Raw genomic sequence first — 112088 nt, forward strand, 5'->3', positions numbered from 1 at the left:
AGGCCAAGCGCTTCAACGGCTATCGCGCCGTAGCCTAGATCACGCGGCCGCCAGCGTGCGCTCAGAGCGACACCACTAGCGGCTTTCCGCGCTTGCCGCGAAGCATTCGACCGTCGCGCTTCCTGCCCTGCCATTGACGCAGCGCTCTGCAATCCCCTTCGAAAGAGCATTGCAAAGCCTCCGCCACGGCCCTAAATAGGTATTTAAAATGCATATTTAGGGAAAGTCATGACCGGAGCAGAGCGACGCGAACAGATCACGGCCGAGATTGCCGCGCGGACGGGCATCACCGAAGCGATGATCGAACGCTTGGTTCGCAGCTTCTATGCGAAGGTGCGGGACGATGAGATGCTGGGTCCGATATTCGACGCGCGCATCTCGGATTGGGAACCGCATCTGGCGCAAATGTGCGCGTTCTGGTCGTCGGTGGCGCTGATGTCAGGCCGCTATCACGGCGCCCCCATGCCCAAACACCTGCCCCTGCCGGTCGACGCCGAGCATTTCGACCGTTGGCTCGCGCTGTTCGAGGCCACGACCGAGGAGGTCTGTCCGCCCGAGGCGCAGGCGCATTTCATGGAGCGCGCGAGGCGGATCGCCGCAAGCCTCGAGCTCGGCGTCGCCGGTGCAAATGGCGTCCTGCTTGGCGTCGGCGAAAGGTTCCGACGCAAACAGCCGAACAGCGCCGCCAGCTAACGCCGCTGACCGCTGCGCGACGACCCGCGTGTGCTTCGGCGCAAGGCCCCGGGCGGCATCAGAGGGCCCTGCGCGATTAGCGCAAGCAGCCGCCGGAACAGGCGGATCGGACACAACGATCTGGCAAAGCGGTCCTCCACCGCCTGCGCTTGCGCGACCACATACCGCCCGGTGGACTGCACGAGCGGTTCGGGCATCTGCAGCGCGCGGGCGAGCAGCCGCATTGCCAGATTCAGCAGCCACTGCATGATGTCGGCGATCAGGGGCGAATTTCCGGAAAACGAGGTCATGGTCATCTCCTGTCGTGCCGGAAGATGAGATCGCCCGCTGCGCGATTCGATTACCTGCGAAGTAATGGAAGGCGCGAATCCCGCGTGGTAGGTTTTCCGCCATGATGAACGTCCACACCTCCACCGCACGCGATGAACGCAGCCGCCCCGTTCATGTCGGGGAACACTTGCGCGAATGGCGGCAGCGGCGCCATCTCAGCCAGCTCGATCTTGCCGGCGAGGCCGACATTTCGGCGCGGCATTTGAGCTTTGTCGAAACCGGCCGCGCCATGCCCTCGCGCGAGATGGTGTTGAAACTTGCGGAACGGTTGGACGTGCCGCTGCGGGAACGCAACGTGCTCCTGGTCGCCGCCGGTTATGCGCCGGCCTTTCCGCAACGCTCGCTGGATGATCCCATGCTGAAATCCGCGCGTCAGGCGATCGACCTTGTGCTGAAGGCTCACGAACCAAATCCGGCGCTGGCCTATGACCGGCACTGGAATCTGGTCACCGCCAATCGAATGGTGGCGCCGCTCCTGGATGGCATTCCGCAGCGTCTGCTTGGCCAGCCCTTCAATGTGCTGCGGCTCGCCTTCCATCCGGAAGCGCTGGCCCCGCGCACGGTCAACCTCGCCGAATGGTGCGGCCATCTCTTGGAACGGCTGCACCGGCAATGCGAAGCGACGGCCGATCCAGAATTGATCAAGCTCTACAACGACCTCAGGAGCTATCCCATTCCGGCGCGTTCCGGCCCGTTGCCGCCGGACAACAACGTCGCGATCCCGCTCAAACTGCGGCTCAATGGCGAGATCCTGAGCTTCATCTCGACCACTATGGTGTTTGGTACGCCGGTTGACGTCACGCTGTCGGAACTGGCGCTGGAGACGTTCTTTCCGGCGGACGAGCTGACCGCCATGCGCCTGCGGCAGATGGCGGCCGAGCTGAAATAGCGCGCTTGTTTGTCGGCCTAATCGGCCTATCTTGGACGGACATCTCCTTTGCGAGGACCCGCGCCCATGAGCACGCTCAAGCCGTTGACCATCGACATCGTTTCCGACGTGGTGTGCCCCTGGTGCTATATCGGCAAACGCCGCATTGAGAACGCGTTGCAGCTCGTGCCGGATGTGCCGGTCGATGTGCACTGGCGGCCGTTTTTCCTCAATCCCTGGGTGCCGCGCGACGGCATGAGCCGCGAAGAATATCTCACCACCAAATTCGGCTCCGTCGACGCCTATAAGGACATCGCGCAGCGCGTGGTCGCGGCCGCCAGCGAAGAAGGCCTGTCGTATCGGCCGGATATGGTCAAGCGCCAGCCCAACACGATCGATTGCCATCGCCTGATCCATTGGGCGGATGCAAAGGGCAAGGCGGCCGAGATGAAGCAGCGTCTGATGGAGCTCTATTTCCGCGACGGCGGCGATCTCACCGACACCGAGGTGCTGGTGCAGGCCGCCGCCGATGTCGGCCTCGATGCCAATGACGTGCGCAGCCGGTTCGCAACCGATGAAGATGTCGCGCTGATCTCGGCCTTGGCGCAGGATGCATCGAACAAGGGCATCCAGGGCGTGCCGACCTATGTGTTCGCGCAGAAATACGCCGTCTCCGGCGCGCAGGCGCCTGAGCTGCTGGCGCGCGCTATCCGGCAGGTGTCGGCGGAGGTGAATGCGCAAGCGGCGGAGTAGGCGGCTGCACGGTCTTGTAGGGTGGGCAAAGGCGCGTCAGCGCCGTGCCCCACCAAATTTCATCGCGACTGATCCGGTGGGCACGCTCCGCTTTGCCCACCCTACAAACTGTCATGACAGCGGGGCAGGCCTACATCACCGCGCACGCAACAAACGCACCCCGCGCCGTGCCACCCCGAGCATCGTCTGCCGCAACATCAGTGCCGCATGGATCGTCGCGACCAGCGGATCCTTCCGCCGCAGCGGAATCAATACATCGCCAATGGCAAACCGGCCGCGCCAGATCGGGTTGATCATGGGATGATCGGGGCTCGCGGTGGAATCCGCGCTCGCGATATCCGGATCCTCGCAGAGATGGCGCGTCAGCTCGAGCGTGAGCTGCACGCCCGGGGAAAATTTCGCGAAGCGCTCGTCGACACCAATCTTGAAGAAGAAGGCGCGGCCTTGATGCCGCAGCACGATGCCGGCGGCCACCGGCGTCTCGCCCGAACGAAGAGTGACAATCTCGCATTGGCCCTTATCCGCAAGCGCCAGCGTGGCGCGGCGGATGAAGGCGGCGTCGCCCGGAAGCTGAATCAGTGCGGTCCCGCGCTGGCCCTTCCAGCCGCTCGCTTCCAGTCTCAGGAAAACCTCGATCGTCGCAGCGATGTTTTCGCGGGAGCGGGCGACTTCGAAACGCAGGGGGCCGTGCTCCTCCAGCCGATGCCGCTGCCGTCGCAACTCCTTGAGCTTCTTGCTGCCGAGTGCCTCGCGCAGCAGGGCATCCGCATCGCGCGTCGCGTCGAGGCAGGCACGGCGATGCGATTGCAGCACGTGCGGACGCAGGCCGTCGCGCAGGCAGATTTCGGTGAGCACATGCATCGCGGCGCCCTCGAGCGAGACTTCGCGCAGGATCAGCGCGCGGGCGCCGGCCTGCCGCGCGGCCTGCAGCAGCGCCGCCGCCGCCTGTGCGGCGGCATCGCGATCGATCAAGGGCGTGCATAGCGTTCCGTAGGGATGCGCGCTGACGAGGGCAGGCAGTGGGATCTTGAAAGCGCGCCATAGCGAAATCACCGGCATCAGACCGATCAACCGCATCGGTGGGCCATTTCCCCAAGCGGCGAGTGCCGAGGCGCCGGTCCGGCTGGGCGCAGAGGCGTTCACCGCAAGCCCCCAGTCCGGCAGGTAGTAGCCGTTCGGCTCGATCGCCTGGTGGCTCAACTCGCTCCAACGCTCTGCGTCGATCGCGGTGAGGGAGGTAAGGGCGCTAGCGACAGTGGGGGCGGCTTCGGCGAGCGCGCGCGATATCGCGGCATCCTTCGTCGATGCGCGGCGGACCATCGCTGTATCGGTCATCTCGGCCACGTCCCGTTTCCGCTTTGCAGGGAGTCTAGCGGTGCCGTTCCCCAAACGGCAGCCGCGCCAAGAATTAGCGGAAAGGTTGGAAAATAGGGTTGGTGTGCGCGCGCAATTTGAACGGTAATGTTAACGGGCTGTCTACGCTGCAGCCGGCCGCCAAGGACCTTGAGAGAAACAACACCGCACGCGACCGAGGTGTCCGGACTATCCGGGTTCGCAATACAATCGGTAAAGCGTTGGCAGGAGCTCGCGGAGTTCAGGGCTTGCGAACTACATGCGCCGCGGCCCGTCATCGATGGATGCCGCGAACGCGATCGCGGCCTTTGAAGAATTCGAGGAGAAGGCGCTCGTTGGCGCCTGAAACGCATCGCGCCTGTACGACGAAAAGAACCCGCTGACCACGGTCAGCGGGTTCTCTCGCCTGCGGCCGAACTTGCGACTAAAGCGCGATGGGATTAGGTCGAATCGCCATCGCGCTTTATTTTTGTTTGAGCATGATCTTTTCGGAAAACCGCTTCACACTTTTCCGGATCATGCTCCTAATAGGGACCGACGCCTACGCCGACGCCCACTCCGCCGGGTCCATAGATGCCGATGCCGGCGCGCGGTTCTTCGCGGTAGTAACGGCGCTCATAGCGGTAGCGCGGCCCATAGTCATAGGAATAGGCGTGGCCGCGGGTGTGATAGCAGCGTCCCATGTCGTCACAGACCAGGCGAACCTGCTGCACGGGATCGGGATTGCTGTAGCCGCTGCTTCCAAGCAGGTCGGTCGCCTTCGCGCTGCCGGCGGACAGAGCACCGATGCCCGCCAGCAATGCAATTGCAAATGCCTTCATAGCTGTCTCCTCCTTGACGCTGCCCTCGCGTGACAAAAACGCGGCTCGCATTTCGTTCCGGAAACGTGCAGTTCCCGCGTGCTTTTCGTGCACCGGTTCCGCGCGGCGAGGGAGCTAGATCGGCTGGTAGTTCTCGGTGACGCAATTGTCGTTGTCATCGACGCGACGCCGGTCGACGATCTCGCCATCCTTGATGGTGATGCGGTAGGTCTCGGTGCCGATCGGCTTGCCGGTCGCCGAATTGACGTCGGCTCTGACGCAGGCGGTCCAGCCGGGGCCGCGCGGATCATGCACCGGCTGCGAAACCTCCACGTTCTGCGGATAGGACGTGCTGACGAACACCGAGTCCAGTTTGTCGTGGACGAGCTGTTTGACGTTCGGCGGCGGTTCGGGCGGCGGCGGGTCCGCCTCCTTCGCACGCATGAATGCCGGCACCGGCGAGCGGCTGTCGGCAATGCCGCAGCCTGCGAGCCCAAGCACCGCGCTGCCGATCATCCCGAGTTGAATGAATTTGTAACACCCCATCGGGTGGAGTTATGCCGAGAAAACGTGGCATTGGAACTCCACTGGTCTCGTCGTCCCCGATCAACAATTGCTGATCACGGTGCGACTAGAATGCCTCGAATGAACATCTTGCGGCACTTTGTCGCCGCCATTCCACGCTGTAGCTTGCCTGCGGGCGACGACAGGACAGGGGTGAACATGTGATGAGAAGCATGATGGCGGTGGCCGCAATCCTGGCGGTGCTCGCGCTGCCGGCCCAGGCGCAGATGGGCGGAGGCGGCGGCAGGCGGCATCAAGGCAATGACAGCCGGTCCGAACCGAAGAAACCCCAAGTCGATGAGAAAGCCTACAAGGCAGCGCTTGATCGAATTCCCGAGCCCACGGGGAAATACGATCCATGGGGCATGACGCGTCCTGCGAGCCCCGACAAGAAATAGCGGGTCGGGTTTGGGGCGGCGAAGGCGGGTTTAGTCGAACGCGACGCCGATCTGCCTGTCGTGACTCCAGACCGAGTGGCAACGGCGCTTGAACTGGTCGGCCTCGATCAGAAGCGTGAACTGCTCCGGCAGGCCCATCGGTCTTGCGACATCCAGGCGTGCCCCGGTCGGTGAGATGTTGCGCACCATGCAGTCGATGCCGCCGCCGCCATCAAACGCAAGCCGTCCGCCCTTGAGCACGCGGTGTCTCGCATGGGTGCGTTTCTCGATAAAGCTCTCGCTCATGGCTTTGCTCATGGCTCGTCAATTCTGAAGTGCGGGACTCTAGTTTGAACAAATTGTGCATTTCGCGATAGCGTATCGATTCAGGATCGATTAACCACGACGGCGCGGCTTTTGCTTCACAGCATCGCAAAAGCGCTCGAGACCATCGCTACCTGCTTGTTGTCGGTGGCGCCGAGAAGCGTCACGCGGCCGAAGCTCATGGTGCGGCCGAGCCGCACGACACGTGCGTCCGCGAGGACGTCCGAGGAGGCGACCGCGCGCATGAAATGCGTAGTCTGATCGACGGTGGTCATCGGCCGATAGCCGCGATTGGCCGCAAGGATTGCAATCACCATTGCAGTGTCGGCAAGCGCCATCAGCGCCTGGCCGCAGACCACGCCGCCATGCCGGCACAGCCGCTCGGAAAAAGCCATGCGCTGGATCGCGCCGGGCTGCCAGTCGCTCGCTGTGTCCTTCGGCGGCTCATGATCGATCGCTTCGACCGACAGGCCGAGGTCCTGCACCCAGGGCGCAAATACGTCGGTGAGAACGCGCCTTGCTTCGTCGATGCCGAAGCTGGCGCTCGTCTGTTGTTGCTGCATGAACGAAAAATCCTCCCCGATGAGCCGCCTTTTTCATTACACGACTTTAAGGTTGGCCGTGCGGAAGGGAACCCCGGGCGGCTTGAAAATGCCCGACTTGGAACCCTATGATGGTATCAATGGGGAGTGGTCTTCGATGCTGCGGCGGTGGATCCTGGTTCTTGGCGTGATCACGGTCGGCCTGATGCTGAGCGGTTGCACCAAATGCGGTCCGATCTGGGACGATTGGATTCAGGGGCCGAAATCCTGCAGATCAGACCACCTTTGACGCGCTTGGCTGCGTCGCGCCCGCAATGATATAGGGCAGCAAAAACAGGGGAGCCTTCGATGAAACTTGCTCGTGTCGCCGCGGCGCTCGCTCTGCTCGGAGCGCCGGTGACCGCGTTCCTCGCGCGGCCGGTCCATGCGCAGATGCCGAATATCAACTTGATTCCGGAGACCCAAAGCAAGACGCCGGAGGAGAGGGAAGCCGAACAGGAGCGTGACAAGGCCTATAAGGAATCGCTGAAGAAGATTCCCGACGCCAAGACGTCGAGCGATCCCTGGGGCACCGTGCGCAACGACACGCCCAAGAGCACGGCGGCCGCGCCGTCCACCAAGACGACGGCGAAGAAGGCCAGGACCGGCAGCAGCGCCAACTGACGGCGTGCGGCCAACCGCGCGTTTTCCAACCTTCCTCGGACTCCACCTGGGGCGGACCAGGACCTATATTAATCCGGTCGTATCTGTACCGGAGTTGCGGCATGGCCACTTTGCCGCGCGATCTCGCCACTCGGATGGCCGGCCGGCGGAAGCCGGATGACGGCTATGTACGCGAAACCTTCACGTTGCCGCGCGAGAAGGCGAGGGTGAAGGCGCGCGACTTTCTCACCCGGTACCCCAAGGCGGGCTATATGAGCGCGGTGGAAAGCTGGCGTGAGCTGCCGGGCGGCGATATCGAATTCACCATGCGGCGGCTGCGCAGCGCGGACTAGCCTTATCGCGTCACTACCGGCTTTAACCCTCATGCTGAGGAGCTTGCGCGAGCCAAGCGCCTAAGGATGTCGCCCGGGTTCTTCCGGCGAAGGAGCGAGAGCCTAGCTAGGCTGCCCCGTCTTCGCCCAGCAGCTTACCGGTCTTGCGATTGACGAAGTGAAGCCGGGTGCAGCCCTTGCAGACGACCGCCTCATACGTGCATTGCGGATCGTGCGGGTCGATCTCCTCGCTGCACGATCAGTCCGGTCTGCGGACACCTGAAAAGAATATGACCCATACTGGACGACTATTTGCCAACATGGCATCCCGCCATTTTGATCTGCATCAACACCGGCCAACTATCGCGGAGATTTCAACCGCCGACGCGCTTGGAGCTGACGGGCCGTGGAAATGATCGTCGCATCAACGTTTGACTTAAGGAAAGGCCGTATCAGTTCGGCAGCGCGGCACTTCGTTGCTTGGGTTACGCCCCGTCGAGCGTCTCGGCCACGATGCGAATGCGGAAGATCGGCTGTTTCTGCTCGTCCAGCATCTCCATCTGCCACTCCGAGTTTTCCTGGAGCTTGCGGGAGAGACCACTGGCGATGTCGGCGCAGACATTCGTCAGCTCTTTCCAGGCCGCGTCGCGATCGGCGCATTCGCTGCCGATTTCCGAGGCGCCCGAATAGCGACCGTTACGGATGCGAAAAAAATAGAGCGGCATGGTAGAACCAATGAACGAAAATACCGCTCCGCCCTTCAAAAGGGTGAGCGCAGACGCATGCCGCTAATGGAGGCGCAAAAGGCGGGAGGTTCAATTCCGGAAGACTACGGCTCGCGGTAATTCGATCCCGCTTCAGGTGCGCGGTTGTACCGCTACTCGCTTTCGGTGATGCGAATCAGTCCGTCGCCGGTGACGAGGGGACCTTTGGCGGTCAGCGCGACATAGCCGAGCGCGACGAGCTTGCTCAGATGCGCCGCTGGAACGTAGACGTCGGGCGCGCTTACCGCGACTTCGAGGAGCGAGGCAAATTCTTCCGGCGTCAGAAGCTTGGGCGTGTGCACGGTCATTGCTTGACTTGGGGATGATGGAAGTTTGCGCCGGATCTTAAGCGGACGGTGCGGTCGCGTAAATGAGCCTCGGAGCATGATCGATTGGGCGCAACGAGATCATGATCTCATCTCGCTCTTTGAGCATGATTTCGGCGCAAATGCTTCGTGCTTGTCGCGAGCGAAGGCGGCTTCCACTTTGCGCTTCGCGGGCGCTTTCGGATGGGCGTGATGTGTTGCGAGCGGACGACGGGTCACGTCTCGCCAGAAAGATCTGACATCCGCTATTCAAAAAGCTTTTCCGGCGCGACCGTCAGGCGATAGGCGATTTCCGTAGAGCCGTCGGAAATTTCCAGCAAGCAATTGCACAGCGGACAGCGGAATTCGCCCGCGTGTCCCTTACGCGAATTGAGTTCAATCCGGCGGATGCCGGCCTTGCACTCCGGGCAGACGATGTCGCCTTTTTTCATGCGGTCGATTATGCCCGGGCCGTATCACCGTTCCAAGACAGTGACGCCTTCTTCCAATGAAGTTGAAAGCGCCATCGGTAGTGGCCGCGATTCGTTCGTGATGAGGAACTTTGTTCTTCCGCGGAGAACTACGGACGAAATGCGCGAAAAACGTGTTGAAAACACAGCACTTCGCGCAACCCGTGCGGAAGTCGCGCGTTGGTCCGGCCGCGAGCGAAGAATTCACATGCGTAATCGTCGGAACTGACGTCAGCCATCAAACTTGGCTTGCGAGTGTCGGTGATTCGCTCTCCGTTGGCCCACACGGCAAAAGCAAAACATGAAGCTCATCGACCTGTTTTCGCGCCCCAGGAAGCGGGCGCGCCATCCTGACGAGATCGCGCCGCATGTTGCGGATCACCGCACCGACCGATCGAGCATGGCCGAACTGGTTCGGCTGCTGCGGGAGCATGACGACGCACGAGATCTCAGTGGCGCGAGTGAACGCTCAGATCGCCCCGGAAGCCCGACCCAAAGATTACGGTCGTACGATCAGGACCGCCATCACGGTGAAGGGGAGAGAGGCGCGGGAACGATTGCCGGTCGGCGCCGTTAGCTTGCCGTATCGTCCCTTAGATACACCCCCGCAAGAGCGGCCCCGGCTTCTCCCCTGAGCTGGGGCCGTCGCATTGAGGGTTTTCTCATCTTCGCGGCATCATAGGTTAGAGACGGAACCGGCGAGGCGTCGCACCATATCGGCGTTGCTATTGTGCGGTTTGCCCCCGCTTTGGCAACGACCCCTCACGGCCCCGGCTGCAAACACTGGGGCCGTTTTTTTGGGCGCCGCTCCGCTGTTGGAGACATCAAGCTGCAGTCGGACCTGTCCCTACATTGAGGAGCTGGGACACCGCCGTGACGAGTTGCGCGGGAGCGAACGGTTTGCTGAGCATGATGCTGTTGGGAACGCCCTTCGAGGTCCAGCCCTCGGCATCCTTGCCGCTCATATAGACGACGGGAAAATCCGCGCGGAGCTCCCGCGCGTGGCGCGCGATCTCCCAGCCATCCATCGGCCCCGATAAATTGATGTCGGTCACCAGCGCCCGGTACTTGTGTTCATCGCCCGCAATCAGCTTCACCGCCTCTTCGCCGGAGGCGGCGATGGCGACCTCATAGCCCCCTTCGGCCAGCGTCTCCTCGATCATCCCTTGGATCACCTGCTCGTCTTCGACGACCAGGATGACGGGCATCTCGTTCGCTTCCAATGGCCGCTCCCCCGTCCAGGTTTGGTGCGTCAAGTGGCAATCGAGAAATTGGTTCCCGTGTTACGAATTGAACTCTTCCAAAAGCGATGAGCGGCCGCGCATCATAGGCTGGCGACGGAACCGCAGCAGCCGGGCGCAGACTGCCGGGGTTACCGGTGCGAGGCGCCCTGCGTCCACGCTTCGAACGGATTCTCCCGTGCTTCACCGGGAAGCCGCAGCGGACATCAAAGTTGAGCTTACGAACGAAGCAGGATGGCTATTCCGTTGCCTCGACGTCCGGTGGGTGAGGGCTGGGGTCGGGAGCCTCCGAGGCTCTCTCGTCGACCTGCGACTTGTAGGCGGCAGCCCTCGCCACCAGAGCTGCGGCCAGCTCCGGGTTTGACGTGGATTTGGCAAACCTTAGCAGCGCCGCGGCCTGACGCGCGAAGTAGAGTCTTCCAGGCACGGTCCATTGATCCCCGACAAGAACCCCCGTCGGGAGACATCACGCGCGAACCGCGATTCCGTTCCGCAGCGAATGTTCACAATTGGTCGTAGGGCGCTTGGTTCCCCGAGGAACCCTTCGACCCAGCCGGCTCCATCCGCCTAGCGCGCGGAGAGGGCTGCGATGGCGAGGAGCACCATCCATCCGACAATGACCAGGGAGACAATGGCGCCGGCGGTTATCCTGGCCTTTTCCCTGGCGGTATAGCGCCTGTCCATGTCCGCACTCTAGGAGGACCGAGGCGCAACTGCTCATCAAATCGGGGAGACCAAGGCCCAGCGAAGCGGAAGGGCCTTAGGGAAAACCGGATCTGCTGTGAAGGCCGCCCGGCGCACCCTTTGCCGGGTAACAGGGTGCACCGGGCCGGCCTTGCTGCACCAGTGCTTCCGTGGTGCTGGCCGTCTTTGCCAAGCAAGAGCCGTGCCGGTTTGGCTAGCCCTCACCCGCGTTGGGGTTTCGGCATCGGCCCTTGTTCCTCCCTGGGGAAAGGCTCCTGGGTTTTTCGGCCGAGAAACGTATCCGGCACGGGCTGCCGAAGAAGCTCGACCGCCTGTTTCGTGATTTCGCGCGTCCGCTCGGTCTGCCGGGCAAGCTCCTCGGTCGTGCCGAACAGACGCTGGCCGCCGTGGCGATCCTGCATAGCGCGCACCCTTTCTTGCAGGCGGGAGCGCGACCGGTCTCTCAGCCACCAGCGCCCACAGGCTCGTGCCGTTTGCCAGTGATATTGCGCAACGAATGGGCAGGTGTTTGGTTCAAACTGACGGAGCCGAGTCTCGGCAGGCCAACACGCTGCTGGCTACCGCGCTCATGAACATCAGGCGTAGGCGCGAAAATCCGGTGGCCTGGAGATCCACCGGACGATTCGCCAATACAATTTGGTGAAATGAAACGGGGACAGCTAAGCGGACAATTCGCGGCTGGTCTGTCCAAAAGTTCACAATCGGCCAGGAAAGTTGGCGCTCGCGTCGGTCCTAGCCGCCGCGGCGGGGACGGCAGAGGGGCTCCGCTGCATCTTGCAAAAAAAGAACATATTGCGAACATGGAACAAATGGTGTACGTTGTTTTTTAACCGTCGGCCGCCTCTTTCAACCGTTTGTCCCACTCGCGAATCCCCGCCATAAGGAGTTAACAGATGACCGTCCCGGCCCTGCGTATCGTCGAAGGTTCTTCCATGGATAAGTCCAAAGCGCTATCCGCCGCGCTGTCCCAGATCGAGCGGCAATTCGGCAAGGGCTCGGTGATGAAGCTCGGCAAGAACGACCGCTCGATGGATGTCGAGACGGTGTCTTCCGGCTCGCTCGGGCTCGACATTGCGCTCGGCGTCGGCGGCCTGCCGAAGGGGCGGATCGTGGAGATCTACGGGCCGGAGTCTTCGGGCAAGACGACACTCGCGTTGCATACGGTGGCCGAAGCGCAGAAGAAGGGCGGCATTTGCGCCTTCATCGATGCCGAGCATGCGCTCGATCCGGTCTATGCGCGCAAGCTGGGCGTCAATATCGACGAACTCCTGATCTCGCAGCCCGACACCGGCGAGCAGGCACTGGAAATCTGCGACACCCTGGTGCGCTCCGGCGCGGTCGACGTGCTGGTGGTCGATTCGGTGGCCGCGCTGGTGCCGCGGGCCGAGCTCGAAGGCGAGATGGGTGAGGCGCTGCCGGGCCTGCAGGCGCGCCTGATGAGCCAGGCGCTGCGCAAGCTCACCGCCTCGATCAACAAGTCCAACACCATGGTGATCTTCATCAACCAGATCCGCATGAAGATCGGCGTGATGTACGGCTCGCCCGAGACCACCACCGGCGGCAACGCGCTGAAATTCTATGCTTCCGTCCGCCTCGACATCCGCCGCATCGGCTCGATCAAGGAGCGCGATGAGGTGGTCGGCAACACGACGCGCGTGAAAGTGGTGAAGAACAAGCTGGCGCCGCCGTTCAAGCAGGTCGAATTCGACATCATGTATGGCGAGGGTGTCTCCAAGATGGGCGAGATTCTCGACCTCGGCGTCAAGGCCGGCATTGTCGAAAAATCCGGCGCCTGGTTCTCCTATGATAGTCAGCGGCTCGGCCAAGGACGGGAGAATGCCAAATCGTTCTTGAAATCCAATCCCGACATCACCGCCAAGATCGAAACCGCCATCCGGCAAAACTCCGGCCTGATCGCCGAGCAGATCCTCGCCGGCACGCCCGAGCGCGATGCCGACGGCGAAGAGCCGGCGGAGGAGTAAGGCCTTAGACCTTCGTGAGCCGCATTAGCGAAGGTTAGCGTCATGCCCGGCCGTCCCCCGTGCCGGGCATGTACGTTTTGAGGCGGCCGCCGGCAGGATTGACCGAAACGCCCTCGCGCGAACTCCGCGCTGAAGCTCGAGTCGGATGCTGCCGATTAAGAAAGGGCGGAGGCGAAGATCATGCGACGAGCAGTGGCTAGCAAGGCCAAGGCGTCCCGGCTAATCCTGACCAGCTCTTCCGGCCTAAGTCTTATCCGCGCCGAGCGCGCTGACCTCGTCGTCCCGTTCTGCTTTCGCTTCGTTTGGGGCCGTTGCCATCCGAAGGCGAACTTCGCAAGCTATCTCGCCGCCCGGCCGAGGCCGTCCTTGCAGGAGGTGAGGATTTCAGCCGGCATAACCGGATCCACCGCTGGTGGGACAGTACGGAGCTCACCAACGATCGCCTGTGGCGCTGGGATCCGGTCAAGGGGGGCCCTGATCGCGCCTTGAGGCTCGGTCATTCCGGGCCTGTCTGAAGGACCAGACCCGGAATCTCGAGATTCCGGGTTCGCCTCTTTCGAGGCGCCCCGGAGTGACGGATTTGTCGGTTACTCCGCCACTTGCGCGTAATTGCTCGCCGGCGGGCACGAGCACACCAGGTTGCGATCACCATAGACGTTGTCGACCCGGCCGACCGGCGACCAATATTTGTCCATGCGCGACACCCCATCCGGGAAACAGCCCTCAGTGCGGCTGTAGGCGCGCTTCCACTCGTCATCGGCGATGTCGTGCACCGTGTGCGGCGCGTACCGCAGGGGCGAGGCCTCGATCTTGAAGCGGCCGCTCTCGACCTCGGCGATCTCCCGCCTGATCGCGATCATCGCATCGCAAAAACGATCCAGCTCCGCTTTCGATTCCGACTCCGTCGGTTCGATCATCAGCGTGCCCGGCACTGGGAAGCTCATGGTCGGGGCGTGGAAACCGTAATCGATCAGGCGCTTTGCGATGTCATCGACGGTGACGCCGCAAGCGGTCTTCAGCGGCCTCGGATCGATGATGCATTCGTGCGCGACGCGGCCTTTCGCATTTCGATAGAGCACCGGGAAATGCGCGTTCAGCCGCGCTGCCACGTAATTGGCATTGAGGATCGCGACCTCCGTGGCACGGGTCAGCCCTTCGCCGCCCATCAGCAAAATGTAGATGTAGGAGATGGTCAGGATCGACGCCGAGCCGAAGGGCGCGGCCGAGACCGGCCCGACTGCGTGAGGCTGCTCGCCATCGCGTTCCGAATGAAGGAGGGCCGGATGACCCGGCAGGAACGGCGCCAGATGCGCCTTCACGCCGATCGGGCCCATGCCCGGACCGCCGCCGCCATGGGGAATGCAAAAGGTCTTGTGCAAGTTGAGATGGCTGACATCGGCGCCATAGTCGCCGGGCCGCGACAGTCCGACCTGCGCATTCATGTTGGCGCCGTCGAGATAGACCTGGCCGCCATGGGCATGCACGATCTCGCAGATTTCGCGAATGTGCTCCTCGAACACGCCGTGCGTCGAGGGATAGGTGATCATGACAGCCGCAAGATTCTTGCCGCGCGCCTCCGCCTTGGCACGCAGATCGTCGACATCGACATCGCCGCGCGCGTCGCAGGCAACCACCACCACCTCCATGCCGGCCATCGCGGCTGACGCCGGATTGGTGCCGTGGGCGGAGGAGGGGATCAGGCAAACCTTGCGATGCCCTTCGCCGCGAGCGGCGTGATAGCCGCGGATCGCGAGCAGGCCTGCATACTCGCCCTGTGCGCCGGAGTTCGGCTGCAGCGAAATCGCGTCATAGCCAGTGATGTCGCAGAGCCATTTTTCCAGCCGCGCAAACAGCGCGTGATAGCCTCCCGCCTGCTCGCGCGGCGCGAAGGGGTGCAGCGCCGCGAACTCCGGCCAGGTCAGCGGCACCATCTCGGTGGTGGCGTTCAGCTTCATGGTGCAAGAGCCGAGCGGGATCATGGCACGGTCGAGCGCGAGGTCGCGGTCGGCGAGCTTGCGCATGTAGCGCAGCATCTCGGTCTCCGAGCGATGCGCATGGAACACGGGATGGGTGAGGAAATGCGTCGTGCGCTTCAGCTCCAGCGGCAGCGCGTCGCGCGCGCCGGCCTCGACCTCCGCATAGGACAGGCTGCCGCCGAACGCGCGCCACACCGCCTCGACGATGTCGGGCGTCGTGGTCTCGTCCAGCGCGACGCGCAAGCCGGCTCCGCCGATCCCGAGATTGATCTTCTCAGTCAGCGCCCGCGCCACGATCTGGTCCCGCCGCGCCCCGACCTCGACGGTCAGGGTGTCGAAGAACGCCTCGCTTCTCGGTGCGAACCCGAGCTTGCGCAGGCCGGCCGCCAGCACCGAAGCGCGGCGATGCACGTTGCGTGCAATCGCGGTGAGCCCTTCCGGGCCGTGATAGACCGCATACATCGAGGCGATCACTGCGAGCAGCACCTGCGCGGTGCAGATGTTGGAGGTCGCCTTCTCGCGGCGAATATGCTGCTCGCGGGTCTGCAGCGCCAGCCGATAGGCAGGCGCCCCGCGCGAATCCACGCTCAAGCCGACGATGCGGCCGGGCAGCGAGCGCTTGAGCGCATCGCGCACCGCCATATAGGCCGCGTGCGGCCCGCCATACCCCATCGGCACGCCGAAGCGCTGCGCCGAGCCGACCCCGATGTCGGCGCCGAGCTCGCCGGGCGAGGCGAGCAGGGTCAGCGCGAGCAGGTCGGCCGAAACGATCGCCAGCGCGCCCTTGCCGCGCAGCGCCGCGATCGCCGGGCGCAGGTCGCGCACCGCGCCGGATGTACCCGGATATTGCAGGACGCCGCCGAACACATCGGCACTTGCGAGATCGGTCGCGGGATCGCCGACGATCAGATTCCACCCCAACGGTTCGGTGCGGGTCCGGAGCACCGCAAGCGTCTGCGGATGCACTTCATGGTCGACGAAGAATGCCTTGGTCTTCGCCTGCGAGGCCCGCTCGGCGAGCGCCATCGCCTCGGCGACGGCGGTCGCCTCATCCAGCAGCGAGGCATTGGCGACATCGAGCCCGGTGAGGTCAGAGATCATGGTCTGGAAATTGAACAGCGCCTCCAGCCGACCCTGGCTGATCTCGGGCTGATAGGGCGTGTAGGCCGTGTACCAGGCCGGGTTCTCCAGGATGTTGCGCTGGATCACCGTGGGCAGAATGGTGCCGGAATATCCCTGGCCGATCAGTGAGGTGAACACCTGGTTTTGCGTGGCGAGCTCGCGCATATGCGAAAGCGCCTCGGTTTCGCTCAAGGCGCGACCGAGATCGAGCGGCGCCTTCTGCCGGATCGAGCCAGGCAGCGTCTCCAGCATCAGCGCGGACAGGCTGCTTGCGCCGACGGTCTGAAGCATCGCTTCGATATCGCGCGGCGACGGTCCGATGTGCCGGCGCACGAAAGTGGCTGCGGCGTCGCTGGTCGGTTTAAAGGGCGCGTTCATGCGTTGATCCTCTCTGCGAGCCGTTGAAATGCTCCGTCATGGCCGGGCTTGTCCCGGCCATTCACCATGTGCCAAGCGAAAGGACGTGGATGCCCGGCACAAGGCGGGGCATAACGAGATGAGAATGCCGGCCGATTGGTGAGCCAATATTGCCGCATGGTCTCTGCTCTCACGCCGTGTGCGCCTTGTAGGCGGCCTCATCCATCAGGCCGCCGAGCTCGTTTCTGTCGGCAATCTTGATCTTGAAGAACCAGGCCTTTCCTTGCGCATCGGAATTGACCAGCGCAGGTTCGGAACTGAGCTCCTCGTTCACTTCAAGCACCTCACCTGAGATCGGCGCGTAGACATCGGAGGCGGCCTTCACGGACTCCACCACCGCAGCGGCCTCCGCCTTCTTCAGCGCGCGGCCGACCTTGGGCAGGTCGACGAAGACGACATCGCCGAGCTGCTGTTGCGCGTAGTCGGTAATCCCCACCGTTGCGACATCGCCCTCGATACGGAGCCATTCGTGGTCGGAGGTGAACAGCGTGGTCATGTGATGTCCTTCAGCGCTTGTAGGTGTTGGGAACGAAGGGTGTGGCGGCGACGCGCACGGGCAGGCGCTGCCCACGCACTTCCGCGAAAAGCTGGGTCCCGTTGGCCGAAAGCTGCGTGGGCACATAGCCCATCGCGACCGGGGCATTGAGGGAGGGGCCAAAGCCGCCCGAAGTGACCGTGCCGATCGGCTCGGATGCGGCTCGATCGGCAAACAGCAGCGCACCCTCGCGCACCGGCGCGCGGCCCTCCGGCTTCAAGCCGACACGGCGGCGCGGGGCACCAATGGCAAATTGGCTGAGAATCTTTTCCGCGCCGAAAAAGCCGCCGGCGCGGGCGCCGCCTTGGCGGCGGCTCTTTTGGATCGACCATTCCAGCGCCGCCTCGATCGGGGTGGTCGTGCTGTCGATGTCATGACCGTAGAGGCAAAGCCCGGCCTCGAGGCGCAAGCTGTCGCGCGCCCCTAACCCGATTGGCAGGACGTCAGGATCTTGCAGCAGCGCCTTTGCAAGCTGTTCCGCCTGTTCCGCCGGGACCGAAATCTCAAAACCGTCCTCGCCGGTATAGCCCGAACGGGACACGAAGCAGTCAAGGCCCGCAACTTTGCGCGGCCCGGCGTCCATGAACCGCAGGCTCGGTGCCTCCGCACAGAATTTCGCCAATACGGATTCGGCCCTCGGTCCTTGCAGGGCCAGCAGTGCGCGGTCGGCGAGCGGCTCGATCAGGCACGAATCGGACACATGCGCGCGCAGATGCGCTTCATCGGCGTCCTTGCAGGCGGCGTTCACCACCACGAAGAGGTGGTCGCCGAAATTGGCAACCATGAGATCATCGAGAATGCCGCCTTGCTCGTGGGTGAACTGCGCATAGCGCTGGCGGCGCGGAGCAAGGCTCAAAACGTCCTGCGGCACCAGGCGCTCGAGCGCCAGCGCCGCATCTTCAACCCGGCCCGATTTCGCGCGCAGCGCGACCTGGCCCATATGGGACACGTCGAACAGCCCGGCTTTTTGCCTCGTATGGAGGTGTTCCTTCAAAACCCCGGCTGCATATTGCACGGGCATCTCGTAGCCCGCGAACGGCACCATCTTGGCGCCGAGCGACACATGAAGGGCATGGAGGGGAGTGCGTTTTAGGGGGATGTCATCACGCGCAAGCATCAGGAGGCCCTCCGTGGTTCCCGGGGACCATCCCCGACAACCCTTTGAGCCCCATCTGTCGCTTTGCCTGAGAGTATTATCCCGTCGGCGGACGCGTCAGGCCAAGAACCCTCGGCGTCTCTTTCCAGATGTTATCAAAGCCACACGGTCCTTTTGCCTGAGAGTTTCCGGGGCGGTTGCTCCTTCGGCGCCGGCATCAAAGCCGGTCTCTCCCGACGTGGCTGTCTTGAACAGATCGAAGGGAAACACGACCTGTACCAGGCTGTCAACGCGGCGCAGCATCTATCAACGAACTTTACGCTTTCGCGGCAAGTCCATGATCCGCCTGCACAGTTTCTGGACAGCGCGGCTGCCCTTGTCTAAAAGCGTTGCGCCGGAAAACCATTAATTTTGCGGGCACGGCCAGCTTTCCGATTGGATGAATATGACAGGCGTCAACGACATCAGGTCGACTTTTCTGAACTTCTTTGCCCAAAACGGCCATGAGATCGTGCCGTCGTCGCCGCTCGTGCCGCGCAACGACCCGACCCTGATGTTCACGAACGCCGGCATGGTGCAGTTCAAGAACGTCTTCACCGGCGTCGAGAAGCGGCCCTATTCGCGCGCCACCACCTCGCAGAAATGCGTGCGCGCCGGCGGCAAGCACAACGACCTCGACAATGTCGGCTATACCGCGCGGCATCACACCTTTTTCGAGATGCTCGGCAATTTCTCGTTCGGCGATTACTTCAAGGATCGCGCGATCGAGCTTGCCTGGAAGCTGGTGACGACGGAGTTCGGCCTGCCGAAGGACAAGCTGTGGGCGACCGTCTATATCGACGACGATGAGGCGTTCGGCCTCTGGAAGAAGATCTCGGGCCTGCCGGAGTCGCGCATCATCCGCATCGCGGGCTCCGACAATTTCTGGCAGATGGGCGACACCGGCCCGTGCGGGCCCTGCTCGGAAATCTTCTATGACCACGGCGACAAGGTCTGGGGCGGCCCGCCCGGCTCGGCGGAGGCCGATGGCGACCGCTACATCGAGATCTGGAATCTCGTGTTCATGCAGTTCGAGCAGTTCGAGGACGGCAAGCGCGTGGCGCTGCCCAAGCCCTCGATCGATACCGGAGCGGGGCTCGAGCGCGTCGCAGCGGTGCTCCAGGGCAAGCACGACAATTACGACATCGATCTCTTCGTCTCGCTGATCCGCGCCATCTCCGATCTCACCGGCGCCAATCCGAACGGCCAGCACAAGGCCTCGCTGCGCGTGATCGCCGATCACCTGCGCGCGTCCTCCTTCCTGATCGCCGACGGCGTGCTGCCGTCCAACGAAGGCCGCGGCTATGTGCTGCGTCGGATCATGCGCCGCGCCATGCGCCACGCGCAGCTCCTGGGCGTGCGGGAGCCCTTGATGCATCGCCTGGTGTGGGCGCTGGTGCGCGAGATGGGCCAGGCCTATCCCGAACTGGTGCGCGCGGAGAATTTGATCGAGGAGACGCTGCGGCTGGAAGAGACCCGCTTCCGCAAAACCTTGGAGCGCGGCCTTGCCATCCTGGATGAGAAGAGCGCGGCCCTGAAGAAGGGCGACATGTTCGACGGCGACACCGCCTTCACGCTGTACGACACCTACGGCTTTCCGCTCGATCTGACCCAGGACGCGCTGAAGTCGCGCGGCATCGGCGTCGACGTGGCGGCCTTCACCGACGCCATGGACCGCCAGCGCGAGAAGGCGCGTGCGGCCTGGGCTGGCTCGGGCGAGGCCGCGACCGAGAGCGTGTGGTTTCCGCTGCGTGAGAAGCTGGGCGCGACCGAGTTCTTGGGCTATGAGACCGAGACTGCGGAAGGCGTGGTCGCGGCGCTGGTCAAGGACGGCCAGGAGGTCGAAAGCCTGCAGGCCGGCGAGAGCGGTGCGATCGTTTTGAACCAGACCCCGTTTTATGCGGAGTCCGGCGGTCAGGTTGGCGATACCGGCGTGATGCTCGGTGAAGGCGCCAAATTCCGCGTCACCGACACGCAAAAGAAGGCCGGCGACCTCTTCGTGCATTTGGGCACGGTGGAGCACGGCACGCTGAAGGTCGGCACCGCGCTGCAGCTCGATGTGGACCATGCGCGCCGTAGCTCGATCCGGCGCAATCACTCGGCAACGCATCTGTTGCACGAAGCACTGCGGCAGGTGCTCGGCGATCACATCGCCCAGCGTGGCTCGCTGGTCGCCCCCGACCGCCTGCGCTTCGATTTCGCGCATCCCAAGCCGATCACGCCGGAAGAGCTGGCGCGTGTCGAAGACATCGCCAACGAGGTGGTGCTGGAGAACGAGGAGGTGACCACGCGCCTGATGGCGCTGGACGAGGCTCGTGAGGCCGGCGCCCGCGCGCTGTTCGGCGAGAAGTATGGTGATGAGGTGCGTGTGGTGTCGATGGGCAAGGGATCGCGCGAGCACGGCGAGAACGCGCTTGGGTGGTCGGTCGAGCTCTGCGGCGGCACCCATGTCCGCCGCACCGGCGACATCGGCCTGATCTCAGTGACCAGCGAAAGCGCGGTGTCCTCCGGCGTCCGCCGCATCGAGGCGCTGACCGGGCGCGGCGCGCGCAAGCACGCCAACGACGTGATGGGGCTCGCCAAGACCGCGGCCGCCGAATTGCGCACGACGGTCGAGGACGTGCCGGCGCGCATCACCGCGCTGCTCGATGAGCGCAAGAAGCTCGAGCGCGACTTGTCGGATGCGCGCAAAAAGCTCGCCATGGGCGGCGGCGTTTCGGGGAAAGGCGCGGATGGCGTGCGCGAGGTCGGCAAGGTCAAGCTGATGGCGCGCGCGGTCGAGGGGATCGAGATGAAGGATCTCAAGAGCCTCGCCGACGACGGCAAGAAGCAGCTCGGCTCCGGTGTGGTCGCTATCGTCGGCGTCACCGGCGACGGCAAGGCCGGTGTCGTGGTCGGCGTCACGCCCGATCTCACCGCGCGCTACAACGCGGTCGACCTGGTGCGCATCGCTTCCGAGGCGCTCGGCGGCAAGGGCGGCGGCGGCCGCCCCGACATGGCGCAGGCCGGCGGCCCGGATGGGGCGAAGGCGAGCGCGGCGCTTGAGGCGATCGAGAGGGCAATGGCGGGGGCGTGAGGCTGCGAGCCACGAACTCCTTCCTTCTTCCTCGTGGGAAAAGGTGTCGCGGACGAAGTCCGCGACGGATGAGGGGTCTCTCTCCAATAGGTACAAAGGGAGAGATGTTCGATCGCGGAGGCAAACCGCTCACCCTGGCGCGCCTGTGTCCACCAGGCTGCCCTCTCCCATAAGGGGCGAGGGCACAACGATCAGCAGCGCTGTATTCCTGCCCTAATCCTTCACCACCCGCACCGCGCCGCGCGCGGCGCTGGTCGCGAGCGCGGCATACGCCTTGAGCGCGGTCGACACCTTGCGCTTGCGCTTCGCAGGCTTCCAGGCCTTGTCGCCCTTGGCCAGCATCGCCTCGCGGCGCCGTTTCAGTTCCGCCTCGTCCACCGCAAGATGGATCGAGCGCGCGGGGATGTCGATCTCGATCCGGTCGCCCTCCTGCACCAGGCCGATGAGGCCGCCTTCGGCGGCTTCCGGCGAAACGTGGCCGATCGACAAGCCCGATGTGCCGCCCGAGAAGCGGCCATCGGTGATCAGGGCGCAGGCTTTGCCGAGCCCCTTCGATTTCAGGTAGCTGGTGGGATAGAGCATTTCCTGCATGCCGGGACCGCCGCGCGGTCCCTCATAGGTGATCACCACGACATCGCCGGCCCTGATCCTGTTGGTCAGGATCGCCTCGACCGCGGCATCCTGGCTTTCCAGCACGCGGGCGGGTCCTGAGAATTTCAGGATGCTGGCATCGACGCCGGCGGTCTTCACGATGCAGCCGTCGAGCGCCAAGTTGCCGTACAACACCGCAAGGCCGCCATCGCGGGAATAGGCGTGCTCGATGTCGCGGATGCAGCCCGTGCTGCGATCGAGGTCGAGCTCCTCGAACCTGCGGTCCTGGCTGAAGGCCGTTTGCGTCGGCACGCCGCCAGGTGCTGCCTTGTAGAAGTTGCGCACGCTATCGCTCTTGGTGCGACGGATGTCCCAGCGCTCCAGCGCGGACGCAAGCGTCGCTGAGTGAACGCTTGGCAGGTCGGACTGAATGAGGCCGGCGCGGTCGAGCTCGCCCAGGATCGCCATCACGCCGCCGGCGCGGTGCACGTCTTCCAGGTGCACGTCTGCCACCGACGGGGCGACCTTGCAGAGCACCGGCACTTTGCGCGAGAGACGGTCGATGTCCTTCATGGTGAAGGGCACCTCGCCCTCATGAGCTGCGGCCAAAAGATGCAGCACGGTGTTGGTCGAGCCACCCATGGCGATGTCGAGGCTCATGGCGTTCTCGAAGGCCCTGGCGTTCGCGATGCTGCGCGGCAGGACGCTTTCGTCGTCCTGCTCGTAATAGCGCCGCGCGAGGTCGACGATGAGATGACCGGCCTCGATGAACAGGCTCTTGCGGTCGGCATGGGTTGCCAGCACCGAGCCGTTGCCCGGCAGCGACAGGCCCAGCGCCTCGGTGAGGCAGTTCATCGAATTGGCGGTGAACATGCCCGAGCAGGAGCCGCAGGTCGGGCATGCCGAGCGCTCCATCACCTCGACCTCACTGTCGCTGACATGCTCGTCGGCGGCCGCCACCATCGCATCGATCAGGTCGACCGATTTGATCTTGCCCTTGAGGTTGACCTTGCCCGACTCCATCGGTCCGCCGGAGACGAACACGGTGGGGATGTTGAGGCGGAGCGCCGCCATCAGCATGCCGGGCGTGATCTTGTCGCAATTGGAGATGCAGACCAGCGCGTCCGCGCAATGCGCATTGACCATGTATTCGACGCTGTCGGCGATCAGCTCGCGCGAGGGCAGGCTGTAGAGCATGCCGTCATGGCCCATGGCGATGCCGTCATCGACTGCGATGGTGTTGAACTCTTTCGCGACGCCGCCGGCCTTCTCGATCTCGCGCGCCACGAGCTGGCCGAGGTCCTTCAGATGGACATGCCCGGGTACGAATTGGGTGAAGGAGTTGGCGACCGCGATGATCGGCTTGCCGAAATCCTCGTTCGTCATCCCGGTGGCGCGCCACAGGCCGCGAGCCCCGGCCATGTTGCGGCCATGTGTGGTGGTCCGGGATCGATAGGTCGGCATGGCGTTTCTCCGATAGTGTTGACCGGGCGGTCTGGAGACCGGCGGCAATCGAACAGTCAAGCGAGCCTTTACAAGGAAGCCGCCGGGGACGCGACCGGCAATTTCGCGGTCCGGCGATGCCATGCTTGGCGGTTCATCGGCCGGGTCCGGAGGCGGTGCGCAACGGCTGCAGCGTCCCCCTGAGGGGTCATCAAGGCTCGACGGCGTATTAGAACATCCGCTCGGGCGGCGGCAAGGGCGGCGGGCTGGATGGCGTCAGGTGAGGCACCAGCGGCTCGCGAGGTCCAGGGGCGCGGCTCGGCCTGCGCGGTCACGGTGATGTCAGGTGACAACCCAAGAGGTCACAATTTTGTGCCTACTTGCCGAGCGTGCCGGCATCTAACATATCGCAAAAGCTGCAACATGCTCGCTGCACAGCTCCGCACCGAAAAACCTCCGCTGCGAGTGGCCGCCGTCCGAAAGCCATGTCTTCCCTCTCCAAAATTTCTTCCCTCTCCAAAATTCCGCACGCCCTGCTGCTCTCGGTGCTGCTGCTCGCTGCCCCGACCGGGGCAGGGGCGCATGCCATCATCGTTTCGTCCTCGCCGGCGGCGGGGGCAACAGTTGCGAAAGATGCCGTCTCGATCCGTCTGCGTTTCAACAGCCGGATCGACCATTCGCGCTCCCGAATAAGGCTGTTGGCGCCTGACGGAGCAGAGCAGGCGGTGACGCCGACGCCGGACTCGCCGGCCGACGAACTCGATGCCGAGGCGCAGGTCCTGGCGCCCGGTGCGTGGCGCTTGCGCTGGCAGGTGCTGAGCGTTGATGGGCACATCACGCGCGGCGAGATTCCCTTCACCGTGCGCTAGACCGACGACCTTGTTCCTTTTCCTCGACATTTTCGGTTATTTGTCGGTCGTTCTTCGCGGGCTGACCCTGCTGGCGCAGTCCTTCACCTTTGGCGGAATCGCATTCCAGGTGCTGTTGTGGCGTCCGTTGCAGGCGAAGCTGTCGGCGGACAGCGTTTCGGTCGACGGCAGGTGTCAAAGGCTTCTGCGGGCCAGTGCGCTCGCCTGGTTCGCCCTGACCATCGCCTCGCTCGTCGTCAACGCCGCGGCGCTGACGGGGACGCTTGAGGTGTCGTGGCGCGAAGCGGCGAGCGCGGATTTCGCCAGATTCGAGCTTGCGGTTGCAGCGTGCGCGCTCGGCATCGCGCTGTTGGCGAAAGACCGTTTCGCGAAAAGCCCGTGGTCGGGTCGGCGCGCCGCGGCTCTGGTCGGCCTCGCCCTGCTGGGGCTGGCCATGCAGCTCAACCTGACGCATGCGGCAAGCCGCGTCGGTGTACGCTGGCCGCTGCTGCTGTCCGACGCCCTCCACATGCTGGGCGCGGGTGTCTGGATTGGCGGGCTGCCTTGTTTCCTGTTGGCGTTGAACGGCTGCCGCTCGCCGAGCGACTGGCGTCTGATCGGTCGGCGTTATTCCTTGATGTCGATGGCCTCGGTCGCCGCCATCGTTGTCGGCGGCACCATCATGGCGGTGGTTTATCTCGGCTCGTTCGAGGCCATTTACAGCACCGCGTACGGCGTGATGATCTCGGCGAAGATCGCGCTGCTGCTGATGCTGCTGGCGCTCGGCGGCGGCAATTATCTCGCGGTCGAACGGCTGCGGCGTGATCCGACCGCGCCGATCTTGCGGTTGAGGCGCTTCGTCGAGGTGGAGATCGGAATCGGCCTCACGGTCCTGATGACCGCCGGCTCCCTGACCTCGCTGCCGCCCGGTGTCGATCTCAGCCAGGACCGTTTGACCTGGCAGGAGATCGTCGAACGCATCTCGCCGCAATGGCCACGCTTGAGCAGCCCTGCTCACGACAAGCTCACCATCTCCTTGTTGGAGGCGAAGATCGCCGCCGCGCAGGCGCAGCGTGCGAGTGCGCCGCCAGCCTATGTTCCCGGCGAAGGCGTCATTCTGCCGCGCAACGCGGCGGACATTGCCTGGTCGGAATACAACCACCATTGGGCGGGCATCTTCGTGGTGCTGATCGGCCTGCTCGCCATGATCGAGCATTTCCAGTGGGGACGCTCGGCGAGGCACTGGCCGCTCGTCTTTCTGGGCATGGCGGCATTCCTGTTCTTTCGCGCCGACGAGATGGCCTGGCCGCTGGGGCCGATCGGGTTTTTCGCCTCGTTGCGCGATCCGGAGGTCGCGCAGCACCGCATGTTCGTGCTTCTGATCATCCTGTTCGGGCTGTTCGAATGGCGTGTGCGCTTGCGCGGGCAGGAGGCGGGCCGGGCGGCGCTGGTCTTTCCCTTAACCGTCGCGCTCGGCGGCGCATTGCTGCTCACGCACTCCCACGCCATAGCCAACGTCAAGGATCAGCTTCTCATCGAGATGAGCCATACGCCGCTCGCGCTTTGCGGGATCGCGGGTGGCTGGGCACGCTGGTTGGAATTACGCCTGGGCGGCCGCACTGGCCGGATCGCGTCATGGGTTTGGCCGGTCAGCTTCGTTCTGGTTGGGCTGATCCTGCTGGACTATCGCGAGGCGTGAGGGCGCAATCCGGGGGACAGTCTTGATCCGGTGGAGCGTAGCGCTCAAGCTTTGCGCAGGAAGATGTAATCGGCGGTGTAGGGCATGGCGCGGGTCGCGGTCGGCTGGTCGCATGGACCCGCCATCGCGCCGCCGACCGTGTTGATCCGCTGCACGGTATCGACGCCGGCGAGCAGGCCGTCGCCGCGGTGGGAGATCACTTCGAGCTTCAGCCAGGCAACGTCGCTCGCGGTCTTGCCGGGCATGCTGGCTTGCACCTTGCCGACCACGGCACTGCCGTCGTTGAGCTGCCATGTCGGGCCGGCGAAGTGACGGCCGGCGACCTTGCCGTCCGCGATCAACGTCGCGGCCGGCTCGCGGAGCGTCCAGACCAGCTTGCCGTCGTTGCCCGCCCTGCATTCATAGATCTGCTGGCCGTCCGCGTGCACGGTGAGCACTGCTGTTTCGCCGGGCGCGGCAAGGGCATCGGGGAGTGAAGCTTCGGCGGCGAGTGCGCCGACAGACAGGAGCGACAACAACAGGGCAGGGACGACTTTTTCGAGCTGCCGCATGGTCGTGCCCCCGGTTAGTCTTCGTCATTCCGGGCGGTGCGAAAGCACCGAACCCGGAATCTCGAGATTCCGGGTTCGCGTCTTCGACGCGCCCCGGAATGACAATGTGTGTGGCTTCGTTCGCTAAGACGTCAAACGAACCCGGCGCCTTACGCTGCCGCCATCGCCTTTTCGAGATTGGCCGCAACCTTGTCCAAGAAGCCGGTCGTCGACAGCCAGCGCTGGTCGGCGCCGACCAGGAGCGCGAGGTCCTTGGTCATGTAGCCATCCTCGACGGTCTGCACGCAGACCTTCTCCAGCGTGTCGGCAAATTTCGCCAGCTCCGCATTGTTGTCGAGCTTGGCGCGATGTCCAAGGCCGCGCGTCCAGGCAAAGATGGAGGCGATGGAATTGGTCGAGGTCTCCTTGCCCTTCTGGTGCTCGCGATAGTGGCGCGTCACGGTGCCATGGGCGGCTTCAGCCTCCATGGTCTTGCCATCAGGCGTCATCAGCACCGAGGTCATCAGGCCGAGCGAGCCATAGCCCTGCGCCACCGTGTCCGACTGCACGTCGCCATCATAGTTCTTGCAGGCCCAGACATAGCCGCCCGACCACTTCAGCGCCGCCGCCACCATGTCGTCGATCAGGCGATGCTCGTAGGTGATCTTCTTGGCCTCGAATTGCGCCTTGAACTCCTTGTCGAAGATCTCCTGGAAGATATCCTTGAAGCGGCCGTCATAGACCTTGAGGATGGTGTTCTTGGTCGAGAGATAGACCGAGTAGTTGCGCGCGAGCCCCATGTTGAACGAGGCGCGGGCGAAATCGGCGATGGAATCGTCGAGATTGTACATTTCCATCGCGATACCCGCGCCCGGCGCCTTGAACACCTCGCGCTCGATCACCGTGCCGTCCTCGCCGACGAATTTCAGCGACAGCGTGCCCTTGCCGGGGAACCTGATGTCAGTGGCGCGGTACTGGTCGCCGTAAGCGTGGCGGCCGATGATGATGGGCTTAGTCCAGCCCGGCACCAGCCGCGGCACGTTCTTGCAGATGATCGGCTCGCGGAACACGACGCCGCCCAGGATGTTGCGGATGGTGCCGTTCGGCGACTTCCACATCTCCTTGAGGTTGAACTCCTTCACCCGGGCCTCGTCGGGCGTGATCGTGGCGCACTTCACGCCGACGCCGACCTTCTTGATGGCGTTGGCGGCATCGATGGTGACCTGATCGTTGGTTTTGTCGCGATACTCGATCCCGAGATCGAAATACATCAGGTTGAGGTCAAGGAAGGGGTGGATCAGCTTGTCCTTGATGTACTTCCAGATGATCCGGGTCATCTCGTCGCCATCGAGTTCGACGACGGGGTTGGTCACCTTGATTTTTGCCATAAGCTTAAGGCCTTTCGGGAACAGCGTTTTGAAGGCGGGTTAATTGTCCGCGCGCGTCATAGCACTGCCAAACGGCGCACGGAAGGTGAGGGGTTATGCAGTTTCCGCGCATCTTTTGGCCGATCGAAGCCCATTCCGCGCCGCTGCCGGCGGCAGACCGCCAAGGGGGCTTGACGGGAGCTCCGTCTCCGATCCAAAAGCCGAATCTAACCTCATTATTTTGCTTGAGAAATCGCGCCGGACAGCCAACGGGAATGGCTCGGGCGCTTTGAATCAGCTTCATCAAAGCCCGATTCAATGTCTTGAGATTTGATCGGAAAGTTAAAGCGTGACCGGTTCGGGCACCGACAAGACCAAGACCGGCTATGAGCTCGCCGGTCCCGTGATCATCCTGGTCGAGCCGCAGCTCGGCGAGAATATCGGCATGGCTGCGCGCGCCATGGGCAATTTCGCGCTGTCGCGGCTGCGCCTGGTCAATCCGCGCGACGGCTGGCCGAATGTCAGCGCCCAGCGCGCGGCGGCCGGCGCCGACCATATTCTCGATCGCGTCGAGCTGTTCGATTCCGTCACTGACGCCGTGGCCGATCTCGATCTGTTGTTTGCCACCACCGCCCGCGCCCACGATCAGGCCAAGCCGGTGCTGGGCCCGGAGGCCGCGGCGCGGGAGATCGTGAGCCGTGTCGGCTCCGGAGGGAAGGCCGGCATCCTGTTCGGGCGCGAGCGCTGGGGGCTGACGAATGAGGAGGTGGCGCGCGCCAACCGCATCATCACCTTTCCCGTCAATCCCGGCTTTGCCTCGCTGAACCTCGCCCAGGCCGTGCTCTTGATGGGCTATGAATGGTTCAAGCTGTCGACGGGAGGTCAGCTTCCGTTCGACAAGCCGGAGCGCTCGCCGCCGGCCTCGCAGCACCAGATCGACGCGTTCTTTGAAAACCTGGTGCGGGAGCTCGACAAGGTCGAGTTCCTGCGGCCCGCCGAAAAGCGCGAGACCATGCTGGTGAACCTGCGCAACATCTTCACCCGCATGGAGCCGTCCAAGCAGGACATGCACACGCTGCACGGCGTGGTGATGGCGATCGCGGAAGGACGCAAGGGCCCGGCCAAGGGGGGCGTGCTCGACAGCGAACAGGCGACCCGGCTGCGTGCGCTGCTCGCCGAACACGGGCGCGGCGTGCCGCCGCATGAAAGCGGCACGGTGCGCGGCCTGGCACGGCTGCTCCGGCGCAACCCGACCGATGCCGAGCGCATCCTCTGGCAGGCCTTGACCCGCGACCGCCGTTTTGCCGGCCAGTTCAAGCGCCAGACACCGATCGGGCGGCATATTCCCGATTTCGTCTCCTTCGTGCGCCGGATCGCGATCGAGCTGGTTAACGAGAGCGAAAGCGAGACCATTGTGCATGACCGGCAGGTGCGGCGCGCCTGGCTCGAGCAGCGCGGCTACCGCGTGATCGAGATGAAGGCGGCCGACGTGGAGCGCGAACTGGAAAAAGAGCTCGCGCGGCTGCAGGACATCATTTCAGGTCCAGAATAGCGTGGTGTCGGTCACCGCCCGGCCCAGTGCACGAACCGGTTCTCGATCAGCAAAAACAACAAATTCAGTGAATAGCCGAGCGCGCCGGCGGCGAAGATCGCGGCGTACATGCCGGGCATATCGAATAGCTGTTGCGCCTCGAACACGCGCTGCCCGAGCCCGTCGGTCGAGCCGATGAACATCTCGGCCACAACGATGATCACCAGCGCCAGCGATACCCCGTTGCGCAGCCCCACAAATGTCTGCGGCAACGATTCGAACAGCATTACGTCGAACAGCACCCGCGTGGGCGAGGCTCCCATCACTTTGGCCGCCAGCAGGCGTGTCTTGCGGGCATTCATTACGCCATAGGCGACGTTGAAAAGGATCACCAGCGCCGCGCCGAAAGCGGCGACCGAAATCTTGGTGCGATCGCCGACGCCGAACAGCACCAGGAACAGCGGAAACATCGCGGAGGCCGGCGTGGAGCGGAAGAAATCGATCAGGAATTCCACCGAACGATAGACCCTCTCGGAAGCGCCAAGCAGGATGCCGAGCGGGATCGCGATCCCTGCGGCAATCGCCGTGGAGGCGATGGTGCGCACCACGGTCTTGAGAAAATCGGCGCCGAGCTTTCCGGCCATCATGCCTTCCCACAATGTGCGGAACGTCGCATATGGCGAGGGCAGCAGCACCGGATCGACCAGCTTCAGCGCACTCGCCAACTCCCATACGGTGAGCAGGATGGCGACGCCGATCAGCGGCAGCCATGCTTTGGCCTTCATCCGCGCTGCACCTCCCGCTGAAACAGCCTGAGGCAGTGCGCCTTGGTCGCAACGAAGTCGGGCTCCGACATCGCCTTGTCGGAGCGGGGCCGCGGAGCTGCGTAAGGCACGAACTCGACCACGCGCGCTGGGCGGCGCGAGAGCAGCAGCACGTAATCGGAGAGATAGACGGCTTCTTCAAGGTCGTGCGACACCAGCACCGTGGTGGTCGCGGTCTCCATGAACACGCGCTGGAGCTGGTCGCGCATGAACAGTGTCATCTCGTAGTCCAGCGCGGAGAACGGTTCGTCGAGGAAGAGAATTTCCGGTTCGACGATCAGCGCGCGCATGATGGACACGAGCTGTTGCTGGCCGCCGGAGAGCTGGTAGGGGTAGAGCGCAAGATCGACCTTGACGCCGAGATGGGCGACGAGGCGCTCGACGCGGGCATTGCGCTCGCGCCTCGCCAGTCCCATCAGCTTCAGGGGATAGGCGATGTTGTCGAACGCGCGCAGCCAGGGGAACAGCGCCTCACGATAATTCTGGAACACATAGCCGAACTTCACCTGCTTCAGGGGCCGGCCATCGAATAGTACTTCGCCGGCGTCCATCGGCACCAGCCCGGCGATCATATTGATCAGCGTGCTCTTGCCCAGCCGTTCGGGCCGAATACCGAGATCAGCTTGCCGCGCGGGATATCGAAATCGAAGCGATCGTAAATTGCGGCGTTTTCATAGTGCTTGGTCAATCCGCGGATCGTGACGTGTGGGGCGGCGCGGCCAGAGCGATCGAACACCGCGGCAGGCCGCGTCGCGATGGTCGGGCGAGGGTTATTCACGTTCAAAACTTCTGCAGGAAATTCGTGGCGTCGACTTTTTCGGGCACGACGCCGATCGAGGTGCCGAAATCCGCGAGCGCCTGCAGATCGGCGAGCTGCTCCTTGCTCATGTCGCTCGCCATCACATAACCGAGCATCGGCACGCTATCGACGATATTGTCCGGCGTGAACGTATTCTTGGCGAGATGTTTTCGCGCCTCATCCGGATTGGCGTTGATGAAGAAGATGGCCTTGGCCCAGGCCGCGGCAAAGCGCTTTGCCACGTCCGGGCGCTTCTCGATGAAGTCGCCGGTCATGGCGCAGCCGGCCGCATAGGCGGTGGCCTGTTCGTTGCCTAAAATGTATTTCGAGATCACGCCGGCCTCGAGCGTGCGCGCCACGCCCGCTTTCACCATCATCGAGGCGTTGGGCTCGAGCGTATAGCCGCCGTCGAAGGCGCCTGAGATCATCGCGTTGACGTGCTGACCGATGTCGAGCTGATCGATGGTGTAGTCGCCCTCCTTCAAGCCGTTCCTGGCCAGGATCGCTTTCGCGGTGTTGAGATTGGCGGGGCCCGGCGCGGACATCAATTTAGCGCCTTTGAGCTCGGCGATAGAATGCGCGGGAGAGCCGGTGCGCACCACGAACTGTTCCATCTTCCAGACCTTGGTCTGGCCGTTGAGCGCGATGTATTTTGCCACGCCCGGCTTCTTGATGTCGGCGTTCAGCCCCTCGAGCGTGACCAGTACGGCCGAGACCTCGATCTGATTGGTCATCATGGCTGCGACATTGGGTGGACCGCCCATCAGCTTGATCATCTCCGGCTCGATGTTCTCTTCCTTGAAGAAGCCGCGCTCTAGCGCAACGAAGTAGGGCAGGGATGATGAAACAGGGAACACGCCGACAGTCACTTTGTCGGCCGCCTGCGACGGACCGGGCTGGGCGGCAAAAACCGCAAGCAGCACAAGCGTTAGCGCGGCTCTGATCACAATTCTCATGCGCAAATCCCAGAAGCGAGAGTTCTCGAAGGAAGAGCAAGAAATGTGCCGTCCCGGCCAAAACCGAGCTGCGATGCGCAACACGGTCGCTGGCAGGGGCCGAGGCCTGGTTATATCGGTGGGTTCAAGCGGGATTAATCTCGCGGCGCGAGGGTTCTACTCCTCGCGCGAACCATAAGCTTCAAACATGAGCTTCAAAGAGGAAGCAGATGCGTGGTTACAGTCTGCCGTCACTTGCCTTTGCGTCCTCGCTCATCGCGGCACCTGCCTGTGCGCAGGCCCCGCTGACCGAAAAGAACGTCTCGATGGGATTGTCGCTTGCGATCATTCAAGGCGCGCTCGATCAATGCACCAAGGACGGCTACAAGGTCTCCGTCGTCATTGTCGATAAGAGCGGCAACGTCGCGGCTTCCGTCCGCGGCGACGGCACCCCGCCGCACACGCTCGAATTTGCGCGCCTGAAGGCCTACACGGCACGCACGCGCAATCAGACCTCGCTCGCCACCATGAAGCAGATGGACGACCCGGCCTTTGCGTTTCTGCGCCAGATTCCGAATGTCGTTGGTGTTGGGGGCGGCGTCCCGATCCGCGCGGGCAATGAAGTGATCGGCGGTGTCGGCGTTTCCGGCGCGCCTGGCGGCGAGAAGGACGAGGTCTGCGCCAACGCGGGGCTCGCGAAGGTTGCGGATGCGCTGAAGTAGGGGCGCGCGCCAACACTACCTCTGTCGTCCCCCGCGAAGGCCGGGCTCATAGCGTTTGGGCGATCGGGTCGACGATCTTCGCTACAACAGTGGCCTGTGGTTATGGGTCCCGGCTTCCGCCGGGACGACGGGCTTACACCGCTAGTAACTGCGCCGGCGCGGCGGCGCGCTTCTGCTTCTTCTTCGCCGGCTCGAACAGCGAGCAGGCGGCAAGGCCCGCGGTGTCGGCCACATCGGGATTGCGCGACACCATCGCGGCGACGATCGCGCCGTCGATCAAAAGCGCGAGCTGATGCGCCAGAACGTCCGGCTCGACCGCGCCCATCTCGCGCGCGAGCTTTTCGATGTGAGCGAGCACGACCCTCTTGTGCCGCATCGCAATCGCGCGAAACTGTTTCTGGTCCTTGTCATGCTCGCCGACGGCATTGATGAAGGGGCAGCCGTAGAAGCGCTCCTCGCCAAACCAGCTCTTCAGGGCAGGAAAGATCCGCGTCAGCTTCGTCTGCGCGTCGCCGCCCTCCGCTTCAATGGCGGCAATGAACCATTCGCGCCATTGCTTGCCTTCGTTCTCCAGCACCGCATGCACGAGATTGGTCTTCGAGCCGAACAGTTTGTAGAGCGTGGTCTTCGCCGTGCCGGCCTGCTCTATGATTGCATCGATGCCGGTGGCGTTTATGCCGTTCTTGCAGAACAGATGCGTTGCCGCGCTGAGCAGCCGTCCGCGCGCCGATTCCTCGTCGATCGCAGCCGCGCCGGCGGCGGCTTTCTTCCTTGCAAGTGGTTTGCCCGCTTTGGCCATGGGCCTCACTTAATCGAACCGCGGCACAATCATCAAGCCGCATCTTGCCTGCGTCCAAAGTAATCGCGCTGCGGCAGCATCTGCATCAGCTTTGGGCACGCAGCGACTGAGCAATCTCTTCGGTGCAACCGCTAACCATCGACAACGCTTCGGCTTTTGTTTTGGCCGGCGTCTGGCACGCTTCGTGCAGGAAACAGACCGTTCGGTATCCTACAGGGAGAAACCTGATGACCGCGGTCGTCCAGAAAACTGCACTCACCGGCTGCCTTGCGCCGATCGACAAACAAGGGCTCGAGCAGCTCATCGCGAGCGGCAAGGCCAACCCCAAGGTCATCAAGACCTTGAAATGCAAGACGGTCGCCGAAGGCAAGTTTCGCCACGCCAACTATATCCGCAACCTGGCGCCCTACATCGTCGACGAGCCGGCGGGACTTCTGGGCGACGACACCGCGCCCAATCCTTCCGAAGCTTCGCTGGCCGCGCTCGGCTCCTGCCTTGCCGTCGGGCTGCATGCCAATGCGGTGCACCGCGGCTGGACCGTCAACAAGCTGGAGCTCGAACTCGAGGGCGATCTCAACATCACTGCGGTGTGGGGCACCGGCGACGTCAGCGAGAAGCCGGTCGGCTTCACGGATGTCCGCGTCAAGGTCGACATGGAGTGCGAGGGCGTCCCGCAGGCCGAGATCGCCGCCCTGGTCGAGCACGTGAAGAAATGGTCGCCGGTCGCCAACACCTTCATGCGGCCGGTCAATCTGGACGTCGGCATTTGACGGCGTGCAATTGAAATTAGCGGAGGGTCCCATGAGTTCAACGGCCGCATCAGTTCTCGCTCCCGTCCAGGATGATGGGACCTCCGCGACATCGGTGACCAGCGAGGTCGCCGCGATCGCGCGCAAGGTGCTGGCGCCGCTGGCCGGCGCGATCGACGACGGCTCCATCTATCCGAAGGAGTTGCTCCGGCGTTTCGGCACCGCTGGCGCCTGGAGCAGCCACCTTCCAAAGAATGGCGCCGCCGATCTGCGCTGTGCCATTCAGTCGATGGCGGCGATCGGCGAGGTCTGCGGCGCGACCGCCTTCATGGCCTGGTGCCAGAACACGCTGGTCTGGTACGCCGCCAACTCCGAAAATCCCAAGCTGCTCGCGAAATTGGCCGGTGATTTTGCCAGCGGCAAGCTGCTTGGCGGCACCGGCCTGTCCAATCCGATGAAGAGTTTCTTCGGCATCGAGAAGCTCAAGCTCAGGGGCTACAAGGTCGAGGGCGGCTATGTGGTGCGCGGCGCTCTGCCCTGGGTCTCCAATCTCGGCCCCGGCCACTTCTTCGGCACCATCTTCGAGCGCGAGGATCAACCCGGCGAGATCGTCATGTGTCTTGCCGATTGCTCCAATCCCGCCATCGCGCTGCAGCCGTGCAAGCCGTTCCTCGCCATGGACGGCACCGGAACTTACGGCGTGCAATTCCGCGATGCGTTCGTGCCTGACGAGCTGATCCTGGCCGATCCGGCGGGCCCGTTCGTGAAGAAGATCCGCGCCGGATTCATTCTGCTTCAAGCCGGCATGGCGCTCGGTCTGATCAAGGATTGCATCAACATCATGAACGAGGTGGAGCCGCCGCTCGGGCACATCAACCGCTATTTGCCGCAGCAGCCGGCGCAGTTCAGCGAGCTGTGCTCCGAGCTCGAAGGCGAGACCATGGCGCTGGCGCGCGAGCCTTTCAATCCGGATGAGACCTATTGGCGCAAAGTCGTCGCGCTGCGCCTGCGCGCGGGTGATGCTTCGGTCGCGGCCGCGCATGCGGCGATGCTCCATTGCGGCGCGCGGGGCTACCTGAAGAGCCACCGCGCCCAGCGTCGCCTGCGCGAGGCCTATTTCGTCGCGATCGTGACGCCCGCCACCAAGCAGCTTCGCAAGATGCTCGCCGAGGCCTGAGCTTCACGAGCGACTTCGTTTCGATCCCCACCTGCCAACCACAACTAGGAGAGGCCTGCCATGTCGGATGTACTGATTTCTGCCAGCGAACTCGCCGATCTCTTGAAGACGGAGCCGTGTGTGCTCATCGACACCCGCAATCCCGACGCCTATGGCGCGGGCCATCTCCCCGATGCCGTCAATGTGCACGACATCTTCACCTATCTTGCGACCTCGACGCCGGAAGGCATTGCCGAACTGAAGTCAAAATTCGCCGAGGCCTTCGGCGCGGCCGGGCTGTCGGGCAGCGAAACCGCCGTCGTCTATGAGCAGTCGATGAACTCCGGATTCGGCCAGTCCTGCCGCGGCTATTATCTCCTCACCATGATGGGCTATCCCAAGGTGAAGGTGCTGCACGGCGGCTACGACGCCTGGGGCGCGGCCGGCCTGCCCACCACGACGGACGTGCCGTCGCCGGTGAAGGCTTCGTTCTCGATTGTGCCGGAAGCCGGCGAGATCCTGATCGATGCCAAGACCATGCTGGCGGCGGTCGGCAATCCCGGCATCGCCATTCTCGATGTCCGCGATGTCGACGAGTGGATCGGCGAAAGCTCGTCTCCGTATGGCAAGGATTTCTGCCCGCGCAAGGGGCGCATCCCCGGCGCGGTATGGCTGGAATGGTATCGCATGATGAAGCCGACGGCGGAGGGGCCGCGCTTCAAGTCGAAGGACGAGATCCTTGCCGAATGCGCGACCGTCGGCATCGGCCAGGGCACGCCGGTCTATCTCTACTGCTTCAAGGGCGCGCGCGCCTCCAACACCTTCCTGGCGCTGAAGAACGCCGGCGTGAAGGACGTGCGGATGTATTTCGGCTCCTGGAACGAATGGTCGCGCGATCCCTCGCTGCCGATCGAAGAAGGCCTGCCAACTGCGACATCTGTGACCAGTCAGGCGGCATAGAATCTGCATGGCTTTTTCCGTCCGGCCGCGCGGATGTCGGCCGGACGGGGAAAGAAGGGGCCAAGTCGGGACCATGGCGATTTTTGATGATCCTTTTGATGCGGAGCGCGACTTGCCGGGTTGCGTGTGCGGGCAGCATCGGTCTGCGAGCGAACATGAGCAGGCAAGGCTGGCGCTGCGCTGCGAACCGGCCGATAGCGACGAAAAGCGCTATGAACGCGTTGTTGCCTCCGCCGTCATGCGCGCGGTGTTTCCACACGATGCGACGCGCCGGGCCTTCTTGAAATCGGTCGGTGCGTCGACAGCGCTCGCCGCGCTCTCGCAATTTTTCCCGCTGAAGACAGCGAGCGAAGCGTTCGCCGATACTGGAACGCCGGAGAAGAAGGATCTCAAGGTCGGATTTATTCCGATCACCTGCGCAACGCCGATCATCATGGCCGCACCGCTCGGCTTCTATGCCAAGCACGGGCTCAATGTCGAGGTCGTCAAGACCGCCGGCTGGGCCGTGATCCGCGACAAGACGATCAACAAGGAGTACGACGCCTCGCATATGCTGGCGCCGATGCCGATCGCGATGACGCTCGGGCTCGGCGCGCAGCCGATCCCGTTCGCCGTGCCCGCGATCGAAAACATCAACGGGCAGGGGATCACGCTCGCGCTCAAGCACAAGGACAAGCGCGATCCGAAAGAATGGAAGGGCATGAAATTCGCCATTCCGTTCGACTACTCCATGCACAATTACCTGCTGCGCTATTATCTCGCCGAGCACGGGCTCGATCCGGACACCGATGTGCAATTGCGCGCGGTGCCGCCGCCGGAAATGGTCGCCAATTTGCGCGCCGATAACATCGACGGTTTCCTGGCGCCCGACAATGTCTGCCAGCGCGCGATCTATGACGGCGTCGGCTTCCTGCACATTCTGTCCAAGGAAATCTGGGACGGCCATCCCTGCTGCAGTTTTTCGGCGAGCCGCGAGTTCATCGCAGGCGCGCCGAACAGTTTTGCCGCGCTGACGCGTGCGATCGTGGATGCCACGGCATTTGCGTCGAAAGCGGAGAACCGCAAGCAGATCGCGGAGGCGATCGCGCCCGCCAATTACATCAACGCGCCGGTCACGGTGCTGGAGCAGGTGTTGACCGGCACCTATGCCGACGGCCTGGGCGGCATCAAGATCGATCCCAAGCGCGTCGATTTCGATCCGTTCCCCTGGCAATCCTTTGCGGTCTGGATGCTCACGCAGATGAAGCGCTGGGGCCAGATCAAGGGCGATGTCGACTATAAGGCGGTAGCCGAGCAGGTGTATCTTGCGACCGACACGAACAAGCTGATGGCCGAGATGGGCCTGACCCCGCCAGCGAGCGCCTACAAATCGTTCTCGGTGATGGGCAAGACTTTTGATCCTGACAAGCCGGACGATTATCTCGCAAGCTTCAAGATCAGGAAGGCGTCGTGAGGGACCATGCCAGCGCTCTGTCTTTACCTCGCCCCGCTCGCGGGGACAGGCCGGATCGCAGGCATTGGCCTGCGATCCGGGTGAGGGGGACCAACCGCGAGCTCGGTGCGCGGAAAGCGCCCCTCATCCCGACCTTCTCCCTGCGCGCGGGGAGAAGGAGATGATCACGTCATTGCGTTTTCGCGCGGCGATCGTGTCGGTGCTGCTGTTCGTCGTTTTCATCGGCGTTTGGCACCTCGCCACGCGCAGCTCGGCATCGGTCGCGACCATGACTCCCGAATACGCCAGGCTGATGGGAGCACAAGCGACCCAGGGCAAATCGGCGATGCCAGGCCCGCTCGATGTCGGCGCGAAGCTCTGGGAGCATTTGCGGCGGCCGTTCTATGACAATGGGCCGAACGACAAGGGTCTCGGCATCCGGCTCGGCTATTCCATCGCGCGCGTCGGCTTAGGTTATCTGCTCGCCGTGATCATTGCCATTCCGCTCGGCTTCCTGATCGGCATGTCACCCCTAGTCAGCCGCGCGCTCGATCCGTTCATCCAGATCCTGAAGCCGATCTCGCCGCTCGCCTGGATGCCGCTCGCGCTCTACACTATCAAGGATTCCGGTCTGTCGGCGATCTTCGTGATCTTCATCTGTTCGGTGTGGCCGATGCTGATCAATACCGCCTTCGGCGTTGCGAGCGTCCGCAAGGAATGGATCAACGTGGCGCGCACGCTGGAGGTCGGGACCATCAGGCGTGCCTTCACTGTGATCCTCCCGGCCGCAGCGCCCACGATCCTGACCGGCATGCGCATCTCCATCGGCATCGCCTGGCTCGTGATCGTCGCGGCCGAAATGCTCGTCGGCGGCACCGGCATCGGCTATTTCGTCTGGAACGAGTGGAACAATCTCTCCATCGCCAATGTCATCATTGCGATCTTCCTGATCGGGCTGGTGGGCATGTTGCTGGACCAAATCCTCGCGCGCTTCACGCGGCTCGTCACGTTTCCGGAGTGAGGCGCAACCGGCATGACCGACAAATTCATCTCCGTGGAAGGCATCGCCAAGCGCTACGCCGGCGCGGGCAGGACGACCGCAGTGTTCGAAAACTTGTGGCTGTCGATGGCGCGCGGCGAGTTCGCCTGCGTGATCGGCCATTCCGGATGCGGCAAGACCACCGTGCTCAACATTCTTGCAGGTCTCGATGCGCCCAGCGAGGGCGCGGTGATCGTGGATGGCCAGGCAATCGCGGGCACGAGTCTCGACCGCGCGGTGATCTTCCAGAGCCATGCGCTGCTGCCCTGGCGCACGGTGCTCGGCAACGTCGCTTATGCCGTGAGCTCGAAATGGCGCACTTGGGATCGCGCCAGGGTGAAGGCCCATGCGCAAACCTTCATCAACCTGGTCGGACTGAGCGGTGCCGAGCACAAGCATCCCTCGGAATTGTCTGGCGGCATGAAGCAGCGCGTCGGCATCGCGCGCGCGTTGTCGATCACGCCCAAGATCATGCTGATGGACGAGCCGTTCTCGGCGCTTGATGCGCTGACCCGTGGCACGCTGCAGGACGAGGTGCGGCGCATTTGCCTGGAAACCGGCCAGACCGTGTTCATGATCACCCATGACGTGGATGAAGCAATCTATCTTGCCGACCGGATTTTCCTGATGACCAACGGTCCCGGCGCGGTGCTGGCGGAGATCGTGGAAAATCCGCTGCCGAAGCTGCGTGCGCGCAACGACCTGCATCGGCATCCGCTCTATTACGCGCTGCGCAACCACATCATCGATTTCCTGGTCAGCCGCAGCAAGAGCTTCGCGTCTCAAATGCCGGATCACGATCCGCGCAACGTGCCGACGGTGCGGATCGGTAAACCGGAATTGCTGATCGCGTCGCGAGGCGAGGAGCCACCGCAGGCGGCGTGGCCGGGCTTGTCCCGGCCATCCACGTCTGCCTAACGCGATGAAAGAACGTGAATGCCCGGGACAAGCCCGGGCATGACGAAGCCAGAGGGAGACAGTCAAAATGAAACGATCCGACCTCACTGAAAAGCTGCTGGACATCAAGCGCGAGAAGGGCTGGAGCTGGAAATATATCTGCGAGAAGATCGGCGGCTATTCCGAAGTGCTGATCGTCGGCGCAATCCTTGGCCAGATGAAACTGACGAAGCCGCAGGCCGCCAATGCTGGCGAATTGTTCGGGCTTTCCAAATCCGAAACCGCGATGCTGAACGAGACGCCGATGCGCGGCGAGGGCATTCCCATGCCGCCGACCGATCCCTTGATCTATCGCTTCTACGAACTCGTCATGGTTAACGGCCCCGCCTGGAAAGCGCTGATCGAGGAGGAGTTCGGCGACGGCATCATGTCGGCCATCGATTTCGACATGGTGATGGAGCGCCTGCCCAATCCGAAGGGCGACCGCGTCAAGATCACGATGTCGGGCAAATTCCTGCCGTACAAATATTACGGCGCCAGCGGGAATGTGCCGGAATACGGATTCAAGGAGGGGTGAGGCTAAGGTCGTTCGCCTACGACGTCATTTGCGGGATGCGCCGAAGGCGCAGACCCGGAATCTCGAGATTCCGGGTTCGCGCTTGCGCACGCCGCGGAATGACGGTGCGCTAGCCGCGCCGGAGCCGCGGCGTGCCTCAAACCCCCGCCTTCACCTGCGAGATCGCGAGCGGCATCAGTTCGTTCATCTTGGTGCGAATGTCCGGCTCCGCGACCGTAATGCCCTTGGCGCTGAGATCGCCGATCACCTTGCGTACGACGTCGGCATCCCCGGCCTCTTCGAATTCGGCGGCCACGACCTCTCGCGCATAAGCCTCGGCCTCGCTGCCGGTTTTTCCGAGCTTTTCGGCCACCCACAGGCCCAGCAGCCGGTTGCGCCGCGCCTCCGCCTTGAACTTCAATTCCTCGTCGTGGACGAACTGCTTTTCGAAGGCGTCTTCGCGCTTGTCGAACGTGGTCATGAAAAGGGGTTCCCGGCTTTTGCGAATCGGCGATGCGCGGCCCTCGTTGCGAGGGGACCGTTGCAGAACTAGATATCTACAATGTCGAACCGAAACAACGGCCAGAAGGCCGCAGGGGAAGGGGGTAAAAGCGAAGCTCTCGGGCCGGATCGATTGTGCTTGATGGGCCAATCGGATAGGTTGCCAAAAGGCTCGGTTCTTGTTCTGTTTCCTAGGGTTCCAGGCCACCACGGCAGCTCCGTCGTGGGTTGTAATCCCAGTCACCCGGAGCACACCAATTTCATGGATTTCAACAACACACGGTACATCCCAATGAGCCGTCGACGTCGCATTTACGAAGGCAAGGCCAAGGTCCTCTATGAGGGGCCTGAGCCGGGAACCCTGATCCAGCACTTCAAGGACGATGCGACCGCGTTCAATGCCAAGAAGCATCAGGTGATCGAGGGCAAGGGCGTCCTCAATAACCGGATCTCGGAGTACCTGTTTCAGCACCTCAACGACATTGGGGTACCGACCCACTTCATCCGCCGCCTCAATATGCGCGAGCAGTTGATTCGCGAGGTCGAGATCGTGCCGCTGGAAGTGGTGGTACGGAATGTCGCGGCCGGCTCGCTGTCGCAGCGGCTCGGCATCGAGGAGGGCACGCAGCTCCCGCGCTCGATCATCGAGTTCTACTACAAGAACGACCAGCTCAACGACCCCATGGTGTCCGAGGAGCACATTACCGCCTTCGGTTGGGCAACGCCGCAGGAGATCGACGACATCATGGCGCTCGCCATCCGCGTCAACGATTTCCTGACCGGCCTCTTCCTTGGCATCGGCATTCGCCTGGTCGATTTCAAGATGGAATGCGGCCGTCTGTTCGAGAACGAGATGATGCGGATCATCGTTGCGGACGAGATTTCGCCCGATTCGTGCCGGCTGTGGGACATCAAGTCGAACGAGAAGCTCGACAAGGACCGCTTCCGCCGGGACCTCGGCGGCCTCCTGGAGGCCTATACCGAGGTGGCCAAACGGCTCGGTATTCTCATGGAGAACGAGCGGCCCGCAGGTTCAGGACCGGTGCTGGTGAAGAGCTGAGGGGTTTAGGGACGTGAAAGCGCGTGTCACCGTCACGTTGAAATCGGGCATTCTCGATCCGCAAGGCAAGGCCATCGAAGGCGCGCTGAAATCGCTCGGCGTCGATGGCGTCGCAAGCGTGCGCCAGGGCAAGGTGTTCGACATCGAGCTCGCGGGTGCCGATCGCGCCAAGGCGGAGGCGGCGCTCAAGGAAGCCGCCGACAAGTTGCTCGCCAATACCGTCATCGAGAATTATGCGATAGAGATGAAGGGCTAGGGGTAGGCAAGATGGCCGACGTCACTGCGGAGCTGATGTTTGAGGTGTTGAAGGCGCTCCAAGCGCGGCTTGCTCAGGTCGACGGCAAAATCGACGAACTGAAGCAGGAAATGCAGGCATCGCGAACATCCCAAAACGGCATCCGCCAGGAAATCACAAGCGTTTTTCAGGAGATTTCGGGCATCCATGCTACTCTGGTTCGGCATGAAGGGCGCCTCGATCGCATAGAGAAGCGCCTCGAACTGAATGAGGCGCCTACTCTATGAAATCCGCCATCCTCGTCTTTCCTGGCATCAATCGCGAGCGCGACATGGCGCGGGCGTTAAAGCTCATCTCGGGTCATGAGCCCGCGATGGTCTGGCACGCGGACACATCGTTGCCGGCCGGCACCGATCTTGTGGTCGTGCCCGGCGGCTTCTCCTATGGCGACTATTTGCGTTGTGGCGCGATCGCGGCGCGTGCGCCGATCATGAACGCGGTGCGCAATTTTGCCGCAAAGGGCGGGCTGGTGCTCGGCGTCTGCAACGGCTTCCAGATTCTCTGCGAAGCGGGGCTGCTGCCGGGCGTGCTGATGCGCAATGCGGGCCTCAAATTCGTTTGCCGCGATGTGCATCTGCGCGTCGAGCGCTCCGATACGCCTTTCACGCGCGGCTACAATGCAGGCCAGGTGATCCGCGTGCCCGTGGCCCATGGCGAGGGCAATTACGAGGCGGACGAGGAGACGCTCAAGCGTCTCGAAGGCGAGGGGCGCGTACTCTACCGCTACTGTTCGCCGGAGGGCGTGGTGGACGACTTCGGCAACATCAATGGTGCCGCCCATTCGATTGCCGGGATCGTCAACGAAACCGGCAATGTGCTCGGCATGATGCCGCATCCGGAAAATCACGTCGAACCCATCATGGGGTGCACCGACGGCCGCGGCCTGTTCGCGGGGCTCGTGGCGCATCTGGACCGGGCGGCCTGAGCGCTCTCGGGCAAGGGCAATTCGGCCCGAACGCCGGCGACGCGCTCGCGCGTTTATTGGCCTTATGACGCAACGCCGCGCCGGCTTCCACGTTATTGCGCTGAACACGAGGGCGGGGGAACGCAAGGAGTTCCTCCATGACGACGAATTGGCTTGCAACAACCGCGATCGTACTTTCAATCGGCGCCGCCACTGGCCTCGCCTTTGCCCAAAGCCAGCCGGACTTCCCGCAAAAGCGCGAGCAAGGCGCGCAAGGGCAGCACCCCTCTGTGTCGCCCAGGGAGAGCGGTCGTTCCGCTGCGGGTGAAGAGCGGCAACCGGGCCGTCAGCAGGCGCAGGAGCGCCAGCAGTCCCGCGAAACCGGGCAGACCGTGGGACAAGGCAGAGAACCGCCGGTTCGCAATGAGCGAGCAGGACAGACCCCGGCGCAGCAAGGCCAGGATCAGCGCAGGGGCCGCGAGGCCCAGCAGACAGCGGAGCCCACGCGCCAGCAGGGGCGCGAGGAACGCGCGAGGCAGGGCAATCGCGCCGCCGAAACGGCAGCGCCCGCCCGAGGCGAACAAGGTCAGCGCGAGCAGCAAACCGGACGCAATCAACGACAACCGGCAGGCGCCAACCAGCAGAGCCAGAACCAGGAGCGGCGAGCCCGTGGCGCCGAGCGCGCAGCCGAGAAGCAGCAGCCCGCGCGCGAGCGCAACGAGCAGGCAGCGCAGCCCGCTCGGCCCGGAACACCGACCGCGCAACAGGGAACGCCGCCCGCGGCTCAGACCACTGGTGAGGCCCGACAGCGCGAGACGACCGGGCAGGCGCAGAACCAGACCACGGAACGCGCCGGCACGGCGCCTACACGTGGCACTGAGCAGCAGCGCACGCAAATCGTCGATAGGCTGCGCAGCGATCGGGAGATCGAACGAGCCCGGTCGGATGTCAACATCCGCGTGAATGTCGGCGAGCGGCTGCCGGAGCGGGTGCAGCCCCGGCCGCTGCCGCCCGACATCGTGAACATCGCGCCCCAATATCGCGGCTACGACTACACCGTGGTTCAGGACGAAGTCGCGATCATCGATCCGCGCAGTCGTGAGATTGTGGATGTCATTCCAGAGCGTGGCTTCACCGCCGAGAACGGCTCGCGGTACGAAGGTACGCGCGTCGTTCTCTCCTCCGAGCAGCGTCAAATATTGAAGCGCACGGCGCTCAGCTCGATGACCGTGGGCTCGACCGCATCGACGAATGCATCGAACACCGCCTGCCTGACACTGCAGCCGGTGCCCGACGAGCTCGTGCGCAGCAACCCCGAACTTGCCGCCTACCGCTATGTCGCGATCGGCGACCAGGTGGTGCTGGTCGACCCGCGCGAGCGGAAAATCGTGCAAGTGATCGACTGACGCCTGCCGCAGCGCCTTCCGATGGCGTGATTGCCACCGGGGCCTGACGTGCCCCGGTGGCCTGAAATTTGCTCCCCATTTGGCGAACGCGATCGCCGGATGGGAGAGACCATGCATATTCGCAAAGCCTGCTGCTTAGCCGCGCTCGCCACCGCCGTATTGGGCTGCCGGTCCGCAAGCGCCGAGACCACGTTGCGCATTGCCATGACCGCGGCCGATATCCCAACCGCAACGGGTTTGCCCAACAACGGTTTCGAGGGCATGCGCTTTCTGGGCTACCCGATCTTTGAAGGCTTGGTGCTCTGGGATCTGACGCGCACGGACCGCCTGGCGAGCTTGCGTCCGGGGCTCGCGGAGAAGTGGGAGCAGGATCCCGAGGACACCAAGACCTGGATCTTCCATTTGCGCCGTGGCGTCAAATTTCACGACGGGACCGATTTCAACGCCGATGCGGTGATCTGGAATCTCGACCGCTATTTCAATTCGAACAGCCGGCAATATGAGCCGCCGAGTTCGGCGATGTCGAAGGCGCGCGTGCCGGTCATGGGCAGCTACAGGAAGCTCGACGATTTTACCGTTGCGATCAGCACCACGCGGCCGGCGTCGTATTTTCCCTACATGCTGGTCTATCTGCTGTTCACCTCACCCGCCTCGTTCGAAAGGGCGGACCACGATTGGGCGAAGGTCGCGACCCTGCCGGCGGCAGGCACGGGGCCGTTCCGCATCACGCGCGTCGTGCCGCGGCAGGAGGCGGATCTCGCGCGCTGGGACCAGTATTGGGACAAGAGCAAGTTGGCGAAGGTCGACAACATCGCGCTGCTGCCGATCCCCGAGGCGAACTCGCGTCTGGCGGCGCTGCGCTCAGGCCAGGTCGACTGGATCGAGGTGCCGCCACCGGACGCGATCGATTCCTTGAAATCGGCGGGCTATGTCATCACCACGGGATCCTATCCGCATGTCTGGCCGTGGTTCTACAACATCGGCGCCACCGACAGCCCATTCAAGGACGTCCGCGTGCGCCAGGCCTTGAACTATTGCATCGATCGCGACGGGCTGGTCGCCCTGCTCAACGGCACCGCCGAGCCTTCCGTCGGCTGGCTCAAGCCGAGCGACCCCGATTTCGGCAACCCCGACAATCGCTACAAATTCGATCCTGCCAGGGGCAAGGCGCTGCTGGCGCAAGCGGGTTACACAGCCGCCAAGCCGCTGTCGTTCAAGGTGATGATCTCGAATTCCGGATCGGGGCAGATGCTGCCATTGCCGATGAACGAATACCTGCAGCAGAACTTGAAAGAGGCCTGTGGCGTCAATGTCGATTTCAACGTCGTCGAATGGCAGGTGCTGCTGACGGCGGCGCGCGCGACGCCCGACAGCCCGAGCCTGCTGGGTTCGATGGCGCTCAACATCTCCTCGCCGTCTTCCGATCCCGGCATCATGGCGCGTTATTTCTCGTCGGCCAATTTCTCGCCGAACGGTTTCAATTTCGAGCAATGGAGGGACGACACGTTCGATCAGGCGCTGAAGACGATCGAGCGCGAGACCGATCCGAAAGTCATCTCGGATGCCTACCGCATCGCGCATGAGCGCCTCGTCGACAATCCGCCATGGCTCTACATCGTCCACGACCTCAATCCGCGCGCGATGAGCCCGAAGGTCAAGGGATTCGTGTCGCCGCAGTCATGGTTCGTCGACCTGACCCTGGTCAGGATGCAATAACGGCGCGAGCCGGGACATGCGACGATCGTCTCGCGCTTATGCTCTCGGCTTCACCCGTTTGATGGTGCCGGAAAAGGTGAACAACAGCCGTTCGGCGGATTTGAGCTCGCCGCGAATGAAGATCAGCGAGCCGCCGGCGCGGCTGACCTTGCCGAAGCATTCGATCAGTTCGCCCTCGCGCGCGGCATCGAGAAACTCGCAGGAGAACGACACGGTGACGCCTGTGCCCTGCAGCACCGGGCTTGCGATCGCAAACAGGCAATAGTCCGCAAAGGACATGAAACAGCCGCCATGGACGTTGCCGGCGCCGTTGAGGTGCTTCTTCTCCACCCGGAACGCACAGCGGACGCGCCCGTCCGCCTCCGTACGGTGCCAGAACGGCCCGGCGTGGGTCTCGTAATTGTCGCGGGTCCAGCGGCGCCAGCCGGCAAACTCGCCCTCGGTCGCAAGCTGCAGATCGGAGCGCTCAAATTGGGCGGAATGGGTGATGTCGTCCAAGGAAACGGGCCTTCAAAAGCGGGGTTCGGGTCCTTAAATCCGATCCCAAAGCAATGCGCAAACCCTTCAGCGCCCAAAACTCTGGACAGCGGGAAAATGCGCCCTAAAAGGCCTTTTCCGGGCACGCCGATCTTTCTAAGAACGCTGCCGGAGCCTGGAATTTTGAGCCGCTCCGGTTTTGGGCTCATCCTGACCTGATCTCCTTCAAAAAGCGGAGGAGCCGATATCATCGCTCCCGCGGGACCCTGACGACATGCGAAGCAATGAACCGCAGATTACCCCCGAACTGGTGGCCGCCCACGGGCTCAAGCCGGACGAGTATGAGCGCATCCTGAAACTGATCGGGCGGGTGCCGACCTTCACCGAACTCGGGATCTTCTCGGCGATGTGGAACGAGCACTGCTCGTACAAGTCCTCGCGCATTCATCTGAGGGGTCTGCCGACCAAGGCGCCCTGGGTGATCCAGGGGCCGGGCGAGAATGCCGGGGTGATCGACATCGGCGATGGTCAGGCGGTGGTGTTCAAGATGGAGAGCCACAACCACCCGAGCTATATCGAGCCCTATCAGGGCGCGACCACCGGCGTGGGCGGCATCTTGCGCGACGTCTTCACCATGGGCGCGCGGCCCATCGCCTGCCTGAACGCGCTGAGTTTCGGCGCGCCGGAGCACCCGAAGACGCGCCATCTGGTCTCCGGCGTGGTTGCCGGTGTCGGCGGCTACGGCAATTCCTTTGGCGTGCCGACCGTGGGCGGGCAGGTGCGCTTCCATACCCGCTATGACGGCAACATCCTGGTCAACGCCATGGCCGTGGGCTTGGCCGATGCCGACAAGATCTTTTATGCGGCTGCTTCCGGCGTGAACATGCCGATCGTCTATCTCGGCTCCAAGACCGGGCGCGACGGTATTCACGGGGCCTCGATGGCGTCGGCCGAGTTCGACGACGACTCCGCGGAAAAGCGCCCGACCGTGCAGGTCGGCGATCCCTTCGCCGAAAAGCTGCTTTTGGAAGCGTGCCTGGAGATCATGGCCAAGGACTGCGTGATCGCGATCCAGGACATGGGCGCGGCCGGGCTGACCTGCTCGGCGGTCGAAATGGGTGCCAAGGGCGATCTCGGCGTCGATCTCGATCTCGATGTCGTGCCGACGCGCGAAACCGGCATGAGCGCCTATGAGATGATGCTCTCGGAAAGCCAGGAGCGCATGCTCATGGTGCTGAAGCCGGAGAAGGAGAAAGAGGCCGAGGCCATCTTTAAGAAATGGGGTCTGGATTTCGCCGTGGTCGGCTACACCACGCCGAGCAAGCGTTTTCGCGTCAAGCATGGCGGCGCCATCATGGCCGACCTGCCGATCAAGGAATTGGGCGACGAGGCGCCGGTCTATGACCGCCCGCATGTCGCCTCGGCGGCGTTGCCGGTGATCGCCGCGCGCGACGTTGCGGCGCCGATGAGCCTTGCAGCCGCGCTGCGGAAGCTGATCGGAACGCCCGAGCTGTGCTCCAAGCGCTGGGTCTGGGAGCAATATGACCACGTCATTCTCGGCAACACCGTGCAGCGCCCCGGCGGAGATGCTGCGGTGGTGCGCGTGCAGGACGGGCCGAAGGGTCTTGCGCTCACCATCGACGTCACGCCGCGCTACTGCGAGGCGGATCCGCATCAAGGCGGCAAGCAGGCTGTGGCCGAAGCCTGGCGCAACATCACCGCCGTCGGCGGGCGGCCGCTTGCGATCACCGACAATCTCAATTTCGGCAATCCGGAGCGCCCCGAGATCATGGGCCAGTTCGTCGGCTGCCTGAAGGGCATTTCCGAAGCCTGCCGCGCGCTGGATTTCCCTGTCGTCTCGGGCAATGTGTCGCTCTACAACGAGACCAACGGCCGCGCCATTCTGCCGACGCCCTCGATCGGCGGCGTCGGGGTGCTCGACGATTTTACCAAATCCGCAACGCTTGCCTTCAAGGCCGAGGGCGAGGCGATCCTGCTGATCGGCGACACCCAGGGCTGGCTCGGGCAATCGGTCTATTTGCGCGACATCTGCGGCCGTGAAGAGGGGGCGCCACCGCCGGTCGATCTGGCGGCCGAGAAGCGCAATGGCGATGTCGTGCGCGGCATGATCCATGCCGGCACGGCGACGGCTGTGCACGACGTCTCCGATGGTGGTCTGTTGATTGCGCTCGCGGAAATGGCAATGGCCGGCGGCATTGGCGCCCGCTTGCTGGCTTCCCCGAGCGCCATCGTTCCGCATGCCTATTGGTTCGGCGAAGACCAGGCGCGGTATATCGTCACCGTGCCGGAGACAGAGGCGGGATTGGTGCTGGCGAAAATGCGCGGCGCCGGCGTGCCTTGCGGCCGCATTGGTAGCACGGGCGGTGACGCGATCGCGATCGCAGGGGAAGAGCCGGTTTCGGTCGCGTCACTCAAGGCGGCATTCGAAGCCTGGTTTCCGGCCTATATGAGCGGCACAGGCAAGCCCTGAAATTGGGCTGAACGCGTCACGACAGATCGGCAACCGCGACAAGCATCGTGAGGCTGAGGGCGGTGGCGATCAAAATGGCGGCTAATCCCATTGCTGTGTCCTTCTCGAGTACGGGTCCTTGGCACACACCTCCCTGCATGCGCGAATGCAGGTTTGATGCCAGGTGAGAAGGTCACCGCTACAGCACGTGGTTGGCGCCGGGGATTTGCCGCAAGCCGGCGCTTGCGGCCCAGCTCAAGAGGACCGTGAGCACAAACACAGCAAGCGCTTTTGCGATGGCCGGAATATCGAAGTCAAACAGCCAATATTGCAGCCAAAGCGCGATCGGATAGTGCACCAGGAACATGCCGTATGCATCCGGCTGCATCGGATCGAGGATACTAAAGCCCGATCGTTTGTATTTGAGAAAGTAGCCCAGAATCACGAACATGATGGCGACGCTGAAGGCGGCGAAGAAGAAGCCGTAGGTCGCTTCGTACCAATCGGGAAGCCGTTCCGGATTGTCCAATATTCCGCGTTTGATGTAGATGAGCCCCCACATCAGGCTATAGGGAATGATCGTAGCGATCATCCAGCGCGGGCAGTTCTTGGCGAGCTTGCCCTCAGCACTCAGCAGCCCGCGATCGAGGTTCGCAAGCCCAATGCCTGCGCCGAAGAAGAAGTACGACGCATAGAGCAGGACGCGGCCGTGCTGGACTGAGAACGGCCCGAACTCGAACCAGCTCCCCGGTCCCCAGTAAACGCGCCCGGGAATATAGAGAATGGCGGTGACGCCAAACATCACCGCGAAGAATTCGGCAGGATGCTCGGCGGCGCGCAGCGACAGGCGGTTGATCGGGTCGAGCAGCGTGGGTGAGAGCCGATGGAGCACGCTTGCGACGACATCGAACGACAGCAGAACCCAGAGAAACCAGACCGGTCCGCTCGGCCATGGTCCGACGATGATGGTTCGCCGCCAGAATTCTGTAAAACTCAGCTCCGGCGATTGCCGCAGCGAGATCGCGTAATAGGCGATCGGGATGATCGTGAACGCGCAGATCACGAACGGCAGGCCAAGCCGGGTCAGGCGATCGCTCAAATAGTTCAGCGCCCCTTTGCGGGCGAGGCCCGGCCACACAAACAGCCCCGACAGGAAGAAGAACATCGCCATGAAGAAACTGTCGGTGGCGAGAACGATCATGTCGAAGCCGATCCACGACTTGGGATCGGTGTGGCCGAAATAGGTATAGGGAATCACGGAGTGGTGGAGCAGCACCACGAGCGTGAGGAAGGTGCGAGCACGATCAAGCGCGGCGTTGCGCGCTTTTGTCCGTGGCACCGCCTGAACGTCTGCGGGGGCCGTCGAATGGGTAATCGAGGTCACAATACGCCCCGGGGCATTGGCCTGTTCTGCGATGTTGCCGCTGGGAACCCGATTCAGCAAGCGCCAATTGCCGGGAGGCGTCGGCGTGAATCTCACGTTGCCGTCAACGGCTGGCGCAAAGAGCAGGCCGGTTGCAGGAACCTTCGTATATCGGCGGAAGTTAGCTCATCTAGGTTACGAACGCTGCGACGTGCGCTGGAGGACGAGCCGTGACACTGCTGAGATGGGCGCTGCTGTTCTTCTTGATTTCCATTGTGGCTGGCCTTCTCGGCTTCACCGGTATATCGGCCGCTTCCGCTGATGTCGCGCGCATTCTATTCTACATCTTTGTCGTGATCTTCCTGGTGTTGTTGATATTGGGGCTCACGATATTCAGGGCATAGGAATTCCGGACATTTGTATCGTCCCGTCATCCCCGCGCGGTGCGAAGCGTCGAAGTCGGAATCTCGCGGCCCCAGCCCTGACGCGTCGGCCGGAACGACTGAGGTCAACTGGCCACTTCCTCGATCTTCACCTTGTCCGGATAGAAGGCAAGATGTCCGGAAATTTCGGCCATCGCCGGGAAGGGCGTCTCATACGTCCAGATCGAATTCTCCAGCACATTGCCGTCGGCAACGATGCTGAAATAGCTCGCGTCGCCCTTGTAGGGGCAATGCGTCACCCGGTCGGTGCGTTTGAGCAGATCCATCCGGGCATCCTCGCGCGGCACATATTGCACAGCGGGATATTTCGCCTCTTTCAGCGTCAGCGCGTGGGTGGTCTCGGCGATCACGGTGTTGCCGACTGACACACGGACCCGCTTGGGGTTCGGCGTGATGGTGATGGGATGGTCGGGACCGGGGAGTTTCATGGTTTTCAAGCCTTTCTGGTCGGCCCTCTTCTGCTTAGCCTGTTGCGACGGCAAGACGCGGCTTCTTGCGGCTTTGTAATGGTTGGACGCACAAATATAGTGCCACACTACGTGACCTTGAAGGGCGTTCACGCTAAATTGGGCTGGCTGGAGTAGCGACGCCCGGCCCGATTCGAACGCCGGAAAAAGAAAGCGCCGCGAAACGAAAAGGAGCCAGACTGGGATGCCGATGGACGCCCGCGATATCGAATCGATGATCAAGGCAGCGATCCCCGATGCCGATGTGACGATCCGCGATCTTGCCGGTGATGGTGACCACTACGCCGCGACCGTGATCTCCGAATCCTTCCGCGGCAAGTCGCGCGTCCAGCAGCATCAGATCGTGTATCAATCGCTGCGCGGCCAAATGGGGAGCATGCTGCACGCGCTGGCCCTGCAGACCGGGGTGCCGGAAGGCTAGAGCCGCGGTCTCTTGACCGGCAGGGGAGTGCCATGGCCAGCGAGAAATCCCGCGGCACGATGTTCCGCGCGCTGGTGCCGAACCAGCACAGCCGCGTCACTTACGCCGAGCTTCTGTTCGACCTGGTCTTCGTCTTTGCCGTCACGCAGGTCTCGCATTATCTCCTTGCCCGCTTCACCCTGCTCGGAGCGGTCCAGACCACGCTGCTCTTTCTCGCGGTCTGGTGGGTCTGGGTCTACACCGCCTGGGTTACGAACTGGCTCAATCCGGAGCTGACGCCGGTTCGCATTCTGCTGTTTCTCCTGATGCTCGGCGGACTTGTCCTGTCGACCTCGATTCCGCACGCGTTTGAGACGCGCGGCCTGTGGTTTGCAGTCGCGTATGCGGCGATGCAGGTCGGCCGCGCCGTTTTTTTTGTGGCCGTCGCCTCGCCCTCGAACGTGGGTGTGCACCGGAACGGAATCCGCATTTTGAGCTGGCTCAGCGCTGCCGGCGTCTTCTGGATAATTGGCGGGCTGGCCGATGGCGAGCAGCGCCTTGCGCTGTGGATGCTGGCGCTCGCGATCGAGTACGTCTCACCGGTCGTCCGGTTCTGGATCCCGATCTATGGCGCATCTTCCATTCAAGACTGGTATGTCGAAGGCGGCCACATGGCCGAGCGCTGCGCCGGCTTCATCATCATCGCGCTCGGCGAATCCGTCGTCGTGACCGGCGCGACCTTTGCCGAACTGAACTGGACGACGACCACTGTCCTCGCGTTTGTCTCGGCCTTTGCCAGCAGCATCGTGATGTGGTGGATCTATTTCCACAAGGGCGCCGAGGCCGGCTCCGAACTGATCTCGAAATCCAGCGATCCCGGACGGCTGGCGCGCTCAGCCTACACCTATCTGCACATGCCGATTGTCGCCGGTATCATCCTGTCCGCGGTCGCCGACGATCTCGTATTGGCGCATCCGGACGGCACATCCGACCTGAAGACGGCGATTTGCGCGATCGGCGGCCCCTTGCTGTTTCTTCTGGGCACCATTCTATTCAAGCACAATATCCGAGGCTGGCTGCAGCTCTCGCACATCGTCGGCATTCTCGCGCTCGCCGTGTTGTTCTTTCTTGCGCGCGAGCTGTCCCCGCTGATGCTGTCAGCGGTCACCACGGCCATCCTAGTCGCGGTTGCCGTTTGGGAGTCGCTCTCACTGCGGTCGGGATCGAAAACTCAGCCTTCGGCCAGTAGCGCGTGAACCGAGAACATCTTGGCCTCGTCCGTCCAGGAGTGGCAGACCTGCCAGCCGGAACCCCGCGCCAGCGCCGCAAAGCGCTCGATGCTGTATTTGTAGCTGTTCTCGGTGTGAATGCTTTCGCCCGGACGGAATGAGAAGCTGGTGCCGAGAAAACGCACGATTTGCGCCTTCTTGGCGATCAAATGCATCTCGATGCGATGTTGCTCGCGGTTATAGATCGCGCGGTGGGTAAAGGCCGACAGATCGAAATTGCCACCGAGTTCGCGGTTGATCCGCACCAGCACATTGAGATTGAAGCGCGCTGTGACGCCGGCTGCATCGTTATAGGCGTTACAGAGCACGCGCTCGTCCTTCTCGAGGTCGACGCCGATGACCATCCGCGCCCCGCTGCCTAAAATCTGCGCCGCGCTGCGCAGGAACCGGCAGGCTTCGTGCGGCTCGAAGTTGCCGATGGTTGAGCCGGGGAAAAAGCCGACCTTCGGCATGGCGGCGATCGCCTCCGGCAATTTGAAGGTTCCGGTAAAGTCCGCCGCGACCGGATAGACCGCGAGCGATGGAAAGTCCTTGCGCAAACCGGCGGCCTGAGCGTTGAGAAATTCGCCGGAAATGTCGACGGGCACATAGGCGCTCACCGCGCAGCTCTGCAGCAGGCGACGTACCTTTGTGGTTGAGCCGGCGCCGAATTCGACCAAGGCCGCGCCTTCGGGCACGAAGGCGGCGATGTCGCTCGCGCGATCCCTCAAGATCGATAGCTCGGTTCGGGTTGGATAATATTCCGGCAGGCGCGTGATCGCCTCGAACAGCTCCGAGCCGGTCGCGTCGTAGAAATATTTCGGCGAGAGATGTTTGCGCTGCTGCGACAGACCCTCGATGGCACCGCGCGCAAATGCGCAGGTCTGTTCATCGGGAAGATGCGCGTCGGCCAAAGCGGCGGCATGCACATTCATGATACTCTCCAGAACGCGCTATCCCGCGCGGTTGATCTCGTTTCAGGGCAACGCCTTTAGACGGCGTAGTCGGCAAGGCGCAGTCCGGAAAATTGCCAGCGGTGGTGCGGATAGAAGAAGTTGCGGTAGGTGGTACGACTGTGACGCGCCGGGGTTGCAAGCGAAGAGCCGCGCAGCACGAGCTGATTGACCATGAACTTGCCGTTGTACTCCCCGAGCGCACCTTCAGCCGCGCGATAGCCCGGATAGGGCGAATAGGCGCTGCGCGTCCATTGCCAGACGATCCCAAAGGCGTCGTTGAGCTGGCCCGCACGTGCGGCGACCTCCCATTCCATTTCGGTTGGCAGGTGCCTTCCGCTCCAGCGCGCAAATGCATCGGCCTCGTAATAGCTGACGTGGCAGACCGGCGCGGCTGGATCGACCGGCTTCAGGCCTGCGAGCGTCATGACATGCCATTGCCCGTCGATTTCGCGCCAATAGAGCGGCGCCTGCCACGCTTCGTTGCTGGCCGCCGCAAACCCGTCCATCAACCACAGCGTCGCGTCGGAATAGCCGCCGTCCTGCATGAAGGCGAGCCATTCGGCATTGGTGATGAGATTGCGGGCCAGTTTGACCGGCCCGACGAGGGCGCGGTGGGCTGGTTTCTCGTTGTCGAAATGGAAGCTGTCGTCGCTGTGTCCGATCGTGTAGATTCCCTCATTGAGCGTGACCCAGTCCTCGCTATTCGGCGCCGAGGCGGGAAACTGCCAGTGCGGCTCATAGGCGGGCAGGATCGGGTTCTGTGCGAAGGCGTGCAGGATGTCGGTCAGCATCAATTCCTGATGCTGCTGTTCGTGGTTGAGGCCGACCTCCACCAGCGGCGCGACGCGGTTGAGCACCTCCTCGCTTGCCGATTGGAAGAATTCCGCCACGGCCGCGTCGACGTAGCGCCGATAGGCGGTGATTTCGTCCGCGCAGGGGCGGGTCAGGTCACCGCGACGATGCCGTGCATGCCGGGGACCAGCGCTGACATAATAGGAATTGAACAAGAAGGCGTAGTCAGGGTGGAAAGGGCGGTAGCCCGGACAGTGCTCACTCAGAAGAAATTGCTCGAAGAACCAGGTCGTATGGGCGCGGTGCCATTTTGCGGGGCTCGCGTCCGGCATTGACTGGATGAGCTGGTCCTCCGCACTCAAGGGCGCCGCGCGCCGCTCGGTCTCGTTGCGGACCGCCAAATAGGCTTCCACCAGATCCTGGGCGAGCGTGCCGGGATTGGAGAAGAGTGACGGGCTTGTGATGGAAAGCGTGGCCGCGGCGGATGTCGGTTTCGTCACAGGAATCTCCGGTGGCAAAGAGAACGCCGGTCCCAAGGACAGGTTCCAAACGGGCAGTTCGTCCTAGATAGGGGTTCCGTTTCGGGAAAAAAGCCTCCCGACGCCATGATATTGGTATCGTCAGGCTACGGACCTCACCGGGACGGCCCAATTGTCCCCGACGGCGCAAATAATCTTCGCCAATTTACTTTGGCTAACCAACGGTTTGCGCTACATATAGGGTAGTGTCGGGTGATATGGCCCCAAAAGGGAAGCAAGATGAGCATCGAGCAATTTATCGATCAAGAAGTGAAGTCGAACGACGTCGTGCTGTTCATGAAGGGCACGCCGCAGTTTCCGCAGTGCGGTTTTTCCGGCCAAGTGGTGCAGATCCTAGATCATCTCGGCGTCGGCTATAAGGGCCTCAACGTTCTCGAATCCGCTGAACTGCGGAATGGCATCAAGGTCTATTCCAACTGGCCGACCATCCCTCAGCTCTATGTGAAGGGCGAGTTTGTTGGCGGCTGCGACATCGTCCGCGAGATGTTCCAGGCCGGTGAATTGCAGCAGTTGTTCTCCGATAAGGGCATCCCGGTCAACGCGCCGGCCGCCTGAACATGTTCACGCGCCAATTCGCTGGCGCGCAGTTGGAAGTCATCGTCGCTGACATCACGACCCTCAGCGTCGATGCTATTGTCAACGCCGCCAATACCACTCTCCTCGGTGGTGGTGGCGTTGACGGCGCGATCCACCGCGCAGCGGGAGCTCAACTCCTGGCCGAGTGCCGTAAGCTTGGCGGCTGCTCCACGGGCGATGCGAAGATCACCAAGGGATATCGGTTGCCCGCGCGGCATGTGATCCACGCCGTTGGACCGGTCTGGCGTGGCGGCAGAGGGGGCGAAGAGGAAGCCCTGGCGTCGTGCTATCGCCGCGCAATCGAGTTGTGCGCCGCGGGCCGGCTAACCTCGGTGGCCTTTCCGGCCATTTCTACCGGCGTCTATCGCTTTCCAGCCGACCGGGCCGCGGACATCGCGGTGAAAACGACATCGGAGGCGCTGGCCGCGGCGCCATCGCTTGCCCGCGTCATTTTCTGCTGCTTCTCCGAGCCAAGTGCGCGCCTACATGCAGTCGCTTTGGCTAGCCTAAAGGACGCTTGTGCCAGTCAAGGCCGCCATTAAACTCCCCCCAAAAGCCACGGGGAGGAAGCATGAGCTCGCATCGTGTGCTGCGGTCGCTCGCCTGCGCCATATTGTTTGCGATTGTGGGATGGTCGGCGCACGCCGAAGGCACGTTCGACATCCCGGCCGGTGCGCATTTCAATAAGCAGAAGCTTGAGCGTGTCGGTGATTACCTGCGCGACCAGGTGGCGCAGGGCAAGATTCCGGGCGCGATCCTCCTGATCCAGCAGCACGGGGTGCCGGTCTATCACCAGTTCTTCGGCGTCCGCGACGTCGTGACCGGGGCGCCGATGACCGACGACACCATCTTCCGCCTGTTTTCGATGACGAAGCCGATCACCAGCGTGGTCGCGATGATGCTGATCGATGAGGGCAAACTCTCGCTCGACGACCCCGTTGCGAAATACATCCCGTCCTTCGCCAAGGTCCAAGTCGGCGTCGAGCGAAAGAACGAGGATGGGACGAAGGCGCTCGACCTGGTGCCGCCAAACCGCCCGCCGACCGTTTTCGACCTGATGACCCAGACCTCCGGCATCACCTATGGCTTTTATGGCGACAGCCTCGTGCGCAAGGCCTACGCCGCCGCCGACATCTATGCCGGCGACTTTGACAACGCCGAGTTCGCCGAGCGCATCGCAAAGCTGCCGCTGGCCAACCAGCCGGGCGCGCTCTGGCAGTACGGCCATTCCACCGACATTCTCGGTCGGATCATGGAGATCGTCAGCGGGAAATCGCTGCTCGGCGTCGAGCGTGAGAAATTGCTGGATCCGCTCGGCATGAATGATACCGGTTTTTACGTGACGGACCCCGCCAAGCGCGCACTGATCGCCAAGGCCATGCCGAGCGACAGTGATTTCCGCGTCGGCTTTGAAAGCTATGCCGACAAGCCGATGAAATGGGAGTCCGGCGGTGGCGGCATGGTCTCCACCATGCACGACATGGCGCGCTTCGCGCAGATGGTGCTCGACGGCGGAAAATTCGGCGGCAAGCAATATCTCAGCCCCAAAGCCTACGCGCAGATGACCACGGACCATGTCGGCCCGGGCTCGGGCGTGGAACGCGACTACTATTATTTCCCGGGTGATGGTTTTGGCTTTGGGCTGGGTTTCGGCGTGCGCACCGATGCCGGCCATGCCAAGCCGCCGCCGCCCGGTTCGCTCGGCGAACTGAAATGGGACGGGGCCAGCGGCTGTTATTTTGTGGTTGACCGCAAACAGGACATGTTCTTCGTGCTGTTGGAGCAGACACCCTCGGAGCGCCAGAAGATCCAGCCCACCGTAAAGAAATTGATCTATGAAGCCATGGAGAATTGAGAAGTTTATGGTCGCCAGGTGGGTGGGGTTCGCGCTCGTCGTCGGGCTTGCTGCAGCGGGGGCGAGCGCCGCGGTTGCGGACATCACGGCCTCGGCCGCGGCAAGCTTTTCGCAAGCGGGCCTCGATCAGATCAGCAACTATATGCGCCGCGAGATCGCGACCGGAAAAATACCGGGCGCCATGCTGTTGATCCAGCAGCATGGCAAGCCCGTGTATTACCAAAAGTTCGGCTTGCGCGATGTTCCGGCCAAGCTGCCGATGACGGACGACACCATCTTCCGCCTCTACTCCATGTCGAAGCCGATCACGGCGGTGGCGGCGATGATGCTGGTCGACGACGGCAAGCTTTCGCTCGACGATCCCGTCGCAAAGTATATTCCGGCCTTTGCCGACGTGAAGGTCGGGGTCGAAAAGCGCGATGAAAGCGGCAAGCAGGCGCTCATCCTGGAGCCGCTCCAGCGCCCGATCACGGTCCTGGACCTGCTGCGGCAGACCTCTGGCCTCACTTACGGGTTTTACGGCGAGGGCGCCGTGCGAAAGCTCTACGCCCACTCCGACCTCTACAGCGGCGAGTTCGATAATGCAGAGTTCGCCGCGCGCCTGGCGAAGCTGCCGCTGGTCGAGCAGCCCGGCAGGGTCTGGGACTATGGCCATTCCATCGACGTGCTCGGCCGGGTCATCGAGGTGGTCTCGGGGAAATCGCTGTTCGAGTTCGAGAAGGAGCGGCTGCTGGATCCCTTGGGCATGACCGACACCGCATTCTACGTTGCGGATGAGACGAAGCGGCCATTGATCGCCCAATTCATGCCGAACGATCTGTTGCCCTCGATCGCCGGCATCAAGGATCCGACGGAGCACAGCCGCTGGGAATCCGGCGGCGCCGGCATGGTCGGGACGCTGGGCGACTACGCACGCTTCGCGCAGATGCTTCTGAACGGCGGGACGTTGGACGGGAAGCGCTATCTGAAGCCGGAGACGGTGGCGCTGATGACGTCCGACCACATCGGCCCCGGCAGCGGGATTGCGTACACTTATCTCTATTTCCTGGGCACCCATAGCGGATATGGCCTGGGCCTCGCCGTGATCACATCGCCGCCGCCCCATAACCGCTGGCAGGCCGGTGAATATGGCTGGGATGGCGTCGCCGGCACGTTCTTCTACGTCGATCCCAAAGACGATCTGTTCGTGCTCTGCATGATGCAGACGCCATCGCACCGCGGGGAGATCGAGACCGAATTGCCGATCTTGATCGGTCGCGCGATGCGGCACTAAAGCGCGATGAAATTGAGTTGAATCGTCATCGGCTTTGGCTTCTTGATTGAGCATGATCTTTTCAGAAAACCGCTACGCACTTTTCCGGATCATGCTCTGGGCTCTGGTCTAGCCGCCCCTGACGATCTCCCGCACGTGACCGACGGTCTCCTCGACCATCGCGGCGGTGACATCGAGATGGGTGCAGGCGCGGATGCGGCCGTCCATCATCGCTAGCAGGACGCCGCGCTTGCGCAACTCGGCCACCATTTGATCGCCTGGGATGCCGGCGCCATCAGGGGTGAAGAACACCAGATTGGTCTCGGGCTCTTGCACCTTCAGGCCGGCAATCTGTGACAGTCCGCGCGCCAGCGCCCGCGCATTGGCGTGGTCCTCGGCAAGGCGGTCGACATGATGGTCCAGCGCGAAAACGCAGGCGGCGGCGCAAATGCCGGCCTGACGCATGGAGCCGCCGAGCCGCTGCTTCCAGCGCCAGACCTCGTCGATGAAGGCGCGCGAGCCCGCAAGCACGCCGCCGATCGGCGCACCCAGGCCCTTGGAGAAGTCGATCCAGGCGGAGTCCCAGCCCTCGGCCATATCGCGGGCCGAGATGCCCGTGGCCACACAGGCGTTCAGAAGGCGAGCGCCGTCCATGTGGGTGGCAAGGCCAGCGCCCTTGGCGATCCGCACGACCTCGTCCAGCACGCCCTTTTTCCAGATCGTGCCGCCGCCGATATTGGCGGTCTGCTCGACGCTCAGAAGCGTCTGCGGCGGCTGGTAGCGGCTGCGCGGATGCAGCGCCTTGCGCAGCGTATCGGGGGAGAATTGTCCCTCCGCGCCCGGCAGCGGCGTGATCTGGAAGCCGCCGAGCGCCGCATGCGCACCGCCTTCGCGCGCGATCAGATGTGCGCTCTCATGCGCCAGGATCTCATCGCCCGGCCGGCAATGCACGAGCGTCGCGGCAACATTGCACATGGTGCCGGAGGGCATGAACACCGCGGCCTCCTTGCCCAGGAGGTCGGCGACACGCTCGCACAGCAGATTGACCGTCGGATCGTCGCCGATCTGCTCGTCGCCGACCTCGGCGCGCGCCATGGCTTCGCGCATTGCGGGCGTCGGGCGCGTCTGGGTGTCGGACAAAAGATTGACGCGGACCGGCGGCGCGGCGGGATCGCGCGGGGGAGGGGTGTAGAGCATAAAAAGCCTCGTCTCTCACCACTTGAACAAAAGGCCCCGGCAGAACCGGGGCCTTCGATGTCGTAAGCCAGCGCGACCGATCAGCGCGAATAGAATTCGACGATCAGGTGCGGCTCCATCTGCACCGGGAACGGCACGTCGGCGAGCCCGGGTACGCGGACGAACTTCGCGGTCATCTTGGAGTGATCGACGTCGAGATAGTCGGGCACGTCGCGCTCGGGGAGCTGGCTCGCCTCGAGCACCAGCGCGAGCTGCTTGGAGGCTTCCTTGACCTCGACGACGTCGCCGACCTTGAGCTGATAGCTCGCAATGTTGACGCGGCGGCCGTTCACCTTGATGTGGCCGTGATTGATGAACTGGCGCGCGGCGAAGATGGTCGGCACGAACTTGGCGCGATAGACCAGGGCATCGAGACGGCGCTCGAGCAGCCCGATCAGGTTCTCGCCGGTGTCGCCCTTGAGACGGCTGGCCTCGACATAGATGCCATGGAACTGCCGCTCGCTGATATTGGCGTAATAGCCCTTCAGCTTCTGCTTGGCGCGAAGCTGCACGCCGAAGTCGGAGAGCTTGCCCTTGCGGCGCTGGCCGTGCTGGCCGGGGCCGTATTCACGTCGGTTGACGGGGCTCTTCGGGCGGCCCCAGATGTTCTGGCCCATACGGCGATCGATCTTGTACTTCGCCTCACTGCGCTTACTCATCGCGTCCTCTTTAGCTCGGCCCCGTCGCAGGACGGCGGCCGGTGTAGGTGGTTGAAGTTTGAGGAAACGCGCCCTCCTGTGCGCCGGGCATGCCCGGCACCGACAGATCCACCCCTTAAGCCTAAGAGGTCGACCACGGGTCGCGAAACGCTTCGCGGGCCGAAATCGGCCCGCGAGCAGAGGGCTTTTAGGGGGAAATCGGGTTCTTTGTCAACGGATTCCGCCGTCATTCCGGGGCGGTCTGAAAGACCGAGCCGGGAACCTCGAGATCCCGGGTTCGGTGCTGCGCACTGCCCCGGAATGACGGCCAACAGCCTCATTTCGCTACCGCCCGCACCGGCTTGCCCTCCGCCTGCCGGCTGCCGCGCAGTTCGGCTGATATTTCGCCGTTCAGCACCTGTTCCAGGCGCGTCATGGTCTTGGCGATCGGGGCGGCATCGGTGACCCGGTGATCCCAGCGGATGACGACCTCGATGGCGTGGTCGGGCCGCACCAAGCCGTAGCTCAGGACGAACGGACCGGGGCCGATGGCGTGGAGCTCGCCGCCGCCCGACGCCGCCGCCGAGGTCACGCCGTAATTGCCGAAATTGGTGGCGTGCCAGCGCCCGGTCCGCCCCGCGAGCCACCAGCCCAGCCGGCGCAGCGGCTGCGGCACGCCGCACATCCTCTTGATCCGCCGGAACGACCCGACCTCGTCGAGCGGCGCGTGCTTGGCGCGCCGGAGCTGGGCGTCGATCTCCGCAAGCGGCATGTCGTCGCCGCCCAGGACCCGCTCCATCAGGATGCATTCTTCGCCGTCCTCGACGCGCGCGATCGCCACCATCGCCGCGCAGCGGGGCAGCTCGTAGAAATGCGGCCGCGGCCAATGGGCGTAGAGCGTGCGCAGGATCGGCTCATCGCGGGCCACGAGCGCAAAGGCCTTGACGAAGATCGCGGCCCAGCCGGGCGGCCGGGCCACGCCCGCGCGCGCCGCGATCAACTGCCGCACATCGAGCGGGCGCGACAGCGACACGAAGGGCACCTCCATGGACGCACGCATCAGATCAATGACGAAGCGGCGCGGCAGTGAGATCTTTCGAGTAGTTCCCCGCATTCCCCAAAGCTCAGGTTACAAAGGCTCAGCTTGCACCGGAAGCATCCCAGCCCACGGGCCAGTGGTCTAGCACGAACCGCCCTGCATGGACGCCCGCTTTGTGGCCAGGACTGGGCGAATGCCGGTTTTTTCCGCAGGCGCAACGACAAGAAAGCGTGTCAGCGCTTGATGCCGGCAAAACTCGCGGCGATGCCGCGCTGGAACAGCGACCAGTCGAACCCCAGGGCGAGCGCGACATAGCCGCGCGCGATCATCGCGTTGGCCTGTTCGGCGCTGGGTGCCACACCGCCGATCGGCACGCCACTTTTCAAGATGCCTTCCTCAGCGCGCGCGATCAGCAGCATCACTTCGGGATCATCGACCAGGCCGCGCTTCTGAATCGAGGTGGCGAGGTCCCCGGGCCCGATCACGGCGATATCGATGCCGGGCGTCGCCATGATCTCGTCGATGTTCTTGACGGCCTCGACGTGCTCGATGGTGATCATGCAGATCATGTCGTCATCGGCGGTCGCCATGTAGTCGGCCATCGACACGCCCCAGCGGAACGGCGCGTGAAACGGTCCCCACAGCCGCTCGCCACGCGGCGGATAGCGCAGGGCGCGGACGGCCTTTTCCGCATCAGTGCGATTGAGGATCATCGGAAAGTTGATGCCGAGCGCGCCGATATCCATCGGCGCTTTCGCAAGCCAGGGCTCGTTGGACGCAATCCGCGCGAAGGGCACGCAAGGCGTGCCCGATGTCGCCGTGATCATCGCATGCGCTGCATTCAAATCGATCGGTCCGTGCTCGAGATCGACGATGATCCAGTCGAGCCCCGAGCGCGCCATGATCTGCACGGTCTGAATTGAGGGAATGGTGGCGATGGCGCCAAAGGTCGGGCGCCCCTCGCGCCACTCCTTGCGCAGGCGATTGAGGGGAGTGGGCGTGTCGGGCATCGCCATCGCTTGCTCCTGCGGATCAGGCGGGAACGCGGCCGCCAAAGAAAGGCATCAGCGCGCGGCTCAGATTGTGCGGCCGCTTCGAGGTGAAGATCAGCTCGGCGTCGGCCTCGTCGGCCTCGCCACGGTGCGTGCTCAGGAGATCGCACACCCGGCGCGCGATCGCCGGCGCCGGGTCGATCCAGTCGACCTTCCATGGCGCGAGTTGCACCAGGCGATCGAGCAGGAGCGGGTAGTGCGTGCAGGCGAGCACGACGGTGTCGGTGCGCGCGTCCGGATCACCGATATCGGCGACGAAGCAGGGCGCGATCTCGGCCGCGATCGCGGCATCGCTGACGTCGCCACCGCTCAGCGCGGCTTCCGCGAGCGCAGCCAGTTCGGGCGAGCCGACCAGCGTCACCTCGCAGCCGCCAGCGAAATCGCGGATCAGCGCGCGGGTATATTCGCGCTGCACGGTACCCTTGGTGCCGAGCACCGAGACGCGCTTACTCTTCGACTTCGCGCAGGCCGGCTTGATCGCGGGCACCGTTCCCACGAACGGCACGGAATAAGCGGCACGCAGATGCGACATCACGAGCGTCGAGGCGGTGTTGCAGGCGATCACCACGAGATCGGGCGCGTGCCGCGCGATCAGTTCGCCGATCAGCGGCACCACACGGCCGATGATCTCGTCCTCGCTGTGTTGGCCGTAGGGAAAGAAGGCGTCGTCGGCGACATAGACGTAGCGCGGATCGGGGCGTGCCGTCACGATCTCGCGCAGCACCGTGAGGCCGCCGAGGCCGGAGTCGAAGACGAGGATGGTGGGACGAATTGGCACGGCTAAATTCTATGGGTAAGAAGTTATTAATCGGTTGTTTTCCTGGCAGACGTAACCTCGCCGTCATTCCGGGGCGCCTCAAAGAGGCGAACCCGGAATCTCGAGATTCTCGGGTGCGGAATTGCGCACCATAGTTCGATGCGGAGCCTGTCATCCGGCCGCGCTTCGCGGACCGGGTGGCATGGCCCCGGAATGACCAAGACACGAATAGGCATTCTCGCGACGGATTGCGTCCGAGTTGTGTTGCGATCCTTGTCCCTCCAAAGTCAGAGGGCGCAGGGAAGGCCGGGTGTCCGCCGCACCCATGGCCCCGTGTGCGGCAGATGCGCTAAGAAATGCACACGGGAGCAACCACAGGTAAGGCGGGGTCACACCGGCCTTCCCTGCGCAGTGGTTTACGGCTTACTCCGCGCTCTCCCCGGTGAGCCAGACTTTGTTGTCACCGTCATCAGCGCGATGCCCTTGCATCGTCGCTGATTTAGCGCCAGCCTTGGGGCGCCAGGACCACACGACTTCGCCGTCCGCGAAAGAAGCCGTTCGTCAGACGGCACCAACGCGTCCACCGCATCGCCGGCCCAACGTATGTGACGATCGCGATACGTCCCTCTGGCGGGCCGGGATGGCGATGAGTAACCATCAATTTCGGGAAAAACGAAAGGGAAAAATTTCTGCCTGAACGACTGGACTGCCCGAATCGACTTGAAGCGCCTCACGAAATTAGATTTTGCGCGCATCGATTTTCGCGGGTCTGCGCACCCCGGAGCAGCGCGGCCGAAGCAGAAATCGAACGCGTTTGCCAGCGAGGCGCGAATCAGAACGCAGCGCCCTGGGTGAAATGCGCAAGGCGGGCTATTTGGCGCAGACAAGCCGTGATCTCGATAGCTGTCACCTGACGAACGTCTGCTTAGTTTAGAGAGCGGCGCAGGAACAGACGTTCCGGAAAGGTCCTTCAGGGCCCACCACCGGACATTCACTATGTTCGGGCTTTCGCGATGAGCCGATTGCTTTCCGATCGCTTGAGATGGACCAAATCAGTATCGTTGGTCTGAGGGTTACATCACAACTGGCAGGCAGAAATACGATGAGCCGCAAACCAGCTATCATACGCGACGTTCCGGCTGATGCTCCTTCGATGAAGAAGGCGGTCGGTCAAAGGCTCGCCAAGCAATATGCCGCAAATCCTAATGTGGCGAAATACTCGTTCGTTCTTAAATTCCCAGACGGGGTCGTCACGGGACGTGCGGTGTCCCATGCGTTAGGGAAACTTCCAGCGCCGCATGGCCCGACCTTGCTCGCGGGGATTCACTTTACAGTCGAAGCAATGAGCGCCGCTAAGGCGGACGGATGTGATGTGATCGCCGTTCACGAGTACTTTTGGACCGATGCAACCTACGCAGCTATTCGCCAGAGCATCTAACGCCAGCCTGAAGCGGTTTTACTTTTTTGGTAGCATCCCCAAGACGAACCATTGGGCCGGAAAGAGGGGAAAGAACAGCGCTCCCCAGAGGAACCAAGTGCGCTTTGACCGGCCTCTCTCGGCCGCGAAGTTCGCGGTTACGCGGCCGCACCAAAACATCAGCCCGATAACGACTAAGCAAGACATAATCGAAGCGAGCATGGGTGGCTCCTGCCGATAACGCTCTTGACCATACAGGATTGACTTCGCGGCTGCGATAGGACGGTCTGTGACGATTTCGTGTTCGGGCGTCGGACATCCGCGCGACCGTCCTTGCCCGATCAGCCATGTCGGAGTTGGGTCAAGAGCCGTAGTACTCGGGACCAGCAAATCACGTCGGCTTCGCCCCACAAGGCCGAAGGGAAGCGGGGTTCACAATGGGCCGGATGCAAAACGGCGAGCCGAGCCCGTCAACATGACAGCCTCGCCGCAGGCGCAGGTTTGGGCGCTACGTCCGACCACACTACCTTTCCACTTCGACGACGTATCTCTGCGCGACCTTGACTGCCTTGTCACGCTGGGGCGCAAGTTCGGCCCATGCTTTCGACTTGTAGAAGGCCACAGCGTCGTCCAAGCTATCCCATTCGACGATGCCCACACTCTTGGGGGCTGGTCCGCCCTCTATTTGAACAACCCGTCCGGCCGCGGTGCGTAAGGCGCGACCATGGGCCGTTTCTATTGCCTTGCGAGCGGCTGGCAGGTATGCCGCTAGGGCTGAAGCGTCGAGAACTTCGCTCTCGCTGACAGAGTAGGCTTTCGGCTTAGCTCCTTGAGCGTGGAGACCCTGAACCGCTACTGCTCCAATCGCGATGCCGGCGAGCATTGCCATTGCGATTCCAAAATTGGATTTCATGGCAGTCCTCCAATTGTGCAAAACCGGTTGAAAAGACGACGGCCAGACGTTGTCCCCTGTCGTATGTCGCGCTGCCAAATCGAAGGTTCAGGAACGAAGGCCCGTTTTCCAGGGACTGCCAATGCGTCCTTGTGGACGGAACTCAGCGAGCGGAAACAACGCATGACCCCCCGCTACGGAGCGGCACGACAAACAGCGAAAGACGGCTCTCGATCATTCGCGTCGATTTTGCTGGCGCCGGCCATACCGGCTTTACCCCTGAGAGGCGGCGTCGAGCCAATTGTCGCAGCGGTCGAGACGGGCCCAAGAGCAGGCGTTGGGCTCTGAAATGCAGGTCGAGTTCGGCCCTGCTATCCATGTCCTGCGTTCGCGCGCCATGCGCGGGCTTTCGCTGTCGTCTCTGCGACGAACATGTCCTTGCCGGTCCGATAGGCTTCGATGTCGTCTTTCGCCGAAGCAGCAAGGGCTCGCTTGATGTCGGCGTAGGCGCGGGCTGCCTCGGGATGCGCGCGCAGGTAATCGCGAAACACCAGGAGCGCGTCCCAGCGAGGACAAGATGGCTCCATCAAATGCACATGGTGAGTCGCCTGTCCTGGAGGTCCCTTACGAAGAACGACTCGCCGGGGAGCCGTGACGCGTACTGCGGCAGGTCATTGTAGCCGAGCGGCTCGACCGACTCGATGGATCGTTTTCTTGCGTCTTCCAGGCTAGCTACGCCAACCAACAGGTCGATGATGGTTTCGATGGCAGATCTGGGACCGCCGTGCTGCCGATGTGCTCAACGGCCAAAACGAACGAGCCGAGAGCATTCTTGATCCTGGTGCGCTCCTGCTCGAATAGTGTTGGCCAGTTGGGGTCTAGTCGGAGACAACAATCGATCCGGCTCCGTATTTCTCCATGCCGCCCCCCAATTTCGTTTCTTGAAACCTTACCACGCGGGTAGCGGCCGAGGCTTCACTCCTGGCTTATTGGGTGGTCCGCCACAGTCGCTGGCACCGGGGACGAGGCCACGGGACAGCGAAGCTGCCGGATTTCCTCGCTTGCGCTGGTCCAGGTTTAGGCGTTGAGTCCGGCGAGGATTGAGCGGGTGCCGCTCGTTCTATGCAAAGACAGGTCAAGTAAACGCGCCCGGCCTCGTGCGAGCATTGCACTTGAGGACGGACGCGGAGGTCTTTCCTGGTGTTGTGACTCTGACAATCCATTCTGTCATTCCGGGGCAGCCCGCAGGGCTGAGCCCGGAATGAAGAGGTTGTGGCGCGAGATTCCGGGTTCTCGCTTCGCGAGCCCCGGAATGACACCGAGTGAAGCAACCGAGTGAATCAGATGTCAGAGACACAACACGCGTGAATATCGAGTGTGAGCTACTCAACACATACCGGCCATTCTAGCTTCTATCGTGGAGCGGTCCCAGGTTGGGAGGGCATCGCCGTGAGATATCATCCAATTTCAACAAGTTTCGTTGCTGCTGCGCTGCTGGCGCTGCCGTTGCAGGGGTTGCGGGCGGACACCGCGCCCAAGGTCATCGAGGAGGTCGATTTCGCAATCTCCTGCGGGCCGACATCACAACAAGCATTCAAGCACGCGGTGTGGACCCTGCATTCGTTCTGGTACCCTGAGGCGCTAAAGCAGTTCACGGCGATCGCCGCCTCCGAGCCCGGCTGTGCGATGGCCTATTGGGGCATCGCGATGAGTCATTGGTATCCGCTGTGGTACCCTCCATCGCCTGCCGCGCTCAAAGCCGGCTCCGAGGCGATCGCGAAGGCGATGGCGGCCCCGACCCAGACGCCGCGCGAGGCGGATTACATCGCAGCGATCGCCGCCTTCTATCGCGACAATGACAAGCTCAACCATCAGACTCGTGCGGTCGCCTACGAAAAGGCGATGGAGCAGGTGCATGAGCGTTACCCGGACGACCGCGAGGCCGCGGTGTTCTATGCGCTGGCGCTCAACGCCAGTGCGCTCAAAACCGACAAGACCTTTGCCAACCAAAGAAAGGCGGCCGACATCCTCAACAAAATCTGGAAGGAGGAGCCGAACCATCCTGGCGTCGTGCATTACCTGATCCACAGCGACGACTCGCCACAATTCGCTGCGGCGGGGCTGGACGCCGCGATCTGCTACGCCAAGGTCGCACCCGACGTGCCGCACGCGCTGCACATGCCGTCGCACATCTTCACCCGGCTTGGCATGTGGCAGCAATCGATCGACTCCAACCGCGCCGCTCACGCCGCCGCGCTTGATTATGCGCAAAAGAGCCGGGGGCCGGGGAGCTATGACCAGGAGACCCTCCACACGATGGACTATCTCGAATACGCCTATCTGCAGATCGCGCAGGATGGCCCGGCCAAGGAGGTGGTCGACGAACTTGCCGACTTTCGACAGGGTGAGGGTGCGAACCTGGCCGGGGCTTACGCTGTCGCCGCGATCCCGGTTCGTTATGCGCTCGAACGCCGTGACTGGCAGGCTGCTGCCGCGCTGAGCGAGCCGGCGATCGGTTTCCCGCTTGAGCGCTTTCCCTGGGCAGAAGCGATGATCGCCTATGCTCGCGCGCTGGGCGACGCGCGGACTGCAAACATCGCCGGCGCCGAGGTGGAGATCGGCCACCTGCAATCGCTCGCGGACAAGCTGAAGGACAACGACCTCTATTGGGCCAACCAGGTCGAGGTCCAGCGCCTGGCGGCCGCCGGCATCTTGGCTCACGTCCGAGACGACGACAAAACGGCCGTCGCGTTGCTGCGGGCCGCTGTCGATTTGGACGCCACGATGGACAAGCACCCGGCGACCCCGTCCTCGGTGCTGCCGCCGCGCGAGCTATTGGCCGATCTGTTGCTCGAACTCAACCAGCCGGCGGCGGCGCTGATCGAGTACCGGGCGATGTTGAGCACCGATCCCAATCGCTTCCGCAGCCTTCTCGGCGAGGCGAGAGCCGCGAAACAGACGGGTGACTCCGCGACCGCTCGCGACGCCTACCGGAAGCTTGTAGCGCTCAGCAAACCCGTCGGTCCTGCACGCCCCGAACTGGAGGAGGCCAGGTCCTATCTGGCGAACTGACGGTCTCCCGTGCCGTCTACGCGGGCAGGAGACCTGCTGCGCGATAGCTGTCAATCAGCGCGTCGTAGAGCGAGATGTCCGAGCGGCTCCTTGCAATCAACTGAGCGCCGGCGATGGCGGCGAAGATCGCGCGGGCCCGCGGTTCGCTTTCCTCGGCCCTGACCACGGCCGCAGCGGACAGCACCTTGCTTAGCCACGCCACGTTGACATCCGCAAAGGCCTGGACCTCGTGCTTCACCGCTTCCGGCAGGTCATCATGTTCGGCAGCCATGAAGCTGCAGAGGCACATGCGATTGTCACTCTCGAGCGATCTGCGAAACACGTCGGGGTATTGGCGCAGGCAGCGGGCCGGATCCGAGGTTTCGGCTAGCATCGCTTCCAGTTGGGCCGCGGTGTCCTCCCAATAGCGCCTGGCGACCGCCGCGCCGAGATCGGCCTTGCTCGGAAAATGATGGTAGATGCTTGCGGCCTTGATGCCCACCTCGTCCGCGAGATCGCGGAAGTTCAAGCCGCCGTAGCCATGCGCCTGCGCGGTCCGTTTGGCGGCCGCCAGGATGGCCTCCTTAGAGCTCGAACTCATCTCGCTTCCTCACTTCTCCGCTACTGAGCCTACCAAGTGACAGATAGGCCTTGACCGAACGAATTTGAAGCCCTATTCGGTCCCTACCATCTGTTAGGTAGAATCCGCGAAGGAGCTCATGATGAAGATCTACGATTGGCCCACCGGTCCATATCCGGCGCGCGTCCGTATCGCATTGGCCGAAAAGAACCTGCAATCGCGGGTCGAGTTTGTGACGGTCAATCTATGGAAGGGCGAGCACAAAAAGCCCGACTTCCTCGCCAAGAACTACTCGGGCACGCTACCGGTGCTCGAACTCGAGGACGGCACGTTCATCGCCGAGTGCACGGCCATTACCGAGTACCTTGACGCGCTTGATGGCGCTCCCACGCTCACCGGCAGGACAGCGCGCGACAAGGGCTTGATCCACATGATGAGCAAACGCGCCGAGTTGGAGTTGCTCGACGCCATCAGTGTCTATTTCCACCACGCCACGCCGGGGCTTGGACCGGACGTCGAGATCTATCAGAACGCCGAGTGGGGGTTGCGTCAGCGCGACAAGGCCCTGAGGGGGATGCGCTACTTCGATGCCGTTCTGAAGACACAGCCGTTCGTGGCCGGTGAGAGGTTCTCGATGGCCGACATCACGGTGATAGGCGGTCTGATCTTTGCGGCGATCGTGAAACTGTCGGTGCCCGCGGAGTGCAACGCTCTTCAAGCCTGGTACGCAAGGATGCAGGAGCGTCCCAGCGTAAAGAACCAGCTATCGATATCGGCATCCAGCGAGAGCAGGCGAACGGATTGAGCGGATGCGTGCGGCGGCCAAAAGCCGTTGCCGTCAGATCATGATCCGATTGGACGCAATCGGATCATGATCTCATCTGTTGTCCGAGCACGATCGCCGCGTAAACGCTTCGTCGCGCTCCAGCCTTCAGTCAGATGGGCATTGCTATTCGAGCTCGACCGGCTGGTACTTGCCGTTCTCGTCGATCGCGGTGCCCCAGATCTTGTGCGAAGCCTGATGCTCCGCGCGTCCGAAATTGAGGGTCGAGCCGAGACCGAGATCGAGATTGCGCATGTTCTCCAGCGTGTCGATCAGCTTCTCGGTGTCGAACTGTGGACCCGCTCGCTTGATGCCCTGAATCAGGACGTTGGCGGCGACATAGCCCTCGAACGAGACGTAGTCGGGCGCTTCACCAGGAAAATATTTGGCAAGCGCATTCTTGTATTCGAGCACCGCGCTCGAATAGCCGCCGACCGCCGGCACCACCTGGGTCACGATCACGCCGCTGGCAAAGCGGGGTCCCAGCAACATCAGTTCGTCGGCAAGCTCGGTCGAGCCCACGAAGGAGACGTTGGTGTAGACCATGCCGGGATAGAGATCGCGGGTCTTTTCGATGAACTTCGCGGCGGCGCGGTAGGTCGCGACCATGACCACGGCTTTGATGGCCGGCTTCTGCACGCGCAGCAGATTGACCGCCTCGTCCACATCGACCGTGTTCCGCTTGTAGTTGAGGCGCAGGATTGCGCCGTCGTTCAGACCAAGCGAGCGGAAGGCCTTGGCCACCCCGGCAAAGCCGGCATCGCCATAAGCATCCTGCTGGGCGAAGACCGCGATCTGCCTTGGCTGCAGGCGGCGGATCTTCAGGAGATAACGCACCACCGCATCGGTCTCTTCCGCGTAGGATGCGCGATAGTTGAACACATAGCGGTCGGGCGGGTCGTTGCGCAGGATATTGGCGCCGGTGAAGGCGCCGAAAAACAGCGTGCGATGCTCGAGCGCGTAGGGCACGGCGACAGCCGCGGTCGGCGTTCCGACATTGCCGATATAGGCAAACACCTGGTCCTTCTCGTAGAGCTGCTTCATCGCGCCGAGCGTTCGCGCCGGCTCATAGCCGTCATCGGCCGCGATCAACCGTAACATCCGGCCGTCGACGCCGCCGGCATCGTTGATGCGGCTGAAGGCGGTGTCGATGCCGAGCTTCATCTGGCGTCCGAGTTCGCGCGAGGCGCCGGAGAACGGCCCCACGATGCCGAACCGGATCTCGCGATCGGTCACGCCGCGTGCGGTGCTGGTGGCGGGCTGTGGCAGCGGCGCCGTGGGCGCGGTCGCCGCCGCGGCGGAAGCGATGACGCCGGATAGGGCGGATGCGGCGCTCGATCCGGCCGCCGCGGAGCCGGGCGTGGAGATGGATTGTTCGAGATCGGCAAGCTGGCGCTCGGCGACCCCGCAATTGATCTTTCCGGTGGTCACGGCGGCGCGGCCATCGCTGACATAGCGGTCGAACAGCCGTGCCAAATCATCGCGGTCGGCATCGTTGGGGGAGGCTTCCTTGATCACCGCGCGGAACTTGTTGGCGGCAGTCAGGATGCGATATTGCGCAATATCAGGGCAGGCCAAAGCCGAGCCGATGATCGGCCCGACCCGGCTCGCGAGATCGCGGACCACATTGATGTTGTCGGCCGGCGCTGCGCTCGCGGCAGTCGCGAGCAGGGCACTGAACAAAGCTGTCGCCCAGCGCGCTTGCCATCGCGAGCTTCGCGCCTGGGTGATGTCGGACGCGTAACCAGTCATTGCCGTTGCTATCCCCTTACTTCTGGTGATGTCCCCTATTGCTGATGTTGGGCGGAATCCGTCTTCTGGCGCCACTGCATGAACCGCTCGAGGAGCTGTTGCGGTTGTTCGCGCGCCCCGGCCTGATCGCCCTCGCCGGAGACGAGAATCGATCGGAATTGGGAAATTGCCGGTTTCGCTGCGTCATCCGCACGCGGCTCGGCGGCGGTTGCAGCAAACCCCGAACGGGCGCCGCCGTCCCTCGATGCGGGCATAATCGTGACCAGAAGCAGGGCCGCGACCGCCGCAACACCGACGCCTGCGGCGATGCCACCGCCCAGCATCAGCCATTTGCGCGGTCGCGAGCCCTCCCGCGCGAACGCGGCCGGTTCAGGCATCACCTGGGGATCCAGGTGGCGGCGCAGCGACTCCCCGATGGCATCCTCAAACGGGACGTCGAGCGAGGGGGAAAAGGGGCTGCTCGAAGTATCAACTCTGAAGGGACTATCGAACTGCGTTTCGCCCACCGCCGAGGTAACGGTCGACAGACGGATGCCCGATCGTTCCGCCCGGCGGCGGGGAGCATAGTGCAATGGATCGTGCGGGCCGGTCGGTTCTTGCTCACTCAACACGCTCATACGCTACTCCTCTGACGCGTGACTGCTGTAACGTTCCGGTCCTCTGGCCGCGCCGGCCAAAGGCTCGAAGCAACAGGGGGCTGGGAAAATTCGGCGACGCTCCGGCGTGCCGCAAAATATCGCGCGGCCAGATCTAGACCCGGCTCACCGTGCCATGCTGCCAGCATCGGAGCGCAACCATGCGTCCGAGACCGCAGCGTCGTTCTCGCTTCCATTGCCGCCCCCTGGCGCCCCCAGGCAAATGTCGCAGCTTCCCGCGATGTGACGGTCCACCTCTTTCAATGAGAAGTGACGCGCGCGCGTCAAGAGTAAGTCCAAATCGCGGCAGAACCGCGTTGAGTCTTTGCCGATGGGCCCCGCTTATTGGGCATATCTCCGTCAGAAACGGGAAATTCTCTCGGAGGTTCAATGAATTAACCTGCGGTTAGGGAATGCGGCAATCGGGTTAACCACTTGCTAAGAAACGGAGAGGGACGCGCGCTTCCCGCGCGTCCCTCCGTCAAGCCAGCCGCTGGCCGGAAATGGCGGTCAGAAGATCTTGGCCGCGCTCAGCAGGGTCCGGTAAACGCCCCAGGCCAGCGGGATGCCGACGAAGGCCCAGAACAGCGCGGCCTTGACGTCGAGGCCGCCCTTGCCGATGCCGAACGAGCCGTGCTGGACGGCGGCCTCCTTTTGCGCGCTGGCCGCCTGCAGCTTCGCCACCTCGTCGGCGCGCATGTACCATTTCGGGTTCACCGGCTTGACGAGATAGTTGCAGATGAGGCCCGCGACCAGCATCGCGCAGAGGACATACATCGTCGAGTTATAGAGCTGGTCGCGCGGCACGCCGGCGGCGAGCTGGAACTCGCGGATATAGTTCACCACCACCGGGCCGATGATGCCGGCCGTCGACCACGCCGTCAGCAGCCGGCCGTGGATGGCGCCCACGAACTGGGTGCCGAACATGTCGGCGAGATAGGCCGGCACGGTGGAGAAGCCGCCGCCATACATCGACAGGATGATGCAGAAGGCGAGCACGAACAGAAGTTTCGAGCCCATGGTCGCGAAGGTCGGCGCCGAGGCATAGAGCACGATGCCGAGAATGAAGAAGGTGTAGTAGGTGTTCTTGCGGCCGATATAGTCCGACAGCGAGGCCCAGAAGAAGCGGCCGCCGATGTTGAACAGCGACAATAGCCCGGCAAAGCCGGCGGCGATTCCGCGATCATCGTCTTCTGCTCGACCGAGAGCTGGCCGAAGGCAAGCTCGGGGTGCCCGATCAGCTTGCCGGCGAAGATCTCCTGCAGCATCGGCGAGGCCATGCCGATCACGCCGATGCCGGCGGAGACGTTCAAGCACAGCACCCACCAGATCAGCCAGAACTGCGGCGTCTTGTGCGCGTTGTCGAGATGCACGTGGTGCTCGGTGATCATCGACTTCTTTTCGCTCGGCGGCGTCCAGCCGTCCGGCTGCCAGCCCGACGGCGTCACGCGATAGGCGAAGGCGCCGATCATCATGAACACGAAATAGATCACGCCCATGGTGACGAAGGTCTCCCAGACGCCGACCGAGGTCGGGGTCTTGAAATAGTTCATCAGCAAGTCCGCCAGTGGCGCGCCGATCATGGCGCCGCCGCCAAACCCCATGATCGCCATGCCGGTCGCCATGCCGCGGCGATCCGGAAACCACTTGATCAGGGTCGAGACCGGCGAGATGTAGCCGAGCCCGAGGCCGACGCCGCCGATCACGCCGGCGCCCAGCCACATGATCCAGAGCTGATGCACATAGACCCCGAGCGCCGCGATGATGAGGCCGCCGCCCCAGCACAGCGCGGCGACGACGCCCGCCTTGCGCGGGCCGACGCGCTCGAGCCAGCCGCCCCAGATCGCGGCGGAGACGCCGAGCAGCACGAAGAACAGCGTGAACATCCAGCCCATGCTGGCGACGCGCCAGTCGCAGGTGGTGGTGAACAGCTCCTGCCACAGCGACATGTCGGCACAAGCCTTGCTCTGGGTGATGCCGATCGCGCGCGACAGCGGCAGCCAGAACACCGAAAAGCCGTAGGCCATGCCGATGCAAAGATGGATGCACAGTGCCGCGGGCGGCACCAGCCAGCGATTGAAGCCCGCCTTGGCGATCGTGTGCGAGCGATCAAGAATACCCGTCCCGGCGCCCGGCAGGACGCCGGCAGTCTCAGCAGTCGTCATTCAAATCTCCCCTGGACAGCCACCCTCTGGCGCTGCCTGCCCTAAGATCCCGCTCCCACAACTTCGGCTGATGTGCGCCCACATCTTGCCGCTTCGCACAGCTTTCGAGATACGCCGGGATCAAGAACGCGCATCTCAAGGCTCCGACATCCTTCCGGGCCGTCGATGCGCGATCTCAGGAGAGGCCGAAGAGCCTCCTGAACGCTGCATCTTCGCCGATCGACAGGCAAACTTTTACGACCTGCGGAAGGAAGTATGAGCGCAGTGCATGGCTGCAGGAGGCTTCTCCCTGCATGGCCTGGATGGCGAAACTGCGGCAGCAGCGCGGTATCGGGAACGCTGCAGCAGGCTTGCGCCGAAAGCCGAGAGATGCCAGCGGCGGCGCGATGGCGCAACGTGAGGTCATGCGCGGCATTGCCATTCATGCCGGCCAAATTTCGAAGATCGCCCGCCAACTTCGTCGCGTGTCCATATATTCGCGGACCAGGCTGATACGCTCATCGGCCAGCTTGAACACGAAGCAATAATCATTGTCGTACGGCCTGCCGCCCGGCAGCGTGGCCCGCATCCGTTCTTCGACAATCACGGTGTCGCCGTCCGCGTGAATGCTGCGAAAGCTGATGTCGATCTCGGAAAACAGCTTGTGCATGTCAAAGGCGATGAAGTGCGCGATTTGATCTGCACCAATCATGTGATGGGTGTGTGACGGCGCCACGGCTGTTGCGTTGTCCGCCGGCGCGATCCATTCGGCGTCCGGCGTGAACAGGCCCGCAATCAAGCCGGCATCGCGGGTCTTGAATGTTTTCCAGGCGTTGATGATGACGTCTTTGGCTGTCGGGCGCATGGCTTGCCTTCTGCATGTCAGCTAAGGAGATCGCTCTGGTGTAGGAGGGCGCACCGGTTGCTGCTGGCCGGAATCGGACCTGATCATCGCGGACCGATTTTGCTGTCCCGCGCGGTGCGCTATGATCTGCTCATGCTCGACTTCGAGACCTGTAACGCGGCGCGGCTGCGGCGCGATGCGCACTATGACGGCCGCTTCTTCACGGCGGTGAAGACCACGCGGATCTATTGCCGTCCGGTCTGTCCGGTGAAGCAGCCGCTTACTCGCAACGTGACGTATTATCCCACGGCGGCGGCGGCCGAGGCCGCGGGCTATCGGCCGTGCCTGCGTTGCCGCCCGGAAACGGCGCCGTTCTGCGCTGCATGGAACGGCACGCGCTCGACCATCGCACGCGCGTTGAAACTGATCGAGAGCGGTGCGCTCGATTGCAACTCGGTGGCCGCGCTTTCCGAGCGGCTCGGCATCGGTTCGCGCCATCTTGCGCGCCTGTTCGAGCGCCACGTCGGAGCGAGTCCGCAACAGGTCGCCAAAACGCGACGCGTGCAGCGGGCAAAGCGCTTGCTCGATACGACGGATGATCCGCTGGCGCAGATTGCCTACCGTGCGGGATTCGGAAGCGTGCGCCGATTCAACGCCGCCTTCCTGGAACTGTATGGCCGCTCGCCGTCGAGCATCCGCGGCTCCTTGCGGCCGCCAGCCGCCATTGCGCATTGACCCACTGGTCGGGCGAATCTGTCGCAGCCCAACAATGAAATGCGAGCCTCTTCACATTTGACTTTTGCTACCCAAGGTATAATTACCGTGGCGTCCAGGGATTGTGAGTTGCGCTGCAAAGAGTCAGCCGCCTGCGGCGGTACCGAGATCAATGGTGCAGCAAAGACGAATGGTCACGCTCGCAAGGTCCTGTCGGGTCTGATATAGTCAGTGTCGTGGACGCACCTTTATTGGAGGGTACGCCATGCCTTCGTCGCCCGCAGAGTGGTTGTCCGCTTCAGTTGCGCCATCGAACGCAGACCTCGAAATCTGTGTCCTGGATTATGATGGAATAGTCCACGCGCTCGCCTTTCCCTGCCAAAGAGATGGAACCGAATGGGTCGATGCTTCAGGTCAGAAGCAGATCGACATTCAGCCGACGCATTGGCGTAAATGGGCTGAAGGCAGTGAGGCGAGCGTGTAAAGCGTGATGCCGGCCCCGCAAAGGCCGCGCATGAAGAGTGGAAGCAATTTTCTAAACGCGCGGCCAGCGGGGCGCGCGTTCGCCGGAGTTCGGCAGAGACTTTTCGGTATTTTGATGCTGCATTTTGATCTCGCTAGGGTTTAAAGGAGCAAGGATTCCGGAGCATCGCTAGCCAAAGGGCGTGCGCTTAATGAGCGTTTAACGCTTTTGCGCGACAGATGATGCCACCAGCGCGAAATGACATCCTGGCAGAAATGCGGCTCCGTCCTCGGGGAGGGGAATGGCATGGGACTGCTTGTCGTCGGCGTGGTTGCCGGACTCTTGGTCGGATTCGCCTGGCTCGCGCCGTCGCAGGGGCACCTGCAGACGTGCATGTTCCAGTGGCAGGGCTGCTTCGACGAAGCTGCGATCAGTCCACCGGCCCAGCTCCAGCAAGTGGCCGTCAAGCCGGATCCGCAGAAAGCGCAGGCGAAGTCTCACAACTCTGCGAAGCCCAGCATACATGCGTCCGCCAAGCCGCACAGGCCCATCGCTCACGCCAAGAACGCGGTATCGGCGGCGAGGATCACTGTCTCCGCGCCCGATCATCGGCCGGACGAGACATCAGATCCCGTCTTGAACAAGGCAAGAGCCACGATCGCGGCGAAGATGGAAAATCCGGCGTCGGCAGAGTTCAGCGATATGGATCGCGCTTTCAGGAAAAATACGTTCGGGCGGGCCACGGACACGATCTGTGGCCACGTCAAGGGGAAGACAGCGTCAGGCGAAGATACTGGAGAGAGGCCGTTTTTGTATCTCGTGAAAGAGGATGATGCATATGTGGTCGACGGGAAGCCTGATACGGCGGCGGCGATCGCTTATCGAAACATCTGCAATTAGAGCATGATTGCCGAAAGAGATACCGGGTTGAAACATGCTCACGGATCGCGTCGCGCGCGAACTGGGTCGTGCGGAAAGAATTTCCGCCTGGAATTGATACGTGAATCTCTTTCATGCAACCCGTCGCACGATTGCCGTGCTCGGGCTGCAAGGACACGCCGATAGAAAATCTCGCGTGGCGTGCATTGTGACGAAGCCGAGAGATGGGCGCTTCGCATTGAAAATCGGGGACTGCACGATCGGAATTGGAAATTTGAAGAAGTGAAATTGGATCAGCAGTTCTTTGCATCTCGGGGCCATTATGGACGACATCGTCAATTCCGTAGAACGGCTGCACGGATCGCTGCAGTTGCCGGCCGTCGTCATCATCGAGCCGCTCACTTTGACGCGCACCTGCATCTTGAGCATTCTCAAGAAGGAATTGGTCGGCTTCGATCTCATCGATATGGCAACGACGGACAGTCTGGATTGTGCGTCGGCACGGGACGTTCGCCTGGTGGCGCTGAGCATCGCGGACAAGTCCATCATCGATCCTTCCGTCGAATACGACCTCATGCTGGTGGCAGATTGCCACCCCAATGCCTCGATCACGCTCTGGTCAAATCGTGATGACGAAGCGACAGCGCTGGAGGCGATGAACCTCGGCGTCCGCGGCTTCTTCCCCACCTCCTTACCGATCGAGCTTGCAATCGCCGGCCTGCGCCTCGTCCTCGCCGGCGGCGTCTATAGGCCGCTGCCGATCGTCGGACCACATGCGATGTCGCGCCTTGAGCAGCCGTGTCCTCGCGGGCTGCCGGCGCCGCAGCTTGCCAACGGCCTTGCAAAGGCTGTTGCCGACAAAGGCGCGGTCGACTTCACGCCGCGCGAGCAGCAAGTGCTGGCGGAGCTGGAACTCGGCCTTCCCAACAAGCTGATCGCGGCGAAGCTCAAGCTTTCGGAAAACACCGTGAAAATGCACATTCAGCACATCATGCGCAAATGCGCCGCGCGCAATCGCACCGAGGCAGTCCTGCGCTGGAGCGGCCGCTTGCCGGTTCGCAGCCGCGATTCCGACGCGAGTGAATCGTCCGCGCCGTGAGCCGGACATGCGGATCGCGCCACGCTGCATGGAAGGCGACCGCCCGGACGCTGCAGCGGGACGTGTATCCTTCGAGGCTCGCCTTCGCGAGCGCCTCAGGATGACGATCCGACATGGGTGTTCGCGCCAGTTCAACGTTCTCACGTGCTAATTTTATTGCGTCTTGACGCAGTCGGACTAATCCTCGCGGAATGCGCTGTTGAAGCTGTCGAGCAGGGGCCTCAGCGCATAGAGCGCGACCGTGCCGCGCCCGGTCGTGATGAACACTTCGGCAGGCATTCCCGGGATGATCTTGATGTTGTTCTCGCGTATCCGGGGATCTTCCACGCGAATTTTCGTCGCGTAATAGGGTTGGTCGGTCCGCTTGTCGACGAGGCGGTCCGCGGACACGTGCATCACCGTTCCCTTGAGGCGCGGGACGCGACGCTGATTGTAGGGCACGAGATGGACCTCGGCATTCAATCCCGGATGAACCACATCGATGTCCTCGGGCCGAAGGCGCGCCGTCACGATCAGGCGATCCTGCCGCGGCACCAGATCCAGCAGCGGGGCGCCGGCCGCGATTACGCCGCCGGTCGTATGAATCCGCAAGTCCGTGACCACGCCGTCTTCGGGCGCCTTGATCTCCGTTCGGGATAGCTGATCCTCCACCGCCAACAGTTTTTCGCGCAACTGGAAGATCTGGTTCTGTGCTTCCCGCAGTGCCTGCGCGATCTCGCTTTGCCTGTCGCTCTCGAGCTTGAAGCGCGTTGCAATCGTTTCGTTGATGACCTGCTCGGCGCGCGAAATCTGCGCGGTGATCTCGCCACGGCGTCCTTCGATGTCGGCCATTTCCCGTTGCAGGTTCAGAAGGCGCGGTCGCCGCTCGAGTCCCTTGTCGACGAGAGTCGCGACCATGTCGAGTTCCTCGCGGACGATATCGGCGCGCTGGGTGGCGGCAGCCTTTTGCGCCTTGAGGCCCTCGATCTCCGAGTCGACCTCGGACTTCTTTTGCCGGATCACCGCGATCTGCGATTCAAAAACCTGCCGGCGCGCTTCGAAGATGTTTCTCTGCGCCGTCAGGATGGTCGCGGCCGACGGACTCTCCCGCGCCGCCGCCTCCAGCACAGCCGGAAACGTCACCCGATCACGCTCCTGCTGTTCGGCCCGGAGCCTTGCCTCGCGTGCTGCCGCATCCCACAACTGGCTCTGCAGACTCTGCACCTCGGCGAGGACGCGCGTGTTGTCCAGCGCGATCAATGTCTGCCCGGTGCGTACGACGTCGCCGTCAGCGACCAGGATTTTTTTGACGATGCCGCCCTCGAGATGCTGGATGGTCTTGCGGCTCGACTCCGGTTCCACGACGCCGGAGGCGATCGCCGCGCTCTCGAGCGGCGCGAAGCCCGACCACGTTCCGAGACCGACCACAAAGCAGAGCACGAGCAGATTGCCTGCCAAGGTGACGCCGCGAAGTCTGGGGCGAGGCGAGGCCGGCGCCGGCACCGGGCACCACGCAAACTCAGCGGGCTCGAAATCGTCGATGGCGGTGATCATAATGCCTCGCCGGGATTCCCTGAGTTCGGGCGACGGCCCGCGTGCTTCTTGTCGCTTCCAGATGTCTTGCGGCTTCCTGGTCACGGGACGGCTCGCTCCTGTGACGGGTCGTCGGCCGAAGGCTTGTTCTCGGGCGGCGTGACCTGCGATGACACCTGCGGGCGGCTCAAATGCGTCTCGAAAATCTGCTCGCTCTCGCCGAATGCGGTGACCGTGCCGGCCTCCATGATGGCAATCTTGTTGGTCGCCGCGAGCAGGCCCATTCGGTGGGTGACGACGACCACGATGGTATTGGCGGCCTTCATTTGCTCGATGGCGTCCAGCAGCACGCGTTCGCCGACATAGTCGAGGCTGGCATTCGGCTCATCGAGCACCACGAGGCGCGGCTCGCCGAAAAACGCCCGCGCAAGGCCGAGGCGCTGGCGATATCCGCGGGAGAATCCCGAACCGCCATTGGGAATGACTGTGTCATATCCCTCGGGCAGGCGCATGATCGTATCATGGATGCCGACGAGCCTCGCCGCTTCGATCACTTTCTGAAGATCGGGATCGCCGGGCGGTCCAATGACTTCCTTGATCGTCTCGCCGAAGAGGTTGATGTCCTGCGGCAGATAGCCGAGGCAACGGCCGCCCCGTGCCTCGCGCAAGACTGACACATCGATATCGTCGAGCAGGACACGACCCCACGTGGGTGTCGAGAGCCCGGCAATGATCTGGCCGAGCATGGATTTCCCGGAGCCCGATGGGCCGATGATGGCGAGGCATTCGCCGGGCGCAACACTGAATGAGATGCCCTTCAGCAGAAAGCTGCGGGAGTCCCGCAGCCATACGCCGATGTTATCGAGGACAAGGCCGCATTGCGGCCGGTCCGATGGAATATCCGTGTCGTCTCTCGCTGCGGGGGCGGAGGCAAGAAAACCATCGAGCCGTCGATAGGTGCTCCGGGCCGTCATCAAGGCCTTCCAACCCGCGATGGCGCCCTCGACCGGCGCGAGCGCGCGACCGAACAGGAGTGTCGTCGCGAAGATGATGCCGCCGCTCTTGCCGTAATCGAGCACGAGCCAGGCCGCTGCGCCCATCATCAGAACCTGTCCTAGCGCACGTATCGGCTTGGCGGCGAGCATGACGATTTCCGCGCGCAACTGGGCGACGTCCTGCCTGTATCGCGCCTCCTGCGCGGCATCGCAGATCTGGCGCGCGGCGCCGTCGAGCATTCCCATCGTGCGGATCAGGTGAATATTGCCGAGGGCGGTTGCGAGCCGGCCATAGCTTTTCGCCAAGGCGGCGCCGGATTTCGTGAGCGCCTCTGCAGTGAGGAATTCGCTGGTAAGCGCGAGCGCGAACAGAACAAACACGTTGCAGGCCGCGATCACGCCAAGCAATGGGTGGATGAGAAAAAGCACGGCGAGAAACAGCGGGGCCCAGAGTGCGTCAAACAGCATCGGGCATGCATTGGACTCGATGAATTGACGCAAGGCGGCAAGATCGCGATACACCGCCGATGCGGCTGCGGGATCGCTGCGGACAGCAAGCTCGAAAGCGGCCGAGAGCGCGTTTGGGCGAAGTCGATCTTCCAGCCAGGAGCCGAGCCGGCCCAGGACGGCGCGGCGCAGCGTGTCGAGCACCCCTCCGACGATGACCGCGAACGCAACGATCAGTGTGAGCATCAGCAGCGTGTGGCCGCTGCGGCTCGAGAGGACGCGATCATAGATCTGGAGCAGGTAGATCGAAGGAGCAAACAGCAGCAGATTGTAGCTGCAGCTATATGCGAACACGAGGCCAAGCGGGCCGGCGCAGGCCCACAGCGCCGCCTGCAGCGGAGTTTGTGGCGAGGCCAGCATGTTCAACCGGGTGGGCGGCTTTGGCATTGTCGTAACCGCCAGAGGTTTTGAGACTAGATCCTCTCGTTCGACCGTCAATTCCAGCGTGGACGAGCCCGCTGGCGACGGTCAGAGACCGGCGGCGGACGCCGCCAGTCTCTGTCAGCCGGGTCTATCGGCCGGGCTTGCCGCCCGTCAGATGGAGATGGACGGATCGAGGTGGAAATCCACATTGCCGCCCACCGCGGCGTTGTCGTTTCCGCCATTGCCGCCAATGCCGGCCATCACTTCCTGATGCAGGTCGGCCATCAGGGAGTTCGTCTGGGTGGCTGTCGTATTGGCGGTAACGGTGGACGTGTCGTGACCGCTCGACGAGCTCTGGTCGCCGTTCGAATTTGCCCAGGCCTTGGCCGTTGACCCCTTGTGAGCGTCCGCGTCCGCCGTGCCTGCGTCCCACGAAGCCTTTTGGTAGACGTGATCGCCGTTCTTGACGGAGACGTCGGCGCCTTCGGCCTTGTTGGTGGGGTCGAAGCTGAGCGTCGGCGCGTTGACGACATATCCCTTGAAAATGCCGTCGCCGCCGTTGCCGGCGCTGTTGTGGCCCGTGTCGATGGTCTTGAAATGGATGGAATCCGAAACGTGAATTGACGGCTTTGCAACCATATGAGCCTCCGTGATCGGTTGTGTTCGTAGGTCATCCGTCCAGATCGGGATGACCGATCTACGCGACGAGTGTGAGCCCCGCTGGCGTGTGCGCGATAGATGCCAAATGGGATGTCATTCGGCTCGGTGGACTACGTCCGAAAGACCTACATTCATCGTGCGCATCGTGATGCGATGACATGCGGATGTGGCCAGCCGCGCATCCGAGGACAGCGGATTTTCACGGGGCTCACCGCTCTGATTGTTTGCGTGTGGAGTTTTCGCAAAAGTCACGACGCGCTTTGCGCTGATCCGCCCCGAAGGCGTCCGGATCATCTTCTATGCGACCAAATGAAGATCGGAGAGGAGGTGTGTTGCGAGCTCGCCACCGACCGCTATGTTGCCGTTGCCGCCGTCTCCGCCAATTCCGGCGATCTGGACCGCGCTCTGGTCGAAGTGCACGTTGTTGATCTGGTCCGCTTCGGCTGTCGCATGCGGGCCCGCGATTGCGATATTGATCGGAGCATAGATCGCGATGCTGACATCGACGAGGCTACCGGAAAAGTGACCGCTGCCGCCATCGCCTGCGCCGTTGCCTCCGGTTGCGATCGTATCGGCACCGCTGGAGAATTTAGAAAGAAGGCCGCCATTGCCGCCTGTTGCAGCGTTGCCGTTGCCGCCATTGCCTCCGATGCCTGCCATCTGCGACGACGACTGATCCAAATTCACGTTGTTCGTCTGATGAGCATCGGTGCTGGAATTGTAACCGGCGACAGCGATATTGATCGGGTCATACACGGCGACGGAGGTGTGGACGAGGCTGCCATGGAAGAAGCCGTTTCCACCATTGCCGGCCTCGTTGCCACCCGTCTGAAGGAGCTGCCAGCCGCCCAATAGCGAACCGGATACGTCTCCGCCGATGGCGATATTGCCGCTTCCACCATTGCCGCCGATCCCCGCCATCTGGAGGACGGACTGATCGATCTCCACCGTGTTCGATTGCGAGGCTTCGGCCGTTCCGCCTGAGCCCGCCAGCGCAATGTTGATCGGGTGGTAGATAACGACAGGAGCGTCCACGAGCGAGCCGGAGAAGGAGCCGGAGCCGCCGTTGCCGGCGCTGTTGTGGCCGGTCGCGATCGCATCGGAGCCAGAGGACGAAACGCCGGCATTGCCGCCGGAGGCGATATTGCCGTCGCCGCCGTTTCCGCCGATGCCGGCGATCTGAGCGGCGGATTGATCGATGCTCACATTGTTGGTCTGGTCGGCCAGCGCAATGGAGCCGTATCCCGCCGATACGCTGATATTGATCGGCTCATAAAACACCATCGAGGCATGAATCATGCTGCCGTAGAAATAGCCATCTCCGCCGTTGCCGGCGCTGTTGTGGCCGGTCTCGATTCCGCTCGAAGCAGGCCCGGCGTGAACCGAAGCGGCGCTGGGCGCGAGCGCGGAAACGATGCCGCCCTGGGCCAGATTGTCGTTGCCGCCGTTGCCGCCGATGCCCGCCATCTGCACCGCATGCTGATCGATCTGAACCAGATTGGATTGATGCGCATCGGCCTGGCCGAGACCTCCCGCATGCGCGATGTCGACGGGGCTGAACATGGTGCTGGGCGTGTTCACCACCAGGCCGGCAAAAAATCCGTTGCCGCCATCGCCCGCGCTGTTATCGCCAGTGTCGATGGAATCGGAGAAAGAGGCCGGCCAGCCCGGTGCATCCGCGTGATCGCCATGATGTCCGTGGTGATGGGGCTGATGCTGCGGTCGGATTCCATCCGATAGCTGCCAGAAGTTCATGGTCGCTCTCCGTAGCGGCGATAGCTCCGCATGGCGCCATCGCCCGTCCCGACCTCGCGGAGAACAAATGTCATCCTGCCCAAATCAAAAGCCGAGTCCTCAATTCGGATGCAGCGTTTCGGGTGGCGGGTGCCATATCGGCTACATCCGTTTGTATGCGGCCCAGGTGGGGCCTGACGGGACTTAGCCGCCTCGAATTGGGTGAGAAATCATCCAGCCCCAGTGCCGATATCGGTGTGAGTAGCCGGTCCGCGCCCGGCGCGGCGCTTGCGTTTCGCCTACGCCTCGGTGGGCTCGATATCTTCGGTGTGCTTTTTTTCCGCGTCAAACAACCGGACTTGCAGATAAGGAAAGCGCCGCTTGAGGTCCTCGGCGCGGGCGCGCGCCATGTCCTTGCTCTTGAATTCGCTCTTGATCTGGCCGTCGACGACGAGTGCGTAGCCGCTGGTCGGCATCTCCGGCGCCGTTCTCACGATCGGTCCCGGGGCCGGCGTGATCGGCTGCCTGCGCGTTCTGCGCATGGAGTTTCTAGCCATGTGCGATCCTCCTCGAGGATGAGGCGGAAGTGCGGTGGCAAAGCCGATCGCACTCCGGCCTATGTTCGGGCATGGTCTTTTCGGAAAGCCGGCACCGACTTTTCCGGATCATGCTCGGCGGTCGGGGATCGCTTCCGTTCGGAGATTTTCGCGCTCGACAAGCTCGGCCGTCACCTGCCTTGAGCGTGCGAGCGTTGCTCTGATAGCGGCTGGACGTTGCCGGCGCGCTGCAAGCAGCCCGCTTCCTGATAGTGGCACTCCGGACAGCGGAACCGTATCTCCTGCCGCGAGGAGCTTGCTTTCGGCAAGCTCGCAGCCATCGGCCAGGCACCGCAGCGCGGACACTTAACGAGCAGACTATCGGTCTCGATCACGTTGAAGGCTCCCAACCTGAAGCCCCTGCTTGCCAAGCCAACACGCTGGGGCCGCTGGTTGTTCCGGCAGTCCATCAACGAGCAAGCGACTTGTCGTCCCGGCCAAGGCCGGGGACCCATACCGCGGAATTTATCGGTGGGCCCAGGCCACACGCCCTCGCGATAACGGCCGCCTGTGGCTATGGGTCGGGGATCGCGCCCACGGGCCGGACAACGCTGCGCGTTGTCCGGGGAACGACGGCGTTGGCGGCGGCCATCCCCTCACGCCTGGCCGAACACGCGCTTGAAGATGGTATCGACGTGCTTGAGGTGGTAACCGAGATCGAACTGCTCGGCGATCTCGGCCTCGCCAAGATATTTCCTGACGTCCGGGTCCTTCTTCAGGAGCGTCTGGAAGTCGCCTTGTCCGCGCCAGACCGGCATGGCGTTGCGCTGCACCAGTTTGTAGGCTTCTTCGCGGCTGGCGCCCTTCTGCGTGAGCGCCAGCAGGACGCGCTGCGAGTGCACGAGGCCGCCGAGCCGGTCGAGGTTCTTTTGCATGTTCTCTGGATAGACCAGGAGCTTCTCGATCAGGCCGGCAAGCCGGTTGAGCGCGAAGTCCAGCGTCACCGTGGCATCGGGGCCGATCATGCGTTCCACCGAGGAGTGGGAGATGTCGCGCTCGTGCCAGAGCACGACGTCCTCGAGCGCCGGCGTCACATAGGCGCGTACCATGCGGGCAAGGCCCGTGAGATTTTCCGACAGCACCGGGTTGCGCTTGTGCGGCATGGCCGAGGAACCCTTCTGGCCCTCGGAGAAGAACTCTTCCGCCTCCAGCACCTCGGTGCGCTGCAGATGCCGGATTTCGGTGGCGAGCCGCTCGATCGAGGAGGCGATCACGCCGAGCGTGGCAAAATACATGGCGTGACGGTCGCGCGGGATCACCTGCGTCGAGATCGGTTCCGGCGTCAGCCCCATGGCTTTCGCCACATGCTCTTCGACCCGCGGGTCGATCTGGGCGAAGGTGCCGACCGCGCCCGATATGGCGCAGGTCGCGATCTCCTTGCGCGCGGCGACCAGCCGCTCGCGGGCGCGGGAGAACTCCGCGTAGGCATAAGCGAGCTTCAGTCCGAAGGTGACCGGCTCGGCATGGATGCCGTGGGAGCGGCCGATGGTCGGTGTCATCTTGTGCTCGAAGGCGCGCTTGCGCAGCGCACCGAGCAGGCGGTCGATGTCGTCAATCAGGAGGTCGGCGGCGCGGGCAAGCTGCACATTGAGGCAGGTATCGAGCACGTCGGAGGAGGTCATGCCCTGGTGCACGAAACGCGCTTCGGGGCCGACGATCTCGGCGAGATGGGTCAGGAATGCGATCACATCGTGCTTGGTTTCGCGCTCGATCTCGTCGATCCTCCCAACGTCGAAGATCACGTCGCGCGCCTTATGCCAGACGGCCTTCGCGGCCTCTTTTGGGATCACGCCGATGTCGGCCAGCGCATCCGCCGCATGCGCCTCGATCTCGAACCAGATCTTGAAGCGCGTCTGCGCGTCCCAGATCGCGGCCATTTCCGGGCGGGTGTAGCGGGGGATCATCGATGAGAACTCCGAAAGTCAGGGGCGAGGGCGCAAGGGCGTCCCGGGCCAAAGGTTTTTACGCCGCGCTTTAACAGATTGCCGTGCCGGAAACCACCACGACGAGCGCCGGGTGGAAAACTGCCGGGATCTTCAGGATCGCCGCAAAAACGACCCCCGTTCGGACCCGTCATCCTTCGAGGCTCGCTGCGCTACGGCACCTTAGGATGACGGTGATGGGCGGGAGCTACGGGCTGGTCAGCCCGCACTCGGCTGCGAGGCGCACGAGCTGGGCATCGGTGCGCATGCCGGTCTTGGCCTTGATCAGATAGTGGTAGTTCTGCACGGTTTTCAGGCTGAGATTGAGACTGGCGGCGATCTCCTCCTTGGTGGCGCCGGCCGCCAATTGCCTCAGGATCTCGATCTCCCGTTCCGCGAGCTGATCGAGCAGGGAGCCCGCGGGCGTCAGGCTCTCGAGCGCCAGCACCTGCGCGACGTCGTCGCTCATGGCGCGTTCGCCGCGAGCGACCGAGCGGATCGCCCTGATGAGCACGGCCGGCTCGCTGCTCTTGGTGACATAGCCGCTGGCACCGGCGTTGAAGGCGGCCTTCACCAGCGGCGCCTCGCTATGCATGCTGAAGACGAGAATGCGCGCGCGGGTGCCGCGCAGGCGGATGTTCCTGATGGCATCGAGGCCGCTGGCGCCGGGCATCGAGATGTCCATTACCACGATGTCGGGGGCATGGGTCTTGAACGCGGCGTAGGCATCCGTGGCGTTGTCGGCTTCCGCGACCACCTGGAAGTCGCTCTGATGTTCCAGCACGCGCCGATAGCCTTGGCGGACGATCGGATGGTCGTCGACCAGCAGGATCGAGATGCCCTTGCCAGGTAGCGCGGTCATCGGTGCATGCCGTCAAGCGGCGAGCGGAATGGTCGCGGCAACGCTTACACCGCGCCTGGCGCGCGCGATCGACAGCGAGCCGCCGAGCGCGGCCAGCCGCTCGCGGATTCCGGTCAGGCCAAAGCCGGCCGATTGTTGCACGCTCGCGGCGTCACCGCCGCCATCGTCCTCGACGCGGATCAACAGCGCGTTCTCCTCGCCGCTGCGGCGCTCGATCCGGAGCACGATCTCCTGCGCCGCGCTGTGGCGGAGCGCATTGGTCAGGCATTCCTGCGCCACGCGATAGGCCGTGGCGGCGACAGTGCCGCGCACATCGGCAAGGTCGCCCTGCATGTCGAGCTGGATCAGCGGCCGCGCCGCATGCTGCGAGCGCCAGCTATCGACCAGGCTGATCAGGCTTGCTTCCAGGCCGAGCTCTTCGGCGGGCGGATGGCGCAGGCGGTTCAGCGTATCCCGCAAGGACGCCATGATCCGCAAGCTCGCCTGCGAAATCATCCGCGCATCCTCGACGACGGTCTTGTCCTGCGCGCCGGCTTCGATGGTGTTGGCGAAGGCGAGGATGGCGGTGAGATTCTGGCCGAATTCGTCGTGCAGCTCGCGGGCCAGCGCCCGCCGCTCGTCGTCGCGGATCTCAAGCAGGCGCCGGGTGAGGGCGGCGCGCTCTTCCATGGCGGCTGCCAGCCGGTCGCCGAGATCGGTGACGGCCTTTCCGATCATGCCAAGTTCCATGGAGTGGAAGCGCGGCAGACCGGTGCGATATTGCCCGTGCGCCATACGCTGCAGTGCGGCAACGATCGACCGCGCCGGCGCCAGCGTGTGCGCGATCGCGAGCGAGGCGAGCAGCGCAATCGCCGCTGCCATCAACAGGGCGACGCCGATATTGTCCAGGATGTGGGCCCAGGCGAGCCGGATCGCGGCATCGGGATCCGGACTGGCGGATACCACGCCTGCGGTTGTTTCTCGCGCGCTGATCGGCCGCGCGACAGCCGCGTGGCCGCCGAGAAAGGTCTGCACGGCGCTCGCGAACCAGTGGGGCGGCGCTTTGCCGAGCCCTTGGCTCTGGCCGCAGAGCGGCTTTTCGAAGGGCTTGGCCGGCTCGAATTGGACGCAAATGCCCGGCGAGATCAGCTTCATCGTGTCGGTGGTGCGCCATTCCGGCACTGGCAGGAGATGTTCGTTCATTCTGCTGCTGCGCAGCAACAGCTCGCGCCAATACAGCGCCTGCAGCGCCTCCGAGACCCGGTCGGCGGAGGCGGCGGTCGCCCGGTCGACGCTGCGATAGGCGTCGACGGTGGCCCAGACGGTCGCGGCGGTCAGACAGAGGATAACGACGACGAGGAGACGAGCGACGAGCTGAAGCACAAGGCGCATGCGATCACCCTCAACGAGCAGGGGAGGACGATAACAACACCGCCCTTCGCTGCCAATTGCAAGCGGGCCTCACGCGGGAAAATCGGGAAATTTTCCCAGGGGATCGCGGGCATCCGTCGGCGGACCGCGCCGCCCCGCTTTGGTTTAACGGAGCCGAGAGCCTGTTTGCCGACAGGTGCAGAAAACGTCCTCGGGAGCTAACGCCAGCCATGACTTCCATGATCGGCGCGGTGAGCGCACCGCCCTCAAGCGACGCTCCAGAACGAAGCGTGCTGCTGCTCTGGATGATCTTCACCGGCCTGTCCGTGTTCGCCGCCGTGCTGTTGTGGCGCTACGGCTTGATCCACCTGATGGTCTCCTCCGACCGCACCTACATCTCGAGTGTCATCGCCGTTCTCTACATCATTACCTGCTTTCATTGCTTCTTGCGGACCCGCGCGATCGCGCGCGAAGGCGATGTGGCACGGCGCTGCCGCGCCGTCCTGTCGGCGCCTAATGGCGCGAGGGCGCTGGAAAGCGATGCGCGGGCCCTGCCGGTCGGGCTGGTGACGGATCACATCCGCAGCCTGGTGGAAAAGGCCAAGGCGCAGGCGACGGGGCGCATCGACCAGACGCTGCTGTTGCGTTCGCTCGCCGACCGCCTGCGCGGCTCCAACGGCTTCGGCGCTTTCGCGTCCGATACGCTGATGAAGCTCGGCCTGCTCGGCACCATCATCGGCTTCATCATTATGTTGGCGCCGATCGCCACCCTCGATGCGGCGGACAAGGCCGCTATGAAATCATCCATGGGGCTGATGAGCGACGGCATGGCCGTCGCCATGTACACGACGCTCGCCGGCCTCGTCGGCTCGATCCTGGTCAAGATCCAATACTACATGCTCGATGCCGCCACCCAGCGGGTGTTTTCCGATGCCGTCATGCTGACCGAGACGCACGTCACCCCGGCATTGGAACGTCGCATTGGAACGCCGCAATGATGGATGAGTTCGGGCTCTATCCGCGCGAGGACGCGTTCGATCCGCTCGGCGTGATGCTGTTCAAGGCGTTGCAGGTCGTCGCCTTCCTGTTCTTCATCGCGCTGCTTGCGGTGTCGCCGGAGTCCAAAGACGGCAAGATCGATTCCAAGGCCGAATTCATCATCACCATGGACTGGCCGGACAACCACCCCGATGACATCGACCTGTTCGTGCAGGACCCGGCCGGCAACATCGCCTGGTATCGGCATCGCGAGGCCGGCTTCCTCACGCTCGATCGCGACGACCGCGGCGGCACCAACGATTTCATCGTCGTCAACGACAAGAAGATCCCCTCGCCAATCCGCGAGGAAATCGTCACGGTGCGTGGCATCGTGGCCGGCGAATACACCGTCAACGTGTCGCATTTCCAGGCCACGACCGGGCAGCCGGTGCCGGTGACGGTCAAGGTCCAGAAGCTCAACCCGTCCACGCAGGTGGTTTTCGACAATACGGTGATGCTCGATCATACCGGCGAGGAAAGGACGGCCGTGCGCTTCTCGCTCGACCGCGAGGGCAAGGTGATCAATGTCGAGCAGCGGCAGAAGTCGCTCTTGGAGACCTTTCGCAGCGCATGGAGGAATGGTGCGGACGTCGATCCCAAGACAGGTGTCAGGATGGGACGGCCGTGACCAGTCTGCAATCGGACATTCTCACGCTCTCGATCGCCTATGCGCTGATCGGCGCGCTGTTGCTCCTGGTGCTGGTCTATGCGCGCTTGCCCTGGCCGGTGAAGGCGCTAGCCGTGGTCGTGACCAGCGCGTTCTACATCGTCAGCTTCATCGGCATGCGCGGATTGCTCGGCTGGGCCAGCGTCGACAGGCTGCCGGCCTCGTTCAAATTGTTGCAGGCGCGGATCGTCGAGCCGCATTCGCTTCAAGGCGACCCGGGTTCGATCTATCTGTGGGTCGAGGCGCTCGATGAGAGCAACCGCCCGAGCGGCGTTCCCAGGGCCTACCGCATTCCCTACAGCGACTCGCTGGCCGACAAGACGGACAAGGCGCAAAGCGAAATCGCGGCCGGGCACCCGCAGGGCGGCCGGGCCGCGGATTTTGGCACCGGTGAGGGCGGACTTTTGGACGCGGCCAGAGCCTTGATCACGCCAACGGCCATCATGGAAACCTCGGGGGGCGATCCGTCGACGGGAGGAGGGGCGAGCTCGATCCCGCAAGGCGCGGAAGGGGTGTCGTTCACGCCGCTGCTGCCGCCACGCATGCCGCCCAAGGACGAGCAGTAGGACCGGCCGCTGACGCCTGTTGTTTGATGCCGCTCAAACCGGTAGCACTAGCTCGCCCTAACTTCGAGGGCGGGAGGATAGCGTGCTGCTGGCGATCTTTTCGGACATTCATGCCAACCGGCAGGCTTTCAGCGCATGCCTTGAATCGGCGCGCACGCGCGGGGCGCAGCGGATCATCTTCCTCGGCGATTTCGTCGGCTATGGCGGCGATCCCGAGTGGACGGTGGACACCGCCATCCGCCTCATCGCGGATGGCGCGGTCGCGGTGCGCGGCAACCACGACCAGGCCGTCACCAGCGCGAGCGAGAGCATGAATCCGGACGCGCAGGCGGCGATCGAATGGACGCGCGGCCGCCTCAGCGCCGCGCAGCGCCGCTTTTTGGCCGAACTGCCGCTGACGCTGGAAGAGGACGACCGGCTCTACGTCCACTCCGAGGCCTCCAGCCCGCAGCGTTGGCGCTACGTGCAGTCGACGCCGGATGCGGCGCGCAGCCTGATTGCAACGCCCGCGCATGTCACGTTCTGCGGCCACATCCACCGGCCCGCGCTTTATTCCATGTCGGCGACGGCCAAGATGACGAGCTTCGTGCCGACCGCGCATGTCCCGATCCAGCTCCTGCGCGGCCGGCAATGGCTGGCCGTGCTGGGCTCGGTCGGCCAGCCGCGCGATGGCGATCCCGCCGCGGCCTATGCCTTGTACGACACCAGCTCGCGTGAAATCACCTACTGCCGCGTTCCCTACGATGTCGATGCGGCGGCAGCGCGGATCAGGGAGAACGGCCTGCCGGACCGGCTCGCCGACCGCCTGTTCGTAGGGAGGTGAGGGTGGACAGGCCGAGCGTCCAGCCGGGCGTGGTCATCGACGGCTTCAAGGTCGGTGAACGTCTGCACTCCGGCGGCATGGCGACGCTCTGGAGCGTCACGCGGCCGGACATCAACGTGCCGCTCTTGATGAAGATCCCGCTGACATCCGAAGGCGAGGACCCGGCCGCGATCGTCAGCTTCGAAATGGAGCAGCTCATCCTGCCGAGGCTCAAGGGACCGCATGTGCCCGCGTGCCTTGCTACGGGGGATTTCGCGCACCAGGCCTATGTGGTGATCGAGCTCATTCCGGGACAAACGCTCTATCGCCGCTTGCCCGAGCTGCCGCTGCCTTACGGAGAAGCCTGCCTGATCGCGGGCAAGATCGCCGCCGCGCTTGCCGACCTGCATCGCCAGAACGTGATCCATCACGACATCAAGCCGTCGAGCATCATGTTTCGCGACAGCGGCGAAGCCGTGCTGATCGATTTCGGCCTGTCGCATCACACGCAGCTTCCGGACCTGCTGCAGGAGGAATTCCGTCTGCCCTACGGCACCGCGCCCTACATGGCGCCCGAGCGCCTGCTCGGTGTGCGGGACGATCCGCGCAGCGATCTGTTTTCGCTTGGCGTGCTGCTCTATTTCTTCACTACTGGCGTGCGGCCGTTCGGCGAGACCGAGACGCTGCGCGGCATGCGGCGGCGGCTGTGGCGCGATCCGCATCCGCCGCGCAAGCTGAGGCCGGACTATCCGCCCTGGCTGCAGGAAGTGGTGATGCGGTGTCTGGAGATCGAGCCGGCGTCGCGCTATCCGACGGCGTCGCAACTGGCGTTCGATCTCGCCCATCCCGACCAGATCAAGCTCACCGCGCGCGCCGAGCGCGTCAAGCGCGATCCGCTGATGACGGTCTGGCGGCGGCGCTTCAACCAGGGCCTGTTGCAGGTGGAGCGCAAGGTCGACGTCGCGGCCCAACTGGCCTCCAGCCCGATCGTGGCGGTTGCGATCGATACGGTGGACGGCACCGATGAATTGAACGGCGCCCTGCGGCGCACCGCCGCGCGTATCCTGGAAACGCTGCCCGCCGCGCGGCTCGCCTGCGTCAATGTTCTCAAGCTCGGCCGCATCACCATCGATCGTACGCTGGACGAGCGGGGCCAGAACAAGCACGTCGACCGCCTGGTGGCGCTCAAGCACTGGGCAAGCCCGCTCAAGCTCAACGAAAGCCGCCTCACAGTGCATGTGCTGGAGGCGATCGATCCAGCCTCGGCGATCCTGGAGTTTGCCCGCGCCAACCATGTCGACCACATCATCATCGGCGCGCGGCAGGATTCCTTCGTGCGAAGCCTGCTGGGCAGCGTCTCGGCCAAGGTCGCCTCGGAAGCGCCGTGCACGGTCACGGTGGTGCGCCCGCAGCGGCCGGCGGGCTAGGGCAGTCGCCGGGCTGAGCGAATTGAGAGGACGTGGCCGCAACCTCCGGCGTCACTGCGAGCGCAAGCGAAGCAAACCAGACTTTCTCCGCGGATGCAGTCTGGATTGCTTCGAATGACGGGCTTGTTTCAAGGCGCCTATCCGCTCCGCAACTTGATCGGCGACTGCTCTAAAGCTGAGCTTCGATGGCCGCCTTGTCGATGACCGACCATACTTGCACAATCTTCTTTGCCCGGAATTCGTAGAATACGTTCTCCGCAAACGAAACTCGCTTGCCATTGATATCGAGGCCGAGGAATGTTCCTCTTGGCGAACAATCGAAGCTCAGTCGGCTCGCCACATAACATGCATCGCAAATCAGCAGTTGAATGTTGAAGTGAAGGTCGGGAATTTCGTGGAAGTCCCGCTCCAGCATTTGGCGATAACCCGATAGCCGGATCTGCCGACCATTGTGGCACACGGCATCATCAACGAACTGCCCCAGCTTCGGCCAATCCTGCTGATTGAGGCAGGCAATGTAGTCCCGGTAGACGCCTGAGAGGTCGGCTTGGGTCACGCGCGAGTTCCCTTTCGCTTCTGCAGATAGAGCATGATCCGGAAAAGTGGAAACCGGTTTTCCGAAAAGATCATGCTCAAACAAAGAGATGAGATCATGATCCGATTCCGTCTAATCGGATCATGATCTAGTTGCCGTAAACTAACACCAGCGCCAAATTGTGCAGCCCAAGCATGGTGGCTCGTCGAAGGGCCGCGCGCACTTTTCGCACGGAACCCGGTTCGCCCCGCACGAGTTGGTGCTTGAAGATTTCGGGATGAATGGCATGGCCGAAGAGCGGCATTTCAGTCGGCGCGTTCCTGCGATCATTGCGATCGTGGTGGCCGTCGTCTGCGTGGGCTTGCTGGCCCTGCTCGTGCGCGATCGCTGGAATCGTCCCCAGGTCAAGCCTCCCAGCGTGGCGGAGTCGACGACGACGGGGCAGGCGGCCCGCTCCGCGGGCGCAGACGTGTTGCCGAGCGACCGGAAGCTGTCGGTCGAGCCGACGCCCGCCGCGCCGCCACCGGTGCAGCCGGCCAATCCCAACTGATCGTTGTCGCGCCTGTCGATCTCGTGGCGCGTTAAACGGCTTCGCCGCGCGCCGCCGCGGCCTTCAGACGGATCGCATCGATATTGGCCTTGTAAGCGTCCTTGGTGCCGCCCTTGAAGACGGCCGAGCCGGCGACGAAGGCGTTGGCGCCGGCGGCCGCGAGTTCGCCCGCGACATCGGGGCCGACACCGCCATCGACCTCGATATCGATGTCGCGTCCCATCGTCATCGCGCGCAGGTCGCGGATCTTGCCGAGCGCCGCCGGGATGAAGGCCTGGCCGCCAAAGCCGGGATTGACCGACATGATCAGCACCAGGTCGACCATATCGAGCACATATTCGATGGCGGAGAGAGGCGTGGACGGGTTGAGCGACACGCCGGCCTTCTTGCCCAGCGCGCGGATCGCCTGCAGCGAGCGATGCAGATGCGGGCCGGCCTCCGCATGCACCGTGATGTGATCGCAGCCGGCTTTCGCGAAAGCCTCCAGATAGGGATCGCAGGGCGAGATCATCAGATGCGCGTCGAACACCTTCTTGGTGTGCGGACGCAGCGCCTTGATGACATCGGGACCATAGGAAATGTTAGGGACGAAATGTCCATCCATCACGTCAAGATGGATCCAGTCGGCGCCGGCCGCATCGACCGCGCGGACCTCCTCGCCAAGCTTGGCGAAATCGGACGCCAGGATCGATGGCGCGATGACAAGAGGACGTGGCGTGAATGACTGGGTCATGGCTGAATAAACGCTTTCTTGAACCGTCGTCGTCAGGTGCTCGCCACCGGGTCCGCGCAACGCGCGGCCCGACAGGCTCCGCGGGGCTCGAAGGATGGACGGCCCCGCTGCGAGAGCCGGGCTGTCGCCCCTCGAGACGCGCGCAAAAGCGCGCTCCTCAGTGTGACGGTCGGCCTGAGCGCCCGCTTCCGGTTGCGCGACCGCGCTCCTAACATGTGGCATGGGCATCGGCAATAAAGCGGGAAAAATCTTCCCAAGCCGGCAGCTCTTGCCCGGGGACCCGAGACTGCGTGGTTAAACTGAAAGCCTGATTTTTCGGGCATTTTGCCGCTGGCACGCCGCTTGCTCAAGCTATGCCGTAAGTTGAGCGAGCCGCTGACGAGGCGCCCTTGGTGGGAGTTCCCTGATGTTTTTTGCGCTTGGTGCCGCCGCATCCCTGCTGGACGGCCTGCAGTCGTTGACGTCGTCAACATCCTCGACGCAATCGACGGGTTCTCAGAGCGGTGGCAGCGCGTTCGCTTTGCCCGAAGGAGCGAGCCCGCAAACCTCCGATCTCACGTCCGGAGCAGGCTTCTCGCGCGTTTCGCCCGAGACCATGAACGAGCTGATTGCCATCCAGAGCCAGTCGGGTTTGACCACAACGACTGCCACGTCCAGCCCGTCCGACTCGCTGAAGGACCTGTTTTCCCAGATCGACGCCAATGGTGACGGACAGATCACCAAGAGTGAATTCGAGAACGCGCTCGGCGCCGGCGGCAGCAATGTCGCGCAGGCCGACAGCGTGTTCGGCCAGCTCGACAGCAACGGCGACGGCAGTGTCAGCCTCGGCGAATTGAAGTCGGCGCTGCAGGGCGCCGGCGGCCATCATGGCGGGCATCATCACGTTGCGGACGTCGGCGATAGCGCTGGAACGGATAGCGGGGCCACTAGCGGCGGATCCGATGCCGATCCGTTGATGCAGGCGCTCGATGGCGCCTCGTCCTCGGCGGTGACCAACAGCGACGGCTCGACCACCACCACGATCACCTATGCCGACGGCTCCAAGGTGACCATGACGACCCCCGCCGCATCCACGAGCTCGAACTCCGCAGCGGCGAGCGCGGCCAGTTCGTCCTACAACTGGATCGAGAAGATGATCCAGGGCGAGGCAAAGGCGCTCTCGGCGCAGCCCGGAAGCGCGCTGTTGGTCAGCGCCTGATCGGTGCGTCAGGAATATTCGCGCGTGATCTCGCGATAGGGGTAGCGATCACGGATTTCTCGATTGAAGAAGGTGCCCTTGGACCGTGCTGCCTTGAATGCGGCGGCGACTTCGGGAGGCACCTCCCAATAGAGATAGCGCCGGCCGGTGACGAAGGTCACGGACAGCTCGCGCCTACGTAAGTCATAATCCTGACGTCGAATGGCGGTCGATGGCATGACGCATCACCCGGAAGCGGGCTCCGCCGGAACAACGCGTCCTCGCGGGTTTCGTTGCCAGGCTAAGCGAAACGATCTTTCCACGCCGGCAGCGCGCCTTCGAAGGGCAGCGCCGTCGCTTCGTAGACGCCGCGGGCGATGGCGCGCGCCATCACATTGGCCGCGATCATCCCAAGCTCGGTGAGGCCGACGACGGGATCGATCGGCTTCTCGCCGGTCGCGGCCGTGAAGACGACGTCGCCATCGAGCGGCGCATGCACCGGATAGATCGCGCGCGCGAAACCGGTCTGCGCGATCATCGCAAGCCGCTTGGCCTGCACCTTGGTCAGCGCGGCGTCGGTGACGAGCACGGCGATCGTGGTGTTTTCGGCCGCATTCGCGGCGGCGCCGCCCTTCATCCGTAGTTTCAGCATGTCCGGCGTGAAGGAGGAGGGCCAGCCGCGCCCGCCATATTCACCGTCAATCTCGAACGGCGCCGCCCAGAACCACGGACCGTCGCCGATGGTGACGCTGCCGACCGCGTTGACGGCCGCCAGCGCGGCGACCTTGACGCCGCCGGCGGTGATGGCCGAGGCCGAGCCGAGCCCACCCTTGAAATTCGCGGTGGTGGCCCCACAGCCTGCGCCGACGCTGCCGAGCGCGAAATCGGCGCCGGCGTTTGCCGCCGCGGCATAGCCGAGATCGCGATAGTGCGAGAAGCGGCCCCAGGCCTTGTCGCCGCCGTTCAGGAGATCGAACAGGATCGCGCCGGGCACGATCGGGATGACGGCGCCGCGCACCACGAACCCGCGGCCCTGCTCGGCGAGCCAGGCCTGGATGCCGCCGCCGGCCTCAAGCCCAAAGGCCGACCCGCCGGCGAGCGCAAAGGCGTCGACGCGCTCCACGGTGTTGGCGAGATCGAGCAGCGCGCCCTCGCGCGTGCCCGGTCCGCCGCCGCGGACGTCGATGGCGGCGACCGCAGGCTGATCGAAGATCACGGCGGTGACGCCGGAGGCGAGCCGCGCATCGTCGGCATGGCCGACGGTGACGCCGGCGATATCGGTGAGGAGATTTTTCAAGGCGCCCATCCGCGAGGCAGGTTACCAATCCGAATGTTTTGCCACGTGAGCCGCTCGGGGCAAAGGCTGGGCAGGAATGATCCCTGCGGCGCAGAAGAGCGGGTGGGTTTGGCGGCGCTCTCCGTCTTGTCTTGTGATTGAAGGTCCGACGCTTGCGAGCAGTGGCACGCGGCGCCAACGTGCTCCTGGTAAGCTCCTACCCGGTCGCGGCTTTTTCTTTCGTCACCAGGAACACCGCTGGCGCCTTCATGTTGGAATTCCGCAACAATCGAGACACATGCAACGGCTCTGTCCGCCGCAGAGGGTTGCCAAGGATGGGAATCCGACCATGGACGCAGATGCAATCAAGCAGGCAGAGCAGATCTCAGAGGGACAGAAGAAGGCGGGCGCCAGCCAAATCGACGAAATGGCCAAGGCGGTTCACGGCGCCGCGGATGAACTTCAGGACCAAATGCCGAAGGCTGCCGAGTTCGTCCATGCCGCGGCTTCGCGTCTCGAACAGGGCGCCGGCGCCCTTCGCGATCGCAGCATCCAGGACCTCATGAGCGGCTTCAACGACTTTGCCCGCAAGGAGCCTCTGGCCTTCTTCGGCGGCGCCTTGGTCGCTGGATTTGCGATCTCTCGTTTTCTGAAAAGCAGCACCGAGCGTTCGCGCTGAGACCGTTCACGCCAAGGAGGTTGCGATGGCTGCTCCCAATTCTCAGCGCCCCGTTCCCGAAATCATCAGCGATCTGTTTACGCAACTCGCCACGCTGCTGCGCAAGGAGACGCAACTCGCCCGCGCGGAGGTGTCCGATAACATGGCCGGCATTGGGCGAGGCCTCGGCCTGCTCATTGGCGGCGCCGTCCTTCTGATCCCCGCGCTCGTCATCCTGCTTCAGGCGGCAGTTGCGGCATTGGCGCAGGGCTACGGCTTGGCGCCGTATTGGTCTGCGCTCATCATCGGTGGCGGGGTGCTGATCCTCGGCATCATCCTGCTTCTGATCGGTGCGAGCCGTCTCAAGATCGAAAATCTCGTGCCCAACAGAACCGTCCACCAGTTGCGGCAAGACGCATCGGTGGCAAAGCAACAAGTGAGCCAGGACGATGAGCTACACCGAGCAGCTTGAACGCGAAACGGAGCAAGCCCGAAGCCAAATCGCCGACACTTTGGAGGAACTGCGCGCCTCCATGACGCCGAGGCAGGTGTTCAATCAGTTGGCCGATCGCGTCGGGGATGCAGGCGGAGCGGCGTTCGTCAGCAATTTGAGAAGGCAGACCATCAACAATCCGGTTCCCGTCGCGCTTGTGGGAGCGGGCCTAGCCTGGCTCATGCTTGGCGGTCGCCGGTCCGAGGCGCGGGGGCGCTCCATGGCTGGCGATGCGGCGCAGCGGCTCGGCGAGGCGGCGAGCGCTGCGGGCGATGCCATTCGCGGTGCCGCCGATGCGACGGCGCGGACCGCAAGCCGGACAGGCGCAGAATGGCGGGATGCGGCGAGCCAGAAACGCGCCGAATGGAGCGAGGCCGCGAGCCAGAAGAGTGGGGAATGGAGCGATGCGGCAGGCGGCAAAGGCGCGGAGTTGAGTGATCGGGCGGCCGGGCTTGCCAACGATGCGCGCACGCGGGCTGGCTCGGCCGCGGATCGCGCACGACAGTCCGCCGCAGAAGCCGGAGATGCAGTCGAGCAAATGGCGGGCTCAGTCACCGAATCGGCCCAGCGCAGCGCGTCGGCAGGTTATGAAGCGGTCTCGGACAGCGCGCGCCGGACCACGACCACGGTGAGCGAGTCCACACGTGCGGCCGGGCAGCGCACACTTCAAGCCGGCAATGCCTTCGCGGATTTCTGCCGGGACCAGCCGCTAGTGTTGGCTGGACTTGGCCTTGCGATCGGCGCCGCCATCGGCGCGCTGTTGCCTCAGACCGAGACCGAAGACCGCCTGATGGGCGAGCGCAGTGACGAGCTGAAGGAGCGCGCGCAGGGCGTTATGTCGGAACAATATGAGGCGGCGAAAAAGGTCGGCGGCAAGGCGCTCGACGCCGCAGAGGACGAAGCCGCCAAACAGGCCGGCGAGCAGTCGCAAGCCGCCTCGTCTGACCCCGCGGCAGGCGTTGGGGAAACGCATGAACCCTCGCTCGTGCCCACGCATTTCGATGATCCGTCACCGGCAGGCGGCCTGAGCGCCGACGATCCGCACCCGTGACCAGACGGTCTCTTCGCGGGTTCACTTCGGGGGGCCGTGAACTGCCCCATTGATCCTCTTCGCATCTGCCTCAACTGGCGAGCGCGATCCGGATCATCCGGGCGAGCTCCGCCTTGCGGTAGGGCTTTGCGAGCAGCAGCACGCCGGGATCGAGCCGGCCGTGATGCAGGATGGCGTTCTCGGTGTATCCCGAGGTGTACAGTGTTTTCAGGTTCGGGCGGCGCTTGACCGCCTCGTCGACGAGCTGGCGGCCGTTCATCGGGCCTGGCATGATCACGTCGGTAAACAGCAGATCGATGTCCGGATGCTTGTCGATGATGGCGAGCGCTTCGGTCGCGTTGGCGGCTTGCAATGTCGTGTAGCCGAGGCTCTCGACCTGGGTGACGACATATTTGCGCACCAGCCAGTCGTCCTCGACGACGAGTACGGTCTCATGGCCGCGTTCGACCGTGGGCAGGGCCGCCGTATCGGCCGCGCTCTCCTGCAGGCCGCTCGCGCGCGGCAAATAGATCTTCACGCTGGTGCCGTGGTCGACCTCGCTATAGATCTTCAGGTGCCCGCCTGACTGTTTGACGAAGCCGAACACCATGGAGAGCCCGAGGCCGGTCCCCTTGCCGACTTCCTTGGTGGTGAAGAAGGGATCGAACACCTTCTCCAGATGCTGCGGCGGAATGCCGATACCGGTATCGCTGACCGCGATCATGACATAGTGCCCGATCGCGACTTCGCTGTGCATGCTGGCATAGCCCTCGTCGAGATAGACGTTGCGGGTTTCCAGCGTGAGCTTGCCGCCACGAGGCATCGCATCGCGCGCATTCAGCGCGAGATTGATAACCGCGGTGGTGAGCTGGCTCGGGTCGACCATGGCCGACCAGGCGTCCTGCGCAAGCTTCGGATGGATCTCGATCTGCTCGCCGAGAGTGGGATGCAGGAGCTTGGCGGCTTCCACGACGAGGCTGTTGACGTCGATCTCGCGCGGCTGCAGCGGTTGCTTGCGGGCGAAGGCGAGCAGGTGCTTGGTCAGTTGCGCGCCGCGCTCGGCGGCGTCGTCGATCAGCTTGGCGATTGAGGAGAGTTCGGGCCGGTCGGCGACCGCATCCTGCAGGATGCCGATGGTGCCGGTGATGACGGTCAGAATGTTGTTGAAGTCATGGGCGACGCCGCCGGTCAACTGTCCGACCGCATCCATTTTCTGCGCATGGCGGAACTGCGCCTCGGCCGCGCGCTGCTCGGTGACGTCGCGGCCGATGAAGAAATGGCGCCGCACCGGCTCCGACCAGGATCCTGCCCAGTTCAGCAGCACGGCGTGGCCTTCCTTGTGGATGTAGCGGCATTCGAAGCTGCGCAGTTGCTTGCCGCGCCGCGCGGCGCGCATCTCCTCCCGTGTGGCCTCGAGATCGTCGGGATGGATGAACTCGACCGCGCTGTGCCCGATCATTTCCTCCGGCCGATAGCCGAGGATCGAGTTCGAGCTCGGGCTGACCTGCACGAAATTGCCGACCTTGTCGGTGACCAGGATCAGGTCGTGCGAGGTCTCGAAAATGCGTTGCCGCTCCTCGATCTCGCGGCTGAGCGCGTTCTGCGTCCGCTTGGCTTCGGTGATGTCGCGGGCGATCTTTGACGCGCCGACGATATCGCCGGACGCGGAGCGGAGCGGGGCGATGGTGAGCATCACGTCGAGCATTCTGCCGCTCTTGTGCATGCGCCGGGTTTCGTGATGTTCGATCACCTCGCCTTGGCGGATCCGCTCGAGGATGTCGTACATCTCCTCGTGCCGGTCCGGCGGAACGATCGCCCTGATATGCTGGCCGACCGCTTCCCCCGAAGAATAGCCGAACAGATGTTCGGCCGCCCGGTTCCAGGCGGTGATGGTGCCGTCGAGCGACTTGGTGATGATCGCGTCGTTCGAGGATTCCACGACGGCGCTGAACAGCCACTCGCGTTCGCTGACCCGCTTGCGAACGATCGACAACAGGCGCGACAGTTGAGTCTGCATCGTGACGTTGTCCACAAGCAGCACGATCAGCACGAAAGCGGCCGCGCACAGCCCATAGATGCGCCCGGCATAGAAGCCGAGATCGTAGCGGGCGACATTGACGATGGCTGACAGCGCGATGTCGAACAGCCAGGCGCACATCACGACCATCAGCCAGATGTCGAGCACCGAATGCGGCCTTCGCAACAACAGCGTCAGCAGGGCGGCGAGGCTCAAGCACCACACGGCGGAGACGACGCCGATCATGACGGGCGTGTAACGGCCGCCGCCGAGCAGGATCGGCAGAAGATCGTGCTTGGCGGTGACGACATAAACGAGCGCGACGAGGACCGCGAACACCACGGCGATGCTTGCGACGATCGCGGTCGGGACCGAAACCTTGACCTCGGGGCCGCCGCCTTCGGCCTTGGTCAAGGCATAGCTCAGGACCAGAAGCGGGAATCCGGCGTGCCAGATCATGAAAAGCCAGACGGTCGTTTGCGGACCCGCGCCCAAGAGGCCGGCCGGCGCGAACAGGCCGGGAAAGCTGAGCGCATGCGCCATGGCCGCCATTGCGGTGAAAATGTAGCCGCTCGACAGCAACAGCAGGGCGCGTGAACGCAATACCGCGAATTGCGCAAACAACAGCGCTGCGGTGATGATGTCGCAGGTCGCAAGCGCCGATTGATAGCTCGCGACAAAGGCGGGAACGGGCGTCAGCGCCACCCCGGCATAGGGCACCGCGAACGCGAACAGGACCGCGGAGACGCCGACCACCCAAAGCGCCACCGCGCGATCGCGCCGTGATGCCGGAAAGGTCGCGAGAAAAACATGACGATCGTTACCGGTCTGCATGTCGTCTCCGGAACACCGCGGCTCTAAAGCGCGATGGGATGAGGTCGAATCGCCATCGCGCTTTAGATTCTTGTTTGACCATGATCTTTTCGGAAAACCGCTTCACACTTTTCCGGATCATGCTCTAGATCTGCAATTCCGCGCGAGAGACACGCAATGCGCCCATCCCATCTGCCGACAAGTCAACGAGATCGATCCGAAGTCTGATATTACTTGATATTGGCCGCCAGACCAGAATTGGAGCCGGCAAGGGTAACGCCTCCCTTACGGCGGGGTTGCAATTTCGCCCGGGCTCTTACCCAATCCAATACGCCAGGTCGTAGTTACATTGTAGAATTGCCGGGCAAGCCCGCCGGGAGTTCCCGATAGCCTGCTTTGGACCGTCGAGGACGAAAAGGACATCCGCGCGATGCGTGCTGCGCGTCGAACGTCGTGAGGTCCAAGCGCGAAAATAAAAACGCCCCGGACGCGGCCGGGGCGTTTCGCATGGCTCAGGTTCGGGGCCTTAGGAACCTTTCTCGTTCACCTCGGCATAGCCGCCCTTGTCGTCCCATTTGTACACGACATAGTCGAGCTGCTTGATGTCGCCCTTGGAGTCGTATTCCAGCTTGCCGATCACGGTGTCCCAGGAGCCGGCCTTGATCGTGTCCATCACCTTTTTCGGATCGGTGGTGCCGGCCTTGGCAGCGGCCTGCGACCACACCTGCACGGCCGCATAGGTGTAGAGCGTGTAGCCTTCGGGATCGATGTTCTTGGCCTTGAATTTTTCGACGATCGCCGCCGCGGTCGGCTTCTTGCGCGGGTCGGGGCCGAAGGTGAACAGCGTGCCCTCAGCGGCGGGCCCGGTGATCGAGGCGTATTCCTTGTCGGCCATTGCATCGCCCGCCATCAGGATGGTCTTCAAGCCCTGGTCACGCATCTGGCGCAGGATCAGGCCTGCCTCCTGATGATAGCCTCCGACATAGACGAGATCGATGTTCTCGGCCTTCAGCCGCGAGACGATGGCGTTAAAGTCCTTGTCGCCCTTGGTGTAGGATTCGTAGAGCTTTTCGGTGACGCCGGCCTTGTTGAGCGCCTTCTTGGTCTCGTCGGCAAGACCTTTGCCATAGGTCGTCTTGTCGTTGAGGATCGCGATGTTCTTGCCCTTGAAATTCTTGGCGATGTAGTTGCCGGCGACCTGGCCTTGCTGATCATCGCGGCCGCAGACGCGGGCCACATTCCACAGCTTGCGTTCGGTGAAGGTGGGATTCGTCGAGGCCGGCGTGATCTGCAGGACGTTGTTTTCCGCATAGGCCTCCGAGGCCGGGATCGACGAGGACGAGCAGTAGTGGCCGACGACAAACGGAATTCGCGCGCTGCCGATCTTTTCCGCAACCGACCGCGCCTGCTTGGGATCGCAGGCGTCGTCCTCGACGTCGAGCGCGAGCTTCTTGCCGAGCACGCCACCTGCCGCGTTGAGGTCCGCCACGGCCATGTCGGCGCCGTTCCTCAACTGGCGGCCGAACGCGGATTCGCCGCCGGTCATCGGTCCCGCCACGGCGATGGTGAGGTCTTGCGCAAATGCTGCGCTCGATAGCGCCAGCGATGCGCCAAATGCCAGGCCGATGAGCTTCATTGATGTCATGAGGGTCCTCACGGTGATCGCTTCTGTTTTTAAGTCCCGGCCGAGGCCGGCTTGGAAGATCGCAGGCCATTGTCGGCCGATTTTGCCGCGAAGTCATCGGCAATTTTCAGGCAAGATGGGTCGCCGCTTCGCAGCATCTTGCCGCAGCCTCGGCATGATCGTCCTGGCGAAAGGAGAAATCGCAGCGGGCTTGCTACCCCCGCCGCCCACCTTCGAGATAGGCCGCGCGGATCTCGGGGCGCTGCAGCAGCTCGGCGCCGGTTCCGGCGAGCGTGATCAGGCCGTTGACCATGACGTAGCCGCGGTGGGCGAGCTTGAGCGCATGATTGGCGTTCTGCTCGACGATCAGCACGGTCAGTCCGTCCTGCCGGTTCAGCGCGCGAATTGCGTCGAAAATCTGCCGCGCGATCAGCGGCGCGAGCCCGAGCGAGGGCTCATCCAGCAACAGCAGGCGGGGGCGGCTCATCAGTGCCCGCCCGATCGCAAGCATCTGCTGCTCGCCGCCGGAGAGCGTGCCGCCGCGCTGGGTCATGCGCTCCTTCAGCCGCGGGAAGAGCGAGAACACCCGCGTCAACGCGCCTTCGCGCTCGGCCTCGTTCGAATAGGTGACATCGGCACCCATCTGCAGGTTTTCCGCAACGCTCATGCGCGGAAAGATCCGCCGGCCCTCGGGCGATTGCGCAATGCGCAGCCGCGCGATTTCATGGGTCGGCACCTCGGTGATGTCGCGGCCATCGAACAGAATTTGACCGGCGCGGGCGCGCGGCCGGCCGAAGATGCTCATCATCAAGGTCGACTTGCCGGCGCCGTTGGCGCCGATCAGCGCCACGATTTCGCCGGCATTGATCTCGAGATCGACGCCCTTCAGCGCCTCGATCTTGCCGTAGGCGGCGCGCAGGCCGCGGATCGCGAGCAGGGGCGGGCTCACGCGTCGCTCTCCATCACGGCGATGGCTTCCTGCTCGTCGGCGCCCAGATAGGCCGCGATCACGCGCGGGTCGTCGCGCACCGTTTGCGGCGCGCCTTCCGCGATCTTCACGCCGTAGTCCATCACCACGACGTGGTCGGAAATCTCCATCACCACGCTCATGTCGTGCTCGATCAGGAGAATGGAGGTGCCGTGATCGGCGCGGATGGCGAGCAGCAGCTCGCTCAAGGCGGCGCTCTCGCGCGCGTTCAGCCCGGCCGCCGGTTCGTCGAGGCAGAGCAGGGCGGGCTCCGTGCACATCGCGCGCGCGATTTCGAGCCGGCGCTGGTCGCCATAAGCGAGGTTGCCCGCGGCATCGTCGGCGCGATCGATCAGCCCGACGCGCTTGAGCCAAAAGGTGGCACGTTCGATAGCGCGCCTCTCGGCAGTGCGCCAGGACGGCGCGCCGAACAGGCCGAGAAAGGTGAAGCCCGAGGCCAGCATCAGCGCGTTGTGCTGGGCGACCATCAGATTTTCCAGCGCGGTCATGCCCGGGAACAAGCGGATGTTCTGGAAGGTGCGTGCGACCTTTGCCTGCTTGGAGATGCGAAAATCGTTCAGCCGCTCCAGCGCGACCTCGCGGCCGTTGTCGTGCGAGAGCCGCATGGTGCCGCCGGTCGGCTTGTAGAAGCCGGTGATGCAGTTGAATACGGTGGTCTTGCCCGCACCGTTGGGGCCGATCAGCGCGGTGATCCTGCGCCGCCCCGCATCGAAGGAAAGTTCGTTGACGGCGACGATGCCGCCGAAGCGCATGCTGAGGCGGTCGACGGTGAGGATGCTGTCGGTGTCGCTCATCCGTGCCCCTCCTTGACGAGATCGGAGGAGATGGCTTCCGCCCGCTTCAGATAGACCGTGGGCGCGCGGTGGCCGATCAGCCCGCGCGGGCGCCAGATCATCAGGAGCACCATGGCGATGCCGAACACCAGCATGCGGTATTGCTCGAGCCCGCGGAACAGCTCGAAGCCGCCGATCAGCGCGAGCGCGGCGAGCGCGACGCCAAGTTGCGAGCCCATGCCGCCGAGCACGACGATCGCGAGCACCAGTGCCGATTCCTGGAAGGTGAAGGATTCCGGGCTGATGAAGCCTTGACGGGTGGCGAAGAAGGCGCCGGCGAAGCCGCCGAACAGCGCGCCGGTCGCGAAGGCCGTCAACTTGGTCGTGGTGGTATTGATGCCGAGCGCGCGGCAGGCGACCTCGTCCTCGCGCAGCGCTTCCCAGGCGCGACCGATCGGCAGCCGCCGAAGGCGAATGGTCACCCAGTTGGTGATGAGCGCGAGCGCCAGGATCACGTAGAACAGGAAGACGATGCGGTGGGTCGGATCGAATTCGATGCCAAGCCTTGCCGCCAGCCCGTCCTCGGCAGGGCTCAACGGAATGCCGAACAGGGTCGGGCGGGGAATGCCGGAGATGCCGTTCGGGCCACCGGTGAGACTCTGCCAGTTGACGATGACGAGCCGGATGATCTCGCCGAAGGCAAGGGTCACGATGGCAAGATAATCGCCGCGCAGCCGCAGGACCGGAAAGCCCAGCATTACACCCCAGAGCGAGGCGAGGATCCCGGCGAGCGGCAGGCAGATCCAGAACGACAGGCCGAAGGTGGTTGCGAGCAGCGCGTAGGAATAGGCGCCGACGGCGTAGAAGGCGACGTAGCCGAGATCGAGCAGGCCGGCGAGCCCGACCACGACATTCAACCCCCAGCCGAGCATCACATAGGTGAGCACGAGGATGGCGAGATCGAGTATGTAGCGCTGCTGATAGAAAATCACCGGCACCAGGAGGGTGAAGATCAGCAGCGCCGGCGCGATCAGGCGTCCGGCAACAGCCAGGCCGTTTTGCACGGAAGGCGGGATCAGATTGGCGGTGGCAGCAGGGCCCAACCATTGCCGCACCAGCTCGACGATGATGCTGCCGATGAAGACCGCGCCGACCAGGCTTGCGAGCTCGCCGAACCGCGTCCAGTAGATCAATTGCCCGGTTGGCCCGGCTTCGGTGCGGATGCCGATCATCAGCGAGAACAGCACCAGCGCCACGAAGGCGCTGAGCAGGGCTTTCTTGAGAATGAACGCGGCGCGGTGCGCGCGCGCCGGCTTATGGTCGGTCCTAGGTGCTGTCACGCGGCCGCCCGACACTAGACTTTTTCGACTTCGGGCCGGCCCAAAAGGCCGGTCGGCATGAAAATCAGGACCACGATCAGGATCGAGAACGCCGCGACGTCCTTGTACTCGACCGAGAAATAAGCCGACCACAGCGTCTCGATCAGCCCAATCGCGAGCCCACCGAGCATCGCTCCCGGCAGCGAGCCGATGCCGCCGAGCACGGCCGCGGTGAACGCCTTGATGCCTGCGACAAATCCCATGTAGAAATCCACCAGGCCGTAATAGAGCAGGTACATCATGCCGGCCACGGCTGCCAGCGCGGCACCAATGACGAAGGTCATCGAGATGGTGCGGTCGACATCGACGCCAAGCAGCGCCGCCATGGTCTGGTCCTGCTCGCAGGCGCGCATGTCGCGCCCGAGCCTGGTCCGCGCCACCAGCCAGGTGAAGAGGGCGAGCAGCACCACGGTGGTGATCACCACCACGATCTGCACGTTTGAGAGCTGGACGATAAAGCCGCTTGCGCCCTTGTGCAGCGTGTAGCCGCCGGTGATGATCGGCGGCACCGGTTTGACGCGCGCGCCTTGGGCGACTTGCGAGAAGTTGGAAAGCACGAAGGACATGCCGATGGCCGAGAGCATCGGCGCCAGGCGGAAGGAATGGCGCAGCGGACGGTAGGCGATACGCTCGACCGTCCAGCCATAAAGGGCGGTGATTGCCATCGCGACCAAAAGCACGATCAGCAGGATCACGGGCACCGCGGTGAGCCCGAACGAGACCAGCACGAGAAACGAGATCAGGGCGATGAAGCCGCCGATCATGAAGATGTCGCCATGGGCGAAATTGATCATGCCGACGATGCCGTAGACCATGGTGTAGCCGATCGCGATCAGGCCGTAGATCGAGCCGAGCACCAGACCGTTGATGAGCTGTTGGGCGAAATAATCCATGACTGCCGCTTAACGGGACCTCTTTCGGCTCTGATCAGGTCGGGACCGGAGAAAAGTCCCAGGTTCGTGCAGGACCGACGCGGCGAGGGCCCCGGGCAGCCTTGAGCGACGCGTCTTGGAGCGTTTTTCTAACAGCGGGAACAGGGAGCGGCAACTGTACCAAAAGGCGAAGAGCACCCTTCTACAGGATTGTTTTTGCTGCCGGTTCCCTGCTTGGGGTTCCCTGGCCATGAAGTGGACAAATTGGCGACATGGGAGGCACGCGGCCCATTCCCCGCACAAGGCGGCCGCGCGAGGATAGGTCGGCAGCTTGTCTGAGGCGAGGACGCATCGGTATCTCGCCACCCGGCCCGTTAAGGTAAACAAAGGGTTTAAATTGCCGCCCCGACTTTGGACGCGTTAGCTGCCTCGCAAACCACGGGCCCTGCAAAGGCGCCGCTGACGAAGCGGGAAGGCGAGATGTCCACGAATTGGCGGATCAGTTCTTTCAATGGCGCGCTGCTCGCGGCCTATTTCATTCCGACCTGGGCCATTGTCGCGTTCAGGATCATCGAGGCGCCGGTCCGTGGCCTGTTCGAGCGGCCGGACGTGGCAGCGGCGTTCTTCCTCGGCGATCATCTGCAGTGGGGTGCGGCGGGGCTCGTGCGCGCGGCGTGGCTGCTCGCGCTCGGGCGGCTGACGGTGGTTGCGTTCTTCGCGTTGTTTCTGGTCCTGCTTTGCCGGCCGCGAATCCGCCTGTCTGGCGGCTGCGACGAGGCGCTGGGGCTCGCGCTCGGCATTGGCAGCGTGATCAGCTTTGCGCTGATGCTGATGGCCTCGAAGGTCGGCGAGGTTGAGGCGCTGCGGCTGCACGCCACCGAGCTTCTGATGCTGCTGGGTACCGCGATCGTGCTCGCGGTCGAAGGACGCCCGGCGGCCACGCCGGCCGCCGCGGGCGTTCCGGCCGAGCCGCTACCGCTTGAGCAGCCCCAGCTCCTCAATAATGGCTGAGGCCTCTTTCACGGCGTGATTGGCGGCCGGGACGCCGCAATAGATCGCCTGCTGCAGCAGAATTTCCTTGATGTCGTCGGGCGTGAATCCGCCTTCGGCGAGGGCGGCGCGCACATGCAGGCGGAACTCGTCCCATTGGCCCAGCGCGACCATGGTGCCGATCACCAGCACGCGCCGTGTCCGTTCGTCGAAATGCGGCCGGGTCCAGATCTCGCCCCAGGCATAGCGGGTGATCAGGTCCTGGAAATCGGTGTTGAAGGAATTGCGGTTCGCAATCGATTTGTCGACCCAGGCATTGCCCAGCACCTTGCGGCGCTGGCCCATGCCTTCATCGCGGCGTTGTTGGTCGTCCATTCTAGTCCTCCGTCATTCCGGGGCGCTCGCGAATAGCGCGCGAACGCCGGAATCTCGCGCCACAAATTCTGGATTCCGGGTTCGCTCGCTTTGCGAGCGCCCCGGAATGAGGGCGTGTGGTCAGCGTTGCGTCAAGAACCCGACCACCGCTTCGGTGAAAGCGTGCGGCTGTTCGACATTGGAGATGTGTGCCGCGTCCAAAATGGTGAGGCTCGCACCGGGAATCTGGCTGCGGATGTATTCGCCGGCCGCGACCGGAGTCGACAGGTCATGGCGGCCGGCGATCACCAGGGTCGGGCTCTTGATCTTGGGCAACAGCGCGCGCTGGTCGAGCGTGCTGAGCGCCTCGCAAGAGGCGATATAGCCCTCGACCGGCGAGGCGAGCAGCATCGCGTTCATGTTGGCGGTCACTTGCGGCTCGCGTTCGCGAAAATCCGCGGTCAGCCAGCCGGCGATCACGGTATCGGCGACAGCCGCAAGGCCGCCTTCCTTCACCGCCTTGATGCGGTTATGCCAGTTGGTCGGATCGGGATAGTAGCAGGTGGTGTTGGAGAGTACGATTCTATCCAGCCGCTCCGGCGCATTGGCGCCCAGCCACTGGCCAACCATGCCGCCCATCGACAGTCCGCACCAATGCACCTTGTCGATGTTGAGATCGTCCAGGATCGCCAGCACGTCGCGGCCGAATCGCTCCACAGAATACGGGCCGGGCGGCACGCTCGACTTGCCGTGGCCGCGGCGGTCGTAGCGGATGACGCGAAACACCTGAGTCAGCGCCTTCATCTGCGGTTCCCACATCTGCAAGGTCGTGCCCAGCGAGTTCGACAGCATCAAGGTCGGCCCGCTTTGGCGGCCCTCGACGGAGACATTGAGCAGGCAACCGTCGGCATCGATCATCGGCATGGGAAGCGTTCTCCAGCGTTATTCGTCAAGCGAAGCAAGCAGGCGGTCGATCAGGGCTTGCGAAGCGCCTTGATAGGCCATCGGCTCGAACAAGTGTGCTAATTTTTCTGCGCTGATTTGCGCTGTTATGTTGGAATCGGCAAGCAGGACATCGCGCAAATGTCTTTTCTCGCCGACCGCCTTTTTGCTTGCAGTCTCGATCAGATGATGTGCCTCGCTTTTGCCGATCTTTTCCGCGAGCGCCATGGCGACCGCTTCGGCCATGATCAATCCGCCGGTCTCGTCGAGATTGGCGCGCATGCGCGCGGCGTCGATCTCAAGTCCCTCGGCGATATCGACGATGGCGGCGAGCGCGCCCGAAGTCACCAGCAACAAGGTTGGCAGCGTCGGCCATTCGGCGTGCCAGGGCCCGGCGCTGCGCTCATGCTCCTGCACCTGGGCCGCAAGAATCGTTGCGGCGAGATTCGGCGCCATGGTGGATGCGGCGAGCGCGCTTGCGGCGGCGACCGGGTTGCGCTTGTGCGGCATGGTGGAAGAGCCGCCGCGGCCTTCCCCTGACGGCTCGAACGCCTCCGCGACATCGGTCTGCATCAACAAGGAAATGTCGCGCGCGATCTTGCCGCAGGTGCCGGACAGAATCGCAAGTACGGAAGCCGCTTCCGCGATACGGTCGCGATGGGTGTGCCAAGGCGCCTCCGGCAGCAGTAGCTTCAGCTCGATGGCCAATTGTTCGGCCACCGCAAGACCCTTGTCGCCGAGCGCAGCCAGCGTGCCGGCCGCGCCGCCGAATTGCAGCGCCAGCCCTTCCCGCCGCAGCCGCGTCAGTCGGAGCCGCGAGCGATGCAGCGCAGCGGCATACTCCGCGAGCTTCAGTCCGAGCGGCATCGGCAGCGCATGCTGGAGCCAGGTGCGCGCGACCATGGCCGTATCGCGATGGGCGCGCGCGAGCTTGGCAAAGCCGGC

General features: G+C 63.3%; 114 protein-coding genes, 1 pseudogene and 1 riboswitch (2 of these 116 cut by a window edge). Of the genes and pseudogenes, 52 read left to right on the plus strand and 63 right to left on the minus strand.

The annotated features are described in order from the left end of the window. Both P6U23_RS13545 and P6U23_RS13550 read left to right on the plus strand, forming a co-directional pair. Positions 1-38, plus strand: the final stretch of a protein-coding gene (locus P6U23_RS13545) for an SET domain-containing protein (protein ID WP_407180243.1). The gene continues 559 nt to the left of window position 1, outside the view; the window shows 38 of its 597 coding nt (coding positions 560-597); its start codon lies off the left edge, out of view; its stop codon occupies positions 36-38. 190 nt (positions 39-228) lie between these two features. Then, complete coding sequence (locus P6U23_RS13550) at positions 229-693, plus strand: group III truncated hemoglobin (protein WP_407180244.1); 465 nt, start codon at positions 229-231, stop codon at positions 691-693. On the opposite strand, the gene P6U23_RS13555 is transcribed toward P6U23_RS13550, so the two are convergent. Next, on the minus strand, positions 690-983 hold the full coding sequence (locus P6U23_RS13555; protein ID WP_407180245.1) for a hypothetical protein: 294 nt from the start codon (positions 981-983) through the stop codon (positions 690-692). The two genes, P6U23_RS13550 and P6U23_RS13555, sit on opposite strands and share 4 nt — an antisense overlap. A 104-nt stretch (positions 984-1087) precedes the next feature. Between P6U23_RS13555 and P6U23_RS13560 the strand changes: the two genes are divergently transcribed. Together P6U23_RS13560 and P6U23_RS13565 are read left to right on the plus strand one after the other, a co-directional pair. Then, complete coding sequence (locus tag P6U23_RS13560; protein WP_407181444.1) at positions 1088-1912, plus strand: helix-turn-helix domain-containing protein; 825 nt, start codon at positions 1088-1090, stop codon at positions 1910-1912. Positions 1913-1978: 66 nt separating this feature from the next. Continuing rightward, positions 1979-2644 carry a DsbA family protein gene (locus P6U23_RS13565; protein ID WP_407180246.1) on the plus strand — a complete coding sequence of 222 codons (666 nt, stop codon included), beginning with the start codon at positions 1979-1981 and terminating at the stop codon, positions 2642-2644. A 135-nt stretch (positions 2645-2779) separates the two neighbouring features. On the opposite strand, the gene P6U23_RS13570 is transcribed toward P6U23_RS13565, so the two are convergent. From P6U23_RS13570 to P6U23_RS13580, 3 genes are all read right to left on the minus strand, one after another. Continuing rightward, a complete protein-coding gene (locus P6U23_RS13570) occupies positions 2780-3979 on the minus strand; it encodes a GNAT family N-acetyltransferase (RefSeq protein WP_407181445.1) in 1200 nt (399 codons plus the stop codon). 542 nt (positions 3980-4521) lie between these two features. Continuing rightward, on the minus strand, positions 4522-4818 hold the full coding sequence (locus tag P6U23_RS13575; protein WP_407180247.1) for a hypothetical protein: 297 nt from the start codon (positions 4816-4818) through the stop codon (positions 4522-4524). Between the two features lie 114 nt (positions 4819-4932). Continuing rightward, positions 4933-5343, minus strand: a complete 411-nt coding sequence (locus P6U23_RS13580) for a hypothetical protein (RefSeq protein ID WP_407180248.1) — start codon at positions 5341-5343, stop codon at positions 4933-4935. A 182-nt stretch (positions 5344-5525) separates the two neighbouring features. Between P6U23_RS13580 and P6U23_RS13585 the strand changes: the two genes are divergently transcribed. Further along, positions 5526-5759: a hypothetical protein gene (locus P6U23_RS13585; protein WP_407180249.1), complete on the plus strand. Its 234-nt coding sequence runs from the start codon at positions 5526-5528 to the stop codon at positions 5757-5759. A gap of 30 nt (positions 5760-5789) precedes the next feature. Here P6U23_RS13585 and P6U23_RS13590 read toward each other — a convergent pair whose 3' ends face one another. Beyond that, entirely contained in the window at positions 5790-6044 is a 255-nt protein-coding gene (locus tag P6U23_RS13590) for a PilZ domain-containing protein (protein WP_407180250.1), read from the minus strand. A 116-nt stretch (positions 6045-6160) separates the two neighbouring features. Next, positions 6161-6625: a PaaI family thioesterase gene (locus tag P6U23_RS13595; protein WP_407180251.1), complete on the minus strand. Its 465-nt coding sequence runs from the start codon at positions 6623-6625 to the stop codon at positions 6161-6163. Between the two features lie 327 nt (positions 6626-6952). Here P6U23_RS13595 and P6U23_RS13600 point away from each other — a divergent pair, with 327 nt between their 5' ends. Next, the gene (locus tag P6U23_RS13600; RefSeq protein WP_407180252.1) at positions 6953-7267 is read left to right on the plus strand and encodes a hypothetical protein; all 315 of its coding nucleotides are present in this window, start codon (positions 6953-6955) and stop codon (positions 7265-7267) included. Positions 7268-7368: 101 nt separating this feature from the next. Further along, entirely contained in the window at positions 7369-7599 is a 231-nt protein-coding gene (locus P6U23_RS13605) for a hypothetical protein (RefSeq protein WP_407180253.1), read from the plus strand. Between the two features lie 464 nt (positions 7600-8063). Here the strand turns inward: P6U23_RS13605 and P6U23_RS13610 are convergent, their stop codons facing one another. The 3 genes from P6U23_RS13610 to P6U23_RS13620 all read right to left on the minus strand — a co-directional run bounded on the left by P6U23_RS13610 (position 8064) and on the right by P6U23_RS13620 (position 9099). Continuing rightward, entirely contained in the window at positions 8064-8303 is a 240-nt protein-coding gene (locus P6U23_RS13610) for a DUF6894 family protein (RefSeq protein ID WP_024512636.1), read from the minus strand. Positions 8304-8455: 152 nt separating this feature from the next. Beyond that, on the minus strand, positions 8456-8650 hold the full coding sequence (locus P6U23_RS13615) for a hypothetical protein (protein ID WP_407180254.1): 195 nt from the start codon (positions 8648-8650) through the stop codon (positions 8456-8458). A gap of 263 nt (positions 8651-8913) precedes the next feature. Next, positions 8914-9099, minus strand: coding sequence for a hypothetical protein (locus P6U23_RS13620; protein ID WP_407180255.1), 186 nt, complete (start codon positions 9097-9099; stop codon positions 8914-8916). A gap of 319 nt (positions 9100-9418) precedes the next feature. Between P6U23_RS13620 and P6U23_RS13625 the strand changes: the two genes are divergently transcribed. Next, positions 9419-9694, plus strand: a complete 276-nt coding sequence (locus tag P6U23_RS13625; RefSeq protein ID WP_407180256.1) for a hypothetical protein — start codon at positions 9419-9421, stop codon at positions 9692-9694. A gap of 247 nt (positions 9695-9941) precedes the next feature. Here P6U23_RS13625 and P6U23_RS13630 read toward each other — a convergent pair whose 3' ends face one another. Further along, entirely contained in the window at positions 9942-10325 is a 384-nt protein-coding gene (locus tag P6U23_RS13630; protein ID WP_407180257.1) for a response regulator transcription factor, read from the minus strand. Positions 10326-11263: 938 nt separating this feature from the next. Further along, the gene (locus P6U23_RS13635; RefSeq protein ID WP_407180258.1) at positions 11264-11464 is read right to left on the minus strand and encodes a hypothetical protein; all 201 of its coding nucleotides are present in this window, start codon (positions 11462-11464) and stop codon (positions 11264-11266) included. A 492-nt stretch (positions 11465-11956) separates the two neighbouring features. Between P6U23_RS13635 and recA the strand changes: the two genes are divergently transcribed. After that, a complete protein-coding gene (gene recA / locus P6U23_RS13640) occupies positions 11957-13045 on the plus strand; it encodes a recombinase RecA (RefSeq protein ID WP_407180259.1) in 1089 nt (362 codons plus the stop codon). A 587-nt stretch (positions 13046-13632) separates the two neighbouring features. On the opposite strand, the gene gcvP is transcribed toward recA, so the two are convergent. From gcvP to gcvT, 3 genes are all read right to left on the minus strand, one after another. Continuing rightward, complete coding sequence (gene gcvP, locus P6U23_RS13645; protein WP_407180260.1) at positions 13633-16521, minus strand: aminomethyl-transferring glycine dehydrogenase; 2889 nt, start codon at positions 16519-16521, stop codon at positions 13633-13635. A 169-nt stretch (positions 16522-16690) separates the two neighbouring features. Next, positions 16691-17056: a glycine cleavage system protein GcvH gene (gcvH, locus tag P6U23_RS13650; protein ID WP_407180261.1), complete on the minus strand. Its 366-nt coding sequence runs from the start codon at positions 17054-17056 to the stop codon at positions 16691-16693. 10 nt (positions 17057-17066) lie between these two features. Beyond that, positions 17067-18212 carry a glycine cleavage system aminomethyltransferase GcvT gene (gene gcvT, locus P6U23_RS13655; protein WP_407180262.1) on the minus strand — a complete coding sequence of 382 codons (1146 nt, stop codon included), beginning with the start codon at positions 18210-18212 and terminating at the stop codon, positions 17067-17069. A 135-nt stretch (positions 18213-18347) separates the two neighbouring features. Then, positions 18348-18438, minus strand: a riboswitch (glycine riboswitch). A 198-nt stretch (positions 18439-18636) separates the two neighbouring features. Here gcvT and alaS point away from each other — a divergent pair. After that, complete coding sequence (gene alaS, locus P6U23_RS13660; protein ID WP_407180263.1) at positions 18637-21306, plus strand: alanine--tRNA ligase; 2670 nt, start codon at positions 18637-18639, stop codon at positions 21304-21306. 213 nt (positions 21307-21519) lie between these two features. Here the strand turns inward: alaS and ilvD are convergent, their stop codons facing one another. Further along, entirely contained in the window at positions 21520-23361 is a 1842-nt protein-coding gene (gene ilvD / locus P6U23_RS13665) for a dihydroxy-acid dehydratase (RefSeq protein ID WP_407180264.1), read from the minus strand. A gap of 464 nt (positions 23362-23825) precedes the next feature. Here ilvD and P6U23_RS13670 point away from each other — a divergent pair, with 464 nt between their 5' ends. Beyond that, entirely contained in the window at positions 23826-24209 is a 384-nt protein-coding gene (locus tag P6U23_RS13670) for a copper resistance CopC family protein (RefSeq protein ID WP_407180265.1), read from the plus strand. A 10-nt stretch (positions 24210-24219) separates the two neighbouring features. Further along, entirely contained in the window at positions 24220-25887 is a 1668-nt protein-coding gene (locus P6U23_RS13675; RefSeq protein ID WP_407180266.1) for a copper resistance D family protein, read from the plus strand. Positions 25888-25931: 44 nt separating this feature from the next. Here P6U23_RS13675 and P6U23_RS13680 read toward each other — a convergent pair whose 3' ends face one another. Both P6U23_RS13680 and P6U23_RS13685 read right to left on the minus strand, forming a co-directional pair. Continuing rightward, positions 25932-26438: a DUF3455 domain-containing protein gene (locus P6U23_RS13680; protein ID WP_407180267.1), complete on the minus strand. Its 507-nt coding sequence runs from the start codon at positions 26436-26438 to the stop codon at positions 25932-25934. 149 nt (positions 26439-26587) lie between these two features. Beyond that, complete coding sequence (locus P6U23_RS13685) at positions 26588-27805, minus strand: NADP-dependent isocitrate dehydrogenase (RefSeq protein ID WP_407180268.1); 1218 nt, start codon at positions 27803-27805, stop codon at positions 26588-26590. 328 nt (positions 27806-28133) lie between these two features. Here P6U23_RS13685 and P6U23_RS13690 point away from each other — a divergent pair, with 328 nt between their 5' ends. Beyond that, complete coding sequence (locus tag P6U23_RS13690; protein ID WP_407180269.1) at positions 28134-29336, plus strand: TrmJ/YjtD family RNA methyltransferase; 1203 nt, start codon at positions 28134-28136, stop codon at positions 29334-29336. Between the two features lie 11 nt (positions 29337-29347). Here the strand turns inward: P6U23_RS13690 and P6U23_RS13695 are convergent, their stop codons facing one another. The 4 genes from P6U23_RS13695 to P6U23_RS13710 are packed head-to-tail and all read right to left on the minus strand — an operon-like array spanning position 29348 to position 31894. Next, the gene (locus tag P6U23_RS13695) at positions 29348-30100 is read right to left on the minus strand and encodes an ABC transporter permease (RefSeq protein ID WP_407180270.1); all 753 of its coding nucleotides are present in this window, start codon (positions 30098-30100) and stop codon (positions 29348-29350) included. Beyond that, positions 30097-30711 (minus strand): ABC transporter ATP-binding protein, encoded by a 615-nt coding sequence (locus P6U23_RS13700; RefSeq protein ID WP_407180271.1) that lies wholly within the window; start codon positions 30709-30711, stop codon positions 30097-30099. The genes P6U23_RS13695 and P6U23_RS13700 overlap by 4 nt, the downstream gene beginning before the upstream one ends. A 5-nt stretch (positions 30712-30716) precedes the next feature. Beyond that, the gene (locus tag P6U23_RS13705) at positions 30717-30917 is read right to left on the minus strand and encodes a hypothetical protein (RefSeq protein WP_407180272.1); all 201 of its coding nucleotides are present in this window, start codon (positions 30915-30917) and stop codon (positions 30717-30719) included. A 2-nt stretch (positions 30918-30919) separates the two neighbouring features. Continuing rightward, a complete protein-coding gene (locus P6U23_RS13710) occupies positions 30920-31894 on the minus strand; it encodes an ABC transporter substrate-binding protein (protein WP_407180273.1) in 975 nt (324 codons plus the stop codon). A gap of 209 nt (positions 31895-32103) precedes the next feature. Here P6U23_RS13710 and P6U23_RS13715 point away from each other — a divergent pair, with 209 nt between their 5' ends. Continuing rightward, positions 32104-32595 (plus strand): GlcG/HbpS family heme-binding protein, encoded by a 492-nt coding sequence (locus P6U23_RS13715; RefSeq protein ID WP_407180274.1) that lies wholly within the window; start codon positions 32104-32106, stop codon positions 32593-32595. Between the two features lie 133 nt (positions 32596-32728). Here the strand turns inward: P6U23_RS13715 and P6U23_RS13720 are convergent, their stop codons facing one another. Further along, positions 32729-33394: a TetR/AcrR family transcriptional regulator gene (locus tag P6U23_RS13720; RefSeq protein ID WP_407180275.1), complete on the minus strand. Its 666-nt coding sequence runs from the start codon at positions 33392-33394 to the stop codon at positions 32729-32731. A 227-nt stretch (positions 33395-33621) separates the two neighbouring features. Here P6U23_RS13720 and P6U23_RS13725 point away from each other — a divergent pair, with 227 nt between their 5' ends. The 7 genes from P6U23_RS13725 (at position 33622) to cynS (ending at position 40204) form a co-directional block, all read left to right on the plus strand. Further along, positions 33622-34164 (plus strand): OsmC family protein, encoded by a 543-nt coding sequence (locus P6U23_RS13725; RefSeq protein WP_407180276.1) that lies wholly within the window; start codon positions 33622-33624, stop codon positions 34162-34164. A gap of 31 nt (positions 34165-34195) precedes the next feature. Then, entirely contained in the window at positions 34196-35320 is a 1125-nt protein-coding gene (locus P6U23_RS13730) for an acyl-CoA dehydrogenase family protein (RefSeq protein WP_407180277.1), read from the plus strand. Between the two features lie 60 nt (positions 35321-35380). Continuing rightward, the gene (locus tag P6U23_RS13735; RefSeq protein ID WP_407180278.1) at positions 35381-36259 is read left to right on the plus strand and encodes a sulfurtransferase; all 879 of its coding nucleotides are present in this window, start codon (positions 35381-35383) and stop codon (positions 36257-36259) included. 73 nt (positions 36260-36332) lie between these two features. Then, positions 36333-37712 carry a CmpA/NrtA family ABC transporter substrate-binding protein gene (locus P6U23_RS13740; protein WP_407180279.1) on the plus strand — a complete coding sequence of 460 codons (1380 nt, stop codon included), beginning with the start codon at positions 36333-36335 and terminating at the stop codon, positions 37710-37712. Between the two features lie 160 nt (positions 37713-37872). Further along, the gene (gene ntrB, locus P6U23_RS13745; protein WP_407180280.1) at positions 37873-38712 is read left to right on the plus strand and encodes a nitrate ABC transporter permease; all 840 of its coding nucleotides are present in this window, start codon (positions 37873-37875) and stop codon (positions 38710-38712) included. Between the two features lie 12 nt (positions 38713-38724). Next, positions 38725-39648 (plus strand): ABC transporter ATP-binding protein, encoded by a 924-nt coding sequence (locus tag P6U23_RS13750; protein ID WP_407180281.1) that lies wholly within the window; start codon positions 38725-38727, stop codon positions 39646-39648. A gap of 67 nt (positions 39649-39715) precedes the next feature. Then, positions 39716-40204 carry a cyanase gene (gene cynS, locus P6U23_RS13755; RefSeq protein WP_407180282.1) on the plus strand — a complete coding sequence of 163 codons (489 nt, stop codon included), beginning with the start codon at positions 39716-39718 and terminating at the stop codon, positions 40202-40204. Between the two features lie 136 nt (positions 40205-40340). On the opposite strand, the gene P6U23_RS13760 is transcribed toward cynS, so the two are convergent. Beyond that, positions 40341-40664, minus strand: a complete 324-nt coding sequence (locus P6U23_RS13760) for a DUF1476 domain-containing protein (RefSeq protein ID WP_407180283.1) — start codon at positions 40662-40664, stop codon at positions 40341-40343. A gap of 312 nt (positions 40665-40976) precedes the next feature. On the opposite strand from P6U23_RS13760, the gene purC reads away from it, so the two are divergent. Genes purC through purQ form a run of 4 tightly spaced genes read left to right on the plus strand, consistent with a single transcriptional unit; the run spans position 40977 to position 42964 of the window. Beyond that, positions 40977-41744: a phosphoribosylaminoimidazolesuccinocarboxamide synthase gene (purC, locus tag P6U23_RS13765; protein WP_008974302.1), complete on the plus strand. Its 768-nt coding sequence runs from the start codon at positions 40977-40979 to the stop codon at positions 41742-41744. Between the two features lie 13 nt (positions 41745-41757). Then, positions 41758-42000 (plus strand): phosphoribosylformylglycinamidine synthase subunit PurS, encoded by a 243-nt coding sequence (purS, locus tag P6U23_RS13770; protein WP_407180284.1) that lies wholly within the window; start codon positions 41758-41760, stop codon positions 41998-42000. Between the two features lie 11 nt (positions 42001-42011). Continuing rightward, a complete protein-coding gene (locus P6U23_RS13775) occupies positions 42012-42266 on the plus strand; it encodes a hypothetical protein (protein ID WP_407180285.1) in 255 nt (84 codons plus the stop codon). Continuing rightward, on the plus strand, positions 42263-42964 hold the full coding sequence (gene purQ / locus P6U23_RS13780; RefSeq protein ID WP_407180286.1) for a phosphoribosylformylglycinamidine synthase subunit PurQ: 702 nt from the start codon (positions 42263-42265) through the stop codon (positions 42962-42964). Before P6U23_RS13775 ends, purQ begins: the two co-directional genes overlap by 4 nt. Before the next feature lie 176 nt (positions 42965-43140). Here purQ and P6U23_RS13785 read toward each other — a convergent pair whose 3' ends face one another. Then, complete coding sequence (locus tag P6U23_RS13785; RefSeq protein WP_407180287.1) at positions 43141-43839, minus strand: hypothetical protein; 699 nt, start codon at positions 43837-43839, stop codon at positions 43141-43143. Between the two features lie 63 nt (positions 43840-43902). On the opposite strand from P6U23_RS13785, the gene P6U23_RS13790 reads away from it, so the two are divergent. Next, the gene (locus P6U23_RS13790; RefSeq protein ID WP_407180288.1) at positions 43903-44349 is read left to right on the plus strand and encodes a DUF1236 domain-containing protein; all 447 of its coding nucleotides are present in this window, start codon (positions 43903-43905) and stop codon (positions 44347-44349) included. A 111-nt stretch (positions 44350-44460) separates the two neighbouring features. Continuing rightward, entirely contained in the window at positions 44461-46065 is a 1605-nt protein-coding gene (locus P6U23_RS13795; protein ID WP_407180289.1) for an ABC transporter substrate-binding protein, read from the plus strand. A 36-nt stretch (positions 46066-46101) separates the two neighbouring features. Here P6U23_RS13795 and P6U23_RS13800 read toward each other — a convergent pair whose 3' ends face one another. Then, positions 46102-46563, minus strand: a complete 462-nt coding sequence (locus P6U23_RS13800; protein WP_407180290.1) for a PaaI family thioesterase — start codon at positions 46561-46563, stop codon at positions 46102-46104. Positions 46564-46816: 253 nt separating this feature from the next. Between P6U23_RS13800 and purL the strand changes: the two genes are divergently transcribed. Next, positions 46817-49033, plus strand: coding sequence for a phosphoribosylformylglycinamidine synthase subunit PurL (gene purL, locus P6U23_RS13805; protein WP_407180291.1), 2217 nt, complete (start codon positions 46817-46819; stop codon positions 49031-49033). A gap of 178 nt (positions 49034-49211) precedes the next feature. Here the strand turns inward: purL and P6U23_RS13810 are convergent, their stop codons facing one another. Further along, on the minus strand, positions 49212-50399 hold the full coding sequence (locus P6U23_RS13810; protein ID WP_407181446.1) for an acyltransferase family protein: 1188 nt from the start codon (positions 50397-50399) through the stop codon (positions 49212-49214). Between the two features lie 206 nt (positions 50400-50605). Here P6U23_RS13810 and P6U23_RS13815 point away from each other — a divergent pair, with 206 nt between their 5' ends. Next, positions 50606-50779, plus strand: coding sequence for a DUF1328 domain-containing protein (locus P6U23_RS13815; RefSeq protein WP_407180292.1), 174 nt, complete (start codon positions 50606-50608; stop codon positions 50777-50779). Between the two features lie 104 nt (positions 50780-50883). On the opposite strand, the gene P6U23_RS13820 is transcribed toward P6U23_RS13815, so the two are convergent. Then, a complete protein-coding gene (locus P6U23_RS13820; RefSeq protein ID WP_407180293.1) occupies positions 50884-51246 on the minus strand; it encodes a DUF427 domain-containing protein in 363 nt (120 codons plus the stop codon). A 223-nt stretch (positions 51247-51469) separates the two neighbouring features. Here P6U23_RS13820 and P6U23_RS13825 point away from each other — a divergent pair, with 223 nt between their 5' ends. Beyond that, positions 51470-51706, plus strand: coding sequence for a BolA family protein (locus P6U23_RS13825; protein WP_407180294.1), 237 nt, complete (start codon positions 51470-51472; stop codon positions 51704-51706). Between the two features lie 32 nt (positions 51707-51738). Next, on the plus strand, positions 51739-52941 hold the full coding sequence (locus P6U23_RS13830; protein ID WP_407180295.1) for a low temperature requirement protein A: 1203 nt from the start codon (positions 51739-51741) through the stop codon (positions 52939-52941). Here P6U23_RS13830 and egtD read toward each other — a convergent pair. Further along, the gene (gene egtD, locus P6U23_RS13835; protein WP_407180296.1) at positions 52917-53888 is read right to left on the minus strand and encodes an L-histidine N(alpha)-methyltransferase; all 972 of its coding nucleotides are present in this window, start codon (positions 53886-53888) and stop codon (positions 52917-52919) included. The genes P6U23_RS13830 and egtD overlap by 25 nt on opposite strands. A 56-nt stretch (positions 53889-53944) precedes the next feature. Further along, on the minus strand, positions 53945-55201 hold the full coding sequence (egtB, locus tag P6U23_RS13840) for an ergothioneine biosynthesis protein EgtB (protein WP_407180297.1): 1257 nt from the start codon (positions 55199-55201) through the stop codon (positions 53945-53947). A 258-nt stretch (positions 55202-55459) separates the two neighbouring features. Here egtB and grxD point away from each other — a divergent pair, with 258 nt between their 5' ends. Genes grxD through P6U23_RS13860 form a run of 4 tightly spaced genes read left to right on the plus strand, consistent with a single transcriptional unit; the run spans position 55460 to position 58944 of the window. Next, a complete protein-coding gene (grxD, locus tag P6U23_RS13845) occupies positions 55460-55795 on the plus strand; it encodes a Grx4 family monothiol glutaredoxin (protein WP_407180298.1) in 336 nt (111 codons plus the stop codon). 2 nt (positions 55796-55797) lie between these two features. Further along, a complete protein-coding gene (locus P6U23_RS13850) occupies positions 55798-56358 on the plus strand; it encodes an O-acetyl-ADP-ribose deacetylase (protein WP_407180299.1) in 561 nt (186 codons plus the stop codon). Between the two features lie 29 nt (positions 56359-56387). Further along, entirely contained in the window at positions 56388-57671 is a 1284-nt protein-coding gene (locus P6U23_RS13855; protein WP_407180300.1) for a serine hydrolase domain-containing protein, read from the plus strand. 7 nt (positions 57672-57678) lie between these two features. After that, complete coding sequence (locus P6U23_RS13860; protein ID WP_407180301.1) at positions 57679-58944, plus strand: serine hydrolase domain-containing protein; 1266 nt, start codon at positions 57679-57681, stop codon at positions 58942-58944. Between the two features lie 108 nt (positions 58945-59052). Here P6U23_RS13860 and P6U23_RS13865 read toward each other — a convergent pair whose 3' ends face one another. From P6U23_RS13865 to murI, 5 genes are all read right to left on the minus strand, one after another. Further along, the gene (locus P6U23_RS13865; RefSeq protein WP_407180302.1) at positions 59053-60120 is read right to left on the minus strand and encodes a threonine aldolase family protein; all 1068 of its coding nucleotides are present in this window, start codon (positions 60118-60120) and stop codon (positions 59053-59055) included. An 80-nt stretch (positions 60121-60200) separates the two neighbouring features. Then, complete coding sequence (gene rpsD, locus P6U23_RS13870) at positions 60201-60818, minus strand: 30S ribosomal protein S4 (protein ID WP_407180303.1); 618 nt, start codon at positions 60816-60818, stop codon at positions 60201-60203. Positions 60819-61134: 316 nt separating this feature from the next. Further along, positions 61135-61911 carry an acyltransferase gene (locus P6U23_RS13875; RefSeq protein WP_407180304.1) on the minus strand — a complete coding sequence of 259 codons (777 nt, stop codon included), beginning with the start codon at positions 61909-61911 and terminating at the stop codon, positions 61135-61137. Positions 61912-62069: 158 nt separating this feature from the next. Beyond that, positions 62070-62846 (minus strand): HpcH/HpaI aldolase family protein, encoded by a 777-nt coding sequence (locus tag P6U23_RS13880; RefSeq protein WP_407181447.1) that lies wholly within the window; start codon positions 62844-62846, stop codon positions 62070-62072. 22 nt (positions 62847-62868) lie between these two features. Next, positions 62869-63666 (minus strand): glutamate racemase, encoded by a 798-nt coding sequence (gene murI / locus P6U23_RS13885; RefSeq protein WP_407180305.1) that lies wholly within the window; start codon positions 63664-63666, stop codon positions 62869-62871. A 1021-nt stretch (positions 63667-64687) separates the two neighbouring features. Here murI and P6U23_RS13890 point away from each other — a divergent pair. Continuing rightward, positions 64688-65083 carry a hypothetical protein gene (locus P6U23_RS13890; RefSeq protein WP_407180306.1) on the plus strand — a complete coding sequence of 132 codons (396 nt, stop codon included), beginning with the start codon at positions 64688-64690 and terminating at the stop codon, positions 65081-65083. Positions 65084-65585: 502 nt separating this feature from the next. Here the strand turns inward: P6U23_RS13890 and P6U23_RS13895 are convergent. From P6U23_RS13895 to P6U23_RS13905, 3 genes are all read right to left on the minus strand, one after another. Further along, the gene (locus P6U23_RS13895) at positions 65586-65975 is read right to left on the minus strand and encodes a DUF1330 domain-containing protein (RefSeq protein ID WP_407180307.1); all 390 of its coding nucleotides are present in this window, start codon (positions 65973-65975) and stop codon (positions 65586-65588) included. A 350-nt stretch (positions 65976-66325) separates the two neighbouring features. After that, a complete protein-coding gene (locus P6U23_RS13900) occupies positions 66326-66541 on the minus strand; it encodes a GrpB family protein (RefSeq protein ID WP_407180308.1) in 216 nt (71 codons plus the stop codon). 145 nt (positions 66542-66686) lie between these two features. Next, positions 66687-66887 (minus strand): GrpB family protein, encoded by a 201-nt coding sequence (locus P6U23_RS13905; protein ID WP_407181448.1) that lies wholly within the window; start codon positions 66885-66887, stop codon positions 66687-66689. 516 nt (positions 66888-67403) lie between these two features. Here P6U23_RS13905 and P6U23_RS13910 point away from each other — a divergent pair. Continuing rightward, positions 67404-69026 (plus strand): hypothetical protein, encoded by a 1623-nt coding sequence (locus P6U23_RS13910; protein WP_407180309.1) that lies wholly within the window; start codon positions 67404-67406, stop codon positions 69024-69026. Between the two features lie 16 nt (positions 69027-69042). On the opposite strand, the gene P6U23_RS13915 is transcribed toward P6U23_RS13910, so the two are convergent. Next, positions 69043-69606, minus strand: coding sequence for a TetR/AcrR family transcriptional regulator (locus P6U23_RS13915; RefSeq protein WP_407180310.1), 564 nt, complete (start codon positions 69604-69606; stop codon positions 69043-69045). A 121-nt stretch (positions 69607-69727) separates the two neighbouring features. On the opposite strand from P6U23_RS13915, the gene P6U23_RS13920 reads away from it, so the two are divergent. Next, entirely contained in the window at positions 69728-70390 is a 663-nt protein-coding gene (locus tag P6U23_RS13920) for a glutathione S-transferase (protein WP_407181449.1), read from the plus strand. A gap of 144 nt (positions 70391-70534) precedes the next feature. Here the strand turns inward: P6U23_RS13920 and P6U23_RS13925 are convergent, their stop codons facing one another. The 4 genes and pseudogenes from P6U23_RS13925 to P6U23_RS13940 all read right to left on the minus strand — a co-directional run bounded on the left by P6U23_RS13925 (position 70535) and on the right by P6U23_RS13940 (position 75804). Continuing rightward, the gene (locus P6U23_RS13925) at positions 70535-72160 is read right to left on the minus strand and encodes an ABC transporter substrate-binding protein (protein ID WP_407180311.1); all 1626 of its coding nucleotides are present in this window, start codon (positions 72158-72160) and stop codon (positions 70535-70537) included. A gap of 35 nt (positions 72161-72195) precedes the next feature. Then, on the minus strand, positions 72196-72777 hold the full coding sequence (locus P6U23_RS13930) for a hypothetical protein (protein WP_407180312.1): 582 nt from the start codon (positions 72775-72777) through the stop codon (positions 72196-72198). A gap of 528 nt (positions 72778-73305) precedes the next feature. Then, positions 73306-74960: pseudogene (locus P6U23_RS13935) on the minus strand (OFA family MFS transporter). Between the two features lie 421 nt (positions 74961-75381). Beyond that, entirely contained in the window at positions 75382-75804 is a 423-nt protein-coding gene (locus P6U23_RS13940; RefSeq protein ID WP_407180313.1) for a nuclear transport factor 2 family protein, read from the minus strand. A 132-nt stretch (positions 75805-75936) separates the two neighbouring features. Between P6U23_RS13940 and P6U23_RS13945 the strand changes: the two genes are divergently transcribed. The 3 genes from P6U23_RS13945 to P6U23_RS13955 all read left to right on the plus strand — a co-directional run bounded on the left by P6U23_RS13945 (position 75937) and on the right by P6U23_RS13955 (position 78938). Continuing rightward, a complete protein-coding gene (locus P6U23_RS13945) occupies positions 75937-76518 on the plus strand; it encodes a bifunctional transcriptional activator/DNA repair enzyme AdaA (RefSeq protein ID WP_407181450.1) in 582 nt (193 codons plus the stop codon). A gap of 835 nt (positions 76519-77353) precedes the next feature. Further along, positions 77354-77860 carry a hypothetical protein gene (locus P6U23_RS13950; RefSeq protein WP_407180314.1) on the plus strand — a complete coding sequence of 169 codons (507 nt, stop codon included), beginning with the start codon at positions 77354-77356 and terminating at the stop codon, positions 77858-77860. Positions 77861-78161: 301 nt separating this feature from the next. Continuing rightward, positions 78162-78938 carry a LuxR C-terminal-related transcriptional regulator gene (locus tag P6U23_RS13955; protein WP_407180315.1) on the plus strand — a complete coding sequence of 259 codons (777 nt, stop codon included), beginning with the start codon at positions 78162-78164 and terminating at the stop codon, positions 78936-78938. A gap of 177 nt (positions 78939-79115) precedes the next feature. On the opposite strand, the gene P6U23_RS13960 is transcribed toward P6U23_RS13955, so the two are convergent. The 8 genes from P6U23_RS13960 to P6U23_RS13995 form a co-directional block, all read right to left on the minus strand. Continuing rightward, positions 79116-80471 (minus strand): HlyD family type I secretion periplasmic adaptor subunit, encoded by a 1356-nt coding sequence (locus P6U23_RS13960; RefSeq protein ID WP_407180316.1) that lies wholly within the window; start codon positions 80469-80471, stop codon positions 79116-79118. A gap of 80 nt (positions 80472-80551) precedes the next feature. Beyond that, positions 80552-82339: a type I secretion system permease/ATPase gene (locus P6U23_RS13965; RefSeq protein ID WP_407180317.1), complete on the minus strand. Its 1788-nt coding sequence runs from the start codon at positions 82337-82339 to the stop codon at positions 80552-80554. Between the two features lie 147 nt (positions 82340-82486). After that, a complete protein-coding gene (locus P6U23_RS13970) occupies positions 82487-82954 on the minus strand; it encodes a hypothetical protein (protein ID WP_407180318.1) in 468 nt (155 codons plus the stop codon). Positions 82955-83272: 318 nt separating this feature from the next. Beyond that, positions 83273-84730, minus strand: coding sequence for a hypothetical protein (locus tag P6U23_RS13975; RefSeq protein WP_407180319.1), 1458 nt, complete (start codon positions 84728-84730; stop codon positions 83273-83275). Positions 84731-85008: 278 nt separating this feature from the next. Next, on the minus strand, positions 85009-85266 hold the full coding sequence (locus P6U23_RS13980; RefSeq protein ID WP_407180320.1) for a hypothetical protein: 258 nt from the start codon (positions 85264-85266) through the stop codon (positions 85009-85011). Between the two features lie 635 nt (positions 85267-85901). After that, positions 85902-87209 carry an adenylosuccinate lyase gene (gene purB / locus P6U23_RS13985; protein ID WP_407180321.1) on the minus strand — a complete coding sequence of 436 codons (1308 nt, stop codon included), beginning with the start codon at positions 87207-87209 and terminating at the stop codon, positions 85902-85904. Positions 87210-87435: 226 nt separating this feature from the next. Beyond that, positions 87436-88089 (minus strand): response regulator, encoded by a 654-nt coding sequence (locus tag P6U23_RS13990; protein WP_407180322.1) that lies wholly within the window; start codon positions 88087-88089, stop codon positions 87436-87438. A gap of 12 nt (positions 88090-88101) precedes the next feature. After that, complete coding sequence (locus P6U23_RS13995; protein ID WP_407180323.1) at positions 88102-89460, minus strand: histidine kinase; 1359 nt, start codon at positions 89458-89460, stop codon at positions 88102-88104. 209 nt (positions 89461-89669) lie between these two features. Between P6U23_RS13995 and P6U23_RS14000 the strand changes: the two genes are divergently transcribed. The 5 genes from P6U23_RS14000 (at position 89670) to P6U23_RS14020 (ending at position 93939) form a co-directional block, all read left to right on the plus strand. Then, positions 89670-90437 carry a MotA/TolQ/ExbB proton channel family protein gene (locus tag P6U23_RS14000; protein ID WP_407180324.1) on the plus strand — a complete coding sequence of 256 codons (768 nt, stop codon included), beginning with the start codon at positions 89670-89672 and terminating at the stop codon, positions 90435-90437. Continuing rightward, positions 90434-91105 carry a hypothetical protein gene (locus tag P6U23_RS14005; protein ID WP_407180325.1) on the plus strand — a complete coding sequence of 224 codons (672 nt, stop codon included), beginning with the start codon at positions 90434-90436 and terminating at the stop codon, positions 91103-91105. The genes P6U23_RS14000 and P6U23_RS14005 overlap by 4 nt, the downstream gene beginning before the upstream one ends. Then, the gene (locus tag P6U23_RS14010) at positions 91102-91710 is read left to right on the plus strand and encodes a hypothetical protein (RefSeq protein ID WP_407180326.1); all 609 of its coding nucleotides are present in this window, start codon (positions 91102-91104) and stop codon (positions 91708-91710) included. The genes P6U23_RS14005 and P6U23_RS14010 overlap by 4 nt, the downstream gene beginning before the upstream one ends. Before the next feature lie 82 nt (positions 91711-91792). Further along, positions 91793-92533, plus strand: a complete 741-nt coding sequence (locus P6U23_RS14015; protein ID WP_407180327.1) for a metallophosphoesterase family protein — start codon at positions 91793-91795, stop codon at positions 92531-92533. A gap of 2 nt (positions 92534-92535) precedes the next feature. After that, a complete protein-coding gene (locus P6U23_RS14020; RefSeq protein ID WP_407180328.1) occupies positions 92536-93939 on the plus strand; it encodes a protein kinase domain-containing protein in 1404 nt (467 codons plus the stop codon). 169 nt (positions 93940-94108) lie between these two features. On the opposite strand, the gene P6U23_RS14025 is transcribed toward P6U23_RS14020, so the two are convergent. Then, positions 94109-94495, minus strand: coding sequence for an ester cyclase (locus P6U23_RS14025; protein WP_407180329.1), 387 nt, complete (start codon positions 94493-94495; stop codon positions 94109-94111). Positions 94496-94760: 265 nt separating this feature from the next. On the opposite strand from P6U23_RS14025, the gene P6U23_RS14030 reads away from it, so the two are divergent. After that, complete coding sequence (locus P6U23_RS14030; protein ID WP_407180330.1) at positions 94761-95024, plus strand: hypothetical protein; 264 nt, start codon at positions 94761-94763, stop codon at positions 95022-95024. Positions 95025-95055: 31 nt separating this feature from the next. Here the strand turns inward: P6U23_RS14030 and rpe are convergent, their stop codons facing one another. Continuing rightward, positions 95056-95757: a ribulose-phosphate 3-epimerase gene (rpe, locus tag P6U23_RS14035; RefSeq protein ID WP_407180331.1), complete on the minus strand. Its 702-nt coding sequence runs from the start codon at positions 95755-95757 to the stop codon at positions 95056-95058. A 406-nt stretch (positions 95758-96163) separates the two neighbouring features. Between rpe and P6U23_RS14040 the strand changes: the two genes are divergently transcribed. Then, entirely contained in the window at positions 96164-96955 is a 792-nt protein-coding gene (locus P6U23_RS14040; protein ID WP_407180332.1) for an EF-hand domain-containing protein, read from the plus strand. An 8-nt stretch (positions 96956-96963) separates the two neighbouring features. Here P6U23_RS14040 and P6U23_RS14045 read toward each other — a convergent pair whose 3' ends face one another. Then, positions 96964-97173: a KTSC domain-containing protein gene (locus tag P6U23_RS14045; RefSeq protein ID WP_407180333.1), complete on the minus strand. Its 210-nt coding sequence runs from the start codon at positions 97171-97173 to the stop codon at positions 96964-96966. A gap of 62 nt (positions 97174-97235) precedes the next feature. After that, complete coding sequence (locus P6U23_RS14050; RefSeq protein WP_407180334.1) at positions 97236-98231, minus strand: P1 family peptidase; 996 nt, start codon at positions 98229-98231, stop codon at positions 97236-97238. A gap of 328 nt (positions 98232-98559) precedes the next feature. On the opposite strand from P6U23_RS14050, the gene P6U23_RS14055 reads away from it, so the two are divergent. The 3 genes from P6U23_RS14055 to P6U23_RS14065 are packed head-to-tail and all read left to right on the plus strand — an operon-like array spanning position 98560 to position 100412. Continuing rightward, positions 98560-98889: a hypothetical protein gene (locus P6U23_RS14055; RefSeq protein ID WP_407180335.1), complete on the plus strand. Its 330-nt coding sequence runs from the start codon at positions 98560-98562 to the stop codon at positions 98887-98889. A gap of 25 nt (positions 98890-98914) precedes the next feature. Then, positions 98915-99340: a phage holin family protein gene (locus tag P6U23_RS14060; protein ID WP_407180336.1), complete on the plus strand. Its 426-nt coding sequence runs from the start codon at positions 98915-98917 to the stop codon at positions 99338-99340. Further along, a complete protein-coding gene (locus P6U23_RS14065) occupies positions 99318-100412 on the plus strand; it encodes a DUF3618 domain-containing protein (protein ID WP_407180337.1) in 1095 nt (364 codons plus the stop codon). The genes P6U23_RS14060 and P6U23_RS14065 overlap by 23 nt, the downstream gene beginning before the upstream one ends. A gap of 70 nt (positions 100413-100482) precedes the next feature. Here P6U23_RS14065 and P6U23_RS14070 read toward each other — a convergent pair whose 3' ends face one another. The 6 genes from P6U23_RS14070 to P6U23_RS14095 all read right to left on the minus strand — a co-directional run bounded on the left by P6U23_RS14070 (position 100483) and on the right by P6U23_RS14095 (position 108878). Then, positions 100483-103242, minus strand: a complete 2760-nt coding sequence (locus P6U23_RS14070; RefSeq protein ID WP_407180338.1) for a PAS domain S-box protein — start codon at positions 103240-103242, stop codon at positions 100483-100485. Between the two features lie 505 nt (positions 103243-103747). Next, positions 103748-104866, minus strand: coding sequence for a branched-chain amino acid ABC transporter substrate-binding protein (locus tag P6U23_RS14075; RefSeq protein ID WP_407180339.1), 1119 nt, complete (start codon positions 104864-104866; stop codon positions 103748-103750). A 193-nt stretch (positions 104867-105059) separates the two neighbouring features. After that, positions 105060-105794 carry an ABC transporter ATP-binding protein gene (locus tag P6U23_RS14080; RefSeq protein ID WP_407180340.1) on the minus strand — a complete coding sequence of 245 codons (735 nt, stop codon included), beginning with the start codon at positions 105792-105794 and terminating at the stop codon, positions 105060-105062. Beyond that, positions 105791-106627: an ABC transporter ATP-binding protein gene (locus P6U23_RS14085; protein ID WP_407180341.1), complete on the minus strand. Its 837-nt coding sequence runs from the start codon at positions 106625-106627 to the stop codon at positions 105791-105793. Before P6U23_RS14085 ends, P6U23_RS14080 begins: the two co-directional genes overlap by 4 nt. Further along, entirely contained in the window at positions 106624-107946 is a 1323-nt protein-coding gene (livM, locus tag P6U23_RS14090) for a high-affinity branched-chain amino acid ABC transporter permease LivM (protein ID WP_407180342.1), read from the minus strand. Before livM ends, P6U23_RS14085 begins: the two co-directional genes overlap by 4 nt. 14 nt (positions 107947-107960) lie before the next feature. Next, a complete protein-coding gene (locus tag P6U23_RS14095; RefSeq protein WP_407180343.1) occupies positions 107961-108878 on the minus strand; it encodes an ABC transporter permease subunit in 918 nt (305 codons plus the stop codon). Between the two features lie 459 nt (positions 108879-109337). Here P6U23_RS14095 and P6U23_RS14100 point away from each other — a divergent pair, with 459 nt between their 5' ends. Continuing rightward, positions 109338-109868: a hypothetical protein gene (locus P6U23_RS14100; RefSeq protein WP_407180344.1), complete on the plus strand. Its 531-nt coding sequence runs from the start codon at positions 109338-109340 to the stop codon at positions 109866-109868. Here P6U23_RS14100 and P6U23_RS14105 read toward each other — a convergent pair. The 3 genes from P6U23_RS14105 to P6U23_RS14115 all read right to left on the minus strand — a co-directional run. Beyond that, entirely contained in the window at positions 109830-110222 is a 393-nt protein-coding gene (locus P6U23_RS14105; protein WP_407180345.1) for a carboxymuconolactone decarboxylase family protein, read from the minus strand. The genes P6U23_RS14100 and P6U23_RS14105 overlap by 39 nt on opposite strands. 120 nt (positions 110223-110342) lie before the next feature. Then, on the minus strand, positions 110343-111125 hold the full coding sequence (pcaD, locus tag P6U23_RS14110) for a 3-oxoadipate enol-lactonase (protein WP_407180346.1): 783 nt from the start codon (positions 111123-111125) through the stop codon (positions 110343-110345). An 18-nt stretch (positions 111126-111143) separates the two neighbouring features. Then, positions 111144-112088, minus strand: partial view of a 3-carboxy-cis,cis-muconate cycloisomerase gene (locus tag P6U23_RS14115; protein ID WP_407180347.1) — the 3' portion only. The gene runs 408 nt beyond the window's last position; the window shows 945 of its 1353 coding nt (coding positions 409-1353); the start codon falls outside the window, past its right edge; its stop codon occupies positions 111144-111146.

This window comes from Bradyrhizobium sp. STM 3562 (assembly GCF_045571435.1).
Classification (GTDB): domain Bacteria; phylum Pseudomonadota; class Alphaproteobacteria; order Rhizobiales; family Xanthobacteraceae; genus Bradyrhizobium.

Excerpts from the sequence above, each read along its gene's own strand:
- P6U23_RS13550 (WP_407180244.1), top strand. The coding sequence starts at position 229 with ATGACCGGAGCAGAGCGACGCGAACAGATCACGGCCGAGATTGCCGCG.
- P6U23_RS13555 (WP_407180245.1), bottom strand. The coding sequence starts at position 983 with ATGACCTCGTTTTCCGGAAATTCGCCCCTGATCGCCGACATCATGCAG.
- P6U23_RS13560 (WP_407181444.1), top strand. The coding sequence starts at position 1,088 with ATGAACGTCCACACCTCCACCGCACGCGATGAACGCAGCCGCCCCGTT.
- P6U23_RS13565 (WP_407180246.1), top strand. The coding sequence starts at position 1,979 with ATGAGCACGCTCAAGCCGTTGACCATCGACATCGTTTCCGACGTGGTG.
- P6U23_RS13570 (WP_407181445.1), bottom strand. The coding sequence starts at position 3,979 with ATGACCGATACAGCGATGGTCCGCCGCGCATCGACGAAGGATGCCGCG.
- P6U23_RS13575 (WP_407180247.1), bottom strand. The coding sequence starts at position 4,818 with ATGAAGGCATTTGCAATTGCATTGCTGGCGGGCATCGGTGCTCTGTCC.
- P6U23_RS13580 (WP_407180248.1), bottom strand. The coding sequence starts at position 5,343 with ATGGGGTGTTACAAATTCATTCAACTCGGGATGATCGGCAGCGCGGTG.
- P6U23_RS13585 (WP_407180249.1), top strand. The coding sequence starts at position 5,526 with ATGAGAAGCATGATGGCGGTGGCCGCAATCCTGGCGGTGCTCGCGCTG.
- P6U23_RS13590 (WP_407180250.1), bottom strand. The coding sequence starts at position 6,044 with ATGAGCGAGAGCTTTATCGAGAAACGCACCCATGCGAGACACCGCGTG.
- P6U23_RS13595 (WP_407180251.1), bottom strand. The coding sequence starts at position 6,625 with ATGCAGCAACAACAGACGAGCGCCAGCTTCGGCATCGACGAAGCAAGG.
- P6U23_RS13600 (WP_407180252.1), top strand. The coding sequence starts at position 6,953 with ATGAAACTTGCTCGTGTCGCCGCGGCGCTCGCTCTGCTCGGAGCGCCG.
- P6U23_RS13605 (WP_407180253.1), top strand. The coding sequence starts at position 7,369 with ATGGCCACTTTGCCGCGCGATCTCGCCACTCGGATGGCCGGCCGGCGG.
- P6U23_RS13610 (WP_024512636.1), bottom strand. The coding sequence starts at position 8,303 with ATGCCGCTCTATTTTTTTCGCATCCGTAACGGTCGCTATTCGGGCGCC.
- P6U23_RS13615 (WP_407180254.1), bottom strand. The coding sequence starts at position 8,650 with ATGACCGTGCACACGCCCAAGCTTCTGACGCCGGAAGAATTTGCCTCG.
- P6U23_RS13620 (WP_407180255.1), bottom strand. The coding sequence starts at position 9,099 with ATGAAAAAAGGCGACATCGTCTGCCCGGAGTGCAAGGCCGGCATCCGC.
- P6U23_RS13625 (WP_407180256.1), top strand. The coding sequence starts at position 9,419 with ATGAAGCTCATCGACCTGTTTTCGCGCCCCAGGAAGCGGGCGCGCCAT.
- P6U23_RS13630 (WP_407180257.1), bottom strand. The coding sequence starts at position 10,325 with ATGCCCGTCATCCTGGTCGTCGAAGACGAGCAGGTGATCCAAGGGATG.
- P6U23_RS13635 (WP_407180258.1), bottom strand. The coding sequence starts at position 11,464 with ATGCAGGATCGCCACGGCGGCCAGCGTCTGTTCGGCACGACCGAGGAG.
- recA (WP_407180259.1), top strand. The coding sequence starts at position 11,957 with ATGACCGTCCCGGCCCTGCGTATCGTCGAAGGTTCTTCCATGGATAAG.
- gcvP (WP_407180260.1), bottom strand. The coding sequence starts at position 16,521 with ATGAACGCGCCCTTTAAACCGACCAGCGACGCCGCAGCCACTTTCGTG.
- gcvH (WP_407180261.1), bottom strand. The coding sequence starts at position 17,056 with ATGACCACGCTGTTCACCTCCGACCACGAATGGCTCCGTATCGAGGGC.
- gcvT (WP_407180262.1), bottom strand. The coding sequence starts at position 18,212 with ATGCTTGCGCGTGATGACATCCCCCTAAAACGCACTCCCCTCCATGCC.
- alaS (WP_407180263.1), top strand. The coding sequence starts at position 18,637 with ATGACAGGCGTCAACGACATCAGGTCGACTTTTCTGAACTTCTTTGCC.
- ilvD (WP_407180264.1), bottom strand. The coding sequence starts at position 23,361 with ATGCCGACCTATCGATCCCGGACCACCACACATGGCCGCAACATGGCC.
- P6U23_RS13670 (WP_407180265.1), top strand. The coding sequence starts at position 23,826 with ATGTCTTCCCTCTCCAAAATTTCTTCCCTCTCCAAAATTCCGCACGCC.
- P6U23_RS13680 (WP_407180267.1), bottom strand. The coding sequence starts at position 26,438 with ATGCGGCAGCTCGAAAAAGTCGTCCCTGCCCTGTTGTTGTCGCTCCTG.
- P6U23_RS13685 (WP_407180268.1), bottom strand. The coding sequence starts at position 27,805 with ATGGCAAAAATCAAGGTGACCAACCCCGTCGTCGAACTCGATGGCGAC.
- P6U23_RS13695 (WP_407180270.1), bottom strand. The coding sequence starts at position 30,100 with ATGAAGGCCAAAGCATGGCTGCCGCTGATCGGCGTCGCCATCCTGCTC.
- P6U23_RS13700 (WP_407180271.1), bottom strand. The coding sequence starts at position 30,711 with ATGATCGCCGGGCTGGTGCCGATGGACGCCGGCGAAGTACTATTCGAT.
- P6U23_RS13710 (WP_407180273.1), bottom strand. The coding sequence starts at position 31,894 with ATGAGAATTGTGATCAGAGCCGCGCTAACGCTTGTGCTGCTTGCGGTT.
- P6U23_RS13715 (WP_407180274.1), top strand. The coding sequence starts at position 32,104 with ATGCGTGGTTACAGTCTGCCGTCACTTGCCTTTGCGTCCTCGCTCATC.
- P6U23_RS13720 (WP_407180275.1), bottom strand. The coding sequence starts at position 33,394 with ATGGCCAAAGCGGGCAAACCACTTGCAAGGAAGAAAGCCGCCGCCGGC.
- P6U23_RS13725 (WP_407180276.1), top strand. The coding sequence starts at position 33,622 with ATGACCGCGGTCGTCCAGAAAACTGCACTCACCGGCTGCCTTGCGCCG.
- P6U23_RS13730 (WP_407180277.1), top strand. The coding sequence starts at position 34,196 with ATGAGTTCAACGGCCGCATCAGTTCTCGCTCCCGTCCAGGATGATGGG.
- P6U23_RS13735 (WP_407180278.1), top strand. The coding sequence starts at position 35,381 with ATGTCGGATGTACTGATTTCTGCCAGCGAACTCGCCGATCTCTTGAAG.
- P6U23_RS13740 (WP_407180279.1), top strand. The coding sequence starts at position 36,333 with ATGGCGATTTTTGATGATCCTTTTGATGCGGAGCGCGACTTGCCGGGT.
- ntrB (WP_407180280.1), top strand. The coding sequence starts at position 37,873 with ATGATCACGTCATTGCGTTTTCGCGCGGCGATCGTGTCGGTGCTGCTG.
- P6U23_RS13750 (WP_407180281.1), top strand. The coding sequence starts at position 38,725 with ATGACCGACAAATTCATCTCCGTGGAAGGCATCGCCAAGCGCTACGCC.
- cynS (WP_407180282.1), top strand. The coding sequence starts at position 39,716 with ATGAAACGATCCGACCTCACTGAAAAGCTGCTGGACATCAAGCGCGAG.
- P6U23_RS13760 (WP_407180283.1), bottom strand. The coding sequence starts at position 40,664 with ATGACCACGTTCGACAAGCGCGAAGACGCCTTCGAAAAGCAGTTCGTC.
- purC (WP_008974302.1), top strand. The coding sequence starts at position 40,977 with ATGAGCCGTCGACGTCGCATTTACGAAGGCAAGGCCAAGGTCCTCTAT.
- P6U23_RS13775 (WP_407180285.1), top strand. The coding sequence starts at position 42,012 with ATGGCCGACGTCACTGCGGAGCTGATGTTTGAGGTGTTGAAGGCGCTC.
- purQ (WP_407180286.1), top strand. The coding sequence starts at position 42,263 with ATGAAATCCGCCATCCTCGTCTTTCCTGGCATCAATCGCGAGCGCGAC.
- P6U23_RS13795 (WP_407180289.1), top strand. The coding sequence starts at position 44,461 with ATGCATATTCGCAAAGCCTGCTGCTTAGCCGCGCTCGCCACCGCCGTA.
- purL (WP_407180291.1), top strand. The coding sequence starts at position 46,817 with ATGCGAAGCAATGAACCGCAGATTACCCCCGAACTGGTGGCCGCCCAC.
- P6U23_RS13820 (WP_407180293.1), bottom strand. The coding sequence starts at position 51,246 with ATGAAACTCCCCGGTCCCGACCATCCCATCACCATCACGCCGAACCCC.
- P6U23_RS13825 (WP_407180294.1), top strand. The coding sequence starts at position 51,470 with ATGCCGATGGACGCCCGCGATATCGAATCGATGATCAAGGCAGCGATC.
- P6U23_RS13830 (WP_407180295.1), top strand. The coding sequence starts at position 51,739 with ATGGCCAGCGAGAAATCCCGCGGCACGATGTTCCGCGCGCTGGTGCCG.
- egtD (WP_407180296.1), bottom strand. The coding sequence starts at position 53,888 with ATGAATGTGCATGCCGCCGCTTTGGCCGACGCGCATCTTCCCGATGAA.
- grxD (WP_407180298.1), top strand. The coding sequence starts at position 55,460 with ATGAGCATCGAGCAATTTATCGATCAAGAAGTGAAGTCGAACGACGTC.
- P6U23_RS13850 (WP_407180299.1), top strand. The coding sequence starts at position 55,798 with ATGTTCACGCGCCAATTCGCTGGCGCGCAGTTGGAAGTCATCGTCGCT.
- P6U23_RS13855 (WP_407180300.1), top strand. The coding sequence starts at position 56,388 with ATGAGCTCGCATCGTGTGCTGCGGTCGCTCGCCTGCGCCATATTGTTT.
- P6U23_RS13860 (WP_407180301.1), top strand. The coding sequence starts at position 57,679 with ATGGTCGCCAGGTGGGTGGGGTTCGCGCTCGTCGTCGGGCTTGCTGCA.
- P6U23_RS13865 (WP_407180302.1), bottom strand. The coding sequence starts at position 60,120 with ATGCTCTACACCCCTCCCCCGCGCGATCCCGCCGCGCCGCCGGTCCGC.
- rpsD (WP_407180303.1), bottom strand. The coding sequence starts at position 60,818 with ATGAGTAAGCGCAGTGAGGCGAAGTACAAGATCGATCGCCGTATGGGC.
- P6U23_RS13875 (WP_407180304.1), bottom strand. The coding sequence starts at position 61,911 with ATGCGGGGAACTACTCGAAAGATCTCACTGCCGCGCCGCTTCGTCATT.
- P6U23_RS13880 (WP_407181447.1), bottom strand. The coding sequence starts at position 62,846 with ATGCCCGACACGCCCACTCCCCTCAATCGCCTGCGCAAGGAGTGGCGC.
- P6U23_RS13890 (WP_407180306.1), top strand. The coding sequence starts at position 64,688 with ATGGACCAAATCAGTATCGTTGGTCTGAGGGTTACATCACAACTGGCA.
- P6U23_RS13895 (WP_407180307.1), bottom strand. The coding sequence starts at position 65,975 with ATGAAATCCAATTTTGGAATCGCAATGGCAATGCTCGCCGGCATCGCG.
- P6U23_RS13900 (WP_407180308.1), bottom strand. The coding sequence starts at position 66,541 with ATGGAGCCATCTTGTCCTCGCTGGGACGCGCTCCTGGTGTTTCGCGAT.
- P6U23_RS13915 (WP_407180310.1), bottom strand. The coding sequence starts at position 69,606 with ATGAGTTCGAGCTCTAAGGAGGCCATCCTGGCGGCCGCCAAACGGACC.
- P6U23_RS13920 (WP_407181449.1), top strand. The coding sequence starts at position 69,728 with ATGAAGATCTACGATTGGCCCACCGGTCCATATCCGGCGCGCGTCCGT.
- P6U23_RS13925 (WP_407180311.1), bottom strand. The coding sequence starts at position 72,160 with ATGACTGGTTACGCGTCCGACATCACCCAGGCGCGAAGCTCGCGATGG.
- P6U23_RS13930 (WP_407180312.1), bottom strand. The coding sequence starts at position 72,777 with ATGAGCGTGTTGAGTGAGCAAGAACCGACCGGCCCGCACGATCCATTG.
- P6U23_RS13940 (WP_407180313.1), bottom strand. The coding sequence starts at position 75,804 with ATGCGCCCGACAGCCAAAGACGTCATCATCAACGCCTGGAAAACATTC.
- P6U23_RS13945 (WP_407181450.1), top strand. The coding sequence starts at position 75,937 with ATGCTCGACTTCGAGACCTGTAACGCGGCGCGGCTGCGGCGCGATGCG.
- P6U23_RS13950 (WP_407180314.1), top strand. The coding sequence starts at position 77,354 with ATGTTCCAGTGGCAGGGCTGCTTCGACGAAGCTGCGATCAGTCCACCG.
- P6U23_RS13955 (WP_407180315.1), top strand. The coding sequence starts at position 78,162 with ATGGACGACATCGTCAATTCCGTAGAACGGCTGCACGGATCGCTGCAG.
- P6U23_RS13960 (WP_407180316.1), bottom strand. The coding sequence starts at position 80,471 with ATGATCACCGCCATCGACGATTTCGAGCCCGCTGAGTTTGCGTGGTGC.
- P6U23_RS13965 (WP_407180317.1), bottom strand. The coding sequence starts at position 82,339 with ATGCCAAAGCCGCCCACCCGGTTGAACATGCTGGCCTCGCCACAAACT.
- P6U23_RS13970 (WP_407180318.1), bottom strand. The coding sequence starts at position 82,954 with ATGGTTGCAAAGCCGTCAATTCACGTTTCGGATTCCATCCATTTCAAG.
- P6U23_RS13975 (WP_407180319.1), bottom strand. The coding sequence starts at position 84,730 with ATGAACTTCTGGCAGCTATCGGATGGAATCCGACCGCAGCATCAGCCC.
- P6U23_RS13980 (WP_407180320.1), bottom strand. The coding sequence starts at position 85,266 with ATGGCTAGAAACTCCATGCGCAGAACGCGCAGGCAGCCGATCACGCCG.
- purB (WP_407180321.1), bottom strand. The coding sequence starts at position 87,209 with ATGATCCCCCGCTACACCCGCCCGGAAATGGCCGCGATCTGGGACGCG.
- P6U23_RS13990 (WP_407180322.1), bottom strand. The coding sequence starts at position 88,089 with ATGACCGCGCTACCTGGCAAGGGCATCTCGATCCTGCTGGTCGACGAC.
- P6U23_RS13995 (WP_407180323.1), bottom strand. The coding sequence starts at position 89,460 with ATGCGCCTTGTGCTTCAGCTCGTCGCTCGTCTCCTCGTCGTCGTTATC.
- P6U23_RS14000 (WP_407180324.1), top strand. The coding sequence starts at position 89,670 with ATGACTTCCATGATCGGCGCGGTGAGCGCACCGCCCTCAAGCGACGCT.
- P6U23_RS14005 (WP_407180325.1), top strand. The coding sequence starts at position 90,434 with ATGATGGATGAGTTCGGGCTCTATCCGCGCGAGGACGCGTTCGATCCG.
- P6U23_RS14030 (WP_407180330.1), top strand. The coding sequence starts at position 94,761 with ATGGCCGAAGAGCGGCATTTCAGTCGGCGCGTTCCTGCGATCATTGCG.
- rpe (WP_407180331.1), bottom strand. The coding sequence starts at position 95,757 with ATGACCCAGTCATTCACGCCACGTCCTCTTGTCATCGCGCCATCGATC.
- P6U23_RS14040 (WP_407180332.1), top strand. The coding sequence starts at position 96,164 with ATGTTTTTTGCGCTTGGTGCCGCCGCATCCCTGCTGGACGGCCTGCAG.
- P6U23_RS14045 (WP_407180333.1), bottom strand. The coding sequence starts at position 97,173 with ATGCCATCGACCGCCATTCGACGTCAGGATTATGACTTACGTAGGCGC.
- P6U23_RS14055 (WP_407180335.1), top strand. The coding sequence starts at position 98,560 with ATGGACGCAGATGCAATCAAGCAGGCAGAGCAGATCTCAGAGGGACAG.
- P6U23_RS14060 (WP_407180336.1), top strand. The coding sequence starts at position 98,915 with ATGGCTGCTCCCAATTCTCAGCGCCCCGTTCCCGAAATCATCAGCGAT.
- P6U23_RS14065 (WP_407180337.1), top strand. The coding sequence starts at position 99,318 with ATGAGCTACACCGAGCAGCTTGAACGCGAAACGGAGCAAGCCCGAAGC.
- P6U23_RS14070 (WP_407180338.1), bottom strand. The coding sequence starts at position 103,242 with ATGCAGACCGGTAACGATCGTCATGTTTTTCTCGCGACCTTTCCGGCA.
- P6U23_RS14075 (WP_407180339.1), bottom strand. The coding sequence starts at position 104,866 with ATGACATCAATGAAGCTCATCGGCCTGGCATTTGGCGCATCGCTGGCG.
- P6U23_RS14085 (WP_407180341.1), bottom strand. The coding sequence starts at position 106,627 with ATGAGCGACACCGACAGCATCCTCACCGTCGACCGCCTCAGCATGCGC.
- P6U23_RS14095 (WP_407180343.1), bottom strand. The coding sequence starts at position 108,878 with ATGGATTATTTCGCCCAACAGCTCATCAACGGTCTGGTGCTCGGCTCG.
- P6U23_RS14100 (WP_407180344.1), top strand. The coding sequence starts at position 109,338 with ATGTCCACGAATTGGCGGATCAGTTCTTTCAATGGCGCGCTGCTCGCG.
- P6U23_RS14105 (WP_407180345.1), bottom strand. The coding sequence starts at position 110,222 with ATGGACGACCAACAACGCCGCGATGAAGGCATGGGCCAGCGCCGCAAG.
- pcaD (WP_407180346.1), bottom strand. The coding sequence starts at position 111,125 with ATGCCGATGATCGATGCCGACGGTTGCCTGCTCAATGTCTCCGTCGAG.